This window comes from Mesorhizobium sp. M1142 (assembly GCF_040318565.1).
Taxonomy (GTDB): domain Bacteria; phylum Pseudomonadota; class Alphaproteobacteria; order Rhizobiales; family Rhizobiaceae; genus Mesorhizobium.
On sequence record NZ_JAMYMK010000005.1, the window covers coordinates 220,606 to 333,543 of the forward strand.

Annotated in this window: 110 protein-coding genes, 1 tRNA gene and 1 pseudogene (2 of these 112 cut by a window edge); 73 read left to right on the forward strand and 39 right to left on the reverse strand. The window is 64.0% G+C overall.

Annotated features, from left to right (window positions below; all coding sequences use genetic code 11):
* From rplS to leuC, 5 genes are all read left to right on the forward strand, one after another.
* A protein-coding gene (rplS, locus tag NKH42_RS11275) for a 50S ribosomal protein L19 (protein WP_254817835.1) crosses the window boundary here: on the forward strand, window positions 1-431 show its 3' portion. Its footprint begins 109 nt before the window's first position; the window shows 431 of its 540 coding nt (coding positions 110-540); its start codon lies beyond the left edge, outside the window; the stop codon is at window positions 429-431.
* Between the two features lie 254 nt (window positions 432-685).
* Complete coding sequence (locus NKH42_RS11280) at window positions 686-1,483, forward strand: transporter substrate-binding domain-containing protein (protein ID WP_254817834.1); 798 nt, start codon at window positions 686-688, stop codon at window positions 1,481-1,483.
* A 266-nt stretch (window positions 1,484-1,749) separates the two neighbouring features.
* Window positions 1,750-2,565, forward strand: coding sequence for an amino acid ABC transporter permease (locus NKH42_RS11285; protein WP_254817833.1), 816 nt, complete (start codon window positions 1,750-1,752; stop codon window positions 2,563-2,565).
* Between the two features lie 52 nt (window positions 2,566-2,617).
* Complete coding sequence (locus NKH42_RS11290) at window positions 2,618-3,253, forward strand: class I SAM-dependent DNA methyltransferase (RefSeq protein WP_352508959.1); 636 nt, start codon at window positions 2,618-2,620, stop codon at window positions 3,251-3,253.
* A gap of 248 nt (window positions 3,254-3,501) precedes the next feature.
* On the forward strand, window positions 3,502-4,911 hold the full coding sequence (gene leuC / locus NKH42_RS11295) for a 3-isopropylmalate dehydratase large subunit (protein WP_352508958.1): 1,410 nt from the start codon (window positions 3,502-3,504) through the stop codon (window positions 4,909-4,911).
* Window positions 4,912-4,971: 60 nt separating this feature from the next.
* On the opposite strand, the gene NKH42_RS11300 is transcribed toward leuC, so the two are convergent.
* A complete protein-coding gene (locus tag NKH42_RS11300) occupies window positions 4,972-5,283 on the reverse strand; it encodes a hypothetical protein (protein WP_352508957.1) in 312 nt (103 codons plus the stop codon).
* A gap of 160 nt (window positions 5,284-5,443) precedes the next feature.
* On the opposite strand from NKH42_RS11300, the gene NKH42_RS11305 reads away from it, so the two are divergent.
* On the forward strand, window positions 5,444-6,640 hold the full coding sequence (locus NKH42_RS11305) for a GGDEF domain-containing protein (protein WP_352974077.1): 1,197 nt from the start codon (window positions 5,444-5,446) through the stop codon (window positions 6,638-6,640).
* Between the two features lie 76 nt (window positions 6,641-6,716).
* Window positions 6,717-7,937 carry a GGDEF domain-containing protein gene (locus tag NKH42_RS11310; protein WP_352738336.1) on the forward strand — a complete coding sequence of 407 codons (1,221 nt, stop codon included), beginning with the start codon at window positions 6,717-6,719 and terminating at the stop codon, window positions 7,935-7,937.
* Here NKH42_RS11310 and NKH42_RS11315 read toward each other — a convergent pair.
* A complete protein-coding gene (locus NKH42_RS11315; protein WP_352649381.1) occupies window positions 7,921-8,280 on the reverse strand; it encodes a hypothetical protein in 360 nt (119 codons plus the stop codon). The two genes, NKH42_RS11310 and NKH42_RS11315, sit on opposite strands and share 17 nt — an antisense overlap.
* Window positions 8,281-8,510: 230 nt before the next feature.
* Here NKH42_RS11315 and NKH42_RS11320 point away from each other — a divergent pair, with 230 nt between their 5' ends.
* The 7 genes from NKH42_RS11320 to NKH42_RS11350 all read left to right on the forward strand — a co-directional run bounded on the left by NKH42_RS11320 (window position 8,511) and on the right by NKH42_RS11350 (window position 13,895).
* A complete protein-coding gene (locus tag NKH42_RS11320; protein WP_352649382.1) occupies window positions 8,511-8,891 on the forward strand; it encodes a hypothetical protein in 381 nt (126 codons plus the stop codon).
* A 243-nt stretch (window positions 8,892-9,134) separates the two neighbouring features.
* A complete protein-coding gene (gene sdhC / locus NKH42_RS11325) occupies window positions 9,135-9,560 on the forward strand; it encodes a succinate dehydrogenase, cytochrome b556 subunit (RefSeq protein ID WP_352479640.1) in 426 nt (141 codons plus the stop codon).
* Window positions 9,557-9,952, forward strand: coding sequence for a succinate dehydrogenase, hydrophobic membrane anchor protein (sdhD, locus tag NKH42_RS11330; protein ID WP_352508952.1), 396 nt, complete (start codon window positions 9,557-9,559; stop codon window positions 9,950-9,952). Before sdhC ends, sdhD begins: the two co-directional genes overlap by 4 nt.
* Before the next feature lie 3 nt (window positions 9,953-9,955).
* Window positions 9,956-11,794 carry a succinate dehydrogenase flavoprotein subunit gene (sdhA, locus tag NKH42_RS11335; RefSeq protein ID WP_352701260.1) on the forward strand — a complete coding sequence of 613 codons (1,839 nt, stop codon included), beginning with the start codon at window positions 9,956-9,958 and terminating at the stop codon, window positions 11,792-11,794.
* A gap of 2 nt (window positions 11,795-11,796) precedes the next feature.
* Window positions 11,797-12,234, forward strand: coding sequence for a DUF3052 family protein (locus NKH42_RS11340; RefSeq protein WP_352701418.1), 438 nt, complete (start codon window positions 11,797-11,799; stop codon window positions 12,232-12,234).
* Complete coding sequence (locus NKH42_RS11345; RefSeq protein WP_352701261.1) at window positions 12,234-13,013, forward strand: succinate dehydrogenase iron-sulfur subunit; 780 nt, start codon at window positions 12,234-12,236, stop codon at window positions 13,011-13,013. The genes NKH42_RS11340 and NKH42_RS11345 overlap by 1 nt, the downstream gene beginning before the upstream one ends.
* A 243-nt stretch (window positions 13,014-13,256) precedes the next feature.
* Window positions 13,257-13,895, forward strand: coding sequence for a YceH family protein (locus tag NKH42_RS11350; protein WP_352751447.1), 639 nt, complete (start codon window positions 13,257-13,259; stop codon window positions 13,893-13,895).
* A gap of 317 nt (window positions 13,896-14,212) precedes the next feature.
* Here NKH42_RS11350 and NKH42_RS11355 read toward each other — a convergent pair whose 3' ends face one another.
* Complete coding sequence (locus NKH42_RS11355; RefSeq protein ID WP_352508948.1) at window positions 14,213-14,638, reverse strand: OsmC family protein; 426 nt, start codon at window positions 14,636-14,638, stop codon at window positions 14,213-14,215.
* Between the two features lie 221 nt (window positions 14,639-14,859).
* Between NKH42_RS11355 and NKH42_RS11360 the strand changes: the two genes are divergently transcribed.
* The 3 genes from NKH42_RS11360 to NKH42_RS11370 all read left to right on the forward strand — a co-directional run bounded on the left by NKH42_RS11360 (window position 14,860) and on the right by NKH42_RS11370 (window position 16,108).
* Entirely contained in the window at window positions 14,860-15,078 is a 219-nt protein-coding gene (locus NKH42_RS11360; protein WP_352508947.1) for a hypothetical protein, read from the forward strand.
* Between the two features lie 2 nt (window positions 15,079-15,080).
* Window positions 15,081-15,437: a YciI family protein gene (locus tag NKH42_RS11365; protein WP_352479974.1), complete on the forward strand. Its 357-nt coding sequence runs from the start codon at window positions 15,081-15,083 to the stop codon at window positions 15,435-15,437.
* A 143-nt stretch (window positions 15,438-15,580) separates the two neighbouring features.
* A complete protein-coding gene (locus NKH42_RS11370) occupies window positions 15,581-16,108 on the forward strand; it encodes a hypothetical protein (RefSeq protein WP_352691681.1) in 528 nt (175 codons plus the stop codon).
* Window positions 16,109-16,142: 34 nt separating this feature from the next.
* Here the strand turns inward: NKH42_RS11370 and NKH42_RS11375 are convergent, their stop codons facing one another.
* On the reverse strand, window positions 16,143-17,387 hold the full coding sequence (locus tag NKH42_RS11375) for a ubiquinone biosynthesis hydroxylase (RefSeq protein ID WP_352691702.1): 1,245 nt from the start codon (window positions 17,385-17,387) through the stop codon (window positions 16,143-16,145).
* A gap of 100 nt (window positions 17,388-17,487) precedes the next feature.
* Here NKH42_RS11375 and tesB point away from each other — a divergent pair, with 100 nt between their 5' ends.
* The 6 genes from tesB (at window position 17,488) to NKH42_RS11405 (ending at window position 25,048) form a co-directional block, all read left to right on the forward strand.
* On the forward strand, window positions 17,488-18,363 hold the full coding sequence (tesB, locus tag NKH42_RS11380) for an acyl-CoA thioesterase II (protein WP_352691683.1): 876 nt from the start codon (window positions 17,488-17,490) through the stop codon (window positions 18,361-18,363).
* A gap of 220 nt (window positions 18,364-18,583) precedes the next feature.
* Entirely contained in the window at window positions 18,584-18,922 is a 339-nt protein-coding gene (locus tag NKH42_RS11385) for a P-II family nitrogen regulator (RefSeq protein WP_254817816.1), read from the forward strand.
* A gap of 49 nt (window positions 18,923-18,971) precedes the next feature.
* Window positions 18,972-20,294, forward strand: coding sequence for an ammonium transporter (locus tag NKH42_RS11390; protein ID WP_254818068.1), 1,323 nt, complete (start codon window positions 18,972-18,974; stop codon window positions 20,292-20,294).
* A gap of 341 nt (window positions 20,295-20,635) precedes the next feature.
* Window positions 20,636-23,290, forward strand: a complete 2,655-nt coding sequence (locus tag NKH42_RS11395) for an FtsK/SpoIIIE family DNA translocase (protein WP_352691685.1) — start codon at window positions 20,636-20,638, stop codon at window positions 23,288-23,290.
* Window positions 23,291-23,423: 133 nt separating this feature from the next.
* Window positions 23,424-24,107 (forward strand): outer membrane lipoprotein carrier protein LolA, encoded by a 684-nt coding sequence (locus NKH42_RS11400; RefSeq protein ID WP_352691687.1) that lies wholly within the window; start codon window positions 23,424-23,426, stop codon window positions 24,105-24,107.
* Between the two features lie 134 nt (window positions 24,108-24,241).
* Window positions 24,242-25,048, forward strand: coding sequence for an exodeoxyribonuclease III (locus NKH42_RS11405; protein ID WP_352779327.1), 807 nt, complete (start codon window positions 24,242-24,244; stop codon window positions 25,046-25,048).
* Window positions 25,049-25,068: 20 nt separating this feature from the next.
* Here the strand turns inward: NKH42_RS11405 and NKH42_RS11410 are convergent, their stop codons facing one another.
* The 3 genes from NKH42_RS11410 to NKH42_RS11420 are packed head-to-tail and all read right to left on the reverse strand — an operon-like array spanning window position 25,069 to window position 28,248.
* Window positions 25,069-25,920 (reverse strand): TIGR01459 family HAD-type hydrolase, encoded by an 852-nt coding sequence (locus tag NKH42_RS11410; RefSeq protein ID WP_352691691.1) that lies wholly within the window; start codon window positions 25,918-25,920, stop codon window positions 25,069-25,071.
* Complete coding sequence (locus tag NKH42_RS11415) at window positions 25,917-27,203, reverse strand: FGGY-family carbohydrate kinase (RefSeq protein WP_352691693.1); 1,287 nt, start codon at window positions 27,201-27,203, stop codon at window positions 25,917-25,919. Before NKH42_RS11415 ends, NKH42_RS11410 begins: the two co-directional genes overlap by 4 nt.
* A 1-nt stretch (window position 27,204) precedes the next feature.
* Window positions 27,205-28,248 (reverse strand): class II aldolase/adducin family protein, encoded by a 1,044-nt coding sequence (locus NKH42_RS11420; protein WP_352691695.1) that lies wholly within the window; start codon window positions 28,246-28,248, stop codon window positions 27,205-27,207.
* A gap of 226 nt (window positions 28,249-28,474) precedes the next feature.
* Here NKH42_RS11420 and NKH42_RS11425 point away from each other — a divergent pair, with 226 nt between their 5' ends.
* From NKH42_RS11425 to NKH42_RS11450, 6 genes are all read left to right on the forward strand, one after another.
* Entirely contained in the window at window positions 28,475-29,257 is a 783-nt protein-coding gene (locus NKH42_RS11425; protein ID WP_352649392.1) for a DeoR/GlpR family DNA-binding transcription regulator, read from the forward strand.
* Window positions 29,254-30,633: an FGGY-family carbohydrate kinase gene (locus NKH42_RS11430; protein ID WP_352691696.1), complete on the forward strand. Its 1,380-nt coding sequence runs from the start codon at window positions 29,254-29,256 to the stop codon at window positions 30,631-30,633. The genes NKH42_RS11425 and NKH42_RS11430 overlap by 4 nt, the downstream gene beginning before the upstream one ends.
* The gene (locus NKH42_RS11435; RefSeq protein WP_352691698.1) at window positions 30,630-32,174 is read left to right on the forward strand and encodes a sugar ABC transporter ATP-binding protein; all 1,545 of its coding nucleotides are present in this window, start codon (window positions 30,630-30,632) and stop codon (window positions 32,172-32,174) included. The genes NKH42_RS11430 and NKH42_RS11435 overlap by 4 nt, the downstream gene beginning before the upstream one ends.
* A 20-nt stretch (window positions 32,175-32,194) precedes the next feature.
* Window positions 32,195-33,172 (forward strand): ABC transporter permease subunit, encoded by a 978-nt coding sequence (locus NKH42_RS11440; protein ID WP_502896084.1) that lies wholly within the window; start codon window positions 32,195-32,197, stop codon window positions 33,170-33,172.
* An 86-nt stretch (window positions 33,173-33,258) separates the two neighbouring features.
* Entirely contained in the window at window positions 33,259-34,197 is a 939-nt protein-coding gene (locus tag NKH42_RS11445) for an ABC transporter substrate-binding protein (RefSeq protein WP_254817805.1), read from the forward strand.
* A gap of 116 nt (window positions 34,198-34,313) precedes the next feature.
* A complete protein-coding gene (locus tag NKH42_RS11450; RefSeq protein WP_352649396.1) occupies window positions 34,314-35,207 on the forward strand; it encodes a sugar phosphate isomerase/epimerase family protein in 894 nt (297 codons plus the stop codon).
* Between the two features lie 46 nt (window positions 35,208-35,253).
* Here the strand turns inward: NKH42_RS11450 and NKH42_RS11455 are convergent, their stop codons facing one another.
* Both NKH42_RS11455 and NKH42_RS11460 read right to left on the reverse strand, forming a co-directional pair.
* Complete coding sequence (locus tag NKH42_RS11455) at window positions 35,254-35,709, reverse strand: Crp/Fnr family transcriptional regulator (protein WP_352690298.1); 456 nt, start codon at window positions 35,707-35,709, stop codon at window positions 35,254-35,256.
* A gap of 125 nt (window positions 35,710-35,834) precedes the next feature.
* On the reverse strand, window positions 35,835-36,518 hold the full coding sequence (locus tag NKH42_RS11460; RefSeq protein WP_023680479.1) for a response regulator transcription factor: 684 nt from the start codon (window positions 36,516-36,518) through the stop codon (window positions 35,835-35,837).
* Between the two features lie 144 nt (window positions 36,519-36,662).
* On the opposite strand from NKH42_RS11460, the gene NKH42_RS11465 reads away from it, so the two are divergent.
* The gene (locus NKH42_RS11465) at window positions 36,663-37,199 is read left to right on the forward strand and encodes a L,D-transpeptidase family protein (RefSeq protein ID WP_352974082.1); all 537 of its coding nucleotides are present in this window, start codon (window positions 36,663-36,665) and stop codon (window positions 37,197-37,199) included.
* A gap of 76 nt (window positions 37,200-37,275) precedes the next feature.
* On the opposite strand, the gene NKH42_RS11470 is transcribed toward NKH42_RS11465, so the two are convergent.
* Complete coding sequence (locus NKH42_RS11470; RefSeq protein ID WP_254817801.1) at window positions 37,276-37,515, reverse strand: hypothetical protein; 240 nt, start codon at window positions 37,513-37,515, stop codon at window positions 37,276-37,278.
* 162 nt (window positions 37,516-37,677) lie between these two features.
* Between NKH42_RS11470 and gcvA the strand changes: the two genes are divergently transcribed.
* On the forward strand, window positions 37,678-38,598 hold the full coding sequence (gene gcvA, locus NKH42_RS11475) for a transcriptional regulator GcvA (RefSeq protein WP_352509120.1): 921 nt from the start codon (window positions 37,678-37,680) through the stop codon (window positions 38,596-38,598).
* Between the two features lie 3 nt (window positions 38,599-38,601).
* Here the strand turns inward: gcvA and NKH42_RS11480 are convergent, their stop codons facing one another.
* The 6 genes from NKH42_RS11480 to tsaD all read right to left on the reverse strand — a co-directional run bounded on the left by NKH42_RS11480 (window position 38,602) and on the right by tsaD (window position 42,695).
* Window positions 38,602-39,018, reverse strand: a complete 417-nt coding sequence (locus tag NKH42_RS11480) for a DUF1761 domain-containing protein (protein ID WP_352509119.1) — start codon at window positions 39,016-39,018, stop codon at window positions 38,602-38,604.
* A gap of 48 nt (window positions 39,019-39,066) precedes the next feature.
* Window positions 39,067-39,723 (reverse strand): class I SAM-dependent methyltransferase, encoded by a 657-nt coding sequence (locus NKH42_RS11485; RefSeq protein ID WP_352509124.1) that lies wholly within the window; start codon window positions 39,721-39,723, stop codon window positions 39,067-39,069.
* Complete coding sequence (locus tag NKH42_RS11490) at window positions 39,720-40,145, reverse strand: EVE domain-containing protein (RefSeq protein WP_352456302.1); 426 nt, start codon at window positions 40,143-40,145, stop codon at window positions 39,720-39,722. Before NKH42_RS11490 ends, NKH42_RS11485 begins: the two co-directional genes overlap by 4 nt.
* A gap of 134 nt (window positions 40,146-40,279) precedes the next feature.
* Entirely contained in the window at window positions 40,280-40,576 is a 297-nt protein-coding gene (locus NKH42_RS11495) for a YciI-like protein (RefSeq protein ID WP_352509118.1), read from the reverse strand.
* A 26-nt stretch (window positions 40,577-40,602) separates the two neighbouring features.
* On the reverse strand, window positions 40,603-41,613 hold the full coding sequence (locus NKH42_RS11500) for an NAD(P)H-dependent glycerol-3-phosphate dehydrogenase (protein WP_352509117.1): 1,011 nt from the start codon (window positions 41,611-41,613) through the stop codon (window positions 40,603-40,605).
* Window positions 41,610-42,695 (reverse strand): tRNA (adenosine(37)-N6)-threonylcarbamoyltransferase complex transferase subunit TsaD, encoded by a 1,086-nt coding sequence (gene tsaD / locus NKH42_RS11505; protein ID WP_352509123.1) that lies wholly within the window; start codon window positions 42,693-42,695, stop codon window positions 41,610-41,612. The genes NKH42_RS11500 and tsaD overlap by 4 nt, the downstream gene beginning before the upstream one ends.
* Before the next feature lie 101 nt (window positions 42,696-42,796).
* On the opposite strand from tsaD, the gene hemC reads away from it, so the two are divergent.
* The 6 genes from hemC to NKH42_RS11535 all read left to right on the forward strand — a co-directional run bounded on the left by hemC (window position 42,797) and on the right by NKH42_RS11535 (window position 49,305).
* Window positions 42,797-43,723, forward strand: coding sequence for a hydroxymethylbilane synthase (hemC, locus tag NKH42_RS11510; RefSeq protein WP_352509116.1), 927 nt, complete (start codon window positions 42,797-42,799; stop codon window positions 43,721-43,723).
* Between the two features lies 1 nt (window position 43,724).
* On the forward strand, window positions 43,725-44,432 hold the full coding sequence (locus NKH42_RS11515; RefSeq protein WP_352509115.1) for a uroporphyrinogen-III synthase: 708 nt from the start codon (window positions 43,725-43,727) through the stop codon (window positions 44,430-44,432).
* 503 nt (window positions 44,433-44,935) lie between these two features.
* Window positions 44,936-46,426 (forward strand): COG4223 family protein, encoded by a 1,491-nt coding sequence (locus NKH42_RS11520; protein WP_352701267.1) that lies wholly within the window; start codon window positions 44,936-44,938, stop codon window positions 46,424-46,426.
* 8 nt (window positions 46,427-46,434) lie between these two features.
* Window positions 46,435-48,051 (forward strand): heme biosynthesis protein HemY, encoded by a 1,617-nt coding sequence (locus tag NKH42_RS11525; protein WP_352509113.1) that lies wholly within the window; start codon window positions 46,435-46,437, stop codon window positions 48,049-48,051.
* A 39-nt stretch (window positions 48,052-48,090) separates the two neighbouring features.
* Window positions 48,091-48,570, forward strand: coding sequence for a tellurite resistance TerB family protein (locus NKH42_RS11530; protein WP_352509112.1), 480 nt, complete (start codon window positions 48,091-48,093; stop codon window positions 48,568-48,570).
* An 18-nt stretch (window positions 48,571-48,588) separates the two neighbouring features.
* Window positions 48,589-49,305 carry a glutamine amidotransferase gene (locus NKH42_RS11535; RefSeq protein ID WP_292657163.1) on the forward strand — a complete coding sequence of 239 codons (717 nt, stop codon included), beginning with the start codon at window positions 48,589-48,591 and terminating at the stop codon, window positions 49,303-49,305.
* Here the strand turns inward: NKH42_RS11535 and NKH42_RS11540 are convergent, their stop codons facing one another.
* Entirely contained in the window at window positions 49,306-50,547 is a 1,242-nt protein-coding gene (locus tag NKH42_RS11540; RefSeq protein ID WP_352479996.1) for an MFS transporter, read from the reverse strand.
* Window positions 50,548-50,888: 341 nt separating this feature from the next.
* Between NKH42_RS11540 and NKH42_RS11545 the strand changes: the two genes are divergently transcribed.
* The gene (locus NKH42_RS11545; RefSeq protein ID WP_352509122.1) at window positions 50,889-51,176 is read left to right on the forward strand and encodes a GIY-YIG nuclease family protein; all 288 of its coding nucleotides are present in this window, start codon (window positions 50,889-50,891) and stop codon (window positions 51,174-51,176) included.
* A 364-nt stretch (window positions 51,177-51,540) separates the two neighbouring features.
* Here the strand turns inward: NKH42_RS11545 and NKH42_RS11550 are convergent, their stop codons facing one another.
* The 5 genes and pseudogenes from NKH42_RS11550 to NKH42_RS11570 form a co-directional block, all read right to left on the reverse strand.
* Complete coding sequence (locus NKH42_RS11550; protein ID WP_352509111.1) at window positions 51,541-52,005, reverse strand: Ros/MucR family transcriptional regulator; 465 nt, start codon at window positions 52,003-52,005, stop codon at window positions 51,541-51,543.
* A gap of 164 nt (window positions 52,006-52,169) precedes the next feature.
* Window positions 52,170-52,874: an ROK family protein gene (locus NKH42_RS11555; protein WP_352751452.1), complete on the reverse strand. Its 705-nt coding sequence runs from the start codon at window positions 52,872-52,874 to the stop codon at window positions 52,170-52,172.
* 19 nt (window positions 52,875-52,893) lie between these two features.
* Window positions 52,894-54,270, reverse strand: a pseudogene (gene zwf, locus NKH42_RS11560) (glucose-6-phosphate dehydrogenase).
* Between the two features lie 22 nt (window positions 54,271-54,292).
* A complete protein-coding gene (gene gnd / locus NKH42_RS11565; RefSeq protein WP_352751454.1) occupies window positions 54,293-55,309 on the reverse strand; it encodes a phosphogluconate dehydrogenase (NAD(+)-dependent, decarboxylating) in 1,017 nt (338 codons plus the stop codon).
* 14 nt (window positions 55,310-55,323) lie between these two features.
* Window positions 55,324-57,750 (reverse strand): glucan 1,4-alpha-glucosidase, encoded by a 2,427-nt coding sequence (locus NKH42_RS11570; RefSeq protein ID WP_352509107.1) that lies wholly within the window; start codon window positions 57,748-57,750, stop codon window positions 55,324-55,326.
* Window positions 57,751-57,962: 212 nt separating this feature from the next.
* Between NKH42_RS11570 and NKH42_RS11575 the strand changes: the two genes are divergently transcribed.
* From NKH42_RS11575 to NKH42_RS11620, 10 genes are all read left to right on the forward strand, one after another.
* Window positions 57,963-58,976: an ABC transporter substrate-binding protein gene (locus NKH42_RS11575; protein WP_254817784.1), complete on the forward strand. Its 1,014-nt coding sequence runs from the start codon at window positions 57,963-57,965 to the stop codon at window positions 58,974-58,976.
* A gap of 74 nt (window positions 58,977-59,050) precedes the next feature.
* Window positions 59,051-60,544: a sugar ABC transporter ATP-binding protein gene (locus NKH42_RS11580; protein WP_352974084.1), complete on the forward strand. Its 1,494-nt coding sequence runs from the start codon at window positions 59,051-59,053 to the stop codon at window positions 60,542-60,544.
* Window position 60,545: 1 nt separating this feature from the next.
* On the forward strand, window positions 60,546-61,520 hold the full coding sequence (locus NKH42_RS11585) for an ABC transporter permease (protein ID WP_352480003.1): 975 nt from the start codon (window positions 60,546-60,548) through the stop codon (window positions 61,518-61,520).
* A gap of 2 nt (window positions 61,521-61,522) precedes the next feature.
* Window positions 61,523-62,470 (forward strand): ABC transporter permease, encoded by a 948-nt coding sequence (locus NKH42_RS11590; protein WP_023678189.1) that lies wholly within the window; start codon window positions 61,523-61,525, stop codon window positions 62,468-62,470.
* 120 nt (window positions 62,471-62,590) lie between these two features.
* Window positions 62,591-64,654, forward strand: coding sequence for a 3-hydroxyacyl-CoA dehydrogenase NAD-binding domain-containing protein (locus NKH42_RS11595; RefSeq protein WP_352690280.1), 2,064 nt, complete (start codon window positions 62,591-62,593; stop codon window positions 64,652-64,654).
* A 175-nt stretch (window positions 64,655-64,829) separates the two neighbouring features.
* A complete protein-coding gene (gene pcaF / locus NKH42_RS11600; protein ID WP_352509105.1) occupies window positions 64,830-66,035 on the forward strand; it encodes a 3-oxoadipyl-CoA thiolase in 1,206 nt (401 codons plus the stop codon).
* A gap of 169 nt (window positions 66,036-66,204) precedes the next feature.
* The gene (locus NKH42_RS11605) at window positions 66,205-67,236 is read left to right on the forward strand and encodes a BMP family protein (RefSeq protein ID WP_352509104.1); all 1,032 of its coding nucleotides are present in this window, start codon (window positions 66,205-66,207) and stop codon (window positions 67,234-67,236) included.
* A gap of 209 nt (window positions 67,237-67,445) precedes the next feature.
* Window positions 67,446-68,930 carry an ABC transporter ATP-binding protein gene (locus tag NKH42_RS11610; RefSeq protein ID WP_502896211.1) on the forward strand — a complete coding sequence of 495 codons (1,485 nt, stop codon included), beginning with the start codon at window positions 67,446-67,448 and terminating at the stop codon, window positions 68,928-68,930.
* A complete protein-coding gene (locus tag NKH42_RS11615) occupies window positions 68,930-69,985 on the forward strand; it encodes an ABC transporter permease (RefSeq protein WP_352509103.1) in 1,056 nt (351 codons plus the stop codon). Before NKH42_RS11610 ends, NKH42_RS11615 begins: the two co-directional genes overlap by 1 nt.
* Window positions 69,982-70,926: an ABC transporter permease gene (locus NKH42_RS11620; RefSeq protein ID WP_352509102.1), complete on the forward strand. Its 945-nt coding sequence runs from the start codon at window positions 69,982-69,984 to the stop codon at window positions 70,924-70,926. Before NKH42_RS11615 ends, NKH42_RS11620 begins: the two co-directional genes overlap by 4 nt.
* A 16-nt stretch (window positions 70,927-70,942) precedes the next feature.
* On the opposite strand, the gene NKH42_RS11625 is transcribed toward NKH42_RS11620, so the two are convergent.
* Window positions 70,943-71,710, reverse strand: a complete 768-nt coding sequence (locus NKH42_RS11625) for an SDR family NAD(P)-dependent oxidoreductase (RefSeq protein ID WP_352751458.1) — start codon at window positions 71,708-71,710, stop codon at window positions 70,943-70,945.
* 264 nt (window positions 71,711-71,974) lie between these two features.
* On the opposite strand from NKH42_RS11625, the gene NKH42_RS11630 reads away from it, so the two are divergent.
* Entirely contained in the window at window positions 71,975-72,130 is a 156-nt protein-coding gene (locus tag NKH42_RS11630; RefSeq protein ID WP_023678176.1) for a hypothetical protein, read from the forward strand.
* 130 nt (window positions 72,131-72,260) lie between these two features.
* Window positions 72,261-73,208 (forward strand): LLM class flavin-dependent oxidoreductase, encoded by a 948-nt coding sequence (locus NKH42_RS11635; RefSeq protein WP_352974079.1) that lies wholly within the window; start codon window positions 72,261-72,263, stop codon window positions 73,206-73,208.
* Between the two features lie 34 nt (window positions 73,209-73,242).
* Here NKH42_RS11635 and NKH42_RS11640 read toward each other — a convergent pair whose 3' ends face one another.
* Genes NKH42_RS11640 through NKH42_RS11650 form a run of 3 tightly spaced genes read right to left on the reverse strand, consistent with a single transcriptional unit; the run spans window position 73,243 to window position 76,146 of the window.
* Complete coding sequence (locus NKH42_RS11640) at window positions 73,243-74,193, reverse strand: dihydrodipicolinate synthase family protein (protein WP_352690278.1); 951 nt, start codon at window positions 74,191-74,193, stop codon at window positions 73,243-73,245.
* A complete protein-coding gene (locus NKH42_RS11645; RefSeq protein ID WP_352509092.1) occupies window positions 74,183-75,178 on the reverse strand; it encodes a Gfo/Idh/MocA family protein in 996 nt (331 codons plus the stop codon). The genes NKH42_RS11640 and NKH42_RS11645 overlap by 11 nt, the downstream gene beginning before the upstream one ends.
* The gene (locus tag NKH42_RS11650) at window positions 75,175-76,146 is read right to left on the reverse strand and encodes a Gfo/Idh/MocA family protein (RefSeq protein ID WP_352509091.1); all 972 of its coding nucleotides are present in this window, start codon (window positions 76,144-76,146) and stop codon (window positions 75,175-75,177) included. Before NKH42_RS11650 ends, NKH42_RS11645 begins: the two co-directional genes overlap by 4 nt.
* A 97-nt stretch (window positions 76,147-76,243) precedes the next feature.
* On the opposite strand from NKH42_RS11650, the gene NKH42_RS11655 reads away from it, so the two are divergent.
* The 7 genes from NKH42_RS11655 to NKH42_RS11685 all read left to right on the forward strand — a co-directional run bounded on the left by NKH42_RS11655 (window position 76,244) and on the right by NKH42_RS11685 (window position 83,396).
* Window positions 76,244-76,957, forward strand: a complete 714-nt coding sequence (locus NKH42_RS11655) for a FadR/GntR family transcriptional regulator (RefSeq protein WP_352509090.1) — start codon at window positions 76,244-76,246, stop codon at window positions 76,955-76,957.
* Window positions 76,958-76,977: 20 nt separating this feature from the next.
* A complete protein-coding gene (locus tag NKH42_RS11660) occupies window positions 76,978-78,558 on the forward strand; it encodes an ABC transporter substrate-binding protein (RefSeq protein WP_352755943.1) in 1,581 nt (526 codons plus the stop codon).
* A 65-nt stretch (window positions 78,559-78,623) separates the two neighbouring features.
* Window positions 78,624-79,583: an ABC transporter permease gene (locus NKH42_RS11665; protein WP_352751462.1), complete on the forward strand. Its 960-nt coding sequence runs from the start codon at window positions 78,624-78,626 to the stop codon at window positions 79,581-79,583.
* Between the two features lie 23 nt (window positions 79,584-79,606).
* Entirely contained in the window at window positions 79,607-80,485 is an 879-nt protein-coding gene (locus NKH42_RS11670; protein ID WP_352509098.1) for an ABC transporter permease, read from the forward strand.
* An 18-nt stretch (window positions 80,486-80,503) separates the two neighbouring features.
* Entirely contained in the window at window positions 80,504-81,421 is a 918-nt protein-coding gene (locus NKH42_RS11675; protein WP_352509087.1) for a dihydrodipicolinate synthase family protein, read from the forward strand.
* The gene (locus NKH42_RS11680; RefSeq protein ID WP_352509097.1) at window positions 81,418-82,428 is read left to right on the forward strand and encodes an ABC transporter ATP-binding protein; all 1,011 of its coding nucleotides are present in this window, start codon (window positions 81,418-81,420) and stop codon (window positions 82,426-82,428) included. Before NKH42_RS11675 ends, NKH42_RS11680 begins: the two co-directional genes overlap by 4 nt.
* Window positions 82,428-83,396, forward strand: a complete 969-nt coding sequence (locus NKH42_RS11685; protein WP_352509086.1) for an ABC transporter ATP-binding protein — start codon at window positions 82,428-82,430, stop codon at window positions 83,394-83,396. Before NKH42_RS11680 ends, NKH42_RS11685 begins: the two co-directional genes overlap by 1 nt.
* A gap of 253 nt (window positions 83,397-83,649) precedes the next feature.
* On the opposite strand, the gene NKH42_RS11690 is transcribed toward NKH42_RS11685, so the two are convergent.
* Complete coding sequence (locus NKH42_RS11690; RefSeq protein WP_352509085.1) at window positions 83,650-83,970, reverse strand: DUF167 family protein; 321 nt, start codon at window positions 83,968-83,970, stop codon at window positions 83,650-83,652.
* A 13-nt stretch (window positions 83,971-83,983) separates the two neighbouring features.
* Complete coding sequence (locus NKH42_RS11695) at window positions 83,984-84,274, reverse strand: YggT family protein (protein ID WP_023678162.1); 291 nt, start codon at window positions 84,272-84,274, stop codon at window positions 83,984-83,986.
* A gap of 164 nt (window positions 84,275-84,438) precedes the next feature.
* Between NKH42_RS11695 and NKH42_RS11700 the strand changes: the two genes are divergently transcribed.
* From NKH42_RS11700 to NKH42_RS11715, 4 genes are all read left to right on the forward strand, one after another.
* Window positions 84,439-84,514: transfer RNA gene (locus NKH42_RS11700), tRNA-Ala, on the forward strand.
* Between the two features lie 233 nt (window positions 84,515-84,747).
* A complete protein-coding gene (locus NKH42_RS11705; RefSeq protein WP_352751464.1) occupies window positions 84,748-85,206 on the forward strand; it encodes a hypothetical protein in 459 nt (152 codons plus the stop codon).
* A gap of 120 nt (window positions 85,207-85,326) precedes the next feature.
* On the forward strand, window positions 85,327-88,539 hold the full coding sequence (locus tag NKH42_RS11710; RefSeq protein WP_352509084.1) for an AfsR/SARP family transcriptional regulator: 3,213 nt from the start codon (window positions 85,327-85,329) through the stop codon (window positions 88,537-88,539).
* Window positions 88,540-88,763: 224 nt separating this feature from the next.
* A complete protein-coding gene (locus tag NKH42_RS11715; protein ID WP_352509083.1) occupies window positions 88,764-90,101 on the forward strand; it encodes an LGFP repeat-containing protein in 1,338 nt (445 codons plus the stop codon).
* 297 nt (window positions 90,102-90,398) lie between these two features.
* On the opposite strand, the gene NKH42_RS11720 is transcribed toward NKH42_RS11715, so the two are convergent.
* The 4 genes from NKH42_RS11720 to NKH42_RS11735 form a co-directional block, all read right to left on the reverse strand.
* Window positions 90,399-92,453 (reverse strand): M3 family metallopeptidase, encoded by a 2,055-nt coding sequence (locus NKH42_RS11720; protein WP_352751474.1) that lies wholly within the window; start codon window positions 92,451-92,453, stop codon window positions 90,399-90,401.
* 90 nt (window positions 92,454-92,543) lie between these two features.
* Window positions 92,544-92,951, reverse strand: coding sequence for a nuclear transport factor 2 family protein (locus tag NKH42_RS11725; protein WP_352509095.1), 408 nt, complete (start codon window positions 92,949-92,951; stop codon window positions 92,544-92,546).
* A 14-nt stretch (window positions 92,952-92,965) separates the two neighbouring features.
* A complete protein-coding gene (locus NKH42_RS11730) occupies window positions 92,966-93,610 on the reverse strand; it encodes a carbonic anhydrase (RefSeq protein WP_352690251.1) in 645 nt (214 codons plus the stop codon).
* 211 nt (window positions 93,611-93,821) lie between these two features.
* Window positions 93,822-94,358: a TetR/AcrR family transcriptional regulator gene (locus NKH42_RS11735; protein ID WP_352690250.1), complete on the reverse strand. Its 537-nt coding sequence runs from the start codon at window positions 94,356-94,358 to the stop codon at window positions 93,822-93,824.
* A 150-nt stretch (window positions 94,359-94,508) separates the two neighbouring features.
* Between NKH42_RS11735 and NKH42_RS11740 the strand changes: the two genes are divergently transcribed.
* Both NKH42_RS11740 and NKH42_RS11745 read left to right on the forward strand, forming a co-directional pair.
* Entirely contained in the window at window positions 94,509-95,786 is a 1,278-nt protein-coding gene (locus NKH42_RS11740) for an efflux RND transporter periplasmic adaptor subunit (RefSeq protein WP_502900501.1), read from the forward strand.
* Window positions 95,783-98,866 (forward strand): efflux RND transporter permease subunit, encoded by a 3,084-nt coding sequence (locus NKH42_RS11745; RefSeq protein WP_352690248.1) that lies wholly within the window; start codon window positions 95,783-95,785, stop codon window positions 98,864-98,866. Before NKH42_RS11740 ends, NKH42_RS11745 begins: the two co-directional genes overlap by 4 nt.
* Before the next feature lie 70 nt (window positions 98,867-98,936).
* On the opposite strand, the gene NKH42_RS11750 is transcribed toward NKH42_RS11745, so the two are convergent.
* On the reverse strand, window positions 98,937-99,401 hold the full coding sequence (locus NKH42_RS11750; RefSeq protein WP_254817760.1) for a L,D-transpeptidase: 465 nt from the start codon (window positions 99,399-99,401) through the stop codon (window positions 98,937-98,939).
* A gap of 599 nt (window positions 99,402-100,000) precedes the next feature.
* On the opposite strand from NKH42_RS11750, the gene NKH42_RS11755 reads away from it, so the two are divergent.
* A complete protein-coding gene (locus NKH42_RS11755) occupies window positions 100,001-100,168 on the forward strand; it encodes a hypothetical protein (RefSeq protein WP_254817759.1) in 168 nt (55 codons plus the stop codon).
* 76 nt (window positions 100,169-100,244) lie between these two features.
* Here the strand turns inward: NKH42_RS11755 and NKH42_RS11760 are convergent, their stop codons facing one another.
* The gene (locus tag NKH42_RS11760) at window positions 100,245-100,931 is read right to left on the reverse strand and encodes a response regulator transcription factor (protein ID WP_292663715.1); all 687 of its coding nucleotides are present in this window, start codon (window positions 100,929-100,931) and stop codon (window positions 100,245-100,247) included.
* A gap of 46 nt (window positions 100,932-100,977) precedes the next feature.
* On the opposite strand from NKH42_RS11760, the gene NKH42_RS11765 reads away from it, so the two are divergent.
* Both NKH42_RS11765 and NKH42_RS11770 read left to right on the forward strand, forming a co-directional pair.
* Window positions 100,978-101,757 carry a response regulator gene (locus NKH42_RS11765; RefSeq protein WP_254817757.1) on the forward strand — a complete coding sequence of 260 codons (780 nt, stop codon included), beginning with the start codon at window positions 100,978-100,980 and terminating at the stop codon, window positions 101,755-101,757.
* A 44-nt stretch (window positions 101,758-101,801) separates the two neighbouring features.
* The gene (locus tag NKH42_RS11770; RefSeq protein WP_352690246.1) at window positions 101,802-103,889 is read left to right on the forward strand and encodes a PAS domain S-box protein; all 2,088 of its coding nucleotides are present in this window, start codon (window positions 101,802-101,804) and stop codon (window positions 103,887-103,889) included.
* Window positions 103,890-103,977: 88 nt separating this feature from the next.
* On the opposite strand, the gene NKH42_RS11775 is transcribed toward NKH42_RS11770, so the two are convergent.
* The gene (locus NKH42_RS11775) at window positions 103,978-104,382 is read right to left on the reverse strand and encodes a hypothetical protein (protein ID WP_352751469.1); all 405 of its coding nucleotides are present in this window, start codon (window positions 104,380-104,382) and stop codon (window positions 103,978-103,980) included.
* Between the two features lie 413 nt (window positions 104,383-104,795).
* On the opposite strand from NKH42_RS11775, the gene NKH42_RS11780 reads away from it, so the two are divergent.
* Entirely contained in the window at window positions 104,796-105,998 is a 1,203-nt protein-coding gene (locus NKH42_RS11780; RefSeq protein ID WP_352690245.1) for an aromatic ring-hydroxylating oxygenase subunit alpha, read from the forward strand.
* A gap of 11 nt (window positions 105,999-106,009) precedes the next feature.
* Here the strand turns inward: NKH42_RS11780 and NKH42_RS11785 are convergent, their stop codons facing one another.
* The 3 genes from NKH42_RS11785 to NKH42_RS11795 all read right to left on the reverse strand — a co-directional run bounded on the left by NKH42_RS11785 (window position 106,010) and on the right by NKH42_RS11795 (window position 108,015).
* Window positions 106,010-106,777, reverse strand: a complete 768-nt coding sequence (locus tag NKH42_RS11785; RefSeq protein ID WP_352690300.1) for a DUF429 domain-containing protein — start codon at window positions 106,775-106,777, stop codon at window positions 106,010-106,012.
* 92 nt (window positions 106,778-106,869) lie between these two features.
* Window positions 106,870-107,754 carry a pyridoxal kinase PdxY gene (gene pdxY, locus NKH42_RS11790; protein WP_352690243.1) on the reverse strand — a complete coding sequence of 295 codons (885 nt, stop codon included), beginning with the start codon at window positions 107,752-107,754 and terminating at the stop codon, window positions 106,870-106,872.
* Window positions 107,755-107,763: 9 nt separating this feature from the next.
* Window positions 107,764-108,015, reverse strand: coding sequence for a hypothetical protein (locus NKH42_RS11795; protein ID WP_352509075.1), 252 nt, complete (start codon window positions 108,013-108,015; stop codon window positions 107,764-107,766).
* A gap of 162 nt (window positions 108,016-108,177) precedes the next feature.
* On the opposite strand from NKH42_RS11795, the gene NKH42_RS11800 reads away from it, so the two are divergent.
* The 6 genes from NKH42_RS11800 to ppa all read left to right on the forward strand — a co-directional run bounded on the left by NKH42_RS11800 (window position 108,178) and on the right by ppa (window position 112,532).
* Window positions 108,178-108,822 (forward strand): LemA family protein, encoded by a 645-nt coding sequence (locus NKH42_RS11800; protein ID WP_352509074.1) that lies wholly within the window; start codon window positions 108,178-108,180, stop codon window positions 108,820-108,822.
* 85 nt (window positions 108,823-108,907) lie between these two features.
* A complete protein-coding gene (locus tag NKH42_RS11805) occupies window positions 108,908-109,717 on the forward strand; it encodes a TPM domain-containing protein (RefSeq protein WP_352509073.1) in 810 nt (269 codons plus the stop codon).
* Window positions 109,718-109,787: 70 nt separating this feature from the next.
* Window positions 109,788-110,612: a TPM domain-containing protein gene (locus tag NKH42_RS11810; RefSeq protein WP_502896210.1), complete on the forward strand. Its 825-nt coding sequence runs from the start codon at window positions 109,788-109,790 to the stop codon at window positions 110,610-110,612.
* Window positions 110,613-110,622: 10 nt separating this feature from the next.
* Entirely contained in the window at window positions 110,623-111,261 is a 639-nt protein-coding gene (locus NKH42_RS11815; protein ID WP_352509071.1) for a TPM domain-containing protein, read from the forward strand.
* 117 nt (window positions 111,262-111,378) lie between these two features.
* Entirely contained in the window at window positions 111,379-111,885 is a 507-nt protein-coding gene (locus NKH42_RS11820) for a GNAT family N-acetyltransferase (protein ID WP_254817749.1), read from the forward strand.
* A 116-nt stretch (window positions 111,886-112,001) separates the two neighbouring features.
* Window positions 112,002-112,532 carry an inorganic diphosphatase gene (gene ppa, locus NKH42_RS11825; protein ID WP_023721304.1) on the forward strand — a complete coding sequence of 177 codons (531 nt, stop codon included), beginning with the start codon at window positions 112,002-112,004 and terminating at the stop codon, window positions 112,530-112,532.
* 17 nt (window positions 112,533-112,549) lie between these two features.
* Here ppa and NKH42_RS11830 read toward each other — a convergent pair whose 3' ends face one another.
* Window positions 112,550-112,938, reverse strand: partial view of a hypothetical protein gene (locus tag NKH42_RS11830; RefSeq protein ID WP_352509070.1) — the 3' portion only. 202 nt of this gene lie beyond the right edge of the window; the window shows 389 of its 591 coding nt (coding positions 203-591); the start codon falls outside the window, past its right edge; the stop codon is at window positions 112,550-112,552.

The following is a 112,938-nucleotide window of genomic DNA, read 5'->3' on the forward strand; positions in this document are numbered from 1 at the left end:
CCGAAGGCACTCGCACCCGCGTCCAGGCCTATGAGGGCGTCGTCATCGCCCGCGCCGGCGCCGGCTTCCAGGAAAATTTCACCGTCCGCAAGATCTCCTACGGCGAAGGCGTGGAGCGGGTGTTCCCGGTCTATTCGCCGATGGTCGAGGGCGTCGAGATCGTGCGTCGTGGCAAGGTGCGTCGCGCCAAGCTGTACTATCTGCGTGACCGTCGCGGCAAGTCGGCCCGTATTTCGGAAAACACCGGCGTGCGCGCCCGCAAGCTCAACGATGAAGAGCGCGATGCGCTGAACGCCGAGAAGGCGCGTATCGAGGCCGAGAAAGTGGCCGCCGCCCAGGCGCTGGCCGCCGAGAAGGCCGCGCAGGACGCCGCCGAGAAGAAGGCCGCCGACGAGGCCGCCAAGGCCGCGGAAGCAGCTGCCGCCGAATAAGGCGTCGTCAAAACCCATGGTTTCGGAAAGGCGGCTTCGGCCGCCTTTTTGTTTCGCGAGGTGGATTCGATTTTGCCGGTCCGCAATCGATACGGATCGTTCCGTAATGCCGCCATTGAAAGCATTGGAACTCATTTTCGTGCCGAGCGGCGCATCGGAGCGGCTTGCAAGGCGCCTGCGGAAAGCTAAAGTCGGCGCCGGATTTCCTGCATGCCTCGGTCGATCGAGGCGGTTCAGTTCTTGGGGAGCGTGTCATGACCAAATCGAAACTGCTGCTGGCCGGCCTGCTGGCTTGCCTTCTCGTGCCCATCGCGGCCCTGGCGCAGGCGCTGCCGGATCTTGGCGGCAGGAAAGTGGTGGTGGTGACCGAAAACGCCTATCCGCCGCTGCAGTTTATCGATGCCAAGACCGGTAAGCAGATCGGTTGGGAATATGACGCGATGAACGAGATCGCCAAACGGCTGAACTTCAAGGTCGAGTACCAGAACACCTCGTGGGACGCGATGATCCAGGCGGTTTCCGACAACCAATACAACATCGGCATGACCGGCATCACCATCAAGGACGACCGCAAGCAGAAGGTCGATTTCTCCGATCCCTATATGCGCTCGGAACAGTTCATGCTGGTGCGCGGCGACGAGAAACGCTTCACCGATGCCAAGACGTTCGCTGCCTTCAAGGACGGGCTGATCGGTGCGCAGGCCGGCACCACGCCGTTCTACACCGCCGTCTACAGCGTGCTCGACGGCAATGAGCAGAACCCGCGCATAAAGCTGTTCGAGACATTCGGCGCGACGGTGCAGGCGCTGAAGGCCGGCGACGTCGATGTCGTGCTCACCGACGGCACTGCCGGCAAGGGCTATGTCGATGCGTCCAATGGCGGGCTGAAGCTGATCGGCGGGCCGCTCGGCACCGAGGATTTCGGCTTCATCTTCCCCAAGGGCTCCGACCTGGTGAAGCCGGTCAACGCGGCGATCGCCGCGCTCAAGGCCGACGGCACGCTCGACGCGCTCAACAAGAAGTGGTTCCTCGACTACAAGATGGGGCAGTAGGCCCGCTTGTTGCGCGCATTTCATGACGATTGTGCGCGGGAACTCGCGCTGACTCTGCGCTCGTACACCCCCCTCTGGCCTACCGGCCATCTCCCCCGCAAGGGGGGAGATCGGATTTCGCATCGGTTTTCGCTAATTTTCAGTGTTGCAGAACGGACGGCGAGGTCAAAGCTGCCGATCTCCCCCCTTGAGAGGGAGATGGCCGGCAGGCCAGAGGGGGGTGTGACAGAACGCTGCCTTCGTGACTCTGTCACCGGTACCGCTTGATGCCGTCGCCGCCTCTCGCCTCGGCCAAATCCGACTTCCCGTGGTGGCTTGCCGTGGCCGTGGCGATCGCCTTGGCCGCCGCCGTCTTCATCGTTGCCAGCGACCTCTATGCCCAGGTCTTCGCAACCGTCGCCAAGGGCATCGGCGTCACCATCTTCGTCACCGTGGTCGCCTTCGCGCTGGCTTGCGCGATCGGGCTCGGCGTCGCTCTGATGGGCCTGTCGGGCTCACGCTGGCTCAGCCAGATCGCCCGCTTCTACGTCGAGATCATCCGCGGCGTACCGATGCTGGTGCTGTTGTTCTGGATCGCCTTTGCCGGCGCGCCGGCCTTCGTCGCAGCGTGGAACGCGCTGACGGCGCCGCTGCAAAGCGCCGGCCTCTTCGGTGAGCTGCTGGTACGCGACGTCTCGCTTTTATGGCGCGCCGTCATGGCGCTGACCATCGGCTATTCCGCCTTCATCTCGGAGGTGTTCCGCGCCGGCATCCAGGCGGTCGAGAAGGGCCAGATCGAGGCGGCGAAGGCGCTCGGGCTGACGCGCACGCAGCGCTTCCGGCTGGTCGTCTTTCCGCAGGCGATCCGCACCATCCTGCCGCCGCTCGGCAATGATTTCGTCGCCATGGTCAAGGATTCCTCGCTGGTCTCGGTGCTCGGCGTCGCCGACATCACCCAGATGGGCAAGATCTACGCCGCCGGCTCGTTCCGCTTCTTCGAAACCTATTCGATCGTCGCCTATATCTATCTCATCCTGACCGTCGGCCTGTCGCTGGCCATGCGGGCGCTGGAGAAGCGGCTGCGCCACCAGCATGGGGAATAGAAGGCAGGCGAAAACGGCGCTACCATCGAGCGGACGCGACCGGGGAGGACCCATGATCATCGACAAGGCCAATGCGGCGCTTGAAGCGGTCTACACGGCCGACACGCCTGAGGCGCTCGCCAAGGCCTATGCGCAATGGGCCGCGACCTATGACGGCGAAACCGCGGCGCTCGGCTATCTCCTGCCGTTCCTGATCACCGCCTGGGTGGCGCGCTACGTGCCGCCGGGCGAAGGACCGCTGCTCGACGCCGGCTGCGGCACCGGCCTGTCGGGGCCGTCGCTCAAGGCGCTAGGCTACCACGACGTTGCCGGCCTCGACCTGTCGCAGGACATGCTGAAAATCGCCGGCGGCCGGCAGGCCTACAGCGAGCTGAAACAGGCGATACTCGGCGGGCCATTGCCCTGGCCGGACGGCTATTTCCGGGCCTTTTTCTCGACCGGCGTGTTCACCATCAGCCACGCGCCGGCGTCGGGCCTGCATGAGCTGGTGCGCATCACCCGGAAGGGCGGCCACGCCATCTTTACGGTCCGTGACCAGGTGTTTGAAAGCAGCGGGTTCAAGGCCGTGTTTGGCGAACTGGAGCAGGCGAAAAAATGGCGGCCGGTCGAGGAGAGCCCATGGTTCCGCTGCTACGCGATCGCCGAGCCCGACGCGCTGGTGAAAACCTTCGTGTTCGAGGTGCTGTGAAGCGCCTGCGAAGGCAGACGCGATTGCTGAAAAGCCAAAACATTGATATGAGCAGCGCCATGGAAGAGCTTTTTGGCGATCCGGCCTATAAAGGTTTCGTGCTGCAGGACAGGAAACGCCTGCCGTCGCGATTTTCCGCGCGCGTCTGCGGGGCGCTGACCAGCCGACTTCGCTAGGGCGGACTCGCCAGGCTGTTTCGCCGGCCGACCGGCGTCCCTTTCCCTTTTTAAATCGACGGATTTACGCACATGAGCGCACCGCGCACCCTCTACGACAAGATTTTCGACGACCATGTCGTCGACCGCCAGGACGACGGCACCTGCCTGCTCTATATCGACCGCCACCTCGTCCACGAAGTCACCAGCCCGCAGGCTTTCGAAGGCCTGCGCATTACCGGCCGCAAGGTTCGGCATCCGGAAAAGACGCTGGCTGTCGTCGACCACAACGTGTCGACTTCGCCCGAGCGAAAGTTCGGCATCAAGAACGAGGAAAGCCGCATCCAGGTCGAGGCGCTGGCCAAAAACGCCAAGGATTTCGGTATCGAATATTATTCCGAGAAGGATATCCGCCAGGGCATCGTCCACATCATCGGTCCCGAGCAGGGCTTCACGCTGCCCGGCATGACCATCGTCTGCGGCGACAGCCACACCTCGACGCATGGCGCGTTCGGGGCGCTGGCGCACGGCATCGGCACCTCGGAAGTCGAGCATGTGCTGGCGACGCAGACGCTGATCCAGCGCAAGGCCAAGAACATGCTGGTGCGCGTCGACGGCGCACTGCCGGAAGGCGTCACCGCCAAGGACATCATCCTCGCCATCATCGGCGAGATCGGCACAGCCGGGGGCACCGGCTATGTCATCGAATATGCCGGCGAGGCAATCCGTGCGCTGTCGATGGAAGGTCGGATGACGATCTGCAACATGTCGATCGAAGCCGGCGCGCGCGCCGGCCTGATCGCGCCGGACGAGACCACCTTCGCCTATGTCAAGGACAAGCCGCGCGCCCCCAAGGGCGAAGCCTGGGATGCCGCGCTCGCCTATTGGAAGACGCTGCAGTCCGACGAAGGCGCGCATTTCGACAAGGTCGTCGTGCTCGACGCGGCAAAGCTGCCGCCGATCGTCTCCTGGGGCTCCTCGCCCGAAGACGTTGTCTCGGTTCAAGGCATCGTGCCGAACCCAGACGACATCACTGATGAGAACAAGCGCACGTCCAAGCAGCGTGCACTCGACTATATGGGCCTGATACCGGGCACCAAGATCACCGATATCGAACTTGACCGCGTCTTCATCGGCTCCTGCACCAATGGCCGCATCGAGGATCTGCGCGCCGCCGCCAAGGTGATCGAAGGCAAGAAGGTCAATCCGCGGGTCAGCGCGATGATCGTGCCGGGCTCCGGCCTGGTCAAGGAACAGGCCGAGGCCGAAGGCCTCGACAAGATCTTTGTCGCGGCCGGCTTCGACTGGCGCGAGCCGGGCTGCTCGATGTGCCTTGCCATGAACGACGACCGGCTGAAGCCGCATGAGCGCTGCGCCTCGACCTCGAACCGCAATTTCGAAGGGCGCCAGGGCTTCAAGGGCCGCACCCATCTGGTGTCGCCGGCAATGGCGGCGGCGGCGGCAATTGCCGGCCATTTCGTCGACATCCGCGAGTGGAAATAGCGCAGGGCGCGCCCAGTCGGATATGAGAGTGCCCGAGCCGCAATGCGGTTCGGGCATTCTTCAGCCGGGCCGCCTGACGAATTCGTGAAATCCCTCACGTCGGCCGGGTTGGTCCTTTGCAACGACCAGCGCCAGTTGGCGCTCGTCGAAGAGTTTGAACCATTCATCCCATTCGACCAGTTCATAGCCGCCGGCATTGACCGGACGTTCGGGCTCATCCTGGTCCTGATAGGCATGCTGGCCGAAGACCAGCCTCAGCATGGGCTGCGTTCCGGCTTCGGGCGACACGTCGACGATCGCCGGAAAGCCGGCGCGCGCCGCCGCCCAAGAGCGAATTGCATCGTGATCGGTCAGCATGATCGTGTCGGCCATCCGAGCGTCTCCTGGTTGCCGTCGTGAAACGCCGCTCGCCGTTCGCGGTTCCGCCCAGCGGCTGCGTCGACGCACCTGTCGTATATTCGCTTTCGCTTAACCGCTTGTTTGGGCTTCCGCTCTAACGTCTCCTGAGGGAAGCGAGGGGAAATTACAGCGCTTGGACACCGGCCTGCTCATAGCGCTGCTCAATCCAGGCATCGCCCTCACACTCGGCACTGCATTTCTCGTGCTGTGGTTCTATCAGCGTCACCGTCCCTATCTGGCCGTGCTGGCGGCGGGCTACTCGGCCTCGGCCGCAGGCTTCCTGCTCCAGTATTTCACGCTGCCTGTCGGTATGGCGCCCACCAAGCTCATCTCGATCCTGTGCTTCACCTTTGCCACTTGCTGTCTCGCCGGCGCGGTCATTGCGCGCTATGGGCGGCGCGTGCCTTACACGGCGGTCGGCATTCTGGCCTGCGGCGGACTGGCCGCGTTCTCGTGGTTTCTTTTTGCCCGGCCGGATCTCACCTGGCGCATCCTTGCCATCAATTTCAGCTTCGGCGGCATCAGCCTGGTTGTTGCCGCCGAGTTGCGCGCAGTGCGCAACAACGGCCCGACAGAAATGGTCCTGTTCGTACTGTCGCTGCTTTCCGGCATGAACTTCCTGGCGCGGACCCTTGCCGTCGTCATCGCGCATGGGCCGTTCACCAGCTATGAAGGGCTTTACACCTCCTCCTATTGGACGACGGCGCTGCTGTCGCATGCATTGCTGTCGCTGCTTATTGCACTTTGCCTGTTTGGCGCCGCCGCGCTCGATGTGACGAAGGCCCTGAAGACCGAAACCCTGACAGACCCGCTGTCGGGCCTGCTCAACCGCCGCGGCTTCGAGGAGCGCGCCACGCTGGTGCTGCAGCACTGTGCCACGGCGCGATTGCCGGTTACGCTGGTGCTGGCCGATCTCGATCATTTCAAGGCACTCAACGATCAGCATGGCCACGCGGCCGGCGATCGCGTCATCGTCGATTTCGCCGCCAAGCTTCTGTCGGCTGCAGGTGCGCGCGGCGTTGCCGGCCGCGTCGGCGGCGAAGAGTTCGCCGTGCTGTTGCCGCTCAGCGACCTTGGCGCGGCAAGACTGTATGCCGAAACCATTCGCACGCTCTATTCGGCGGGCCGAATCGACGGGCTTCCGCCCGAGACAAGAGTGACCGCGAGCTTCGGCGTGGCCGCCCGCACCAGCCACGAAGGGCTGGACCCGGTGATGCGCCGCGCCGACGAAGCGCTCTACAAAGCCAAAAGGAATGGCCGCGACAGCGTGTGCCTGTCCCATCAGCGGCCTGAAACGGTCGTCCTTCCCAATCGGACCAGTGCTGGCTGAGCGTCAGCGGCGGCTTCGAATTAACGTCTTTTTCGCCCGTTGGTGATCTGCTGTTCGGGGGGAGTGCCAAAACGCCATGGGCAGCGCTAATTTCATCCTGCTGATCAACCTGTTCGTTGCCGGGCTGCTGGCGGCGGCCTTCATGACGATCGCGGTCTATGACGCCGGCCGGGTGTCGGCGCGCTGGCTGGCGTTCGGCTATGTGCTCGGCATGGCTTATTTCGCGATCGAGTTCAGCATTCCTGCCTTCGACAATGCGCGCCCCGTAGTTGTCGCCGCCTTTGCCGCTTTCCTTGCTGCTACCATCGCCTTCAATGGCGGGCTTGCCCATAAATACCGCGTTTCGCCGCCTTGGCCGCCGATGCTGCTCTTCCTGGTCTTCGCCACCCTCGCGGTCTACTTCGTCCAGGATCTGCCACGCCAATCCTTTGTGCGAATGGCGGCCTACCAGCTTCCCTATGCGGCCATGCAATTCACCGGGCTGGCGATCGTCTTGTCGTCCAGGCAAAGACGCGAGCGGCTCGACTATATGCTGATGGCTGTCCTGGCGGCCAGCACCTTGCAATTCGCCAGCAAACCCTTCATCGCCCATGCGCTTGGGGGCTGGGGCGCCAACCCGCAATCTTATGCGCAGACCAGCTATGCGTTGGTGTCGCAGTCTGTCGGCACCGTGTTCGGCCTGGCGCTTGCGCTGGTGACATTGGCTATCCTGGTCCGCGACGTGCTCGCCGAGGTGACGTCGAAATCGGAAACCGACACGCTTTCGCGGCTGCTCAACCGTGGCGGCTTCGAGCGCCATGCCGAGATCGCACTGCGCGACGCCATGCGGCGCGCCGTTCCAGCGGCACTGGTCATTGCCGATCTCGACCATTTCAAGCGCATCAACGATACTTACGGCCACGCGTCGGGCGATCGGGTCATCGAGGCCTTTGCCGGTTTCCTCCGCGATGCCGCGGCCGACCATCATGTCGCCGGACGCATCGGCGGCGAGGAATTCGCTATTTTCCTGCCGGGGACCAATCTAGCCGCCGCCCGGCTCTTTGCCGAGGGCACGCGCAGCGCCTTCGGTTCCACGCCGATCGACTGCCTGCCCGCAAATCACCGCTGCAGCGCCAGCTTCGGCGTTGCAGAGCTTGGTCCGGGCGAAAGCTTTTCCGACCTGCTGCGGCGCGCCGACAAAGCGCTTTATCAGGCGAAGGGCAGCGGCCGCGATTGCGTGCGTGTCTCGGTGGGGCCGGCTGTTGCCCTGCCGGCGCCGTCAACCAAGGGCGGCGTGGCCGTCAGCGGCAGGGGCTGAGCTCCGGCATCTCGCCGTCGGAGAGACCATACATATAGCTGCGGCCCTTGACGAAAACCGGTGGCCTGTAGCAGTCGCCGCCGCGGACATCGTCCGATTCGTTTTCGTAGATCACGTCGGGCTGGCCGGCGCCGGTGTAGTCGGACAACTCCTTGGCCAGCTTGCCCTCGCCAACGAGGATACGCTTGTAGCCGGCGGCGCTGTCGATGACGAGATTGCCGAAGGAATCGGCATAGACGCGGTCATGATGGCGCGTCCCGGCGAATGCCGGTGCGACGACGCCGACGGCGAGCGCCGCCAATAGGAACCAGGGAAGGCGCGGTCCTGCTGAATTCGAATGCATGGCGTGCTGCTCCATTGCTGAGAGGCAAGCCTCCTCGAATCAGAAATTAACCTTTTATTAACCTTTGTTAAGAGGGCAACCGCAGCCGGGGCGAGGTCTCGGAAAATATGGTTAATACCCGATCGCCCACCGGCCATCATTCGGCCATGCCTTGTTCCCACCATCGCCGGCATCGGGCGCGACTTAAAAAGCATGAAAATCCGGGGGCTCGATGCGCGGGGGAAAGCAGCATGAGATTACACCGCAGGTTTCGGGTGGCGCTGGCCATTCCGCCGCTACTGGCTGCCGCCGCCTGCGCGCCGCAGACCAGCGCGCCCAAGCTTGGCAATACGGCCGCCGCTTCCGTGTCGCTTGCTCCCGCCGCCAGCGAACCGACGGCACCGCAGCCGCGCATTGCTACTTACAACTGCGCCGACGGTAGCGTGATGACCATCGAGAATCTTGGCACGTCGGTGCGCGTGCTCGGCCAGGACGGCACCAGCGCCGAGCTGCCGGCCTCACCGGCCAATCAGACCAGCCGTTACGGCGAGGCGCATGGCGCAATCGTGATCGACGGGCGTGACGCGCTGGTAATGAAGGGCGGTGCCTCACCGCTGGCCTGCAAGCGCTGATCCGCCCCCTTGTGGCAGCCATTTTTTGCAGTGCAGCGACATTGTGCCGGTTCAAGGCGACAGTCCTAATCGATTGAAGCTGAAAGCGCCGCTTTCATCAGACTAAATTACGTTTTCGAAACGGTTTTCCGGCTTTGACGCGGTGCAAAAAGAGCATTAGAAACCGGCTGTCCGAAGTCGCAACCGGAAGCGGCAATGCCGCATTCCCACCTGAGGCTCCAGAGACGCCGAACTGGGGGAGCCATGAGCAAATCACCAGCCACCCGCGAATTTGCCAGACGTGAACGGCCGCTTTCGCCGCACCTGACCGTCTATCGGCCGCCGATCACCATGACGATGTCGATCGTCCACCGCATCACCGGCGGGGCGCTCTATTTCGGCACGCTGCTGGTCGCGCTGTGGCTGATGGCGGCGGCGAGTTCGGAGGCGACCTTCAATGCCGTCAACTGGGCCTTCGGCTCGTGGCTGGGACGGCTGGTGCTGTTCGGCTACAGCTGGGCGCTGATGCACCACATGCTGGGCGGTGTGCGCCATCTGATCTGGGACACTGGGGCAGGGCTGGAAAAGCATACGGCGTCGAGGATCGCCTGGGCGACGCTGGCCGGCTCGGTCACGCTGACGCTGCTGATCTGGATCGCCGGCTACATGGCGCGGGGGAGCCTGACATGAGCGGCAAAAACACCGACATGCGTACGCCGCTGGCCAAGGTCCGCGGCCTCGGTTCCGCCCGCGAGGGCACCGGCCATTTCTGGCGCCAGCGGCTGACGGCGATCTCCAACATCCCGCTGGTCCTGTTCTTCGTGGGTTTCCTGATCGCACTCAACGGTGCCAGCTATATCGAGGTGCGCGCCGCACTTGCCAATCCATTCGTGGCACTGGTGCTGGCGCTGGTCCTGCTGTCGGTGCTCTACCACATGCGGCTCGGCATGCAGGCAATCATCGAAGACTATGTGCATGGCGAAGGCGCCAGGCTGGCGCTGCTCGCCCTCAACACATTCTTTCCCGTAGTCGTCGGCGTCGCTTCGGTCTTCGCCCTGCTTAAACTGGCATTTGGAGGCTGAGTTTTGGCCAAGGACGCGAAGAACGCCAACACGGCTTCCGCCTATAGCTATGTCGACCACAAATTCGACGTCGTGGTCGTCGGCGCCGGCGGCGCCGGCCTGCGGGCCACGCTCGGCATGGCCGAGCAGGGCCTGCGCACCGCCTGCATCACCAAGGTGTTCCCGACGCGCTCGCATACGGTTGCGGCGCAGGGCGGCATTGCCGCCTCGCTCGCCAATATGGGTCCCGACAACTGGCAGTGGCATCTCTTCGACACCGTCAAAGGCTCGGATTGGCTGGGCGACACCGACGCGCAGGAATACATGGTGCGCGAAGCGCCGGCTGCGGTCTACGAGCTCGAGCATTACGGCGTCCCCTTCAGCCGCACCGAGGACGGGAAAATCTACCAGCGGCCGTTCGGCGGCATGATGATGAATTTCGGCGAGGGGCCGCCGGTGCAGCGCACCTGCGCGGCCGCCGACCGCACCGGCCACGCCATGCTGCACACGCTCTACGGCCAGTCGCTGAAGCACAATGCGCAGTTCTTCATCGAGTATTTCGCGCTCGACCTGATCATGGAGCCGGACGGCACCTGCACCGGCGTCGTCGCCTGGAACCTCGACGACGGCACCATCCACCGCTTTTCGGCGAAAATGGTGGTGCTGGCGACCGGCGGCTATGGTCGCGCCTATTTCTCGGCCACCTCCGCGCATACCTGCACCGGCGATGGCGGCGGCATGGCCGCACGCGCAGGGCTGCCGCTGCAGGACATGGAGTTCGTGCAGTTCCACCCGACCGGCATCTACGGCGCCGGCTGCCTGATCACCGAGGGCGCGCGCGGCGAGGGCGGCTATCTCGTCAATTCCGAGGGCGAGCGCTTCATGGAACGCTACGCGCCGTCAGCCAAGGATCTGGCTTCGCGCGACGTGGTCTCGCGCTGTATGACGCTGGAGATCAGGGAGGGCCGCGGCGTCGGCCCGAAGAAGGATCATATCTTCCTGCATCTCGACCATCTCGACCCGGCCGTTCTGCACGAGAGGCTCCCGGGTATTTCGGAATCGGCAAAGATCTTTGCCGGCGTCGACCTGACCAAGGAGCCGATCCCGGTGCTGCCGACGGTCCATTACAATATGGGTGGCGTGCCGACCAATTACTGGGGTGAGGTGCTGAACCCGACGGCGTCGAATCCGGACCAGGTGTCGCCCGGGCTGATGGCGGTCGGCGAAGCCGGCTGCGCCTCGGTGCACGGCGCCAACCGGCTGGGCTCGAACTCGCTGATCGATCTGGTGGTGTTCGGCCGTGCGGCGGCGATCCGGGCCGGCCAGGTGATCGACCGGACATCGGCGATCCCTCCGCCCAACGAGGCCGCCGTCGAAAAGATCATGGACCGCTTCGACCGGCTGCGTCACGCCAACGGCTCGACGCCGACAGCGGTTTTGCGCGAAAAGATGCAGAAGGCGATGCAGGAGGACGCGGCGGTGTTCCGCACCCAGGAATCGCTGGAAAGCGGCTGCAGGCGCATTTCGCAGCTTTGGGGCGAGCTCAAGGAAGTCAAGGTGTTTGACCGCTCGATGATCTGGAACTCCGACCTGGTCGAGACGCTGGAGCTGGAAAATCTGATGGCCAACGCCATCACCACCGTCTACGGCGCCGAGGCGCGCAAGGAAAGCCGCGGCGCGCACGCGCGGGAGGACTTTTCGGCCCGCGACGACGCCAACTGGCGCAAGCACACGCTGGCCCGGCTCAACGAGGCCGGCGAGGTGGCGCTCAGCTACCGGCCGGTGCACACCGAGACGCTGCTCAAGGAGGCAGACGGCGGCATCAATCCGGCCAAGATTGCGCCGAAGGCGAGAGTGTATTGACGATGGCGCTGGCGGTTGCGGGATATTCCGGCATGCCCCTTCCAGCCAAGCTCGGCCTGAAGGACGGGATGATTGCCGCCTTCGTCGCCTTGCCGGCCGAGCTGGACGACCTTGCCGAAGCCGTGGACTTTGCCGAGCTCGACCGGCTGGCTGACTGGTCGGCGATTTCGGGCGTTCATGAGAAATATGATGCCGTACACGCTTTCACCCGGCAGCGTGTCGAGATCGAGGACCGTCTTGGCGACATCGAAGCAGCGATCAAGCGGGACGGCATGGTCTGGGTCTCTTGGCCAAAAAAGGCATCGAAAGTGCCGACCGACGTCACCGAGGACGTTATCCGCACAGAGGCGCTGAAGCTCGACCTCGTCGACGTCAAGGTCGCCGCCGTGAACGAGATCTGGTCCGGGCTGAAGCTCGTCATCCGAAAGGACCTGAGGTAATGGTCGAACTGACGCTTCCGAAAAACTCGAAGATCATGGCCGGAAAAACCTGGCCGAAGCCGGAGGGTGCCACCAATCTGCGCGAATACCGCATCTACCGCTGGTCGCCGGACGATGACGAGAACCCGCGCATGGATACGTATTTCGTCGACATGGACGATTGCGGGCCGATGGTGCTCGACGCGCTGCTCTGGATCAAGAACAAGATCGACCCGACGCTGACCTTGCGCCGCTCCTGCCGCGAAGGCATTTGCGGCTCCTGCGCCATGAACATCGATGGGTCGAACACGCTGGCCTGCACCAAGGGCTGCGACGACATTGCCGGCGCGATCAAGGTCTATCCGCTGCCGCACATGCAAGTGGTCAAGGACCTGGTGCCCGACCTCACCAATTTCTACGCCCAGCATGCCTCGATCGAGCCGTGGTTGAAGACGGTGTCGCCCGAGCCGGCCAAGGAATGGCTGCAGAGCCATGAGGACCGCGAAAAGCTCGACGGGCTCTACGAGTGCATATTGTGCGCCTGCTGCTCGACCTCCTGCCCGAGCTACTGGTGGAACGGCGATCGCTATCTCGGCCCGGCGACGCTTCTGCAGGCCTATCGCTGGCTGATCGATTCCAGGGACGAGGCGACGGGCGAGCGGCTCGACAATCTCGAAGACCCGTTCCGGCTCTATCGCTGCCACACCATCATGAACTGCGCCCAGACCTGCCCCAAGGGGCTCAACCCGGCCAAGGCGATCGCCGAGATCAAGAAGATGATGGTGGAGCGACGGGTATAGGGGGCGGGCGGGTTGCAGCCGAGATCGTCTCGTCCGTAGCGATCCTTCGCGCCCCCCTCCGTCCTGCCGGACATCTCCCCCGCAAGGGGGGAGATTGGCCGTCATCTTGGCTTTCGCTAATCTCCACCATTGCAAGAATGGACGCACAGCGTTGAAGCTGCCGATCTCCCCCCTTGCGGGGGAGATGTCCGGCAGGACGGAGGGGGGTGCTGTCCCTCCAGCCTCAGAAGGATAGCCGATCCAATGACCGACTCCGACCTTCCCATCCTCTCTCCCATCGAAGCCCGCGTGCTCGGTTGCCTGATCGAGAAGAAGGAGCTGACGCCGGACGTCTATCCGCTGACGCTCAATGCGGCACTTGCCGCCGCCAACCAGAAGACGGCGCGCGAGCCGGTGATGTCGGTCGAGCTTGCCGAGGTCAGGCGGGCGCTTGGCCAGCTGGAGCAGAAGGGCCTCGTCAGGCAGGTCTTCGCGTCACGCGTCGAGCGCTATGAGCATGTCGTGGCACAGCGCTTTTCCCTGACCTCGGCGCAGATCGCGCTGCTCGGCCTGTTGTTGCTGCGCGGCCCGCAGACGGCCTATGAATTGCTGGCGCGAAGCGAGCGCCTGGCGCGGTTGCCGTCGATCGAGGAGCTTCGCGGCAATCTCGACCTGCTGATCGGCCGAAGGCCGCCGCTGGTGCAGCAGATCGATCGCGGCCCCGGCCAGCGCGAGGATCGCTATGTCCATCTGCTCAGCGGGCCGCCGCAGCTGTCGACTGCAGCAGTGCCTCTGCAATCGTCCTCGCCGGCCTCGGATCTGGAGACGCGCGTGCAGGTTCTCGAGGAGGAGGTCGCGACACTGCGCGCCCGCCTCGATGCGCTGACCGGCGATGGGCGATAAGGATTTTCGAGACGTTGGCTGACAGCGCCCTCAACGTGACATGTTCGTTGCCGCTTTCGATCGGCTAGCGCTGCCCCTCACCGCCTACCGGCGACCTCTCCCCGTATAGTGACGGGGAGAGGGACGCTCTCATCGACGGTTTCGCCCAATAGTTAGCGTTGCAAGAAGGGTGCCGCGGCTGCGGCCAGCTTCTTTCTCCCCGTCACTATACGGGGAGAAATGCCCGGCAGGTGGGTGAGGGGCAGCGCCGGCCTCAACAATTGGCGTCCAAGACAATTGGGTCCATCTGTCTGAACGATTGCCCCGAACCTCGCCCGTCAGCCGAGTCTGGCGTCGAGCGACACCTTGATGGCGCCGAGCGCCTTCGAGACCGGGCATCCGCCCTTGGCTTTTTCGGCTAGTTCCTGGAATTTGGCGGCATCGATGCCCGGTACCTTGCCAACCAGCGTGATCGCGCTGCCGGTGATGCCGGTGCCGGGGACCAGTGTCACCACGGCCTTGGCGTCGAGCTCGGTAGCCGGAGTGCCGTTCTCGGCAAGAAGATGCGAAAGTTGCATGGCAAAGCAGCCGGCATGGGCGGCGGCGATCAGCTCTTCCGGGTTGGTGCCGGATTTGCCGCTCTCGTCCTCGAAACGCATCTTGGCAGAATAGGGCGTGCCTTTCAGCGTCCCGCTCTGGGTATCGAGCGTGCCTTTGCCTTCCTTGAAACTGCCTTTCCAAACGGCGTTGGCGGTGCGGTCCATCAATTCCTCCTTGATTGTCGTGATTGAACCCGTAGTCGGCGTCCGGTCGACTATAGCGCGCTCCGGAGCGAAGGCCATCCACGCTTTCGTATCGGCGGCAGCGTGACACATCATGTCGAGCGAAAAAAATTCGAAAAAATACGCGTGCAAAAATGTCGACTTCCATCTGTCCCGGCCGTCCTGCGGGCGGCCATGGACTTGGTGGCCGGATGGAGGACCACATGAACAATCTGTTTTCTGCTCACTGGACAAGCACCGGCCACGGGGCCGGTGAACAACAAGCCGACTGGTCGCGCCTGCAGCCTTCCGGCTTCGGCCGACTGCTTGCGGCGATTGCCATCATCGGCATTGCGGTGTCCTTTCTCGACTATGCAGCGGCCAAAGGCCCAGCTGACGTGTCCGTCGCCTCGCCCTACGGTCCAACCCAGGAATGGAGGTAAAGATGAGATACGTTTGCCTGGTCTACGGTGAAGAAAAAGATCTCTACGCAATGACGCCTGCGAGGCTGGCCAAGCTCGACGCCGATTCGCTGGCCTATGACAGGTCGGTGGCGCAAAGCGGCCGCCTGATCATCGCGCAGGCGCTGCAATCGGTGAAGACATCGAAGACCGTGCGCCGGCGCCAGGGCAAGCGGCTGGTCACTGACGGCCCCTTCGCCGAGACCAAGGAGCAGCTGCTCGGTTTCGTCATGATCGAGGCCGGGGATCTCGACGAGGCGCTGGAGATCGCCGGCGGAATCCCGCTGGCCGAAATCGGCACGATCGAGGTGCGGGCGATCTACAACGTACCGGGGTCGTAGGGATGTCCCGATAAGATCCTTGGCAAAGTGATGGCGGCCGATGACTGGCGCAGGCTTTCGTTTTCTTCGATCGATGCAACTTTTGCGTGTTGAAGCGAAGCAATACTTCTTCTATCGTCGCCCGAGACTGGGGATCTTGGGGTATGCATATATTGATTGCTGCAATCGGCCTGCTGGGGGCAGCGGCGTTCTGGTGGTACCGGCTGAAGATCATGAACGACGCGGCGCGTGAGGTTGCCGACGTCGTTGGCCGCGTCCAGGGCAATATTCGCCGCAAGAAGCTGCGCACGCAGGCGGCGCTCTCGCCGCTGACGGCGATCGACGATCCGGTCGTCGCCGCCGCGACGCTGATCACCGCGATTGTTTCCGAGCATGGTCCTGTGCTGCCGCAACGCGAAGCCGCCATTCGATCGGTGATCTCGGAGATCGCCGACAAAAAGCAGACCGATGAAGCCGTGATCTACGCCAAATGGGCGGCATCGCAAATCGACGACGCCACGGTCGTCATCGACAAGCTGGCACCGTTCCTGCGCGAACGGCTCGACGCAGCTGAAAGGAACGATCTGCTGCGAATGGTCAGCCGTGCGGCGGAAGCTGGTGGACAAAACCTGCCGATTCCCGACCAGCGCATGCTCCGGCTGCGCCAGAAGCTAGGCTTTGAGGTCAACTGACCGAACGCCAGTAAAACGCGCGCGCTTGCCGGGCCTAGATCGCCTCGCCCTTCAACAGTTTCGGCGTGTCGCCGGACAGACCCGACGCCTGGCGGATGAAGAACCCCTTCAGCCGCGGCATGCGCTCGACAAGGCCGAGGCCGATGTCGCGCAAAGTGCGCAGCGGGCCGAAATCGTTGGAAAACAGCCGGTTCAGCACATCGGTGGTGATGCCCATCTGCACCGTGTCGAAACGCCGCCATTGCTGGTAGCGCTCAAGCACGTCCAGCGCGCCGATGTCCTGGCCGAGCCGGTCGGCCTCGACCACCACTTCGGCTAGCGCCGCCACGTCCTTGAAGCCGAGATTCAGACCCTGGCCGGCGATCGGGTGGATGCCGTGGGCGGCGTCGCCGGCCAAGGCGATGCGCGGCGCGACGAAGGCGCGCGCAATGATCAGCCCAAGCGGCCAGGCACGCGGCTTGTCGGCGATATGGATTTCGCCGAGTTTCAGGCCAAAGCGCTGCTCGAGCTCATATTCCAGGACCAGGGTGTCGCCACTGACCAGCTTGTCGGCATCGTGCGACCGTTCGACCCAGACGATCGACGAGCGGTTGGTGCCGTCCTTGCCCGGCTTGAGCGGCAGCGTGGCAAACGGGCCTGCGGGAAGGAAATGCTCTTCGGCGCGGCCGTTGTGCGGCCGCTCATGCGCCACCGTGCAGACGATGCCGGACTGGCCATACTCCCATTTCACCGTCTTGATGCCGGCCATGTCGCGCAGCTTCGAGTTGACGCCGTCGGCGGCGACCAGCAGCCGCGCCTTCAGCGTCGCGCCGTCGGCAAGATGCATGGTTATGCCGGCGCCGTTGATGTCGAAGGCGCTGACGGCGACGCCTTCGATGATGCCGATGCCGAGTTGTTCGGCGCGCCGGCGCAAGGCGCCGTTCAAATCCTTGTTGGCGACCATATGCGCAAAGGGTTCGCCGGGCGCGACCTCGCCATCGAAAGTGAGGAACACCGGGCGGACCGGATCGGATGTGCGCGAATCAGTGACGATCATTTCGGTGATCGCCTGCGCCTCCGGCGCGATCTCGTTCCAGACGCCGAGCTGGTCGAGCATGCGGCACGCGGCGGCGGCAATCGCCGAGGCGCGGCCGTCCTTCCGCCAGACCCCGGCGGGTGCTGCATCGACGACGGCAACGGCAAGGCTCGGCCGCGCCTGCTTCAGCGATACGGCGGCGGCCAGGCCGACATAGCCGGCGCCGGCGACAAGAACGTCGAGCGAATTCTTGCTGTCCACCATCGCAATTCCTTTCGCAGCCTGACCGTCGCCGGGCTTTCCGCCCTTGACTGCCCGCTGTTCCTGTCGGAAACCGCCATGGTAATTTTGCGGCGAGGTCAAGATGACGGCAGCCATGGACGAGCTTCTCGGCATTCTCGACCTCGAGCAGCTGGAACACAACCTGTATCGTGGTCGCAGCCCCAAGCTCGACTGGCAGCGCATCTTCGGCGGCCAGACCATCGCCCAGGCGCTGGTCGCCGCGCAGCGAACGGTCGAGCCCGAGCGCCATGTGCACTCGCTGCATGGCTATTTCATGCGGCCGGGCGACACCAAGGTGCCGATCATCTACGAGGTCGACCGCATCCGCGACGGCGGCTCCTTCACCACGCGCCGCGTCGTCGCGATCCAGCACGGCCAGGCGATCTTTTCGCTGGAAGCCTCGTTCCAGCAGGATGAGGTCGGCCTGGAACATCAGGTGCCGATGCCGCAGGACGTGCCGGCGCCCGACACGTTGCTGTCGCAACGTGAGTTGCTGGGCAAGTTCGGCGAAGCGGTGCCCGAGGGCATCAAGCGCTATTGGGAGCGCGACCGGCCGATCGAGATGAAGCCGGTAATGCTGAAGCATTATACCAGCCGGGAAAAGCTCGAGCCGAAGCAGAACATCTGGATCCGCACCACCGGCCCGGTGCCGGCCGACCGCGCCACGCAGGCGGCCGTGCTCGCTTACCTCTCCGACATGACTCTGCTCGACACCTCGACCTTTGCCCATGGCCGCGCCATTTTCGATCGCGATATCCAGGCAGCCAGCCTCGACCATGCCATGTGGTTCCACCGCAGCCACCCGCTCGACGACTGGATGCTGTACACGCAAGACAGCCCGTCGACGCAAGGATCGCGCGGTTTTACCCGCGGCTCGCTGTTTGCCCGCGACGGCACGTTGATCGCATCGGTTGCCCAAGAAGGACTCATCCGGCTGAAGCGACCGCCTGCGGAGTAGGCATTTTTCGAAATTTGCCTATTTTTTAATCATATGCACTGCCGCGACTGTGAACAGGCAGTCGGCAAACCTTCCCGATTTCGTTGTTTAACAACAGCTTAACACCCTGCTTCGGCAATTGGCACGGAGCTTGAATCCTAGCGGGCACTCTCCGGCTCTCATGGGGATCGGCGAAGTCGTGCAAAACGCGGGGACCCGCAACAGCAAAGGGTGAAACCTTATGAAGATCGTGATGGCAATCATAAAGCCGTTCAAGCTCGACGAGGTGCGCGAGGCGCTCACCGCGGTCGGCATCCAGGGCCTGACCGTCACCGAAGTAAAAGGCTACGGACGCCAGAAGGGGCACACGGAAATCTATCGCGGGGCGGAATACGCGGTCAGCTTCCTGCCGAAGATCAAGATCGAAGTCGCGGTCGCCGTCGACATGGTCGACAGGGCGGTCGAAGCCATCACCGCGGCGGCCAAGACCGGCCAGATCGGCGACGGCAAGATCTTCGTTTTCGGCATCGACCAGGCGGTGCGCATTCGCACCGGCGAAACAGACACCGACGCGCTTTGAGCCGCCGATACGTATTCCAATGGAGAGTTCAATGAATATTCCTTCCACCTTGAAGATAACGGGACGCGCGGCCGTTTTGGGCTCGCTCGCTCTCGCTGCACTGGGCACGGTTGCTGCGTTCGCGCAGGAAGCGGCACCGGCAGCACCGGCTGCCCCAGCGCCCGCGCTCGACACCGGCAACACCGCCTGGATGCTGACCTCGACGGCGCTGGTGCTGATGATGACCATACCGGGCCTGGCGCTGTTTTATGGCGGCATGGTGCGCAAGAAGAACGTGCTCGCCACGATCATGCAGAGCTTTGCCATCACCTGCCTGGTGACGGTGCTGTGGTTCATGTTCGGCTATTCGCTGGCCTTCTCGGATGGTGGCGGCATGAATGCCTATCTCGGCGGCTTCTCGAAGTTCTTCCACAACGGCATCACCACCTCGTCGCTGTGGCTGCCGGGCGTGGCGAACATCCCTGAGTTCGTCTTCTCGATGTTCCAGATGACCTTCGCCATCATCACACCGGCGCTGATTGCCGGCGCCTTCGCCGAACGCATGAAGTTCTCGGCGCTGCTCATCTTCATGGGGGCGTGGCTGCTGGTGGTCTATGCCCCGATCGCGCACTGGGTGTGGGGCGGCGGCTTCCTCGGCACAGCCGGCGTTCTCGATTTCGCCGGCGGCACGGTCGTTCACATCAATGCCGGTGTTGCCGGCCTGGTCTGCGCGCTGGTTCTCGGCAAGCGTGAAGGCTACGGCACAACCAACATGGCGCCGCACAACCTGGTCTACTCCGTAATCGGTGCTTCGCTGCTGTGGGTCGGCTGGTTCGGCTTTAACGCCGGTTCGGAACTGGCCGCCGACGGCCTTGCCGGTGCCGCGATGCTGAACACCCAGGTTGCCGCTGCCGCTGCGGCGCTCGCCTGGATGTTCGCCGAATGGATCGTCGCCAAGAAGCCGAGCGTTCTCGGGATCATCTCGGGCGCCGTCGCTGGCCTGGTCGCGGTGACGCCGGCTTCCGGCTTCGTCAACCCGACCGGCGCCTTCATCGTCGGCATCGTCGCGGGCGTGCTGTGCTACGTCTCGGCCGTCAAGCTCAAGCACGCGTTCGGCTATGACGACTCGCTCGATGCATTCGGCGTGCACGGCATCGGCGGTATCATCGGTGCATTGCTGACCGGCGTGCTCGCCGATCCGGCGATCAACAGCCTCGGCTCGGGCGCCTCTGTCGGCAAGCAGCTCTACGGTATCGTCTTCACCATCCTGTGGACGGCGATCGCGAGCTTCGTGATCCTCTACATCGTCAAGGCGCTGGTCGGCCTGCGTCCTTCCACCCAGGAAGAGGTCGAAGGCCTCGACATCAGCCAGCACGGCGAAGTGGTGGCGTAAAGGCATTGGCGGGCATCGGCGTTTTGCCGGTGCCGGGAAGATCCCGTCGTGACGCTCCCGAAAGGACTCACGCCTTGAGGCCCGGAAACCTTCCGGGCCTCTTTTTTGCGCGCGGATGGCCGTGATGGCTCGATCGCGGTCGCTTGATCAAGGTGCTCGATCCGCCGGCGGCGTGAAACATCGGCCGCAGCGGCTCCGAACTGTGGTGGCGGTGGCCCGTTCCGGTGACGCAGAATGCCCATGGTTAATGCGCCCTTAACCTTCCCGCCGCTAGTCTGACAGCCGAATCTGCCGTGTTGCGCGTCCGCGCCCCGGCCGGGCAACGACAGACGAGGAAGAGCATGCGTTCAGGGGCTTCAGCACCGCTTGCGCTGGCCGATACCGGGCACGGCATCCGGGCGTTCGCGAGGCGCCAGGTCGGGCGGCTGGTCGGTGCCGGGCTGTTTGCTCTGGTTGGCTTCGGCGTCGCCGCCCTTGCCACCTGGAACGTCGCCGATCCGAGCTTTTCGCATGCCACTGATAATACCGTCACCAATGCAATGGGTTATGCGGGCGCCGTCTTTTCCGACATCGCCATGCAGTTCTTCGGACTTGCGGCGGTTGCGGCGTTGGTGCCGGCGGTGATCTGGGGGTTTCTGCTGTTTACCGCGCGCGGCGTCGACAGGCTGCCGAAACGGGCGCTCGCCTGGTTCGGGTTTTCGCTGCTTGGCGCGGCAATCGCCGGCTGCGTGGTGCCGCCCAAGACCTGGCCGCTGCCGACCGGCCTCGGCGGCGTATTCGGCGATATGGTGCTCAATATCCCAGGCCTCATCATCGGCGGCTATCCGACCGGCCTCGTCGCCAGCGTGCTCGCCGTGCTCCTGGCAGCCCCGGCGCTGTGGGTATTCTTGTATGGCTCGGCGCTGATTTCGCGCAAGAACGGCTTTGCCGTCCTCGAACAGCCTGCCGTGCCCGATCCGCAGGACGACCTGCTTTTCGACAATGACGAGGACGAGGGCGACGAAGGCATATTGGCACTTGGCGCCATCACCCACTGGTGGCTGTCGCTGCGGGCCTATCTGCGCCGCCGCGCCGCGCGCCGGCGCGAGCGCGACGATTTCGAACCGGAGATGGAACCGCGCCCCAGCGCCTGGCGACGGGCGGCCGAACGGGTCGAATCGGCCGAGTTCGCCGAGGCGCGGATGAGCCCGGGCGGGCGCGCCCGCGTCGAGCCGGAATTCTTCGCCGCCATGGTCAACGACCGCAGTGCCTCGATCGACCCCGACGATGCCGACGTCTTCGATAACGACGACAATGACGACATGGATTTCGCGCCCGAGCCGGCCGGCCAGCGCCGCGCCGCGCCGACGGCAAAGGTGCAGAACTTCCGCTCCGACGCGGCGACGCGCGTCGAGGCGCCGGCGCCGCGGCCGGCACCAGGCGCCCGCGTCCAGCGCGAGGCGCAGGCGTCGCTGATCGGCTCGGAGAAATTCGAGATGCCGTCGCTGCATTTCCTGTCGGAACCGAAGAACGTGGTGCGCGACGCAAGCCTGTCCAAGGACGCGCTGGAGCAGAACGCCCGCCTGCTCGAGGGCGTGCTGGAGGATTTCGGCGTCAAGGGCGAAATCATCCATGTGCGTCCGGGTCCGGTCGTCACGCTCTACGAGCTGGAACCCGCGCCGGGCATCAAATCGTCGCGGGTCATCGGCCTGTCCGACGACATCGCCCGCTCGATGAGCGCCATCGCCTGCCGTGTCGCCGTGGTGCCGGGCCGCAATGCCATCGGCATCGAATTGCCGAACGCCAGGCGCGAGACCGTCTATCTGCGCGAGATCATGGCCAGCCGCGATTTCGAGACCACCAAGGCCAAGCTGGCGCTGGCGCTGGGCAAGACCATCAATGGCGAGGCGGTGATCGTCGACATCGCCAAAATGCCGCACGTGCTGGTCGCCGGCACCACCGGCTCGGGCAAGTCCGTCGCCATCAACACCATGATCCTGTCGCTGCTCTATCGGCTGACGCCGCAGGACTGCCGGCTGATCATGATCGATCCAAAGATGCTGGAACTCTCGGTCTATGACGGCATTCCGCATCTTCTGACGCCGGTGGTCACCGATCCGAAGAAGGCGGTGGTGGCGCTGAAATGGACCGTGCGCGAGATGGAGGACCGCTACCGCAAGATGTCGAAGGTGGGCGTGCGCAACATCGACGGTTTCAACGCGCGCGTGCAGCAGGCCGAGAAAAAGGGCGAAAGGATCTCCCGCACCGTGCAGACCGGCTTCGACCGCCAGACCGGCGAAGCGATCTACGAGACGGAGAACCTCGACCTCGAGCCGATGCCCTACATCGTCGTCATCATCGACGAGATGGCCGATTTGATGATGGTCGCCGGCAAGGACATCGAAGGCGCGGTGCAGCGCCTGGCGCAGATGGCGCGCGCCGCCGGCATCCATGTCATTATGGCAACGCAGCGGCCGTCGGTCGACGTCATCACCGGCACCATCAAGGCGAATTTCCCGACCCGTATCTCGTTCCAGGTGACATCGAAGATCGACAGCCGCACCATCCTGGGCGAGCAGGGCGCCGAACAGCTGCTCGGCATGGGCGACATGCTCTACATGGCCGGCGGCGGCCGCATCCAGCGCGTGCACGGTCCCTTCGTCTCCGACGACGAGGTGGAGAAGATCGTCGCGCATCTGAAGCTGCAGGGCGTGCCGGAATATCTCGACGCTATCACCGAGGACGACGACAAGGATGACGACGAGCCGACGGGCAAAGGCAGTGGCGGCGGCGACGGCGGCAATTTCGAGGATTCCGACGATCCCTACGACCAGGCGGTTGCGGTGGTGCTGCGCGACGGCAAGGCCTCGACCAGCTACATCCAGCGCCGGCTCGGCATCGGCTACAACCGCGCCGCCTCGATCATTGAGAGGATGGAGAAGGAAGGCATTGTCGGCCCGGCCAACCATGCCGGAAAACGCGAAATCCTGGTGCCGACGGAGGACGACAAGTTCTAGAGCGCATCCGCGCCGGCAACTTTGAACCTTTTGGCGCGTTGCAACGATGAGCGCCGTGCGGCCCGCCAAACTTAAGCCCAACTGGGGGGCCAGACCAATATAACGAGCAAGCAATCAGATGATGGTGACCGGCATGAAAAACGCAACTCTCGCCCCAAAAAGGGTTTTTGCCCCAACCCGCCGGCAGGTGCTCGGCCTCGGTCTGGTCCTGGCCGGTGCGGCGGCCGCCAATGTCGTGCCCGGCTTCCAGCTGCTGGCGTCGGCGCAAGCAGCGGTTCCGGCGACGGCGCAGAAGATCGCCGATCATTTCTCCTCGGTCAAATCGATGAGCGGCGAGTTCGTGCAGTTCGGGCCCAAGGGCGAGCAGACCGGCGGCAAGTTCTTTCTGGAACGGCCGGGCAAGATCCGCTTCAATTATGACGGCGCCTCGAACTTCAGGGTGATTTCCGACGGCAAGTCGGTGGTCATCCTCAACAAGAAACTGCGGACCTCCGACCTCTATCCGCTGTCGAAGACGCCGCTGAAGCTGCTGCTCGACGACAAGATCGATCTCTCGGGCGGACGCGTCAGAAGCGTCAAGGAAGAAAACGATCTCACCACCATCCAGCTTGCCGACAAATCAGTGTTCGGCAATTCGAAGATCACCATGATGTTCGATCCGAAATCCTATGAATTGCGGCAGTGGACCATCACCGATGCGCAAGGCAAGGACACAACGGTGATGATCTTCAACACCAAGGAGGGCGTCAGCTTCGCCCCCGACACCTTCGCCATCGATTATACGGCGAACCGCGAGCTGAACACCAAGACGCGGTAACTTTCTACTGCTGCGGGATGGCTTTTGCGCGTTGGTGCGGGCGGCTTGTTTTTGCGGTGCGCGGCTGGCAGTAGTTTCCGCGATTGACTTCCGTCGGAGCCATCCGGCGGATCTTGCGTTGTCCGGAACCCCACATGCCGTTTTCCGTCGCTACCTGGAACATCAACTCCGTTCGGCTGCGCATGCCGATCGTCGAGCGCCTGCTGGTCGAGCAGGCGCCGGACGTGCTCTGCCTGCAGGAAACCAAGGTTCCGGACGAATTGTTTCCGGAGAAGGCGTTCCGCAAGCTCGGCTACGAGCACATCGCCTTCCATGGCCAGAAGGGCTATCACGGCGTTGCGACCATAGCGCGCCGGCCGATCGAGGTGGTCGAAAAGCGCCGCTTCTGCGAGATCGACGACAGCCGGCATCTGTCGGTCACCGTCAAGGCCGGCGGCAAAACGATCCTGCTGCACAATTTCTACGTTCCGGCCGGCGGCGATGAGCCCGACCCGGCCGTCAACCGAAAGTTCAAGCACAAGCTCGATTTCGTTGCCGAGATGAACGCCGTGCGGGCCGAGCATGACGAACACTCCGGCTCGATCCTGGTCGGCGACCTCAACATCGCGCCGCTCGAGCACGATGTCTGGTCGCACAAGCAACTCCTCAACGTCGTCAGCCATACGCCGGTCGAGACGGAAAATTTCGAGGCGATGCGGCTCTCCGGCGACTGGGTCGACCTGATGCGGCTCAATGTGCCTTACGAGGAGAAACTCTACACCTGGTGGAGCTATCGCGCCCAGGATTGGCAGGCCTCAAATCGTGGCCGCCGCCTCGACCATATCTGGTCGTCGCCAAACCTGGTGCCGCATTTTGCCGGCTACGAAATCCTGCGGCCGGCACGCGGCTGGGAACGGCCCTCGGACCACGTGCCGGTGATCGGGCGTTTCAACCTCGATTAGCTTTGTCTCGCCTTAACAACTCAACGAAACCTGAAGCTATCCGCGATGTAGTCGGGACGGGCGTTGAGCGCGGCGAAAACGTCGTCCAGGTCAGGCGCCCCCGCCAATATGCCCGACAGGACCAGCGTCGTCGCGATACCGACGCCGTTGCCGCCGGCGATGTCGTGCTCGACGCTGTCGCCGACGCAGACCACGCTGGCGCGCTCCGGGTGACCCACCAGTGCCAGCGCTGCCTCGAATATCTGCGGATTGGGCTTGCCGATGCGCGCCACGCTGCCGCCGAGGCTCTCATAGAGATCGGCGAGCCGGCCGGCGCCGAAGCGAGGGCCGACGGCAGTCAGCATGATCTTGTCGGGATTGGTGCAGAAGCATGGCACCCGGCGCGCCGCCGCCGGACCAAGAAGCCGGCGATAATGGTCGAGGTCGTAGCGATCGCCCTCGCTGGCGGAAATCAGCACCAGTTCTGCATCGTCGCCGTCCTTGGCCAGGACGAAGGGCAGGCCGTCGACAGCCGAACGGTCATTGTCGCGGCGGATCAGCAGGCATTTTGTCTGCGGGCGCAGGGCTCCGGATGCCGCCATTTGATGGAAGGAGCGCCACGCCACCTCGCCGGAGGAGACAAAGTGATCCCAGCTTCCCGGTTCGAAGCCGAGCTTCAATAGGCGGCGCTCATTGGGTTGCGCCCGCTTGCCGGAATTCGAGATCAGCACGATGGTCTTGCCGGCGCGCTTGAGTGCCGACAAGGCCTCGACAGCGCCTGGATAGGCGCTGGTGCCGTCGTGCAGCACACCAAATTGGTCGAGCAGGAATACCTGATAGCGCTCGGCCAGCGCGGCGATGCCGTCGAGGTGTTGAATTGCCTTGGCCGTCATAAAAGCCTCGCTGCGCTAGCGCCCATCAGCGCCAGCCGCGCCGTGCCGGCGGCGGCCTCCTCCGAAAGAGCCGGCACGAGAGCGACGCCAAGCTTGCGCTGCCGGATTGCCGTCCAGGCCGGATTGGCCGCTCCGCCGCCGACGCTCCTGACCGATGTCAGCCGGGGTGCGCCGAGTTCGGCAAGCCGGCGATAGCCGAGCGCTTCGATCGCCGCAATACCCTCGAGCATCGCTTTCAGATAATCGGCGTCGTCGGCGGGCCGCGGCTCGAGGCGCGGCGGCAGCGCCGGATCGGCTATGGGGAAGCGTTCGCCCGGCGCCGGCAGCGGGTAATAGTCGAGACCGGTCTCGGTCGCCGGGTCGATTTTTTTGCTGAGTTCGACAATGCGGGCGACGGGGAAATGCTGGGCCAGAACCTTGCCGCCGGAGTTCGAGGCGCCGCCCGCCAGATAGGTGTCACCCAGCCGATGGCTGTAGATGCCGAATTGCGGCGCCGAGATCGGCCGGTCGGAGAGAATCTTGATGGTCAGCGATGAGCCGAGCGCAGTGACGCCGTCGCCCGCCGCCGTCGCGCCGGTTGCCAGGAACGACGCACAGCCATCGGTGGTGCCGGCGACCACGACCACATCACGCGGCAGGCCGAACATTTTCGCGGCGCTGGCGGTGAGCGTACCCGTGACATCGCCCGGCCGCACGACGCCAGGCAGCAATTCCATGCGCATTCCGGTGGCCGCGATCCAGTCCGGCCAGCGGCGGGTTTCGACATCGTAGCCGGTTTTCAATGCGTTGTTTTCGTCGCTGCCATCGAAGCGGCCGGAGAACTGTCCGGCGATCCAGTCGGCCTGGTGCAGCACAGCGGCGACGCCGGGCAGGTGCTGGAAAGACAATGCCTTGGCGAGACCGGACGTCGCCCCAAGGGCAGCGCTCGTTGCCGGTGCTGCGCCGGCTATTTCACTCAGAATTGTGTGGTCAGCGACCTTGTCGTTGTACATCAGCGGTTCGGCCAGCGGCCGCCCGGCGCCGTCGACCGGCAGCAGCGTACCCGACGTACCGTCGACGGCGATCGAGCGCACTGCCGCGCGATCGATACATTTGAGCAGTTCCGCCAACGTCGCGCCGACCGCCTCCCACCAGATGGCGGGGTCGCGGCCGTTCGGCCCAAATCGCTCGAGGGCAATAGCGTAATGCGCGGCAATGGAAAAGTCCGGGCGCATGGCGACGGCGCGCGCGCCGGATGTACCGATGTCGATGCCGATGGCAAGCGGGCCAGACGAACGCGGCATGTCAGCTGCCTCCCGCATTGAGTTTCTGGCGATATTTTTCGGCGTCCCAGTTGATCAGTTCGTCATTCTCTGCCGCTGTCAGATAATTAAGCTTCGCTGCGACATCGACCCGCGCGGTCACATCGGCGAGGCAGCGCTGCATGGCGTCGGCACCGGCGCCCGCGTCGCCGCGCATCAACACGCCGAGGCCGGGAAACAGGATCGCCGCGGGTGCGGCGCCGCAGCGCTCGATGACGCGCTTCACACCCTCGGCCGGCCTCGCCACGACCGAGCCCTTGCCGAGAAAGATGACGTGGTCGGGGTAGAGGCTGCCGCCCGAAGCCATGCGGCAGCTTTCGGGGTCGATCGCCACCGCGTGCGCCTCGACATCCGCCGGCAATCTGTAGTCGCTGTCGCCGGCGCGCGCCATCAATGCCGCGGTGTCCGGCTCAGCCACCTGGCGCGGCGGCCGTGCCAACAGCCGGGTTACGCGGCGCAGCAGCATGCCTGCCTCAGCGACAGTGTCGGCTGCAACGACCAGGCCGTGGTTGCCGAGGATCAGTATGTCCACGCCTGGCCGCAGGCGCTCGGCGATGCCCTGGGCGAGCGGCAGTCCCGGCCGGCGATAGGGAACATATGCCCATTGGTGGCCGTCGAGCCGCCTGGCGGCCTCGGCCTCGCAGTCGGCCTGCACGGCCAGCGAAATGGTCTCGACACAGTGGACATGCAGAACGATGCGCTGCGGCATCAGCGCATGTACGGTGGTCTCGATCGAGGGGCGCAAGCCGCGCGGATTGAGGGCGCCGACAGCGAAGGCCTGTGGCTGTTCGGCGGTCGGGTCGCGTCGTTCGATGGCGTCGAGCAATGGCGGAATGCTGACCGGCACCATGATGTCCGCGGTGAGCGCGTCCTTCAGCCAGGTGCCGGAGGCCTTGATCCAGAGCGTGCCACCGGCTTTTAGCGAGGTGTTGCCGCCGGCGGCCTGGGTCAGATGCGGGTCGCTGCCAATCTCGGCGGAAAGCGACCGCAGCGCTGCCAATTCCTGCGCATCCGCACTGATCGTCATCGAAATTCCTCCACAAACCGGCCGCGTGGCCACGGCTTTGGACGCCCTGTTGCCGGGACGAAGACCGACGCTGGTATCGCAGATGCGAGTAAGTTACGTCAACAGTGATGTTATCGCGTCAAATCAGGCTTGCAATCCGAGGGCCGTTGAGTAAGTTGCACCAATTGCCGTGCAAAATGGCATGCCGTGCAGTGGCTTGGGAGGCAAGCACATTGGGAGGTAACGGTTGAGCGACTCCGGCCGCCAGCGTCAGATCGTCGAGCTTTTGCGGGACCGGCCTTTCGCATCGGTGCGCGAGCTGCAGGAGCGGCTTGGCGTGTCGGCGGCGACGGTGCGGCGCGACATCGACAAGATCGATGAGGCCGGCGAAGCGCGCAAGGTCTATGGCGGCATCTCGGCGCTCGATGGCGCTTCGCAAGCCGGCGTCGCCTATGCCAGGCCCTATGACGAGAACCGCGACCTCGCCGTCGAGGCCAAGCGGCAGATCGCCGCTCTCGCCGCCACCATGGTGCGCGACGGCGACGCGGTCATCGTGCATGGCGGTTCGACCTGCTTCCATCTCGGCGTCAAGCTCGCCGACCGCAATATCCGGCTTTACACCAACTCGATGCCGCTCGCGGCCTATCTCAGCGATCACGGCCATTGCAGTCTGACCGTTGCCGGCGGCGACCTTTACCGCGAGCCGGGCATCATCCATTCGCTGACGCAGACGGTGCCGTTCTACGCCTCGAAGTTTTTTCTCGGCGCGCAAGGCATCGGCCAGGAAGGCCTTCTGGAATCGCACCCGCTGCTGGTCCGCTCGATCGTCGAGCTCAGCCTCTGCGCCGACCAGATCGTCGTGCTGGCCGACAGCCGAAAACTGTCGATCCACGCGCGCAATGTGGCGCTGCCGCTGTCGCGGATCGGCACGCTGGTCACCGATGACGGCCTGTCCGAGACAGATGCCCGCATGCTCGAAGATGCCGGCGTCACGGTGAGGATCGCCGCTTCCTCGGGAGGCGCCCAGTGAACATCGCGGTCCTCGATTTCGGCAAGACCAATTCGAAGCTGTTCGTCTTCGGCCAGAACGGACAGATCCTAGACGAGCGCCGCACCCAGCCGAGCTGGATCCGCAAAGGCGGCTTCAGCGTGCTCGACGAGGCAACGCTGCACGACTGGGCGGCTCGCGCCATTGATGACGCCGTCGATACGCATGGCGTGGAAGGGCTGATGGTATCCGGCCATGGCTGCACCTTCGCGTTGATCGACGAAGCCGAGCTGACGCATCCGATCCTCGATTACGAGCAGGAACCGCCAGCTGAAATCGCCGCGCAGATCGACCGCCGCATTCCAGATTTTGCCGAGACCTTTTCACCGCGCCTGCCGCTTGGCTTCAACTACGGCCGCCACATGTTGTGGCTGAAGGAGGTGGAGCCCGGTGCCTTCGCCACAGCGACGTCGATCCTCGGCTACCCCCAATATTGGAGCTGGCGATTTGGCGGCCGGCCGGTGTCGGAGGTCTCCTATCTCGGCTGCCATTCGCATCTATGGGCGCCGCGCAAACGCGATTTCAGCTCGCTGGTCGATGCCGAGGGCTGGCGCGGCCAGATGCCCGCCTTCGAGCGTGCCGGCGCGGTGATCGGCGAGCAGCGCTTCAGCCGGGCCGCCAAGCCGGTCGCCGTCCACAACGGCGTCCATGACAGCAATGCTGCGCTCCATGCCTACCGCCGACAGCAGCTCGGGCCGGTGACCGTGGTCTCGACCGGCACCTGGGTGGTCGTGCTCAATCCCGACTGTCCGCTCGATGCACTCGATGGCGAGCGCGACATGCTGGTCAATGTCGATGTCGACGGCGGCCCGGTGCCGACCATCCGCTTCATGGGCGGCCGCGAATTCGCCACGATCAGCGCCGGCTGGCAGGGCGCAATCGCGCCGTCATCGGTACAACGGGTGATCGACGCCGGCATCATGGCGCTGCCGAGCTTCGCGCCCGGCGGCCCGATGCCGCACCGCCGCGGCGAACTGGTCGGGCGTACGCCCAATGCCGAGGAACGCGCGGCCGTGGCGCTGCTCTACGTCGCGCTGATGCTCGATCTGTGCCTCGAGCTGATCCATTCGGACAATACGGTGATCGTCGATGGCGGCCTGAACAATGGCGGGCTGCTTGCCGCGCTGCTGGCGCAATTGCGGCCCGGGCAGGCCTTCCTGCAGGGCGCAACGCTGGAGGGCAGCGCCACCGGTGCTGCCGCACTTGCCTTTGAAAGCGTCGGACGCGAGTTTGCCACCGAGGCGCCGGAGGCGGTGCATGCGGCAAGCTTCAGCGGCCTTGCCGGCTACCGCAACGACTGGCGCGGCCTTGCCGCCGACCGGGGCGTGGCCATGGCAGCCTCGGGAGGGGCACGATGAGCGCCGCCGCTCGGATCGAGACGGTGCGCCAGCCGGTGCTGGAGATGCGCCACATCTCGAAGACGTTCGGGGCGATCCGCGCCTTGCATGATGTGTCGCTGACCGTTCACGCCGGCGAGTTGCACGCGTTGATGGGCGAGAACGGTGCCGGCAAGTCGACGCTGATGAAGGTGCTGTCCGGCGCCTACCGGCCGGACCCCGGCGGCGAAATCCTGATCGACGGCGTACCGGCCGCCACCGGCGACCCGATCAAGGCGCGCGCCGCCGGCATTGCGGTCATCTATCAGGAGCTGTCGCTGGCGCCCAATCTGTCGGTGGCGCAGAACATCTTCCTCGGCAACGAGCCAAGACGGTTCGGCATCGTCGACCGCGAGCAGTGCAACCGGCGCGCCAGCGAGATCATCGCGCGGCTCGGCGTGGCCTTTTCGGCGCGCACCCCGGTCACCAGCCTGTCGCTCGGCGAGCGCCAGCTGGTGGAAATCGCCCGGGCGCTGTCGACCAATGCGCGCATTATCGTCATGGACGAGCCGACCACGTCGCTGACCTCGCGTGAGACCGACCGGCTGTTCGAGGTGATCGCGACGCTGAAGTCGCAAGGCATCGCCATCATCTACATCAGCCACCGCATGGAAGAGGTCTACCAGCTCGCCGACCGCGTCAGCGTGCTGCGCGACAGCGGCTATGTCGGCACGCTCGACCGCGCCGACCTGAACGCCTCGCGCCTGGTATCGATGATGGTCGGGCGCGATCTGTCGACCTTCTACAAGAAGGATCACCGCCCGCCGGACAGCAAGCGCGCCGTCGCGCTGTCGGTGCGCGGCATGTCGGACGGCAATCTCATAAAGAATTGTTCCTTCGACCTCCACAAAGGCGAGGTGCTGGCACTGGCCGGCCTGGTCGGCTCGGGCCGGACCGAACTGGCACGGCTGATCTTCGGCGCCGACAGGCACATCTCGGGCACGCTGGAGCTCGGCGGCAAACCGATATCCATCGGTTCGCCGAGCGAGGCGCTCGATGCCGGCATCGCCTACCTGACCGAGGACCGCAAGCAACTTGGCCTGTTTCTCGACATGTCGATCTCCGACAACATCAGCATGGGCGTGCTGGCAAAGGACGCGAAGGCCGGCGGTCTGCGCGACTTCGCGGCTGCCGAAAAGCGCGCCGCCAAGGCGGTGTCAGACCTCTCCATCCGCACCAGCTCGGTGCAGGCCAATGCCGGCTTGCTGTCGGGCGGCAACCAGCAGAAGGTGCTGCTCGGCCGCCTGCTGGAAACCGAGCCGCAGGTCGTCATCCTCGACGAGCCGACCCGCGGCGTCGATGTCGGGGCGAAGTCGGAAATCTACCGGCTGATCGACAACCTGGCCAAGAAAGGCATCGCCATCCTGATGATCTCCAGCGAACTGCCGGAGGTGATCGGCATCGCCGACCGCGTGCTGGTGATGCGCGACGGCACCATTGCCGGCGAGGTGACGGCCTCGGAAGGCGAGCCGCTGCGGCAGGAAGCGATCATTGAACTTGCAACGGGAGCGGCTCAGCGATGACCGACAAGGTGGCCGACACGATGAAAGCGGACGACCGGGCGATCGGCAGAGGTACGAGGTGGCGCACCGCCATCGCCGCACTCGGCATGCTGCCGATCCTGATTCTGCTGGCGGTCGGCTTCCAGTTCATCAACCCGCGCTTTTTCACCCAAACCAATCTGCTGATCGTCATGCAGCAATCGTCGATCAACATCGTGCTGGCAGCCGGCATGACCTTCGTCATCCTGACCGGCGGCATCGACCTGTCCGTCGGCTCGATCCTTGCCGCCTCGGCGATGGTGGCGGTGATGGTGTCGCTGGTGCCCGATTGGGGACTGCTGGGCGTGCCGGCGGCCATTCTCGTCGGGCTCGGCTTCGGCATCATCAACGGGCTGCTGATCGCCTATATCAAGCTGCCGCCTTTCATCGTCACGCTGGGGTCGCTGACCGCCGTGCGCGGCGTCGCCCGCCTGCTTGGCCAGGACACTACGGTGTTCAACGCGGACCTGCCGTTCGACTTCATCGGCAACGGTTCGCTGTTCGGCATTCCGTGGCTGGTAATCATCGCGCTGGCGGTGGTGGTGCTGTCCTGGCTGGTGCTCAAGCGCACCGTGCTCGGCACCTGGATCTACGCCGTCGGTGGTAACGCCGAGGCCGCCAGGCTGACCGGCATCAAAGTGCCGCTGGTGCTGCTCTTCGTCTATGGCGTTTCCGGCCTTCTGGCCGGGCTTGGCGGCGCTATGTCGGCGGCCCGGCTCTATGCCGCCAACGGGCTGCAGCTCGGCCAGTCCTACGAACTCGACGCCATTGCCGCGGTCATCCTCGGCGGCACCAGTTTCGTCGGCGGCGTCGGCTCGATCTGGGGCACGCTGATCGGCGGCCTGATCATCGCCGTGCTGTCCAACGGGCTCATCCTCGCCGGCGTTTCGGACATCTGGCAGTACATCATCAAGGGATTGGTCATCATCGTGGCGGTCGCCCTCGACCGTTACCGGCTCCAGGCAGGAGCAAGAACGTGATGGCCCTTAGTCGCCGGCATCCAACGAGCCGGTTTCATGTGTAACGCACCGTGAGAGGCGCGGGGCATCAGGAGGAAAATAAAACAATGAAGACCATCGCTAAACTGCTCTGCGGCGTAGCCTTTGCGGCCGCCGTCATCGCGCCGGCATCAGCCAAGGACCTGAACAAGGTCGGCATCTCGGTCGGCCTGCTCGGCAACCCGTTCTTCGTCGCCACCATCAAGGGCATCGAGGACGCGGCCAAGAAGATCAATCCGAATGTGCAGGTGACCTCGGTATCGGCCGACTACGACCTCAACAAGCAGGTTTCGCAGGTCGATTCCTTCATCGCCGCCGGCGTCGACGTCATCATGCTCAACGCCGTCGATGCCAAGGCGATCGCGCCGGCGGTCAAGAAGGCACAGGCGGCCGGCATCGTCGTTGCCGCCTTCGACGTTTCGGCGCCGGGCGCCGACGTCACCGTGATGACCAACAACGTCAAGGCCGGCGAAGAGGCGTGCCAGTATCTGGTCGATCATACCGGCGGCAAGGGCGACTACGTCATCCTCAACGGCCCGGCCTCGTCATCGATCCTGGAGCGGGTCAAGGGCTGCAAGGACGTGCTGGCAAAACACCCCGACATCAAGATCCTTTCCGACGACCAGAACGCCGAAGGCTCGCGTGACGGCGGCTTGAAAGTGTTCCAGTCGCTGCTGACCCGTTTCGACAAGATCGACGCGGTCTTCGCCATCAACGATCCGACGGCGATCGGCGCCCAGCTTGCGGCCAAGCAGCTCAACCGCTCGGAGTTCATCTTCACCGCGGTCGACGGCGCGCCCGATATCGAGAAGGAACTCGCTTCCGGCACGTCGATGATCAAAGCCTCGGCCTCGCAGGATCCCTATGTGATGGCCGGCCAGTCGCTGACGATGGCGGCTGACCTGCTTGCCGGCAAGAAGCCGGCCGAGCCGACGGTACTGCTCGACCCGAAGCTGATCACGGCCGACAATTTGAAGGATTACAAGGGCTGGACCGCAGCTCGCTAAGCCTCCCAAGCCTGGTGGGGCCGGGGTGACCGGCCCCACCTTTTTATCGGAGCAATGGATTGCCAAAAGCCGATTTGGACTTGGGTCCGCTACTCCTGGAATGACCGGAGACAATCATGTCGCGCATCGGAATCCACTCATTCGTCTGGTCGGCGAGCTCGGCGCAGAGCGACCTCGAGCGGACGCTGGCCAACACCAGGGAGGCCGGCTTCGACCTGATCGAATTCTCTTATCTCGACCCCGCCAATGTCGACATTGACGGCTTGGCCAAGCGGATCGGCGATCTCGGCCTCGGCGTCGCGATCAGCATCGGACTGCCGGCCGACGGCGATATTTCGAGCGCCGACAAAACGATTGCCGCGCGCGGAGTCGAAATCCTGAGACGTACGATCGCGCTGACCCGCGATCTTGGCGGGCAAAAGGTCGCCGGCATCCTCAGCACCAGCCATGGATTGCAGAGCGAGGCGCCGACGCGCGACCAGTGGAACCGCAGCGCCGGCACGCTTGCCGAGGTGGCCGAGACAGCAAAATCAGCCGGCGTCAGCCTCAACCTCGAGATCGTCAACCGCTTCGAAAGCAACCTGCTCAACACCGCCGCGCAAGGCATGGCCTTCATCGCGGACAGCGGCTCCGACAACATCTTCCTGCATCTCGACAGCTTCCATATGAACATCGAGGAGGCCGATGTCGGCTTGGCCATTCGCAACGCCGCAAGCAAGATCGGCTATGTCCATATCGGTGAGAGCCATCGCGGCTTCCTCGGCACCGGCAATATCGATTTTGCCGCGATATTCGACGCGCTGACCGCCATCGGCTACAGCGACGACCTCAGCTTCGAATCCTTCTCGTCGGAAATCGTCGATGAGAACCTGTCGCGGAAAACCGCCATCTGGCGCAATCTGTGGACCGACAATATGGAGCTGGCCAAACATGCGCGCCGCTTCATTGCGCTCGGACTGGAGACGGCGCGGCGCAAGGCCGAGCTTGTTTCCGCAACGCACCGGCCTTGAGAACTCGCAGTTCCGAAATCGATCTGGTTAGACCAGAGGCGCTGTATTAGCCGGCAAAACGCGGCCCAAGTTCCTCGATGCGGCGGATCATCGCCTGGAAGTCCTCCGAGATGCGCTGGTGCAGGTGAACCGCCAGCTCCGGGTATTCCTCAAGGATGCGGCGGAACATCTTGCGGCTGAGCCGCAGCACTTCCGAATCGATTTCGGCAGAGGCGCTGGTCAGCCGGTTGGTATCGGCGATCAGCGCCAGTTCGCTGAGCATGGTGCCGGGGCCGGCGGTGCCGATCGGGATGCGCTCGCCGTCGTGCTCGCGGTAGAGGACGATGCGGCCGCTGATCACGATATAGGCGCAATCGGCCTCGTCGTCCTCGCGGTAAAGCTTGTGGTCGGCTTGCAACCTGGTGGTTTCGGCGCCGAAGGCGAGCAGACGCAGCTGTTCCTGCGTAAAGCCCTCGAAGAGCCTCACGGTGGACAGGATGCGGATGTCGTCATCCAGCGCCATCTAGCTATGTCCCCGAACCGTCAGTCCGACTCCTCCCCTACGAGGCCGATCCAAAACCACCTCCAGCCTCAGGACCGTACCCGAAAAGCGCCCCGCCCGGATCGCTTATTTGAATAATGAAATGTTTAAGGAACCAGCTTGTAGCCGCCGCTTTCTGTCACGAGAATTTCCGCGTTGGAAGGATCGCGCTCGATCTTCTGGCGCAGCCGGTAGACGTGAGTTTCGAGGGTGTGAGTGGTGACGCCGGAATTGTAGCCCCAGACTTCCTCCAGCAGCACGTCGCGGGTCACCACCTTCTGGTCGGCGCGGTAGAGATATTTGATGATCGAGGCTTCCTTTTCGGTCAGCCGTACCTTGGCGCCGCGCGGGTCGATCAGAAGCTTCTGGCTGGGCTTGAACGTGTAGGGGCCGACCGAGAAAGTGGCGTCCTCGCTCTGCTCGTGCTGGCGCAGCTGGGCGCGGATGCGGGCCAGCAGCACGGCAAAGCGGAACGGCTTCGTCACATAGTCGTTGGCGCCGGCCTCGAGGCCAAGGATGGTGTCGGAATCGGTATCGTGGCCGGTCAGCATGATGATCGGCGCCTTGTAGCCGCCCTTGCGCAATATCTTTACCGCCTCGCGGCCATCCATGTCGGGCAGGCCGACATCCATGATGAGCAGGTCGATGAGCCCGCCGCGCGCCGTGGCGACGCCTTTGGCGGCGGTCGCTTCCTGCAGGACATCGAATTCCTCATAAAGCGACAATTGCTCGACAAGGGTGCCGCGCAGGTCGTCATCGTCGTCGACGATCAGAATGGTGCGTGAAGTCATGGATCAATCCGTTGTTTTGAAAAGAGATTTCAGTTGACCGCAGCCTGTTTATGCGGAAGCTGACCGGCACAACAGCCGTTCACAGTGATTTGTTCCGTGGCACGATCATACAAGAAAAAACACGATCGCAATGCAGTCGGCGCAATTTTGCCGAAAGGGCTCGCCGTGCTCACCGTGCGCGCGCGCCCAGGCCATGCCAGCCAAGGCTTTCTGCAGGCCGGCAAACTGGTGTTTCCATGTGCGCTGGGGCATGGCGGCATCTCGGCGGCCAAGCGCGAGGGCGACGGCGCCACGCCGCTTGCCTCGATGCGGATATTGTCGGGATATTTTCGCGGCGACCGTTTTGCCGGCGGCCGCCGGACGCGGCTCGCGATGACGCCGATTGGCCGCGACCTCGGCTGGTGCGAAGTGCCTGGGGACCGCAACTACAACCGCCCGGTCAAAATCCCCTATGGCGCCAGCCCTGAGCGGATGCTGCGCACCGACGATCTCTATGACGCCTGCCTGGTGCTGGACTGGAACATTGTGCCGCGGCGGCGCGGGCGCGGCAGCGCCATCTTCTTCCACCTGGCGCGCCCCGGCTTTACGCCGACGCAAGGCTGCGTCGCGGTAACGGCTCGCACCATGGCGCGGCTGCTGCCGCTGCTGTCGGAACGGACGGTGATAAGGGTGGCAAGGTAGGGGAGAATAGTGAGCGAATTGGTCGGGAAGGATATTCGCGGACCCGCCGCTTAGCTTCACTACTCACTACACCGTCCTAGCGCTTCCTCGGCAGCTGCCAACCCGTGTCGAGAAGGCCGAGCCGACCGAGTTCGCGGTCCATGGCGCGTGCGATGTCCTTGCGTTCGCCGCCGATGTCGCGCAGCTGGCGATCAGAGAGATCCTCGACATTCTCGTAGGGAAGATTGACCGCGATTTTTGCGTAGCGAAACCAGTCAAGCACGGCGCGCAGCCAGGCCGGGCGGAGGGTAACAGGGCGCAAGGTGATGTCAGACATGGTGCAATCCGCTTCTCCGGACATCAAATCCGGTTTGATGTTTCTTCGATGACCAGATCATGACCGATCGAAATCAAAACGGGAAACGAGTAGTTTTTTCTGCATCTTCAAGTTTTTTTTGAGAATTGGAATGCTCGACCGAACTCTCCTCGTCTGGCACTAATGGCGCGCCTGCTGCCTGGAACCCGTGCGCTGCGGACGCTGGAGGCAGCGGCCCGGCATCTCAATTTCACCCGCGCCGCCGACGAGCTCGGCCTGACGCCGGCAGCGGTCAGCCATCAGATCAAGGAAATCGAGGATCAGCTCGGCATCGTGCTGTTCACACGCACCAGCCGCACGATCCGGCTGACCGAGGCGGGTGCGGTGCTGTTCGAAGCTTCGACCGATGCGCTCGACCTGCTTGGCCGGGCCGTCTCACGGGCGCAGAAGACGGCACGCGGATCGGCGCTGCTGAAGGTCACCCTCGATGCGCAATTCGCGACGAAGTGGCTGATGCGGCGCGTCGACGATTTTCGCAAGCAGCATCCGGCGATCGAGCTGCGTTTCGACATCAGCTACGAGGTGCGCGACTTCGATCGCGACGACGTCGATCTCGGCATCCGTTTCGGCACCGGCAAATATCAGGGGCTTCGCTCGCACCGGCTGTTCGAAAACGTTATCATTCCGGTCTGCAGCCCGGCCCTGTTGCGGGCCGGGCCGCCGCTCAAGGAGCCGCGCGACCTGTTTCATCATACGCTGGCGCATATCGAGTGGTCGCGCCAGGGCGTCACCTGGCCGAACTGGAGCATGTGGATGGCGGCGGCGGGCGTCGACGATTTCGACGACAGCCGGACCATCGTGTTCGGCAACTCGACGGATGCCGTCCAGGCCGCGCTCGACGGCAACGCGGTCGCGCTCGCCGATTTCGCCATGGTGGCAAACGACCTTTCGGAAGGTAGGCTGATCCGGCCGTTCGAACTCGGCATCAAGGTCGCGCCCGAATTCGCCTATTTCCTGGTCTATCCGGAGACCGCGGCGAATGATCCGCGCATCGTCGCCTTTCGCGATTGGCTTCTCGAGGAAATCGCCAGGACCCCGAGCTGACGGTCAGCCCGCCGCCGCGCCGAACCAGCCGATCACCGCGCCGATGAGAAGCAGCACGCCGAGCCAGTGACCAACATCGATGAGCGTCAGATCCCAGCCGAAACCTTCGTAGCGATGGTTGACCGAAAGCGTGGTGGCGACGAACCCCAGCCAGAGAACGAAGCCGAAGATCACCCCGGCAAGCAGGCTCGGCTCGCCGCCGGTCACGGCGCCGATGATCAGCGACATGACCAGCGCCATGACGAGCTCCGCGATGAAGGAGACGACGAAGGGCAGCATCGATTTGCTCATCGTCGCCGGATCAAGCTTGGCGGCCTTCAGCCACGGCTTGCTCAAGCCCATGTACCAGGCCCCGCCGAACAACCACGCCACGACGGCGGCGACGATTACCGCCAGCCAATTGATTGCTGAAAAATCCATGGTTCCCTCCGGTCGATTGCGCGATGGAACGCCTGTTCGGCGATGCCGTCAAGCAAGGCGCCAGACGGTGGTGCGCTTGACCTCGGCGTCCTCCAGCGCCCGGGTCACCGCCACTTCGTAGACGTCAAGCGGCTCCAGCCCGGTCTTCGGCAGATAGGAGCGGCCGGGATCGCCGACGAGAATGTCGGCACCGCGCGCCCTCAGCCGGGCGAACCACGGCATCAGCCTGTCGGCGAAAGTTTTGTCGTAGAAGACGTCGCCGGCCAGCACCACGTCCCAGCCGGCATCGCTGCCGATGCAGTCGCCGATGAGGAATTTTATCTCGGTCCCATTTGCCTCGGCATTGAGGCGGATCGCGGTCGCGCAGAACGGGTCGATATCGGCGGCGATCACCTCGGCAGCTCCGGCCTTCACCGCGGCAATGGCGACAACGCCGGAGCCGGAGGCGAAGTCCAGCACGCGCTTGCCGCGCACCGCCGCCGGATTGTCGAGGATGTAGCGGGCAAGGCCTTGGCCGCCGGCCCAGGCAAAAGCCCAGAAGGGCGGCGGCAGGCCGATTTCGGTCAGCTCGTCCTCGGTCCGCCGCCACAGTTCGTGCGCCTCGTCGGCCAGGTGCAGGCGGATCTCCGGCACATGTGGCGGCGCCATCAGCGCCGTGTTGTCGAGGATGAATTTCCTGGCGCTGTCCGGCGTCAGCGCCGTCATGGCGCCGGCGTCAGGCCGCCCATGCGGCAAACCTCTTGCCATTCGGCCGGCGTCACCGGCTGCACAGACAGCCGCCCGAGCCGCACCAGCGCCATGTCGGCCAGCTTTTGATTGGCCTTGGCTTGCTCCAGCGTCACCGGCTTCGGCATGGCCTTGAAGGCGCGGATGTCGACGCACTCCCAGCGGGGATCGTCGGTGGTGCTGTCCTGATGGGCCAGAGCGCAGACTTCGGCGATGCCGACGATGTCCAGCCCGTCATTGGAATGGTAGAAGAAGCCGAGATCGCCGATCTGCATCGCCTTCATGTTGTTGCGCGCCGCATAATTGCGCACGCCGTCCCATTGCGTGCCGGCCTTGCCCTTGGCCTTGAGGTCCTCGAAGGAGAAGACCGAAGGTTCGGATTTGAACAGCCAGTAGTTCATTGTGTTGCTCCTCCTCAGGTGCCGCCGCGACTAAAAGCGCGTCGCGTTCGACCGGCCTCATGCGACGCGCTTTAGGTTCTTGTTGTATGCATGTCGCTATCACAAAACCGCTGCACACTTTTGCGCGACATGCATCAGATATCCGCCGGCTTGTTGAAACTCCAGTTCCACTGCCGGATTTCGACGCTTTCGAACAGCCCTGCCTTGGTATAGGGGTCGGCCGCCGACAGGGCTTTTGCCGCAGCCAGATCAGGCGCCTCGACAACGGCGAGAGTGCCGTTCGGCTTGCCGTCGGCGTCGAGGAACGGGCCGGCGAAGGCCAATTTCTTGTCGCCGTTCAGCCCTTCCAGGAAGGCAAGGTGCTTGGGCCGCGTATCGAGCCGCACCTGCAGCCTTCCTGGCTTGTCCTTGCAAATCAACGCAAACAGCATCTTTCCATCTCCGCAATCGTTCGCGATCACATGTCGGTTTCGGTCTTGAGTGGCCTTGTCATCAACGCCGACACAGCCTGGTCTATGGTTATGGTGCCGTCCAGTATGGCGGCGACGGCGGCGATGATCGGCGCGTCGATCCGGCGCTCGCCGGCGATGCGGGCGGCGATTGCCGCCGTCGGCACGCCTTCGGCCAAAGGCAAGCCGGCAAGCGGCTTGCCTTGCCCCAGCGCCAGCCCATAGGCGAAATTGCGCGACTGCGCGGACGAGCAGGTGAGCAGCAGGTCGCCGAGGCCGGAAAGCCCCATCAGCGTCTCCGGCTTGGCGCCAAAGGCGGCGCCGATGCGGCGCAATTCGACGAAGCCGCGCGTCACCATCGCCGCCTGGGCGCTGGCACCGAGCCCGGCGCCGGTGACGGCACCCGCGGCAATGGCAAAGACGTTCTTCAGCGCGCCGCCGATCTCGACGCCGATTAGATCGTCGCTCGAATAACAGCGCAGATTTTCCGCCGAAAAGCGGGCGGCAAGGTCGGTGGCCAGAGCCTCGTCGCGGGCGGCGACCACGACGGCCGTCGGCAGGCCCCTGGCGACGTCGGTGGCAAAGCTTGGGCCGGACAAAGCGGCGACCGGATTTGCCGGCAGTATTTCCTCGGTGATGGACGATAGCAGCGCGCCGGTGTCGCGCTCGATGCCCTTGGCGCAGAGGACCAGCGGGACGCCTTTCGGCATATGGCTGGACGCGGCCGTCAGCATAATCCGCAACGATTGCGCCGGCGCTACCGCCAGAACGCAGTCGGCACCGTCGAGCGCCGCCTCGATGTCGCTCGTCGCCACGATGCCGGGATCGAGCGCGATGCCCGGCAGATAGCGCGGATTTTCGCCACGGTCGACCGCCGCGACGGTCTCCGGGTCGCGCGCATAGAGGCGGACGAAATGACCGGCGCGCAGCGTGGCCAGCGCCAGCGCCGTGCCCCAGGCGCCGCCGCCGAGCACGGCGACGCGCCAGCCGCTTGGCGCCTTGTGCTCGCTGCCGGTCATGCCTTGGCCCCACGCCGGCCCGAGCCGACCATCGGGGCCGAGATGCTGTCCAGCGGCCAGCGCGAGCGCGGCACGAGATCGGCGGCGTTTTCACCTGATATGCCGGCGCGCAGGCGCTCGATGCCGGCCCAGGCGATCATCGCCGCATTGTCGGTGCAGAGGTTGAGCGGCGGCGCGACGAAGCTGAACCCGGCCTGCTCGCAAAGACTCTGCAATGTCGCCTTGATGGTCCGATTGGCGGCCACGCCGCCGGCGACAACCAATGCAGGCTCGGCTTTGTCCGGGAATTGCTGACGGAACCGGGTCAGCGCCCGCGCAACACGGTCGCCCAGCGCATCCGCCACCGCCGCCTGGAACGAGGCGCAGATATCGGCAACATCCTGATCGCTCAGCGGGGCGATCGCGGTTGCCGCCTGGCGCACCGCGGTCTTGAGGCCGGAGAAGGAAAAATCGGGCTGCACCGAGCCCTTCATCGGGCGCGGAAAGGCGAAACGCGTCGCGTCACCGGTTGCCGCCGCCTTCTCGACATTCGGTCCGCCCGGATAGGGCAGGCCGAGCATCTTGGCCGTCTTGTCGAAGGCCTCGCCAAGCGCGTCATCGATCGTCGTCGCCCAGCGCTGGTAGTCGCCGACGCCGCGTACGGCGACGATCTGGGTATGACCGCCGGAGACCAGCAGCAAGAGGTAGGGAAAGTCGAGCCCGTCGATCAATCTGGCCGTCAGCGCGTGACCTTCGAGATGGTTGATGGCGATCAGCGGTTTTTTGGCTGCCGCGGCGATTGCTTTGGCCGTCATCAGGCCGACGATCAGCCCGCCGACAAGACCGGGACCGGCGGTGGCGGCAATCGCATCGATATCGGCGAGGTCGACGCCGGAATCGGCGAGCGCTGCTTCGATGATGCCGTCGAGCGCCTCGACATGGGCGCGCGCGGCGATCTCCGGCACGACGCCGCCGAAAGCGGCATGCTCCTCGATCTGGCTGAGCACGATGTTCGACAGGATTTGCGGCGTGCTGCGACCGTCCAGCGCCACCACGCTGGCGGCGGTCTCGTCGCAACTCGTCTCGATGCCCAGAACGCGGATCAATTCGTCGCTGTCCAAAAATCGTACAGATTGTACTGTCGGCCTTTCCCCGATAGGAGAAAACCCGAAAACCTGCCGGGGGTTATCACGGACGGCGCGTCATGCAAACAACCTTGAAAATCGGAACACGCGGCAGCCCGCTGGCGCTGGCGCAGGCGCATGAAACGCAGGCGCGACTGATGGCGGCGCATGGCATGCCGGCGGAAGCTTTCGAGGTGGTCGTCATCTCGACCAGCGGCGACCGCATCCAGGACCGGCCGCTGTCGGAAGCCGGCGGCAAGGGCCTGTTCACCAAGGAGATCGAGGAGGCGCTGCTGGCGCGCCGCATCGACATCGCCGTGCATTCGTCGAAGGACATGCCGACGCTGTTGCCCGAGGGGCTGGAACTGTCCGCGTTCCTACCGCGCGAAGACGCGCGCGATGCCTTCATCGGCAAGGCGGCGCGAACGATTGCCGGCCTGCCGCAAGGCGCCAGGGTCGGTTCGTCGTCGCTGCGGCGCCAGGCGCTGATCCGGCGGATGCGGCCGGACGTCGAAGTGGTGATGTTTCGCGGCAATGTGCAGACGCGGCTGCGCAAGCTCGACGACGGCATCGCCGACGGCACCATCCTCGCCTATGCCGGGCTGAAGCGGCTCGGGCTCGAAGACGTGGTCACCGACCTGATGCCGCTCGAGGTCTTTCCGCCGGCGCCGGGGCAAGGCGCGATCTGCATCGAAAGCCGCATCGGAGACCGCGACGTGGAACAGATGCTGGCAGCGATCCACGACGGGCCGACCGGCGAGGCGCTGGCCTGCGAGCGCGCCTTCCTGGCGGCGCTCGACGGGTCCTGCCGCACGCCGATCGCCGGACATGCGACGATATCGGGCGGAACGGTTTCCTTTGCCGGGCTGATCATCTCGCCCGATGGCACGCAGTCGCATGAAGTCAGGCTGCAAGGGCCGGCGCAGGAGGCGGCGCGCATTGGCGCGGAAGCCGCGGCGACCGTTCGGGCCAGGGCCGGCGAAACATTCTTCGATGGCTGGACCTGACATGCTCCGCGTCCTTGTGACGAGGCCCGAACCGGGCGCGTCGCGCACGGGGCGCCGGCTTGCGGATGCCGGCTTTCAGCCGATCCTGCTGCCATTGACCGGAACCGTGGCGCTGCCGGTCGATGCCGGCGCGCTCGCTGACGCCGCGGCGGTCGCGGTCACCAGCGCCAATGCCGTTCGCCATGCGCCGAAAGAGGTCATCGCGGCGCTCGCCGGCTTGCCGTGCCACGCCGTCGGCAGGAAGACGGCGGAAGCCGCCCGCGCTGCCGGGTTTCTGTCGGTCAGCGAAGGCCCGGGCAATGCCGAGGCGCTGGCCGATGCGCTTGCTGGCGGTTACGCGGGGCAGACGATCGTCTATCTCTGCGGGCGAGTGCGATTTCCCGGCTTCGAGGAAGGGCTGTTGGCGTCGGGCGTTCAGGTCCGCGCCGTCGAGACCTACGACACCGTTGTCCTGGATTACTCCGACGAGGCCGTTCTTGCGCGCCTGTCCGCCCAGCCGGTCGAGGCGGTGCTGCTCTATTCGGCCAAGGCGGCCACCGCTATGCAGGCCCTGGCTAGCCGGCCGGCGCTGCGTGGTGTTTTTGAAAAAACGCGCTTTTTCGGATTATCGGGGCGCATCGCCGCGGCGTTGGGCGACGTCGCCGAGATCCGGATTGCGCCTGAGCCCAGCGAGGATGCGCTGCTGGGACTTTTGCAGGCGCCGCGCTGACCGGCATCCGCCGCTGCTCTGTGCCAGCTTGTTCCAAACGTTGGCGCCGCCCCTCACCTGCCTGCCGGCATCCTCTCCCCGTATAGTGACGGGGAGAGGGTGCCTTCGCCGAGGATTTCGCCAACCTCCAGCGTTGCAGAAGAAGCGTCGAGACTCGTGAGAGCCCTTCTCCCCGTCACTGTACGGGGAGAAGGGCCCGGCAGGGCGATGAGGGGCAGTGCCAACGTGGATGACTGCGCTCGGGGCACATTTTGTTCTTGCTTTGTGCCGGCAGCTATGCTACTAATTTGGTTATGGTGCTAATTGGCTCCAACGACCCGCCCGCCGAGGCGGGTTTTTTGTGTGCCGAGCATGGGCCTTGGCTTGACACGTGGATTCGGCCCTGCGGCGTTTTGCCAAAACTGAACTCCAAGCCGTGGCGTCATCACGCCGCCCCTTTTCACCGCTTGGTGATGTGCTAGACCCTTCAAACCATCCCGAAGCGAATTTTGCGGAGCCCGAGCATGGTCAAGACGCCGAAGATGCGGCATTCCAAGAGCCGCCGTGAGCCGGTGACCATCGAGCTTGAGCCTGGCGCCGTCTCGCGAGTCGCCGACGAACAGGATGCCGTGACCTCGCAGACCGACGAGGCGCGGGCCGAGGAAGCGGCGAACGCCTCGCAGCCGGAGCCACCTGAAGAGCCGGTGCATGCGGACCAGACCGATCTCGAGCCATGGGAACATGCCGACGCAGCCGCGCCGGCCGGCACGCAAGAGCCGGCGGACGCCGGCGTCGATTCTGCCAGGGAAGCGGAAACCCCTTATCCCGCCGGTTCGGATGCGCCGGCCGGGCGCTCCACGGTTTCCGACTACAGTTTCGAAGATGCATCCAGAGGAACCGGGGCCAACGAACCGGGGATCCCAGGTTCCGGCGAGAAGACAGCTGAGACGAGGGACGACCATATGGCAGCGCAGCCGAAGCGAAGCGGCATCAACGGCATCGCCGCCGGTATTATCGGCGGCGTCATCGCCCTCGCCGCGGCCGGCGGGCTGCAATTTGCCGGCCTGCTCGGTGCGCCGGGGTCGGGCGGCGTGTCGCTCGACGCGGTCAATGGTGAGATCGTTTCGCTGAAACGCGAGGTCGCGGACCTCAGACAGGCCGGCGCCAACAATGACGCATCGGCCAAGGTGGACGGGCTGTCGGCGGCGCTGGATCAGGTGAGGGCGGACGTTGCGACGTTGAAGTCGGCGGTCGAGCAAGGCGGTGCCGGCGACAATGCCGGCCTGGCGGCACTTGGCGACAAGGTAAGGCAGATCGAGACGGCGGTTGCGGCCCTCGGCAAGGCCGGCGGCACGGCGCCGGTCGATCTCGGCCCGCTCAACGAAAGGCTGGCCGCGCTCGATGCGCTGGTGAAATCGGCCGGCGACACGGCAAAGGCGCAGGAAGGCCGGCTTGCGGCCCTGGAACAGTCGGTTTCACAGATCTCGGGCAAGGTCGATGCACAGGCTTCGCAGCCGAAGATCGCACTGGCCATTGCCGCTTCGGCGCTCAAGGCAGCGCTCGACCGTGGTGCACCGTTCGCCGCCGAACTCGAAACCTTTGCCGCGATCTCACCCGATGCACCCGAGATCGCGACGTTGCGCACCTATGCCGAAAAGGGCGTCCCGATGCGCTCCGAGATTGCCGCCGAAGCGGACGCCGCCGCCAACGCCATGGTCGCTGCCGCGACGCCCATCGACCAGAATGCCGGCATCCTGCAGAAGCTGCTGTCCAGCGCCGAATCGCTGGTCAAGGTCAGGCCGATCGGCGCCGTCGAAGGCACTGGCGTTCCGGAAACCGTCGCGCGCATGGAGGTCGCGGTCAACCAGGGCGACTACGCCAAGGCGCTCAGCGAATACGAAACCCTGCCTGAGGCGGCCAAGGCCGCCGGCGCCGACTTTGCCGGCAAGCTGAAAGCGCGGATGGAGGTCGAGACGCAGATCGATTCGCTCATCGCCGGCGCGATGAAGGCGTGAGGAACCCAATGATCCGCATCCTCGCCTTCCTTGCCGCCGTCTTTGCGCTCGGGCTCGGCTTCGCCTGGCTGGCCGACCGGCCGGGCGAAATGCTCGTCACCTTCAACGGCTATCAATACCAGGTCAGCCTGATGGTCGCCGCGGTGGCGGTCGTTGCCGTGGTTGCCGCGGTGATGATCGTCTGGTGGCTGGTCAAGGCGCTGTGGAACAGCCCCTATACGATCTCGCGCTATTTCCGCGTGCGTCGCCGCGACCGCGGCTACCAGGCGCTGTCGACCGGGATGATCGCCGCCGGCGCCGGTGACGGCGCGCTCGCCCGCAAGAAGACCAAGGAAGCGGCAAAGCTGATCCGCTCCGATCAGGAGCCACTGATCCAGCTGCTCGACGCGCAGGCCTCGCTGCTCGAAGGCGACCATGAAGGCGCCCGCGAAAAGTTCGAGACCATGCTCGATGATCCCGAAATGCGGCTGCTCGGCCTGCGCGGGCTTTATCTCGAGGCCGAGCGGCTCGGCGACCGCAACGCAGCCCGCCACTATGCGGGCCGGGCCGCGGCGGTGGCGCCGCAACTGGCCTGGGCGGCCGAATCGACGCTGGAAGACCTGACCGGGCGTGGCGACTGGGATGGCGCGCTGAAACTGGTCGATGCCCAGAAGTCGACCCGGCAGATCGAGCGCGATGCGGCCAACCGGCGTCGCGCCGTGCTGCTGACTGCCAAGGCGCAGGCGCTGATCGACAGCGATGCCAATGCTGCAAGGGCGGCGGCGCTCGAAGCCAACCGGCTGCGGCCGGATTTCGCACCGGCGGCGGTCGTCGCGGCGAAATTGCTGTTTCGGCAGAACGACGTGCGCAAAGGCTCGAAAATCCTCGAGGCGGCGTGGAAGGCCGAGCCGCACCCGGAGATCGCGGAGCTCTATGTCCATGCCCGGCCGGGCGATGCCGTGCTCGACCGGCTGAACCGGGCAAAGAAGCTGCAGGAGCTGAAGAAGAACCATGCCGAGGCCTCGCTTGCCGTGGCGCGCGCCGCGCTCGATGCGCAAGATTTTGCAACCGCCCGCCGCGAGGCGGAAGCCGCCATCCGCATGGATCGCCGCGAAGGCGCCTATCTGCTGCTGGCCGACATCGAGGAGGCCGAGAGCGGTGACCAGGGCAAGGTGCGGCAGTTGCTGTCGAAGGCGGTGAGAGCGCCGCGCGACCCGGCCTGGGTCGCCGACGGCGTCGTCTCCGAACGCTGGGCTCCGGTATCGCCGATCACCGGCAGGCTCGACGCATTCGAATGGCGGGCGCCGATGGAGCGGCTCGGCCAGTTGATCGACAGCCATGAAGAGACTCCGGAGGGACCGATGCCGGCCATCGCGGCTCCAGCCAAACCGGTACAGGAAACAGCCGAGGCGATCGAGCACACAGCCGTTGCTGCCGAGACACCGGGCACAGCGACCGAAGTGAGGACGGAAAACCGTGCCGCCGAGGATCATGTGACACCAATTACCGCGGCGGCGTTTGCCCAAGTGCCGGAAGATGCCGAAGCCGTCGAGCCGGCGCAGGAGCTGACGCGGCTGCCCGACGATCCCGGCGTCGATCCCGACGACGCGGCGGACAAATCGACGCGCCGGTTTCGTTTGTTCTGATAAGGGTCGAGTGGACCCGGGCTTATTGGGAATGATTTAATGTTCGAACGCGTTTTGTCGTTTCTAAGGGATCTGCCGTCCGGTGGTGGCGCCAGCCCCAGCGCCGACGATCCGCGCGTTGCCGCGTCCGCCCTGCTTTTCCACGTGATGAACGCCGACGGGGTGCGCCAGGATACCGAATGGGAGCGGTTCAAGAAGGTGCTGGCGGAAAGCTACTCGATCAGCGGCGACGAACTCGACGCGTTGGCGGCTGCCGGCGAGCGGGCCGACAATGAGGCGATCGACCTCTACGCCTTCACCAGCGTGCTCAAGCGCCATCTCGACGCCGAGGCGCGAAAGGCCTTCATCGGTCTGATGTGGGAGATCGTCTATGCCGATGGCGAGCTGCACGAACTCGAGGACAATACCGTCTGGCGGGTCGCCGAGCTGATCGGCGTCGAACGTCGCGACCGTGTCGAGGCGCGCCTCAAGGCGGCCGCCGCGGCTCCTGGTGCTGCCGGAACGTCAAGCGACGAATAGACAGGGTCCAGCCTTCCAATGCCGCCCAAGCCAAGCCCGAGACCAAAGATCCTGATCGTGCTGCATCAGGAGCATTCGAGCCCCGGACGGGTCGGCCATATGCTTATCGAGGAAGGCTTCGACCTCGACATCCGCCGACCGCCGCTCGGCGAGGCCTTGCCGCAGACGTTGGATGGCCATGCCGGCGCAGTGGTGTTTGGCGGCCCGATGAGTGCCAATGACGGCGACGAGTTCGTCCGCCGCGAGACCGACTGGCTTAAAATTCCGCTCAACGAGAACCGGCCGCTGCTTGGCATCTGCCTCGGCGCGCAAATGCTGGTCAAGCATCTTGGCGGCAGGGTCGAGGGCCACGGCGAGGGCCTCGTCGAAATCGGCTGGTATCCGCTTAAGGCGACCGAAGCGGGCAGCAGGCTGATGCATTGGCCGGAGATGGTCTATCAATTCCATCGCGAGGGCTTTTCGCTGCCAAAGGACGCGACGCTTTTGGCGACGGCCGAAACCTATCCCAACCAGGCCTTCCGCTATGGCGACAATGCCTGGGGCATCCAGTTCCATGGCGAATTGACCCGGGCGATGATGCAGCGCTGGGTGGTGCGCGGCGCGCACCGCTTCGAACTGCCCGGCGCACAGCCCGGCCGCGACCATCTCGGCGGCCGGCTGATCTGGGACATGCACCTCAAGCGCTGGCTCGGCGAGTTCCTGCCGATGATTTTCGGCAAGCCGGCGCTGCGGTAATCAGTTTCGCCCCCTGAGATGACGCACCTTGCGCAGCTGCGGGAACAGCACCGCCCATAGCCCGGCAACAGCGATCGCCCCGACACCGCCGACCACCACGGCCGGAACCGTGCCGATCAGCGCGGCCATGGTGCCGGCGCGGAATTCGCCGAGCTCATTGGAGGCGCCGACAAACACCTGGTTGACGGCGTTGACGCGGCCGCGAACGTCGTCCGGCGTCCACAGCTGGATCAGCGTCTCGCGGATATAGACGCTGAACATGTCGGTGGCGCCAAGCAAGGCGAGAGCAGCGATCGACAGCCAGGTGATGGTCGAGAGGCCGAACAGGACGGTGAACGCGCCGAACAGCGCAACGAAGCCGAGCATGACAAGGCCGGCATGGTTGCGGATCGGGTGTCCGGCCAGCCAGATGGCGACGCAGATGGCGCCGACGCCGGGCGCCGAGCGCAACAGGCCGAGCCCCCACGGGCCGAGTTCGAGGATATCGCGCGCGTAGACCGGCAGCAGCGCCGAGGCGCCGGACAGGAGCACCGCGAACAGGTCGAGCGAAATCGCGCCGAGCACGATCTTTTCGCTCCAGATATAGCCGAAGCCGGCGAACAGGGTCTGTACCGTCGGCCTGTCGGTCCTGCTGCGCTGGGCAGGTTTCGGGATGGTGAAGATCAGCACGGCGGCAATGAGCATCAGCACGGCCGCTGTGGTGTAGGCAGCTTCGGCCGAAAGCCCGTAGAGCAGGCCGCCGGCGACCGGCCCGACGATGGTTGCCGTCTGCCAGGCGGAAGAGTTCCAGGCGATGGCGTTGGCGAAATCCTCAGGCGGCACCAGATTGGCGAACAGCGATGACGAGGCCGGCCCGAAGAAGGCGCGCGCAATGCCGAACATGGCGAGCACGATGAAGACCGGCATCGGCCCGGAGAGGCCGCGCAGCGTCAGCAGCAGGAGGGCCAAGGCGCAGCCCGCCTCGACCAGCACCGCCAGCGCCATGATCAGCCGGCGCCCGAAACGGTCGGCAACGTCGCCGGTGACCAGCACCAGCAGCAGCGAAGGCAGGAACTGGACGATGCCGACAAGGCCGAGGTCGAACGGGTCGCGGGTCAGATCGTAGATCTGCCAGCCGACGGCGACCGACACGATCTGGGTGGAGAATGTCGAGAGGAAGCGCGCCGCCCAATAGCTCAGGAACGGCCGGTGGCGAAAGGCGGCATAGCGCTGGTCGGATGGTACTTGGGATTCTGCGGTCATGGAATAAGGCCCCGTGGCGGCGATGTCGGCCGGCGGGGCACTTCCACGATGGGCGCTGGTCCGGCCAAAAAAGCCTTTAACGCAGTTCGGCCGGAGGCGCGCGCAAAAATCCGGCCTGGATCAACAATTTCGTTCTTGCAGATAACAAGCGGATGGCGGCGGATCGCAGATCGCAAACTTTCGAGATTAGCCGAAACACCTCTCGTTTCGTCATCCCAGGGCGGAGCAAGGAGCGAAGCGACGCGGCGCAGACCCTGGGATCCATGCCATTGCATCTGCCGAAGAATGCAACGGTTCAGAACGGCACTTGCGTCGGCACCGGCGCCAGCTACCCTTCAACCATGACCGGCTATACCTATATGACCGCAAGCCAGAAGCGCGGCACGATCTATATCGGGGTTACGAATGATCTCGGCCGCCGCATGCCGGAGCACAAATCCGGCGAGGGCTCGCGGTTCACCAGCCGCTACGGTGTGCAGCGTCTGGTCTGGTATGAGGAACATTTCGACATTGTCGACGCCATCCAGCGCGAGAAGTCGCTGAAGCGCTGGCCACGCCGATGGAAGATCGAGCTGATCGAGAAGACCAACCCTGAGTGGTTCGAGCTTTTTCGCGGGACGGGGTGGTAGCGTACGGTTCCGGTCCGCAGGCGCACTGCCGCGAGGTAACGGCATGGATCCCAGGGTCTGCGCCGCGTCGCTTCGCTCCTTGCTCCGCCCTGGGATGACGAACGGAGGGTGTTCGGCTAATCTCGAAAACTTGTAATTCGCCATCAATCGTCGTCCGATACACCGGACGCGCTGCCACTCTCCGACATCAGCGATTAGCCTTCAGCCATCCTACCTTCGTCCTAGGGCCGAGCAAGGAGCGAAGCGACGCGGCGCAGACCCTAGGATGCCATGCCGTGAGCTTCGAGCGTCGCAGCTTCCGCCGAACACAAACAGACCGACCAGCGGAACGCGTTCAATGTGCATCCCGCTCGATCTAACGGTATCAAACCGTCGCCTTGGCCTTCCTGCTCCGGCTCTTGACGGGCGCGGGCGGGGCGGCTTTGCGGCCGAGGCCGATCGCCTTGGCCAGCTGCGAACGCGAGGCCGCGTAGTTGGGAGCGACCATCGGGTAGTCCGACGGCAGGCCCCATTTGGCGCGGTAGGCGTCTGGCGTCAGCCCGAAATGAACGCCGATATGGCGCTTCAAGGATTTGAACTTCTTGCCGTCCTCGAGACAGATGATGTAGTCCGGCGTCACCGATTTCTTGGGATTGACGGCAGGCGTCAGCGGCGCGGCGACCGGCACTGCCGGTTGCCCCAGCCCACCTATGGAAGCGCTGACGCTGGCGATGAGATCGCCGAGGCCGGAAGCCGGCAAGCGGTTCTTCTCGACATATGCGGAGACGATATGGGCGGTCAGCTCGAGCAGGTCGATGTCTTTGCGAGCGTTGTTGTTGTCGTCGGTCAATCTATCTCTCCGTCCGTGGGGGTCGCAGAAATTCCTAGTCGGCAAATCTGCGCAATGCAATGACGCCGCGCCACGTCACACATTATTTTGAATAATAATACTAACGGCAGCGCGGGATTAACAACCCTGAGCCGGTGCTCGATAATATCAGACAATCAGCAATATCAGATAATCAGGGATTTGTCGCGCCACAGTCGAAATCCGCCTTCGAAGGCGCGTGTGTTGTCGCCGCGTCTGCAATCGGCGGGCAAGTCGGTGAGTTCATCGACATTGCCGCCGCCGATGACCACGTAATCCGGCTGCATGGCGGTGCGAAGCCGGTCGACGACGTCGAAGACGTATTTGCGCCATTTCTTCTTGCCGCGCTTTTGCAGCCCGCGTTCGCCGACATAGTCTTCGAAACTGCCGCGCTTCTTGTAGGGAAGATGGGCAAGCTCCATCGGCTGGGCGACGTTATCGACGATCATCGCGGCCCCCAGGCCGGTGCCGAGGCCAAGGAACAGCATGCGGCCGCCTTCATAACTGCCGACGGCCTGCATCAGCGCATCGTTGACGACCTTCACAGGCTTGCCGAACTCAGCGGCGAAATCGCAGCCGACCCAGCCCTTGCCGAGATTGGCCGGTTCGGTCAAAGGCCGGTTGTGGTGCACGGGACCCGGATAGCCCATCGAGACGACATCGTAGTGCAGCCCTCCGGCGAGCGTCTTCACCGCAGCGACCATCTGCTGCGGCGTCAGCTCCGGTCCGGAAGCGGTCTTGCGCTCCTCTGCGCCGGCGCTGGTGCGGATCTTGACGTGCGAGCCGCCGATGTCGATCGCAAGCACGATCTGTTCAGCGTCGGGTGCCGGTCGCTTCACCGCTTTGGCCATCGCTTTCGCCTCCCAGAAATCATTTCGCTGGATTGATCCAGCCGTTCGGCGGCCCGAATCCAGCCATGGCTTCGGCCGGCCCCCACGTCTTTGGCGCGTAGACAGGGGGTGGCGTGGTGTCGCCGAGCACCGGACCGACGATGCGCCAGGCGAGTTCGCTGGCGTCCTGGCGGGTGAACAGCTGGCCGTTGCCGTTCATGGCGTCGCCGATCAACCGCTCGTAAGGCGGCATGTCGCCCTTGCTGTCGTCCAACGCGGTGAGCTCGACCTGTTCGCCGACCATGTCGTCGCCGGGTGCCTAGCGCCGGGCTCCGATCGAGATCGCCACTTGCGGATCGATGCGGAAACGCACGTGATTGCATTCGCCGGGTTTGATCGGATCGAAGACGTCGAGCGGCGGCCGCTTCAGCCGCACGATGACCTCGGTGGCGTGCACCGGCAGGGATTTGCCGGCGCGGATGAAGAACGGCACATCCTGCCAGCGCCAGGTATCGACGAAAAAGCGCACCGCCGCGAAGGTCTCGACCGGCGAGTTCGGCGCCACGCCCGGCTCGTTGAGATAGCCGTCGAACTGCCCGCGCACGACATCGTCCCTGGTCAGCGTCCGAATCGCCCGCAGCACCTGCACCTTCTCGTCGATCAGATCGTCGGCCGAGCGGCCGACCGGCGGCTCCATGGCGAGCAGCAAGAGGATGTTGAGCAGGTGGTTTTCGATGACGTCGCGGATGCAGCCGACCTCGTCATAGAAGCGGCCGCGCCCCTCGACACCGAAATCCTCGGCCATGGTGATCTGCACGCTCTCGACGTAATTGCGGTTCCAGATCGGCTCGAGGAAGGAATTGGCGAAGCGGAAATAGAGCAGGTTCTGGATCGCCTCCTTGCCGAGATAATGGTCGATGCGGAAGATCGACTTTTCGTCGAAGACCAGATGCAGCACCCGGTTCAGCCAGCGCGCCGATTGCAGATCGTGGCCGAACGGCTTTTCGACCATCAGGCGCGCGCCCTGGGCGGCGCCCGACTGCTCCAGCCCCTGGACGACGACCTCGAACATGGCCGGCGGCACCGCCAGATAGTGCAGCGGCCGCTCAGCGCTGCCCAGCGCGGTCTTCAGCTTCTCGAAGGTCGCAGGCGCCCGGTAGTCGCCGCTGACATAGCGAAGCAGCGAGGCAAGCCTGGCAAAGATCTTCTCGTCGATGCTGCCGATGGCATTGACGATACCGTCGCGGGCGCGCGCCTGCAGCTTGGCGAGGTCCCAGGGATCGAAGGCGACGCCGATCACCGGCTCGTTCAGCGTTCCCTTGGCCACCATGGCGTAGAGGGCGGGAAAGATCTTCTTGTGGGCGAGATCGCCGGTGGCGCCGAAAAGCACCAGCGTGTCGGACCGTTCCTGGCTCATGGGCGTGCCTCCCTGTCGCCCGTCACGAGCCGGCCTTCGGTTTTTCGACATGACCGCCAAAGGCATAGCGCATGGCGGACAGAAGCTTGTCGGCGAATTCGGATTCGCCTTGCGAGGAGAACCTGTCGAACAGCGCCGACGACAGCACCGGCGCCGGCACGCCGGTGTCGATCGCCGCCTTCAGCGTCCAGCGGCCTTCGCCGGAATCCGAAACCCGCCCGCCGAACTGCGTCAGCGACGAATCGGCCTTCAGCACGCCGGCCGTTAAATCGAGCAGCCATGAGCCGATGACGCTGCCGTGCCGCCAGACCTCGGCCACCTCGGCGATGTCGATGTCGAACTGGTAGTATTGCGGGTTTTCCAGCGGGCTGGTTTCGGCGTCGGCGGTGCGCTGCCGTTTGCCGGCATTCGCCGACTTCAGGATGTTCATGCCCTCGGCATAGGCGGCCATGACACCATATTCGATGCCGTTATGGACCATCTTGACGAAATGGCCGGCGCCGCTCGGCCCACAATGCAGATAACCGAAGGGAGCGGTTCCGGCGTCCTTGCCAGGGGCAGGCGAAGCGGCGTCGGCGCCGGGCGCCAGCGTGGCAAAGATCGGATCGAGATGCTGGACCGCGCTGTCAGGGCCGCCGATCATCAGGCAGTAGCCGCGCTCGAGGCCCCAGACGCCGCCGCTGGTGCCGACATCGACATAGCTCAAGCCTTTCAAGGCCAGGCGCGCGGCGTGGTCGACGGCTTCATGATAATAGGAATTGCCGCCGTCGATGATGATGTCGCCCGGCTCCATCAGGGCGGCCACCTGGTCGACGATCCGGCCGGTGATCGCCGCCGGCAGCATCAGCCAGGCGCTGCGCGGCTTCGTCAGCTTGCCGACGAAGTCCTCCATCGAGGCGGCTCCGACCGCGCCGGCGCTCACAAGCGCCGCGACGCTCGCCGGGTTGATGTCGTAGACGACGCATTCGTGGCCATCGCGCAGCAGGCGCCGAACCATGTTGGCGCCCATCCTGCCCAGTCCCATCATTCCTATCTGCATGGTCTCGTCCTGCCTTACTTGAGGGATCGATGATCTAGTGGCTGTGACGCATCGTCGATACCAACGGAAAAGTCGACATTCTCCCAACGGCCGGCATCGGACCAGAAGAATGTGAAGACAATGCTATTGCCCGGAGCGGCGTCGGCAACCGGCAACTCCGCGAAATGGATGCCGAAAAGGTTCGCGGCGGTCCCGGTGTCATGGACGGTTGCCCAATTGTCGCTGCTCCAATGAACCACCGCCCGGGCCAGAACTTCGATGCGCAGCGCCTTGCCTGCCGGGATGGTACGGATCTTGTGGTTGAAGCGCCATGCCCTGAGGCGCGACACCGTTCTGCCCTCGATATAGCGCTTGACGCCTTGTGGCGGCATGTCGAAGACGGCGCCGTCGCGGAGCGAACGCAGCAGCTTGATGTGCTCGGAATGCGCCCAAACCAGCGGCTTGGCGCTGCCGGAGGGGCCGCCATGCCGCAATTCGCGCTCCGGCATGTCTGGACCATCCCAGACCTGCTCCGGCAGCAGGCCGCCCGGCCCGGCGGAGCCCTCAAACGTCGCGAGCAGGCTTGCCGCTTTGTCCTTGCGTCCCGCCGCCAGCTCGTAGTGCGCGCGCTCGCCGACCAGCAGCGGCCAGGGCCGGCCCTGGCCGGTTCCATCGAAGGGCGCGCCGTCCGCATGCTCACCGTAGCCGTCGCCGTTGTAGCGGTACCAGAGCGGCCCCTGCGGCAGCTCGCAACGCAATTGCGCGTCGATCACCTTGACCGTGTCGAGGATGCGCGGATCGTCGGCCGCCCTGAGGCCGAAACGGACCAGCGCCAGCGCGTCGGGGCTGACGATCGCCTTGGCCGGCCGGTCCGTATCGGCCGGCGGGCGGTTCTTGATCGGGACGTAGCCGTCTTTCGGCGATGCCGCGCCGGCTTTGTCGGGCGGCGCAATGCGGACATAGTAGCCCTCGACGCCGGCTTCATCGCCCGAGGAGCTACCGGCGTCGTAGGTCCAGCGCTCGATCTGATCGTTCCAGACATCGGCGGTTTCGCGCAGGTAGTTTGCCGGCTCTGTTTTGCCGACGGCATCGAACATGTCCGCAGCCGCTAGCAATGCGGCGATCTCGACGGCAAGCGTGAACGGGCTGTAGCCGGCGTCCTCTTCCCAGCGGTCTTCGCCGGTGACGGGGCCGTTGCGCACGACGTAGGAGGCCGCGCGCTCGATCATCGGCATGAAGGAGGAGAGTACCGCAGGCGGCAAATGCCCGGCGCGGCGCAGCGCGTCGGCGAGCAGCAGCGGGAAGGCGCATTCGTCCATCTGGATGCCCGGCCAATAGGCCGAACCGTCGAGCCAGGCGTTCTGCGGCCAATGCCCGTCCGGCTGCTGGATCGAGCGCAGATAGCCAAGGATGCGCAAGGCTTCCGCCGGGTCGCCGGCGGCGAGGAAACCGCCGGCGGTTTCGACCAGATCGCGCGGCCAGACCAGGTGATAGCCGCCCAGATCGTCGTCGCCCTTGTTGAAGCCCCACGGGATCGACAGGCTGGCGACGGCTGCTCCGGTCGACGAGCGGTGTGCCGCCAGCACCGCAGCGCTGATGCGGTAGGGATTGAGGCCGGACGCCGCATGCCGGTCCAGCGGCAGCAATCCGGCCTGCCATTGGCGCCATTTTTGACCATAGGATCTGACCGCGGGCTCAAAACCTTGCCTCAGGCTGGCGAAAGCGGTTTCCGCCGCCTGTTGCGGTGTCGTGCCGAAGCCGAGCGCCAGCAATATTTTTGGATTCGCGGCCGAAAAGCCGATCTCGCCGGTCAGCGCGACATTGCCATCCTCGGCCCTGCGGCAGGCCGGATCGAGCCGGCCGCCTTGACGAAGCTGCTGCCAGCCGTCGGAGGCACCGACATAGCCGGCCGAGCACGCCTTCCACGGCAGCGACGAGGCGAGCGCCAGGCAGACGCCGCGTCCCGATGCAAACAGGACAGGCTGTCCTTCATGGCCGTCGATCCAGGCGGTGTTGCCCATCCCGGCGTTGACGAGGTGCGGCGCCAGCAGCGCGTAGACGCGGTAGTCGGCGGCCGCGCCTTTGAGCGGCGTGAAAATGATCTCCTGCAGCACGACAGGACGTTCCGGATCCGTAATGATCCGCTTTTGGATCCGGTAGCTTCCATCGGCCGCGGTGTTGACCAGCTGATAGGCAGGCACCCCGTCCTCGAGCGGTTCGATGCTGTGCTCGGCGTCTCGCTTTTCTTCCGAGAAATAGCCATCGGGTCCGGTGACGATCAGCCCCAGATCGCGGGTGCAGGCGCTGTCGAGGCGGGGATAGTAGATCTCGTTGAGAATGCCGTGACTGATGGTGAACCAGATCGGGCAGGCCGGCGAGAGCGCAGTGCCGACGCCGCTCTTGGCGCTCGAGGTCCAGCGCGCCGGAATGCCGGGTGCACCCGGGGCAAGGTTCGCTGCCATTCAAATCGGTCTCCAGTGCCATCCCTAGACCAGGAGCCGAACCGTTTTCAATGATTGCACCGCAAGTTGATCGCCGGCCATGGATTGCTGTTGACAGCTTGTCGCCCATCTGCATTTGTCTGATAATAGATAAAAAACAGCGTTGTGAGCGTATCAGCCATCAGCCAGCCATTAGCCACCAGTAAGACAGCAACTCACGGGAGGAGTATGACATGAAGAAAATATTCGTTTTGGGCGCCCTTGCGGCGATGCTCGCCTCGGGCACCGCGCTTGCCGACACCAGCGGCAAGAAAATCGCCTTCTCCAACAATTACGCCGGCAATTCCTGGCGGCAGGCGATGCTGGACAGCTACGCCATCGTCACCAAGAAGGCGGTTGCCGACAAGGTGGTCGGCGCCGCGGACGTCTTCACGACGGCCGACAAGGAAGTGCCGACGCAAGCAGCGCAAGTGCAGAACCTGATCCTGCAGGGCTATGACGCGATCGTCATCAACGCGGCGTCTCCGGATGCCCTCAACGGCGCCATCAAGCAGGCCTGCGACGCCGGCATCGTCGTCGTCTCCTTCGACGGCATCGTCACCGAACCCTGCGCCTACCGCGTCGTCGTCGACTTCAAGGACATGGGCAAGCAGGAAGTCGAGCAGATGGCCAAGTTCCAGCCCAAGGGCGGCAATCTCCTGGAAATCCGCGGTCTCGCCGGCACTTCGATCGACGACGCCATCCACGCCGGCATCCTCGAGGGTGTCGCTGCCCATCCCGAGTTCAAGATCGTCGGCTCGGTGACCGGCGACTGGGACCAGACAACGGCACAGAAAGCCGTCGCAACGATCCTGCCGTCGCTGCCGGATGTTGTCGGGGTGGTCGACCAGGGCGGTGACGGCTACGGCGCGGCGCAGGCTTTCGCCGCCGCCGGCAAGCCGCGCCCGACCATCATCATGGGCAATCGCCAGGATGAATTGCAGTGGTGGAAGGAGCAGAAGGAAAAGGACGGTTACCAGACCTGGTCGGCATCGATCGCACCGGGCGTATCGACGCTTGCGTTCTGGGTGGCGCAGCAGGTGCTCGACGGCCGCACCGACGTGCCGCACGATCTGCTGGTTCCCTATCTTGCCTTCACACAGGATGATTTCGAGGCCGCGCTGCCGAAGATTCCGAAGGGCGGCGTCGCTAGCCACGAATACACGCAGGAAGACGCCATCGCGGCGATCAAGGCCAACATCAAGTGAGCATGGCACTATTGTTGCCGCCACGGATAACCGGGTATCGTTGAGGGATGCCCGAGGCCAATGCAGACATCATCATGCCGGACGGCGCCGAAAAGCTTTTCGGCGCCGTCAGTTTGGACATCATAAGACTGGACGGAGCCGAAAAACATTTCGGCGCCGTCAGGGCGCTCGCCGGTGTCGATTTAAGCGTTCGTGCCGGAGAATGCGTCGGTCTCGTCGGCCATAACGGCGCCGGAAAATCGACGCTCATGCATATGGTGGCGGGCACGCTTGCCCCCGACAGCGGGCAGATCGCGGTCCGCGGCGGTGTCGAGGCAAGTTATTCGGTGCCGCGCGCACAGCAGCTCGGCATCCGTTGTGTTTTCCAGGAACTGTCGCTCTGCCCGAACCTCAGCGTCGCCGAGAACACGCGGATCAACCACGCGTCGCTTAATGGCTTCGGCTGGCGGCGCAAGGCGGCCGATCTGATCGCCGCCAAGCTGGACGAGATATTCCCCGGCCACAGCATCTCGGCATCCGACATCGTCGGCGATCTTTCCATCACCAGCCGGCAAATGGTGGAGGTGGCGCGCGCCTTCACGGTCACGCAGGAGCCGCTCGAACTGGTCATCCTCGACGAGCCGACGTCCTCGCTCGATGCGCATACCGCCGGCCAGCTGCTGGCGTTCGTGCGCCGCTTCGTAGCCGCCGGCAAGAGCTGCATCCTGATCTCGCATGTGCTCGGCGAAGTGCTCGGAAATGCCGACCGCATCGTCGTGATGCGCGACGGCAAGGTCGTCGCCGCGGGGCAGGCCGATCAATTCGACCGCGACAGGCTGGTGACGGCGATGGGCGGAGCTGCGGCACGCGAGAAGGCCGCCGCAGAGATTGCGAGCGGCAAGCCGGAGCCCGGTCCGCTGCGGGTCCGGGCGCGGCCGGCGCGACAGCAGGACGGCAACGAGCTCGTCGCCCGTGCCGGTGAGATCATCGGGCTTGCCGGACTTGCCGGGCATGGGCAGACCGATCTTTTGCTGGCGATCTTTGCTGCGGCTTCCCGCGCCAGGACCGGCATCGAGGTCACCGCCCCGGTGGCGCTGGTTGCCGGCGACCGCCAGTCGGACGGGATTTTTCCGCAGTGGTCGATTGCCGAGAACATCGGCATCCGTTCGCTGGCGCGATTGCGCAACGGCCTCTTGATCTCGCCGCAGCGCGAAGCCGAGCTCGCCGAGTTGTGGCAGCGGAAAATCGGCATCCGTACGCCCGACATGAACAACAACATCTTCTCGCTGTCCGGCGGCAACCAGCAGAAGGCGCTGTTCGCGCGGGCGCTCGGCTCCGACGCCAAGATCGTGCTGATGGACGATCCGATGCGCGGCGTCGACATCGGAACCAAGCTCGAAGTCTACGACCTGGTGCGCGAAGAGGCTCGCCATGGCCGCACTTTCCTCTGGTACACCACCGAAACCGAAGAGCTCGACAATTGCGACCATATCTATGTGTTCAAGAACGGCCGGATTGTCGCCAACCTTCGTCGCGACGAACTGACGGAGGAAAAAATCATCCAGTCGTCGTTCGGCGAGGCGGCCTGAGATGACAGCGGCATCCGTCGAGAATGGGCTAAGATCTTCGGCTCGCGCCACGAGGCGGGCGCGCATGCTGCGCAGCCTGCTGCCGGCACTGTCGCTGGCGCTGGTGCTCATCGCCATCGCCTGGCTCAACCCGCGCGCCATCAGCTATTTCGGCTTCAGCCTGATGCTCAATCTGGCGATCCCGATCGCACTGGCGACGATCGCGCAGATGTTCGTCATCGCCGGCAACGAGCTCGATCTGTCGATCGGCACCTTTGTCGGCTTCGTCGGCTGTGTCACGGCGACGTGGCTGAAGGACGCGCCGCTGCTCGGCGTCGTCATCCTGCTCGGGTCGATCGGGGTCTACGCGCTGCTCGGCGCGCTGATCCATCTGCGCAACCTGCCCTCTATCGTGGTGACGCTCGGCATGAGTTTCGTCTGGCAGGGCATGGCCATCCTCATCCTGCCAAAGCCCGGCGGCAAGGCGCCGGACTGGCTGCTGGCGCTGATGGCCTTCAAACCACCCTTCATTCCGTTCCCGATCATCGCGGCATTGCTGATCGCGGCCGTCGTCCACTTTGGCCTGATGCGCACCTCCTACGGCGTCATCCTGCGTGGATCGGGCGGCAATTCAGCCGCACTCAAGCGCGCCGGCTGGTCGCTGCTGCGCACCAAGATCGCGCTGTTTGCGCTGACCGGTCTGTTCGGCGTTTTGTCCGGCATGGCGCTGATCGGCATCACCACCTCGGCCGATGCCAATATCGGCAATGGCTACACGCTGCTTTCGATCGCCGGCGTCATCCTCGGCGGCGGCGAGTTCGTCGGCGGCCGGGTGTCGCCGATCGGCGCCGTCATCGGCGCGCTGACGCTGGCTCTGGCCGCATCGCCGCTCTTGACCTTCATGCACATTCCGCCCGACTGGCAGGTCGCCGCCAATGGCGCCATCCTGATCATCGTGCTGGCAGCGCGGGTGCTGATCAGCCGCAGGGAGAGGTGAGCATGGCTTCGCTGCGGACCCTGCTCGCCAGACCCTGGATCTGGTCATTCTTCGGGGCGCTGCTGGTGTGGCTGGCGACCATCGCCTTCACCGGCGGCTATGGCGGCGGCGGCATGATCACGGCGGCGCTGTCGCTCGCCGTCTTCACCGTCATTGTCGGCGTCGGCCAGATGTTCGTCATCACGCTCGGGCCGGGCAATGTCGACTTGTCGCTGCCGGCCAACATCGGCCTTGCCAGCGCCGTCGCCATGAAGGTCATGGACGGCAATGATGCGATGATTGCGGTCGGGCTGCTGGCCGCGCTTGCCTGCGGCATGGCGATCGGCGCCGTCAACTATCTGCTGATCTGGGCGCTGCGCATTCCGCCGATCATCGCGACGCTGTCGGCCAGTTTCGTTATCCAGTCGGTCGATATCAGCTATGGGCGCGGCCTGCAGATCAAGCCGCCGCCGGGCTTTGCCGACTTCACCAACTGGCAGGTGTTCGGCATCCCGGTGCTGGCGATCCTCACCGTGCTGTTCACCATCGGCGCCGGCATCGTTTTGCAGCGCATGATCTACGGACGCTCGGTGTTGGCGATCGGCCAGAACATCCGCGCCGCCTGGCTGGCCGGCGTCAATGTCGGCCGCACCCGCTTCCTCACCTACACGCTGTCGGGCGCGCTCGGCGGCCTCGACGGCGCACTGCTCGCCGGCTATTTCCGCGGCGCCAATGTCGACATCGGCAATGAGTATCTGCTGGCCTCGATCGCGGTCGTCGTCATCGGCGGCACGTCGGTAGCTGGCGGCAAGGCCAACGTGCCGGGGGTCTGGGGCGCGGCGCTGTTTCTCGTGCTGCTGTTGACCATGCTCAACACATTCGGCGTCAGCGTCGGCGTCCGCCTGGTGCTGACAGGGCTGATCATCGTCGGCGTCATCACCGCCGCCGGTGGGCAGAAGGCGCTGCGCTAAGGCAAGGCACCCGGCGGCGAGGGGATAACGATCCGGCCCGCAAAACACGTGGTTCCCATCCGCATGCCAGCGCTGTAAATCCCGTCGCGCTATTGGCCAACATCGTTGTATGAGGTTTGCGTGTCCGATTTCGTCAGCACCACAAGGCATGGCAACGTCGCGGTGGTGATCATCGACAATCCGCCGGTCAACGCGCTGAGCTTCCATGTGCGCGAGCCGTTGATGCGGGCGCTCGTTTCCCTGCGGGACGAGCCGTCGGTCGGAGCAATCGTGATCGCCTGCGCCGGGCGGACCTTCGTCGCCGGCGCCGATATCACCGAATTCGGCAGACCGGCGCAGCAGCCGGAATTGCGCGCTATTGTCGCCGTGCTGGAAACTATTACCAAGCCGACGGTCGCAGCTATTCACGGCACTGCGCTCGGCGGCGGCCTGGAACTGGCGCTCGGCTGCCATTTCCGTGTTGCCGACCGAACGGCAAGGCTCGGCCTGCCGGAAGTCAAGCTCGGCCTGCTGCCGGGCGGCGGCGGCACGGTTCGCCTGCCGCGCCTGGTTGGTCCGCTAAAGGCACTCAGCATGATCGTTTCGGGAACGCCGATCGGTGCTGCCGAGGCGCTCGCCGACGGCCTCGTGGATGCCGTCTTCGATGGCGACCTGATCGCGAAAGCGGTGAGTTTCGCCAGCGAAACGGCCGCGAAAGGCGATCCGTTCACGCCCGTGCGCGACCGCAATGATCGCCTCGACCAGGCCGACTTGCCGGCTTTCGACAAGCAGGCGGCAGCGTTTTCCAAAAAAGCACGCGGCCTCGAAGCGCCGATCGCCTGTGCGCAGTCGGTCCGCAACGCCCTGACGCTGCCCTTCGACGAAGCGCTGGCGGCGGAGCGCGACCTGTTCCTCAAGCTTGTCGCCGGTGACCAGTCACGCGCGCAGCGGCATCTGTTCTTCGCTGAACGTGAGGCGGCAAAGATTGCCGGCAAGGATGTCGTCAGGCGCAAGATCGCCCGGGTCGGCGTCATCGGCGCCGGCACCATGGGCGGCGGCATCGCCATGGCGTTCGTCAATGGCGGTCTTCCCGTGACCTTGCTGGAGACGACGCAGGAAGCATTGCAACGCGGACTGACGACGATCGACAAGAATTATGCCGTTTCCGTTATCCGCGGATCGCTGAGCGAAGACGCCAAGCGCGAGCGGCTGGATTTGTTCAGGGGCAGCACCGACTATGCCGACCTCGCCGATTGCGACCTGATCGTCGAGGCCGTGTTCGAGGAGATGGCGGTCAAGAAGGATGTCTTCGGCAGGCTCGATGCGGTGGCCAAACCGGGCGCGATCCTCGCCACCAACACCTCCTATCTCGACGTCAACGAGATCGCCGGTTCGACGTCGCGGCCGCAAGATCTCCTCGGCATGCATTTCTTTTCGCCGGCTAACGTCATGAAGCTTTCGGAAATCGTCCGCGCCGACAAGACTTCGCCCGACGTGCTGGCGACCATCGTCGATCTGGCACGGCGGATCGGCAAGGTGCCGGTCGTTGTCGGCGTCTGCCACGGCTTCGTCGGCAATCGCATGCTGGCGGCGCGCGGTGCGGAACTGGAGACGCTTCTGCTGGAAGGCGCCATGCCGAGCCAGGTCGACCAGGTGTTCACCGATTTTGGCTGGCCGATGGGGCCGTTCGAGATGAGCGATCTCGCCGGCCTCGACATAGGCTGGCGCAACCGCAAGGCGCGTGGCCAGTCGGCCGTGATCGCCGATGCGTTGTGCGAACAGGGACATTTCGGCCAGAAGACCGGCAGCGGCTTCTATCGTTATGAGAACGGTTCGCGCACGCCGCTGCCCGATCCCGAGGTCGAGACGCTGATCCGTAACAAAGCTGCCGAACGCGGCATTGCACCGCGGCCAATCGGCGCCGAGGAGATCATCGAGCGGACGCTCTATCCGATGATCAACGAGGGCGCCAAAATCCTCGAGGAAAAGATTGCCGCCCGGGCGTCCGATATCGACCTTGTCTGGGTCAACGGCTACGGCTTCCCGGTCGGCAAAGGCGGGCCGATGTTCTGGGCGAGCCTCGAAGGCGTGGACAAGATCATCCAGCGGCTGGATCACTGGCACCAGCAGACCGGCAAGGACGTCTTTCGAGTGGCACCTCTGCTTAGGCAAATGGCCGAAACCGGTTCCTGGGACGGCGGCTAGTATCAACGCCGGTCAGGCGCTGGTGATCGACGGTGGAGAAAGCATCGGCTGATCCGCCGCTCCCCGCAGGCGGCAGCTGAAATTGTCTTTGGCCTAACGGCCGGCGGCGAGATGTGCTTTCGTCTCGAGGAGAATGCGGCCAACATGGCTGGGCCGGGAAAGGGAAGGCTGCATTATGGCCGAGGCCTATATCTGCGACTACATCCGCACGCCGATTGGACGCTTCGGCGGTTCGCTGTCGGCGGTCCGTGCCGACGATCTCGGCGCTATCCCTTTGAAGGCGCTGGTCGAGCGTAATTCGGGCATCGACTGGGCCGCCATCGACGATGTCGTCTATGGCTGCGCCAACCAGGCCGGTGAGGACAATCGTAATGTGGCGCGGATGTCCCTGCTGCTGGCCGGCCTGCCCAAGGAGGTTCCCGGCTCGACCGTCAATCGCCTCTGCGGTTCGGGCATGGATGCGGTGATGATTGCTGCCCGCGCCATCAAAGCCGGCGAGGCGGAGCTGATAGTATCAGGCGGCGTCGAATCGATGAGCCGTGCTCCGTTTGTCATGCCGAAGGCGGAGACCGCCTTTTCGCGCAATGCCGAGATTTACGACACCACGATCGGCTGGCGCTTCATCAATCCGCTGATGAAGAAGCAATACGGCGTCGATTCGATGCCGGAGACCGGTGAGAACGTGGCGGAAGAGTTCGCTGTCTCCCGCGCAGACCAGGATGCGTTTGCCGTGCGCAGCCAGGACAAGGCAATCGCCGCGCAAGCCAATGGTCGGCTGGCGAAGGAAATTACGCCGGTGACGATCGCGCAGCGCAAGGGCGATCCGGTGATCGTATCAAAGGACGAGCATCCGCGAGCAGGCACGACGATCGACTCGTTAGCCAAGTTGCCGACGCCGTTCCGGCAAGGCGGCACGGTTACCGCCGGCAATGCCTCGGGCGTTAACGATGGTGCCGCAGCGCTGATCGTCGCCTCGGAAACGGCCGTGAAAAGATACGGGTTGACGCCGATCGCCCGTATTCTCGGCGGTGCCACCGCCGGCGTGGCGCCGCGCATCATGGGCATTGGTCCGGTGCCGGCCACGCAAAAGCTATGCGCCCGGCTCGGCCTGGAGCCGCGACAATTCGATGTCATCGAGCTCAACGAGGCCTTCGCCTCGCAAGGCATCGCGGTGCTGCGCCAACTCGGCATTGCCGAGGATGCGGAGCACGTCAACCCGAATGGCGGCGCCATCGCGCTCGGCCATCCGCTCGGCATGTCCGGGGCGCGCATCACGGGCACGGCTGCGCTGGAGCTGCGCGAACGCGGCGGCCGCTACGGCCTCGCGACCATGTGCATCGGGGTCGGCCAGGGGATCGCGGTGGCGCTCGAGAGATTGTGAGCAAGCAGCTCCGGTCGTTCTAAAGGTGCGATTACACGAACGTTTACAGCAGTTCCGCCCGGCCAAATTTGACCATGTGGACAAAAGCCGGGCACCGTTCCATAGTTCCTTCGCCGATATTCCAGAGAAGAGAGCCGGCTCGACACGGCGCCAATCAGAGGGGCATGCAATGGACAACGGGAAGAGCAGAATCCAATCGAAACGCGAAGGGCTTTCGCGACGCAACGTGCTGGAGCTGGGCGCGCTCGGCCTGGCGGCGGCGATGCTGCCGAGGAGCGCCTTTGCCAAGACCAAGAAGCTGAAAGTGGCGGCGATCTTCGCCACGCCGATCGAGGAACCGTGGGACAACCAGATCCATGTCGCCCTGCAGAAGGCCGAGAAGGAACTCGGCATCGAATACAAATGGTCGGAGAAGGTACAGACCGCCGATTTCAGCCGTGTCATGCGCGAATATGCGCAGGGCGGCTATGAGCTGGTGCTGGGCGATGCCTTCGCCGCCGAGCGCGAATCGCGCAGGACCGCCAAGCAATTCCCGAAGACCGCCTTCCTGTTCGGCTCCGGCGCCGGGCCGGCCGAACCGAATTTCGGGGTTTTCGACAACTGGATCCACGAGCCGGCCTATCTGTCCGGCATGATTGCCGGAAAAATGTCGAAATCGGGCACGATCGGCGCCGTCGCGGCGATGGGCATTCCGGAAGTGAACCGGCTGGTCAACGCCTTCTTTGCCGGCGCCAAGGAGGTCAATCCCAACATCAAGAAGAAGGTCGCCTTCATCGGCTCGTTCTTCGATCCGCCGAAGGCAAAGGAAGCTGCTGTCGCCCAGATCGACGCCGGCGTCGACGTCATCTATGCCGAGCGTTTTGGCGTCATCGAAGCGGCGGTCGAGAAGAAGATCCTCGCTATCTCCAACATGTCGGACCAATCGAGCCTCGGCCCCGACACCGTGATCACCGGCCCGGTCTGGGACATGTATCCGACCGTCGAGCAGGCAATCAAGCTGGTCAAGGCCGGCGTCTTCACCGCGCAGGATTACGGCGATTTCTCGCGCATGGCCAAGGGCGGCTCCTACCTCGCGCCCTACCACAAGTTCGACAAGACGCTGCCGGCCGAGGTCAAGGACTTGGTCGAAAAGAAGAAGGCCGAAATCCTTGACGGCAATTTCCGCGTCGATGTCGATGAGAATACGCCGGTCTCGGATTAGGTGCTTGCCCTCCCCCTCGTGGGGAGGGTGGCCCGCAGAGCCGGGTGGGGTCCGCGGCGACGCGCTCCATCTTTTTCAGTCAGAGGTCGAGGCAGTTGAGGTGACCCCTCCCGCCTCGCTTCGCTCGGCACCCTCCCCTCAAGGGGGAGGGATATCGGCGTCAACGCCACCAGGATCCCGCCTTGTCAACGCCTGCCCCTCTCATCGAAATGCGCGGCATCTCCAAGAGCTTTGGCGCCGTCAAGGCGAACGAAGCCGTCGATCTCAGCGTCGCGCCGGGTGAAATCCTCGGGCTGCTCGGCGAAAACGGTGCCGGCAAGACGACGCTGATGAATGTGCTGTTCGGCGCCTATGCGCCCGATGCCGGCGAGATCCTGGTGCAGGGCCGGCCGGTGACGATCAACAGTTCGGCCGATGCGCTTGCCGCCGGCATCGGCATGGTGCACCAGCATTTCCATCTCGCATCGCGGCTTTCGGTGCTGGAAAACCTCTTGATCGGTATTCCCGGCAGATCGGGCCGGATCGATCGTCCCGGCGGGCTGGCGCGGCTCGCCGAGATCGGCCGCCAGCACGGGCTGACGCTCGACCCGGACCTTCCCGTCTCGGCGCTGGCGGTCGGCGAGCAGCAGCGGCTCGAAATCGTCAAGGCGCTGTTTCGCGGCGCAAGGCTGCTGATCCTCGACGAGCCGACAGCGGTGTTGGCGCCGACAGAGGTCGACGGACTGTTTTCGGCGCTGCGCTCGATGGCGGCACAAGGGCTCGGCATCATCTTCATCTCGCACAAGCTCAACGAGGTGCGGGCGCTGACGCATCGCTGCGTCGTGCTCAGGCACGGGCGCGTCGCCGGCCGGGTCGATGCGCCGGCCAGCACGACGTCCTCGGAGATGGCGCGGCTGATGTGCGGCCACGAGATCGTGCCTCCGGCCAGAGGACCGTCGATGCCCGGTGCGGCCGTGCTGACCCTCGACGGTATCTCGACATCGCATCATTCCGGCATGGCGCTGCACGATGTTTCGCTGTCGGTTCGTGGCGGCGAGATCCTTGGCATCGCCGGCGTCTCCGGCAATGGCCAGCGCGCGCTTGCCGAGGTCATCTCCGGCGTGCGTGCGCCCGATGCCGGGAAGATGACCATAGCCGGCAAAGCGGTTTCGCGGTTCTCGCCGAGCACAGTCCAGGCGCTCGGCCTCGGCCGCATCCCGGAAGACCGCATGACGACAGGGCTGGTCACCAATCTGCCGCTTGCCGATTCCATGGTGCTGCCACGCATCGGCACGGCGGCGTTCAGCCGCAACGGCCTGCTCAAGCCGGATGCGATCCGCGCCTTCGCCGAGGCGCAGATCAAGGCCTACGACATACGTTGCCCCGGCCCGATGACGCGCGCCGGGGCGCTTTCCGGCGGCAATCTGCAGAAGGCGCTTCTGGCGCGCGAACTCGCCTTCGATCCAAAGGTGCTGATCGTTTCGCAGCCGACTCGCGGCCTCGACATCGGCGCCGCGCGCTTCATCCACGAAAAATTCCTCGACATGCGCGCCAAGGGCTGCGGCATCATCGTCATTGGCGAGGACCTGGAAGAGTTGCTGATGCTCTCGGATCGTATCGCGGTGATGTATGAGGGCCGCATCGTCGGCACGCTCGACAGTGCCGACGCCAGCGTCGCTAGACTCGGGTTGATGATGACCGGAGCGGAGGCGTGATGTTCCGTCTCGAGGCCCGCACCTCAACGCCCGCCTGGTTCAATCTGGCGCTGCCGCTGCTCGCAATCGGCGCGACGCTGATCCTGTGCAGCGGCCTCATCGCACTGGCCGGCGCCGGCGTCGTCGAGGCTTATGGCGTAATGTTTTCGGCGTCGCTGGGCGACAGCTACGCCGTCACCGAAACGCTGGTGCGTGCCACCCCGATGATCTTCACGGGACTGGCCGTGGCAGTCGCCTTCCGCGCCAAATTCTGGAATATCGGCGCCGAAGGGCAATTGCTGGCTGGTGCGGTGGCGAGCTGTGCCGTCGGTGCAATCCCGATGCCGGGGCCGCTCGCCATGCTGCTGATGGCGCTGGCGGGTGCCGCCGCCGGCGCGGCCGTCGCCCTGATCCCCGCCACGCTGCGGGTAAAATTCAGGGTCGATGACGTGGTCAGCTCGCTGCTGCTCAACTCGGTCATTTTCTACGCACTGATGGCGCTGATCGAGGGGCCATGGAAGGACAGTTTCAGCGGCTACCCGATCTCGCCGCCGATCGAGGATACGGCCAATTTCCCGGTACTCATCGAAGGCACGCGGCTGCATCTCGGCGTCGTCGCGGCGCTGGTCGCGGCACCCCTGATCTGGTTCGTGGTCGCGCGTACGACGCTCGGCTTCCGCATCAGGGTCACCGGCGAGAACCCGGAAGCCGCGCGCTATGGCGGCATCAATGTCGAGCGGGTGCTGATTTCGACGGCGCTGCTGTCTGGCGCATTGGCCGGCCTTGCGGGCGTCGGCGAGGTCGGCGGCGTGCATTTCCAGGTGATGAGTGACATCTCGCCGGGCTATGGCTATTCCGGCATCGTCGTCGCCATGCTGGCGAGGCTCAATCCGCTCGGCGTGGTGCCGGCGGCGATCTTCCTTGCCGCGGTGATGACCGGCGCCGAGGCGATGTCGCGGGCGACCGGCGTTCCGGCCTTCCTCAGCGATGTCATCCAGGGAACTGCGCTGCTCGCCATGCTGGTGGCGCTGCTGTTCACCGCCTATCGCATCCGTCGCGTGGGAATAGCCAAATGAGCGTGGTGCTGGAACAGATCTTCCAGGTCGGCTTCCTGGCCGCCATCATCCGCATCGCCACGCCGCTGGCCTTCGCGACGCTGGGCGAGATGTTCTCCGAGCGCGCCGGGGTGCTCAATCTCGGCATCGAAGGCATCATGCTTTTGTCGGCAATGACCGGCTTCACCGCGGCGAGCCTGGGCGGCAGCCTGTGGCTCGGCGTGCTTGCGGCGGTGCTGACCGGGGCGCTGATGGGTGCCGTGCATGCGCTGTTCACGGTAGCGCTCGGCCTCAGCCAGCATGTCTGCGGCATCGGCGTGACGCTGTTCTCGTCGGGCCTTGCCTATTTCCTCTACCGGCTGATCTTCGGCCAGCAATCGGTGCCACCGAACATCAAGGGGTTCGAGACGCTGCCGATCCCGATCCTGTCCGACGTACCGGTGCTTGGGCCGGCGGTGTTCAACCAGTTTTCGCTGGTCTACATGGCGATGCTGTCTATTCCCCTGGCCGCCTTCGTGCTCTACCGCACACCCTGGGGCCTGTCGGTCCGCATGGTCGGCGAAAACCCGCGCGCCGCCGATTCGGCCGGCGTCAGCGTCATCGCTACGCGCTTCCAGGCGGTGATCCTCGGCGGTGCCTTGATGGGACTGGCCGGTGCCTTCCTGTCGATGGCGCAATTCAACGCCTTCACCTTCGGCGTGGTTTCGGGGCGTGGCTGGGTGGCAATCGCGCTCGTCGTTTTCGGCCGCTGGGATCCGTGGCGATCGGCAGGCGCGGCACTGCTGTTTGCCTTCGTCGATGCCCTGCAGTTGCGCATGCAGGCGAGCGGGCTTGGCCATATCCCCTACGAGGCCTTCCTGATGCTGCCGTTCATCTTCACCATCGTCGCTATGGCGGTGATGTCGCGCAATGCGGTGGCCCCGTCGGCGCTGCTCAAGCCGTTCCGGCGCGAAGAGCGGTAGAGCGGCGCTCCGCTTTTCACATCGCCGTGAAGCCGTTGTCGACGAACAGATGCGCGCCGTTGACGAAGCTGGCCTCGTCGCTGGCCAGGACCAGGGCTGCCTTCGCGACCTCTTCCGGCTCGCCGATCCGCCCTTGTTGCGCCGCCATTGCCGCGTCGGAGACATCGACGCCGAGTTTGTCGAGATCGGCGACCTCGCGCAGGCCATGCGGTGTCCTGATGAACCCTGGACAGACCGCATTGCAGCGGATGTTGCGGTCGCGGAACTCGACGGCGATGGCACGCGCGAACATATGGCAGGCGCCCTTGGTGGTGTCGTAAAGCACCTCCATCGGCGTCGCCGCCACCGCCGAGATCGACGAGGTGCAGACGATGGAACCGCCGCCGGCGGCGATCATGCCGGGCAGCACGGCACGCGTCATCAGGAACATCGAACGCACATTGACGGCATGCAGCCAGTCCCATTCCTGCAGCGTGGTCTCCAGGAAGGGTTTGATGACGATGGTGCCGGCGTGGTTTAACAGAACCGTAACCGGGCCGAATTTTTCCGTCGCGCCCTTCACCGCCGCTTCGACCTGCGCCTCATCCGATACGTCGGCGACCCAGTGCTCGGCGACATGGCCGCGTTGCCTGATTACCGCTGCGGTAGCCGCCGCCGCTTCGCCGTTGCGGTCGACGATCGCCACCTTGGCGCCCTCGGCCGCGAAAAGCTCCGAGGCCGCACCGCCCATTCCCGTCGCGCCGCCCGAAATGATGGCGACCTTGCCGGCCAGTCTTGTGCCCATGGTATGCTCCCTGCTGCCTTGCCGTGACGTCGCGGCTTTCCGCTGAAGCGATGCTATCCCTCATCCATTGGATGGCCAAGGAGCCACAGACACATGGACCTGACGTTTCCTGCCGTCACCCCGGCATGCCGCAAAAGGCAGCGCTAAGCAGTAAAAGCACTAATGTGTCTATCATTTGGAGAAAATTGTTCTAAGGATCGCGCGAAAATAGCACTCGACAAAGTCTACTGATTTTATAGATTAAGCGCCGAGACGGAGGTCGATATGTCCTATAGCCAGAACGCTCAGACTGCCCGCAAAGGCCAAAGGCTGGGTTCCGACCAGGTGTGGCGGCCGGCCTACGCCGGCGCTTTCGCCTATCTCGTCTTTGCCCTTGCGTTTGTATTCACCGGGGCAGTGGTACTGGGGCTGATCCCCTGATTGTCAAGGCTCTGATCATCGAGGCTTCCTCGGGATAGCGGCCTGCCGTTTGCAGAAATTCCGGAGTTGATGAACCGAATGCCGGTGCGCTTTTGCGCGCCCTGATTCCAACGTGATGGAGGAGATGGCAATGCCGATCGAGTTCACGCATGTTCCCGGTAAGATCCACGCCACCAACGCCAGCTTTTTCTACGACTTTGTCGAGACCGCGACGAAGCTGTCACTGATCGAGGATGCCGGATTCCGGAAGATCGTCATCGACGACCAGGCCGGACTGCTGACCAATATGGACCTTGCCGCCCAGACGCTGGACCGGACCTCGTCCCTGGAGGTCGTGCTCACGCATTGGGCAGGCGTGATCGAACCAACCGTGGCGGCGCGGCAACTCGCTGCCCTCGACGCGAGAAGCGGTGGCCGGCTGTCGCTCAGGATGCTCAGCGAGCCGCTGAGCGACGACGATGCCGAGGCACGTCCGGCCGGCCACACAGTGGTCTGGCAACGCATCGATGAATATCTGGTGCTGCTGAAGCGGTTGTGGTCGAACGACAGGCCGTTCGACCATGAAGGCACCTTTTACAGCATCAAAGGCGGCTATGTGCCGCGCAAGGGGCCGCATGGTGCCGATGTGACCATCCGCATGGGCGGACAGTCGGGCACGGCGCTCAGGGGCGCGGGCAGGCATGCGGATGTGTTCGAGCTGGCGCCGGGCTCGCTTGCAGAAATCCGCCAGTCAATGGAGCGTGTACGCGGCGCTGCTGCCGAACACGGCCGGGCCGGCAAGCTGCGTTTCGCGCTTCCGGTCCGAATCCGTTCGGAAGACAAACCGGCCGCTTCCTGCCAGAAGGCGCTCGAACTTGCCGGGCCGCCGGCGCAGGTCGCGCTTTCGCTGCTTTCTTACGCCGCTTTGGGGATCAAGGAGTTCATGATCGTCGGCGTCGACAGGCCACGCGAGATTGCGACCGCCGGCCGCGAGGCGATCGCGCTCTTGCGCAATTCGCTGGCACGGCGCGAGGCCGATGTCCCTCAGCCGGGGGCGTTTGCGTCACGCGCGACACAGGGAGCACGCGCCGGCTGCTGAAGAGCCTCCGTCGTCCCGCGCCTTGGTGACGGGTCTACCACCATTCCGGGAAAGCCGCGTGAGCCGCCCTGACCAGCGTCGGTATTTCCTGATCGGGAACGGAGCTGTAGGGCCAGAGCAGTCGCGGCCCGAGCGGCGCCCAGCCGCCGGCCGCCGCCATCGCCTTATCGAGTGCTGCATCACCGACATTGTAACGGGTGCGAAACGGTAGGACATGTGCGGCGAGGAAGGCCTGTATGCGGGCCTCGACCTCGGCAGCGGCGGCCATGTCGGTGCGGATTATCTGCCACCACATCATCGCGCCCTTCGGGTTGAGGCAGGCAACGTTGGAATAGCTGCCATGGGCCCCTCCAGCATAGCCTGTTGCCAGCGTGTGGCCGGGGACGAAGACGGAAAATCCGTCCAGTTTGCGGCGCATGTCGGCATACCAGCCGGGGTCGCCGCCCGGCAGCTTGGCGCCGACCAGCGATGGCACGGCCGCACGCAGACTGGCGATGCCGTCGAGCGTCAGGTGGCGCTTGGCGTGCGGCGGATTGTAGAGCACCAGCGGCGTTTCAGGCGCGGCGTCGCACAGGCCGCCGGCAAAGCGCATGACCTCGTCGTCGCTGGGCGGCCACCAGTCGGGCAGCGTGAACTGCACCGCCGCCGGGCGAAGTCCGGCGACCCGCGTCAGCCGCTCCAGCGCGACGCGCGGATTGGACTGGCTGATGCCGATCTGGAAAGGAAGGCGCGCGCGGCCGGCTATGGTTGCGACCAACTCACAAAGCCGGTCGAATTCGGGCTCGGTCTGGCAATGGAACTCGCAGGCCGTGCCATTGGAAAAGACGCCGTCGACGCCTGAGGCGCAGAGCCGGGCGATCGTCTCTTCCGTCGCCTGCCAGTCGATCGCTCCGCGATCGTCGATGGCCAGCAGCACCGCGCCCCAGACGCCGCGCGGTGCGTGTGCGGGCAAGCGGGCCAGATGGTCGTCGAGGTCAGCGTCCACCGGCGATCTCGTGTTCGCGGCGGGTTTCGTTCGAGGCAAAGGCGGCCTCGATGATGGCGATCATCTTGCGCCCATAGGCACCGTCGACCGGCACCGGCGTGTCGTCGGCAATGGCATTGCGCATCGCGCGCCATTCGCGCACCAGCGCGTTATGCATCCAGTTCGGCTCAAAGGAACCGGGCAGCTCGGTCCAGACCGTCTCGCGGCCAAGCATGGTGCCGCGGTCCATGTCGATGCGCAGCGTTCCCCGCTCGCAGACCAGATCCATGGCATAGGTGGTGGCGCCGGTGCGATAGCCGACGCTCTGCACCTGGCCGATGCCGCCGCCGGCGAAGCGCAATCCGAGCAGAGCGCTATCGTCTGCTTCCTGGTCATGGAACTTGGCGCCGAGCATGCCGCTCACCGACACGACATCGTCATCCATCAGCCAGACCAGGCGATCGACCGCGTGGATGCCGGCCGTCAACAGCATGCCGCCGCCGGTCGCCTTGCGCAGATGCCAGTCGCGGCGATTGTGCTCCATCCACAGCTTGATGATCCAGCTCGATCCGGCGAGCGGCCGGCCGAGCTCGCCTTCCTCCAGAATTTGCCTGGCCGCCATGCAGGGCAGGGCGAAATGCATGAGGTGGGCGACCATCAGCTTGACGCCACCCTTGGCCACGGCGGCGTTGATCGCATCGCAGGCAGCCACCGTCGGCGCCATCGGTTTTTCGAGCAGGATATGCTTGCCGGCCTTTGCCGCGCCGATGGCCATTTCGGCATGGAGATGGTGCGGGCTGGCAATGAGGACCGCATCGACCTCCTTGTCGTCCAGCAGCCTTCGCCAGTCCGCGTAGCCGCGGCCGCCATGTTCAGCGGTGAATTGCTGCAGTGCGTCGACATTTCCTCGAGAGGCGGCGACGAGACGAATGCCGCCAACCTCACGGATTGCCCGCGCATGGCCTGCGCCGAAATCGCCGGCGCCGATAATTCCTATTCCAATCATGGTCCTGCCTTTTGATAAGCGGCGTCGATCAGCGACATCGCCGCAACATAATCTTCGATGGACACCGGCGGAGGCGCCTTTCTGGCCAGCCGGTCAAGCGTATCGCGCATGAACAGACGATAGCGCGTTGCCGGCAGTTCGACCGGCAGATCGACGATTGCCGCGTCGTCGAGCGTTGCGCAGATAACATGGTCGCCACGATCGATGAGGGTGGCATTGGCACTGACGATGCGCCACTCGAAGTCACCGCCGGGGCGCATCGAAGCAAAGGTGTAACCGGCCTCGACGATGAACAGCGCGCCGGCCTCGTCTTCCAGCACCAGAAGTGCGTGATCCTCGACCGGGCCGGGATGGATGCGGTTCGCGATCGAAACGGTCTTCAGGCCGAGCTTGCCGGTTGCGAGGCTGAGTGCCGCGTCGACGCCGTGTATGCCGAGATTCCTCAATGCACCCCCGCCACCAACCGCCGGGTCGAGCACCCAGGCGACACCGTCGGCGATGTAGCGTTGCGGCGGGCCGTTGACCAGCCGGAACTGGCAATGCGCCACGGGGCCGGCGCGACCTTGCCGGCGCAGCCGTTCAAGGCCGGCAACGGCCGGCCCGAAACGGTTGGGCAGGGGAACAGCGACGAAAGCCTGGTACTGCCTGGCAAGGTCGCGCAGCGCCATCAGTTCCCTCGTATCGCTGGCCGCCGGCTTCTCCAGGATCAGCGGTATCCTTGCCGCGATGATCGCACGTGCCCGCGCCGGCACCATCGAAGGGTGCCCCATCAACAGGATCGCATCCGGCGGGCTGGAGAGTATCTCCTTGAAATCTTCGATAAACGGCAGGTCGTGGTGCGCGGCGAACGCTTGCGCTTGGCCAGGATCCTCGTCCCAGATACCGGCGATCTCCGTGCCGTAAAAGCGTGCGGCGTCGAGGTGTATTTCGGCGTGCCAGTGGCTCGAGCCGGCGAGGGTAATCTTCATTCGGAGGCAGCAGGTTTGTTGTGGGCTTGCAGGATATCCTACAAGTGGCTATACGACAAGCGGCGGGCAAGCTTCAGCGGATGATGAAGGCAGTGGGATGGCGGAACTGAAGTCGATCGAACCGTTGAGCAGACCGCCGCTGCTTCACGTCACCGTACAGGAAAGCCTCAGGGCCTATATCGAAAGCAACCAGCTCAAGGCAGGCGATCCCCTGCCGCCGGAGACGTTCCTGGCGCAGCGGCTCGGCGTCGGCCGCAACTCCGTGCGGGAAGCCATCAAGGCGCTGGAATCGATCGGCATCCTGGAGACGCGACGCGGCATCGGCGTGTTCGTCAAGGAGTTCTCGTTCAAGCCGCTGCTGGATAACCTGGCCTACGGTTTGCAGGATTCGCTGCGCGATGTCGAAGAGCTGCGCGAAATCCGTCGCGTGCTGGAAACCGGCCTCATCGCCAAGACGATCGAGATGATCAGTGCCGAGGACATCGAGGCGCTGCGCCAGTTGACCGAGCGCATGCGGCAACGTGCCGAGCGCCATGAGAGCTTCGCCGAAGAGGACCAGCAATTCCATCAGCTGCTGTTCCGCTGCCAGAACAATCACATGCTGAGCGCGCTGATCGACATCTTCTGGACGGCGTTCAACAAGGCCTCGAATTTCACCAATCTCGATAATCCGACGCCGCTGGCGACATGGCGCGACCATCACGAGATCGTCGAGGCTGTCGCCGCCAAGGACGTCGACCAGGCGCGTCGGCGGCTCGACGACCATTACCGAGGAATCCAGCAGGTTATCGCCAAGAACCGAACACCCTGAACATGCCAAGGGAGGAAACCATGCGCATCAGGACCACCGCATTCTCTATCGCAGGGCTGCTGCTCGCCAGCATTGCCCCAGTGACCAGCGTCCAGGCACAAAACGCCAAAACCATCGCCGGCGGCTTCGACGTCGGTCCCGGCGGCTTTCCCAAGAACTTCAACCCGCTGGTCGCGACCGGCGGCTACACCTGGCTCAGCACCTATTTTGAACCGCTGGTCATCTACAATGCCGGGCTGACCGAGATCGAAGGCGACCTCGCGAAGGACTACAAGATCAGCGACGACCAGCTGAGCTATACGTTCAACCTGGTCAACGAGACTTGGCACGACGGCAAGCCGTTCACCTCGAAGGACGTCAAGTTCACGCTCGAGCTTGCCAAGAACAAGGCCTCCGGCAGCCTGTTTGCAGCCCGTCTCGCCGATATCGCCTCGGTCGATGCGCCGGATGACCACACCGCAGTGGTGAAGCTATCGAAACCGAACGGATCGTTTCTATCGATCCTCTCGCAGCTGATGATCCTGCCGGAGCATGCCCTGGCCACCCTGTCCCCGGAAGCGCTGGCGACCAGCACCTGGTGGTCGACCACTCCGGTCGGCACCGGCCCGTTCAAGTTCAAACGCTACGTGAGCGACCAATATGTCGAGCTGGCAGCCGATGACGATTATCGCGGCGGCAAGCCGAAGGTAGACGTGCTCATCAACCGCTATTTCGAGTCACCGGCGGCGGCCGTCGCCGCGCTCCGTGCCGGTGAAATCCAGTTCACCTATGTCGAGCCCGACGATGCGGCCTCCTTCAAAAGCGACAGCAATTTCAAGGTGATCGAAGGTGCCTCCTACGTGGTCAACTATATCGGCCTGAATCAGAAGGTCGACCTGTTCAGGGATATCCGTGTCCGCCAGGCGATCATGTACGCGATCGACCGCAACGCCATTATAGACAGCCTCTATGGCGGTGCCGCCAAGCCGGCCAATTGCGGCTATGTCGCGCCGCATCTCGTTCCCCAGGGTCTCGAACCATATGCCTACGATCCGGCCAAGGCCAAGGCGCTGCTGACCGAGGCGGGCTGGGACAAGATCAACGGCGACAAACCGATCACCCTGCTGACCTATTACGGCTCGCCGCAAGCGGCCAACGTGATGGCCGCCATCCAGTCGATGCTGGCCGAAGTCGGCATTAACGTGGTGCCGCGCGTCGTCGATACGCCGACCTATAACGGCATCGTCTACAAACAAGGCACGCCGGACTGGAATGCCTTTCCGATGGTCTATGCCGGCCTGCAGAACGGCCCCAATCCGGCCAGCCTCAACCCCGGCCTCAACAAGTCGCAGATCCCGCCGGCAGGCTTCAACACCATGCGCATCGATTTCGACGATCTGAGCGCTGCATTGGACGCCGCCCTCGGCCAGACCGATCCGGCCAAGATCGACCAATCCTGGCAGGAGGTCTGCAAGGTGATGAACAAGGACCTGCCCTGGGCAACGCTGTGGGTGGCCAACCGCTATGGCGTGGCCTCCAACAAGCTGCGTGACTTCGTCTGGACGCCGGCGCCGGGCGGCGGCCCCTACGCAGCTCACCCGGAGCGCTGGGATATTCAGTAAGAACCCCGCAACGAAGCGAGCAGGCGGACCACTTTGGCGCCGCCTGCCACCGCCACGGATAGCCCATGTTGAGCTTCATTGCCCGCCGCAGCGCTACAGGATTGCTGATGCTGGTCGCGCTCAGCGTCCTCATCTTCATCCTGTTGCGGCTGGCGCCGGGCGATCCGATCGACGCCTATATCAACCCGTCGGTGCCGATGTCCGCCTCCGATCTCGAGGGGCTGCGCGAACGGCTTGGGCTCGACCGGCCGCTTCCCGTGCAATATCTGGCCTGGCTGCGCGCGGCGCTGGGCGGCGACTTCGGCTTTTCGATCCAGCGCAGCGGCGTCGCCGTGCTGCCGCTGGTCATGGAGCGCATCGGCCCGACGGCGCTGCTGATGGGCACGGGCCTGGCGATCGCCATCGTGCTCGGCATTTCCGCCGGCATTTTCAGCGCGGTGCGCCGTAACGAACCGTCCGACATCGCGCTGTCGGTGCTGTCGTTTATCGGAATCTCCAGCCCGGCTTTTCTGACGGCGCTGCTTGGCCTCTATTTCTTCTCGGTGCTGCTGCGCTGGGCGCCGTCCGGCGGCATGCAGACCGCGGGTGCGCCGTTCTCGATGACCGACGTGCTTGCGCACCTCATCCTGCCCGCTTGCCTGCTGTCCATCGGCCATGCCGCGCTGATCATGCGCTACATGCGCGCTTCGCTGCTGGAAGTGCTCAACCAGGATTACGTGCGGACGGCGCGTGCCAAGGGCGTGCGCGAGTTCTGGGTTATCATCAAGCATGCAACCCGCAACGCGCTCTTGCCGGTCATCACGCTGATCGGCTCGACCGTCGGCATCGCCATTGGCGGCGCCATCTTCCTGGAAAGCGTGTTCAATTGGCCGGGCATGGGACTGCTTCTGGTCAATGCCGTTGGCACCCGCGATTACCCGGTGATCATGGGCGCCACGCTGGTGATCGGCGTTTGCGTCATCCTGGTCAACCTGTTGACCGACGTCGTCTATGCCGTCGTCGACCCGCGCATTCAGGTGGCGTGATGGCAATCACTGCGCCGGACCCAATGGTCGACCCGACAGCCTTACCGCAGACCAAGGGGCCGCTTCGCCGCGCGTTCGACCGCTTTTTCGAAAACCGCGCGGCGCGTGCCGGGCTTTTGATCGTCATCCCGATCCTGCTGGCGGTTTCGACCTATTCTTTGTGGTGGCCGTTCGGCCCGAACGCCATCGACCTCAGGGCGATGAACAAGGCGCCGTCGGCCATTCATTGGCTGGGTAGCGACGGCGTCGGGCGCGACGTCATGGCCCGGTTGCTGCAAGGTGGGCGAATCTCATTGCTGGTCGCCGTCTGCTCGGTCGCCATATCGACCGTCATAGGCTTCCTGGTCGGCGCCGGCGCCAGCTTTGGCGGGCGCCTCGTCGACGGCACGGTGATGCGCTTGGTCGATCTGGCGATGACGCTGCCGCCGGTGATCTTCCTGCTGGTGCTGGCTTCGATTGCCGGCACCGGCATCGCGCCGACCATACTGGTGATCTCGCTGCTCTCCTGGCCGGTGCTGTCGCGCATGGTGCGCGCCCGGCTGCTCGAACTGCGCGAGCGCGATTTCGTCGTTGCCGCCCGCGGCATGGGCGCGGGGCTGCCGCATCTGCTGTTCCGGCACGGCCTGCCCAATTGCATCGATATCCTGGTCGTCTATGCCACCTTGCAGATCGCCAACGCCATCCTGCTCGAGGCCGGCCTGTCCTTCCTCGGCCTCGGCATCGCGCCGCCCGAAGCCAGCTGGGGCAACATGCTCAATCTCGCCCGCTCCACCGTCGTGCTTGAAAATTATCCGTGGCAATGGATGTTCCCAGGCGCCGCACTGGTGCTCACCGTGCTCGCCATCAACTTCATCGGCGACGGCCTGCGCGACGCATTCGATCCCCGCTCCGATCTCAACTGACCTCGAAGGTTCATCAAAATGCCTCTGTTTACCGGCGTCGTGCCACCTGTCGTCACCCCGCTCAATGCCGATTTCAGCGTCGATTTTCCGTCGTTCACGCGCACCATCGAGAACCTGCTCGACGGCGGCGTCCACGGGCTGTTCGTGCTGGGCTCGACCAGCGAGGTGGTCTTCCACGACGAGGCGGGCCGCAGGGCCGTCCTCGAGCACGCGGTCAAGGTCAATAACGGCCGGCTTCCGATCTTCGCCGGTGTTATCGACCCGACGACCGACCGCGTCATCAACCACGCCCGCATCGCCAGATCGGCCGGTGCCGACGCCATCGTCGTCACCGCGCCGTTTTATACCCGCACCAGCCAGCCCGAGATCGGCGATCACTTCCGCTACATCAAAGATGCGATCGACATTCCGGTCATCGCCTACGACATCCCGGTCTGCGTGCACGTCAAGCTGGAGCGCAAGACCACGGTCGGTCTCGCCAGGGAAGGAGCCATTGCGGGTATCAAGGATTCCAGCGGCGATGACGGCAATCTGCGTTACGTGCTCAAGGACATGGCCGACGATCCCAGTTTTTTCGGCATGACCGGTTCCGAGATCCTGGTCGACAGCGTGCTGGCGATGGGTGCGCATGGCGTCGTGCCGGGCCTCGCCAATGTCGACCCGCATGGTTATGTCAGGCTGTGGAAGCTGACGCAGGCGGGCCAGCTTGCCGAAGCCCGCCTGGAGCAGGAGCGGTTGTTGAAACTGTTCGAGATCGTCTGGATCTCGCTCGGCAGGACCAGCGCCGGCTCGGCCGGCGTCGGCGCCTTCAAGGCGGCGATGAAGAGCCTCGGCATCATCGCCTCGAACACCATGGCGCGGCCGCAGCGCAGCCTGAACGACGAGGAAACCGCAAAGATCGACATGATCCTTCGCGATGTGGGGCTGCTCCGCTGAGCGCCACGCCGATCCTGTCGATTTCCGGCCTGCGCGCGGTGTTCCGCATTGCGGGGCGCGACATCGCGGCGGTAAGGGATGTCAACCTGACGATCGGCTCCGGCGAGACCGTGGCGCTCGTTGGCGAATCCGGATCGGGCAAGTCCGTCACCAGCCTGTCGATCATGGGATTGCTGCCGAAAGGGGTCGGACATATCGCCGAGGGGTCGATCGCGCTGCGGCGCAAGAACGGCACGCTCACCGAACTGACCAGCCTCGATGCCGAGTCGCTGCGCAAGATACGCGGCAACGAGATCGGCATGGTGTTCCAGGAGCCGATGACCAGCCTCAACCCGGTCTACACGATCGGCGAGCAGATCGCCGAACCGATCCGCATTCATCTCGGCAAATCGCACCGCGAGGCAGAAGCAGACGCGGTGCGGCTGCTGGAACAGGTCGGCATTCCCGATCCGAAGCGGCGGGCGCGGCAGTATCCGCACGAACTTTCGGGCGGGATGCGCCAGCGCGCTACCATCGCCATGGCCCTGTCCTGCGATCCGGGCTTGCTGATCGCCGACGAGCCGACCACCGCGCTGGACGTCACCATCCAGGCCCAGATCCTCGATCTTTTGGCCGAGCTGCAGGCGCAGCGCGGCATGGGCATCCTGTTCGTCACCCACAATCTCAGCGTCGTCGCCGAAATCGCCGACCGGGTAGCGGTGATGTATGCCGGGCGTATCGTCGAAACAGGTCCGGTGAGCGAAGTGTTCACCCGTCCGCGTCATCCCTATACCGCCGGGTTGATGCGTTCGGTGCCGCGGCTCGGCCAGGCCACGGCACTGAAGCTGGCGGGCACGCCGCTGCCGACCATTGCCGGGAATGTTCCGTCGCTCACGTTGCTGCCCAAAGGCTGTTCCTTCGCGCCGCGCTGCCCGATGGCTATCGCTGCCTGCCGTGCCGCGGTCCCGCCCTTGTTTGCGGCGACGCCGACCCGGCAAAGCCGCTGCCTGCGTTGGGAGGAGCTCTGATGGCCGACGTTCCCTTCCTTTCGGTCAAAAACCTGACCAAGCATTTTGCGCCGACAGCGTTCTCGCGTGGCCCGCTGGTCAGGGCGCTGGAGGACATTTCCTTCGATGTCAGGCGTGGCGAGGTGGTTGGCCTGGTCGGCGAGTCCGGCTCCGGCAAGACCACGATCGGCCGCTCGGTGCTGCGTCTGATCGAGCCGACATCCGGCCAAATCACCTATGACGGCACCGATATCACCAGGCTGGGTGCCGCCCAGCTGCGCCGCCAGCGTCGCAAGATGCAGTATATTTTCCAGGATCCCTTCGCCAGCCTGTCGCCGCGCATGACGATAGGGCAGATCCTCACCGAAGGCCTTGACATTCAAGCCATTGGCAAGAGGTCCGAGCGGCGGGCGAAGGCCGCGAAGGCACTTGCCGCGGTTGAGTTGCCGTTCGACGCCTATGACCGCTACGCCCATGAATTCTCGGGCGGCCAGCGCCAGCGCATCGGCATCGCCCGGGCGCTGACGCTCGAGCCGGAATTCATCGTCGCCGACGAGCCGGTCTCGGCACTCGACGTCTCGATCCAGGCGCAAATCATCAATTTGTTGCGCGACCTGCAGCTCCGGCTCGGCCTGACCATGCTGTTCATTTCGCACGATCTGGCCGTCGTCGAGTACATCTGCGACACGGTCATCGTGCTCTATCTCGGGCGCATCATGGAGGTTGCGCCGGCGGCCGAGCTTTATGCCCGACCGCAGCATCCCTACACGCGTGCGCTGCTGTCAGCCATTCCATCGCTCGATCCGCTGGCGAGGCAAGGCCGGCAGGTGCTCAAAGGCGATATTCCCAGTCCGGCGAACCCGCCGTCGGGCTGTGTTTTCCGAACCCGTTGCCCGTTCGCGTTGGAGGCTTGCGCCGCGGCCGTGCCGCCACTGAGGGCGACAGCCGACGGCCATCTGAAGGCCTGCATTCGCGACGACATCGCTTAGGAATAATTGCCCAGACAACGGTCAAACAGGTCCCCAATCCCAGGCGTTCATCGACATCCACCGCCCGGTTTCACGAAGCTGTTATTGTCGTTCCCGTCATTGAAACGTCAGCGATGCCGACCCATATGCACGCTGCGCCGGATGTTTCCTCCCATTCGTCCGGCGCGTTCCCCTCTGAAGGTTTTCGACCTTCACATCTGGCCGGGCTTTGCAGCCCGGCCTTTTTTCTACGGGGTTGGTGAGCGAGCCGAGATCATGGCGCAGGCGTGCCCAGCGTATCGATGCGTTTCGCCAGCGCCGCGGGATCGCCAAGCACACGGACCGTCTTCAGCCGAGCGGTGCCGCCGGCGACGATCGAGACGGCCGAAGCGGCCACGCCAAGCGCCTTGGCGACCAGCCTTTCCAGCGCTCGATTGGCGGCCCCGTTTTCCGGCACGGCGCGAACGCGAGCCTTCAGATGGCTTCGCCCATCCGCGGTCGTTTCGGCCCCCTCGAGCCTGTCCATCGCTGATTTCGGCGTCAGCCGGACGAACAGGTCGATACCGTCGGCGCGCGTCCGGAACGGCGCGCGCATGGGACGCCTGCACTCAGACGACCAGCGAAAGCACGGTGGTGAGCAGGAACTGCCGGATGAAGAACAGGATCAGCAGCAGGATGATCGGCGAGATGTCGATGCCGCCGAGATCGGGCATGAAGCGGCGGATCGGCCGCAGCGCCGGTTCGGTCAGCCGATAGAGCATGTTGCTGATGGTATCGACGAACTGGTTGCGGGAGTTGACGACGTTGAAGGCGTAGAGCCAGGAAAATATCGCCGAGGCGATGATGATCCACCAGTAAAGGTCAAGCGCCATGACAATGGTCTGAATGAGGGCGATCATGCCGGTCTCCGATTGTTGCCGACATGTAGCCACTGTAGCTGAAAGCGGCAAGAGCCGCGTTCCGACGCGTGGGCGAGGCGCACGAACGGCCGAACGGCATTTCGGCAGCAAGGGCAGCCTTGACAGGAAACCGCAGCGGCCGATAAAAGCCCAATCCGCTGGACGGGGCTGTAGCTCAGCTGGGAGAGCGCGTCGTTCGCAATGACGAGGTCAGGAGTTCGATCCTCCTCAGCTCCACCAGCGGATTTTTCGAACCCCCCGTGAATGCTGAGGAACCTTTCTTGGATTCCATGGGTCCTCAGATCAAGCAACCGAATGCATCGCGAGCCTCTGCCGGCTTGGCACTGTCGTCGCCGGGTGGATTCACATCGGCGACGTAAAGGCCCTCTACACCAATAGCGTATGCGGCCTATTGCCACTGCGCCTCCTCCTTGCCAGACTTGGCCCGTCTTCAAAACCGAGGGGAATTCACCATGACCGGCACGACAAGACGTGATTTTGTAGGTCTTACAGGAGTGGCAGCGACTGCCCTGGCCGGTGCTGTTGCAACACGAGCTACCGCTGCCGAAAGTGACGTATCGTCATCGTTCGATGAGGTTCTTCAAGAGTACAATCTAAACAACACAGAAAGGACTAGATCAAAGCTGGCGATCTATGTCGTCCTTTCTCATCTGCACGCCAGCCTCGAGAAGGAATTTAGTGACCTTGGGCTAGAGCTGCCTCTAGGAAAAAAGGCGGTGCCATCGAATCTGCCGGCCAATTTCGAAGACGCGCAGGTTGCACCCCTTCCGTGGCTCTTCAAGCCCTCGGAAGTTACCGACCACGAACGAAACGGCTATGCGACGATTGCAATGCGAATGAACGCAGTGATGGCAAGACACACCGCTGACGTGAGTGTCGGGGTTTCGCATATCATGTCGCACAAGGGATAACCGCGACCTTGCCGGCGAGCACGGCACGTCAGGCGAGCACAACGCCGGCCGGCGATTTGTTGTTGCGGGCGAACCGATTACCTGTTTTCGCGAGGCGACTGCGCTGCGAGAGTCCTCACAATGGATAAATCCTTCCGGGACGCGCCGCGCGAGATAGCAAAGCTCTCGGCACCCCGGCCAGTGGGAATTGTCAGCCGTCCGCGCGTAGTGGCGCTGCTTTCGCAGGCCCTCGACAGCGGTGCATGCTGGCTGGCTGCGCCTGGTGGATACGGCAAGACCACCGCGGTGATCGACTTTCTGGAACACGGCGGGCTGGAACAAGGCGGGCCGGAGCAAAGCGAATCGGCATACAACTGGTATCGGGTCGACACCGAGGACCAGGACGTTGCGCGGCTTTTCCATTATCTGACGCTGTCGCTCGACGGCAGGCATGCCGGCATGCCGGTCTTTGGTCCGGAATATGCCGACAATTCCGACGATTTCGCGCGGCTGTTCTTCCGCACCTATTTCTCGCGGCTTGATCCGGGCACGATCCTAGTCCTCGACGATCTGCATCGTGCCGATGCACCAGGCTTTCGCCGGACGCTGGCGATCCTGTTGCGCGAACGCCCCAATACCGTCCGCTGCATCTGCACATCGCGGATGCTGCCCGAGGGCGATGTCGCCGACCTCGTGCTGTCGGGACAGTTGCCGGTCCTCAACCAAACGCTGCTGGAGTTTTCGCCTGCGGAGGCTCGCAACCTCGTCACCGCCCGCTCGCAATCGCCGTCCGAGGTCGGCGACATTTCGGAGGCGCGCGGCTGGGCGGTGGGCCTTCTCCTGCTGGCCAATGCTGGAATGTACTACCCGCTTTCGCAGACCGGCCTTGCCGGAGGCGCCGGCCTTCGGGAGATTGTCGGACGTTATTTCCTGCGCGACATCGCGCCGGAGGACCAGGATCTGCTGATCAGGCTCAACCTTCTGCCGGAGATCAGCACGGACCTTGCCGATGCGTTCCTGGGTTCGCCGCAGGCTGCCCGCCTGCTGGTGCGGCTGCAGCATCGCCAGCTGCTGATCACGCGCGACGGTCCGGGCGGCGCCGCCTTCCAGCTGCATGACTTGTTGCGCGAATACCTTGCCGGCCTACTGGACCGGCGCGTGACGGAAGCGGACCGTTCCAGGCTGCGCGAGCAGGCAGCAAAGGTCCTGCACGAGGCCGGCAAAACCGACGCGGCAATCGTGCTGGCGTTGCAGGCGGGCGCCTGGCCGCTGGCACGCCAGCTCATTCTGGAGTGCGCTAACGGCGTTCTCTCGCAAGGGCGCAGGGCCAGCTTCGTCGAATGGTGCAACAGGCTGCCCCCCGACGAGATGGACGGGTGGGTCCATTATTGGCTGGGCGTCGCCTTCGCGTCGGACGATGCGAAGGCCGAGCCGCACTTCTCCAAGGCATGGCAAGCATTCGAGAACACCGACATGCGCGGCCAATGCCTGACGGTCGCGCGGGCGGTCGTAGTCAAGACCGCCAGCTGGCGTACGCATGAGGGGCTGGCGGATTGGACGCGCCGAGCCTCACAGGTTCTTGCCAAGGGGTTGCCGGAATTGGATCCGGAGGAACTCATGATGGTCAGGCTCGGCATCCTGCGGGCCGTCGATTTCGCCGAACCTGGCGAATTCGACGCCCATGACGCGAAGCGCCTCGTGAATGATATCCAGCAGCGCCTGACACATCTGCCGATCGAGGATTCGGTCGAGTTGCGCCTGCTGGCAAGCGAAGCGCTCATCGACTACGCGACCTCGTCGGGGCAGCGCGACATTTTTGCCAATGCCGTGGACAGCGTTGCCGCCGATCTCGAACATCCGGATATCCCACCGCTTGTGCTCGGCATGTGGCTGGTGTCCTTTGGCTCGGCCAGCGGCCGTTACTTCCCCTATTCGCGGCGCGGTTTTGTCTATGCCTCGGCCGAGGATGCGTTGCGACGCGCAACGGCGATAGGCGAGCAGCACGCCTTACGGGGCGTCGAGTTCAGCGCCCTCTACCAGCTCCAATTGCTGATGAAGCTTCACAACAGGTTCTCGGAGTTCAATGCGCTGGTCTCCCGACTGGGCGAGATCGCGGACAGCAGGTTCACCACCCAGGTCGCGGTCGTCGCCGACTGCCATGCGGCGATGCACACGCGCAACGGCGACTTCGCCAAGGCCTATCTCGACTGCGATGTCTTCATGGATGCGATCGAGCGGGCGAACGAGCCGATGATCGAGCGCTGGCCGCATTACGTCACCAAATACCAGGTCCTGCTGGCCGACCGGCGTCCGGCGGAGGCGATTGCGCTACTTCAGGGGATCGCCGAAAGGCTGAGCGGCGGCCCTCGCCAGCGTGTCGAACTCAGCATTCTAGCCGCACGGGCCCTGGAGCAGAAGTGGAACGGCGGCGCGTCCTATGGCACTCGTCTGGCTGAATTCATGGCGGCATTGCGCGAGGTCAATCCCTCGGCGATCTTGCTCAACCTGCCGGACTTGCTAGCCGAGCTGATCGCCGATGCGCTGGAGCGAAAGATCGATGTCGATCTCTGCCGCCGCGTCGTTCGGGCGCGATATCTGGTCCCGCCCGCTGGTCGCCCCGCCCAGTGGCCTTGGCCGCTCAGGATACACTTGATGGGAGGCTTCCGCCTCGAGATCGATGGCGCCGAGGTCGCGCCCGGTGCCAAACCTACCCGCGCTCTCGACATATTGCGCATTATCTGCCTGTCGAGGGATCAGGTCTGTTCGGTGGAAACCCTGCAGGATTGGCTCTGGCCCGACCTCGACGGCGACCAGGCCAAAGCGGCCTTGGAGCAGGCGCTGCATCGTCTGCGCAAATTGCTCGGGCAAGGCGAACTCGTAACGCTGAGAGAAGGCCGTTTGCGGCTCGCTGCCGACAAGGTCTGGATCGATCTGCAGGATTGGGAAGACCGGCTGAAACCCGTTCTGTCGGGCCAAAGAGACAGCGCAATCGAGGAGCAGGAGATGCTGCTGGAAGGCTTTGTCGGCCCGCTTTTCTCGAATGGCCCGACGCCCGCCTGGTCGAACGCCGCGGCCGACCGGGTGCGGGACGGGTTGGTGGAGCTTGCCGTGCGGATCGCCAAACACTGGCAGAGCCGAGGCAACGCAGATCGGGCACGCCAAGCGTGCCGGCGTGCGCTCGATTTCTACCCGGAATCGGCCAAACTCCATGGCACGCTCATCCAGGAGAGCCTCTCCAGAAACGACCACGCCGGCGCCATCGAGGATTACCGGCGCTATGAACGCGCGCTCGCTTCGACCGGCGATGACGAGCCCTCGCCTTTGCTGCGTTCGCTCGTGCGCCCGTTTCTCTAGACCGGTTCATCGTTTCACGGAAACGCCGAACCGCTCTATCTCTTTATTTTTTCGCAGTTCCGGACGGAAAACCGTTCCACACTTTTCCTGGAATTGCTCTGGCGCAGCTCAGAACTCTGTAAGCCGTCCGTAAGTCGCGGTCTGGGAACCTCGGCCCGTCGATCAAAACCGATCGCCGGAGGCCTGAAGCCCCCGATACCAACACTCACAGGAAGGAAAAGGTCATGCCGTATACTGCCAGAGCAACTTCGAGAGTGCGTGCCGGCACCATACGCGCTGGAGCCACAAGACTTTCCGACCAGCTCAGGATCGGGCCTTGGTCGCTCCTCTCGCCCGAAGCTGTCATACAGCAAAAGTACAACTCCCTTGGAGGCGCCGGCTTCGCCGAGATCGACAGGAAGGAGACTGGAAAAGCCTGGTATCTCAAGAACGGCTCATGCATTTGTTACAACGATGCCATGCACGACGCCTTTGAGATCCACGGCGACATCTACAGGAAATGGATTGCGCTTGGCGGTCTCGCGTGGGGCATTCCCTGCACCGACGAAACCGGAACTCCCGACGGCGTCGGGCGATACAATCACTTCAACAACAATATCGCTTCGATCTACTGGACACCGAATACCGGTGCTCAAGCGATTTGGGGGGCAATTCGCAGCAAATGGGCAGCAATGGGCTGGGAGCGCTCGGTTCTCGGCTATCCGGTCACCGACGAAACCGGAACTCCCGACGGCGTCGGGCGCTACAACCATTTTGCCAATGCCGGCTCGATCTACTGGACACCGAACACCGGAGCCAACGTGGTGTACGGTGACATCCGCAAGAAGTGGGAAAGCCTGGGCTGGGAACAGTCATATCTGGGGTACCCAACCACCGACGAGACCGAATTTGCCGACGGTGGCCGTGCCAATCTGTTTGAAAACGGCGGCATATACTGGTGGCCCGACACCGGCGCGATCGACCTTCGAGATGTCGTCGTCCACTATACCGGCCTCCATTGCTTCGGCGAGACCGACTGGGATCAGGGGTCGAGTGCGGACGAGCCCTATGTCATCGTCAGCGTGACAACGCCGCAGATCGCCGACACCAAGCGCAGCCAGGTCTATGGCGACGTCGATGCGGGAGATACGAGACCCGACCTGATGGAGGTCTATCGAGGCAAGCCCTACGGCATCAATATCGGTACGGTGCTGATGGAAAACGATTTCGGCGATCCAAACAAGTACAAGGACGAAGTGCAGAAGGTCGTGATGGGCGTCCATACGGCGGGTACGCTGGCTTTGGGCCTCATTCCGGTGGCAGGACCTATCATTGCCGCAATAGCCGGCCCGGCCCTGGGATCCTTGATGCCATCGATCGGCGGCGCCATCAGCGATCTCTTCGATTGGGGCGATGACAGGATCGGGAGCGCGACAGTGACCATCTCCGCAAAGCAGATGGTGTTGCTCGCGGCACGTACGAACAATACCACCTTCAGCGGGATTGGGTTCAAAGTGGAAACGCCCCTGATTTCCGGCGAAGGGGCGTCCTACAAAGCCTATTTCGGCTTTGTGCCTGCCTAGTCTAGGCCAATCGCCCCGGCAAAAAAGCTTGCCGGGACAATCAACTTACCAGCCCCGCCTTCCGTTGGCGGGGCTGACGTTCGCGACTGAGAGATTTATTTCCGTAGCGGTCGTCACAAGGCGGTCCGGATTCGCCAGCGGCCGATCAGCATAGCGGGCAGTCACCTCAACGACACTGCCGCAGCCAGCGAGGCCGAGCCGGGACCGACAGAACCGGATCAGGCGGCGCGCAACCCGACGCCATGACGGCCGACATCAATCAGGATAGAAGAGAACCGTGACAAGAGCGGGCACGCATCACACCAGTCCGCGCTTGGCCATCATTGCTTCCGGTGAAGGCATCTTGCCGCGGAAGGCGGTGTAGAGTTCTTCGGGATCCTTCGAGCCGCCGGCGGCGTAGATGTTCTTGCGCAGCCGCTCGGCCAGCGCCGGATTGAACGGATCGCCCGTCTCCTCGAAGGCGGCGAAGGCGTCGGCATCGAGCACTTCCGACCACATGTAGGAATAATAGCCGGCCGAATAGCCGTCGCCGGCAAAGATGTGGCCGAAATGCGGGGTGCGGTGACGCATGGCGATGGTATCGGGCATGTTAAGCCCTTCCAGCGTTTCGGCTTCGAAACGAAGCGGCTGGTCCGGTGCATCCGGCCGGGCGTGGTAAGCCATGTCGACCAACGCCGAGGCAGTGAACTCGACCGTGGCGAAGCCCGCGCCGAAGGTGCGCGCCGCCAGCATCTTGTCGACCAGCGCCTTTGGCATCGGCTTGCCGGTCTCGACATGCAGCGCATGTTTTTCCAGCACCGCCGGTACCGTCAGCCAGTGTTCGTAAAGCTGCGAAGGCAGTTCGACGAAATCGCGGCTGACCGAGGTGCCAGCGACCGACGGCCAAGTGACGTCGGTCAGCATGCCGTGCAGAGCATGACCGAATTCATGGAACAGCGTCTTGGCTTCATCGACCGACAGCAAGGCGGCCTCGCCGGCCGGCGGCTTGGCGAAGTTCATGATGTTGTGGATGACCGGCTTCGAGCCAGGGCCAAGCCTATAACCGGATTTCAGCGCGCTCATCCAGGCGCCGGAGCGCTTCGAAGGCCGCGCGAAATAGTCGGCGAGGAACAGGCCGCGCTCGCTGCCGTCGGCATTCTTCACCACGAAAACACGTGCGTCCGGATGCCAGGTGGCAATGCCCTTCTTTTCTTCGAAAGAAATGCCGAACAATCGTGTTGCCACATCGAAACAGGCGTCGATGATGCGGTCTAGCTGCAGGTACGGCTTCAGCTCGGCCTCGTCGAAGGCGAATTTCTCTGCGCGCAGCTTCTCCTGATAGAAGCGCCAGTCCCAGGCAGCGAATTTTTCGTTGCTGCCGGCCTCGGCCGCCAGCCGCTGCAATTCGGCTTGGTCGCTTGCGGCCTTTTCCACCGCCTTTTCCCAGACCGGATCGAGCAGCGCGTGCACCGCCTCCGGCGTCTTGGCCATAGTATCGTCGAGCTTCAATGCGGCGTAGGAAGCATAGCCGAGCAGCTTCGCTTTCTCGGCGCGCAGCCGCAGCATCTCGCGCACCACTTCCGTGTTGTCGGCAGCGCCGCCATTCTGACCACGCATGATGAAGGCGCGGAACGCTGTCTCGCGCAGATCGCGGCGTTCTGAGAAGGTCGAGAACGGCTCGTAGATCGAACGCGACAGAGTGACGGCGTAGCGGCCCTTCTGGCCGCGCATCTCGGCGGCTTCCGCCATCGAGCTCTTCAGGAATTCCGGCAGGCCGGCAAGGTCGGCTTCGTCGAGGAACAACGCCCAGTCGCGCTCGTCGGCAAGCACGTTCTGGCCGAAATTGGTGCCGAGCGACGACAATTCCTCGTTGATCGAGGCCAGCCGCTTCTTGCCTTCGGCGTCGAGCATGGCGCCGGAGCGAACGAAGTTTTTCCAGGTCTTTTCCAAGACCCGCAGCGTTTCGGCATCGAGCTTCAAAGCATCGCGGCGCTGATGCAGGTGGTCGATGCGGGCGAACAGGCGTTCGTTCATCGAGATTGCCGAGAAGTGCCGCGACATCTTCGGCGAGATGTCGCGCTCCAGCGCCTGGATCGCCTCGTTGGTGTGGGCGCCGGCGCGGCACCAGAAGATCGACGAGACATGGTCGAGAGCCTCGCCGGCAAGCTCGAGCGCGGCAAGCGTGTTTTCGATGGTCGGCGTCCCGGTGTTGCCGGCAATCGCCTCGATCTCGGCTTCATGCGCCTTCAGGGCCGCGTCGAAGACCGGAGAAAAATCGCCATCGCCGATGCGCGTGAAATCGGGCAGGCCGAGCGGCCCTTGCCATGCGGTCAGCGGATGGGCAGCGAGGTCGACGGTGGACGGCATGGGCAAACTTTCGCTGAGTGGCGGGAGAAGATGAATCGTCACCGATGTAAGGCGCCGGCCGGTTGCGCGCAACAGCGGGTCCCGTTCATGGTTCCGTCAGTAACCGTCGCAATTTTCGGCGATCGCGGCTTGCGAACTGGCGCTGATCTGGTCGTTGGCGACCGCGAAAGTCTCCTGCATCAGCATGTCGTTGCTGGGAAAATCATAGCAGGCGATCACAGTGGTGACGCCGCCCTCCGTCTTCTCGATCCGGTGGCGGATTTCGGCCCCGGCGACGGCGCCCTGCCACTCGGCGATCGAGGCGATGAATTCCTGCTTGCTTTGCACGACGCCGAGGTCGTCGAGCTTGATGCGGACGTTGTCGGCGAGCAGGTCCGACAATTCGGTGCGGTCGGCGACCAGCAGTGCCGAATACCAGCGGTCTATGATCGCGCTATCGTCGGCGCTGGCAACATTTGCTGAGCACAGTAGTGCCGCCGCCGCGAACGCGAACCGAGCTCGCATCATGCCCTCGTCTCCTACTCCGTCTCCGGCCGCTCGAAATCGCCTGTGTCCTTGTTCATCACCCAAAGCTCGCCGGTCGAGATGTCGAACCAGGCGCCGTGCAGCGACAGCCGCCCCTTGCCTTCGAGGATCGAAACACAAGGGAAGGTGCGCAGATTGGCGATGGAATAACGGATCGAGATGCGCTCCAGCGCCGTCTGGCGCTCGGTCGCGGTCATGAAGGTGCTCGACGATACGGTCTCGGCCGCAGGTGCGATCAGGCTCATCCATCTGCCGATGAAATCGCCCGGCGACAAGGGTGCGGCCGTGGTGTCGAGTGCCGCGCGGATGCCGCCGCAGCGGCCGTGGCCCATCACCACGATGTTCTTGACCTTGAGGCTCTGCACCGCAAATTCGAGCGCCGCCGATGTCGAGTGGAACTGATCGTCTGGCGCATAGGGCGGCACCAGATTGCCGACATTGCGCAGCACGAACAACTCGCCCGGCCCGGCATCGAAGATCGCTTCGGGCGCGGCACGGGAATCGCAGCAGGCGACGATCATTGTTTCCGGTGCCTGGCCCTCCCGCGCCAGCGAGCGATAACGGCCGCTTTCGGTGAGATAGCGGCCGCTCATGAAACTGCGGTAGCCGGTGAGAAGATGCTCGGGAAGATGGGGCATGGGCAGCGGTGGGAGCCTTTCCGGGTTGAAGGCAGCTCGGTTCAATCCCGAAAGGCTCTAGCGCATCGGCCCGAAAATCGGAACCGATTTTCGGAAAGCACCGAGACGCAGGTTCAAAGCGTGGAGCTCACTCTGCCCCAAGTGGACGGCACCTCGCTCCAGCCACATCCCGACAGTCGAAGCAACTGAACCCGGCCAGCGTATTCCTAGACTATTCCGCGATCTCCAGCAGGGTCGATATCAGCAGCCGGCGCTCGTCGGCGGAAAGAATATCCGAACCGAACAGATTCATGCTGCGAAGTCCCTCGATGGCGAGATAGCAGATCAGCAGCGCCTTGAGGTTCGGCGTCTCCTCCTTCAGCCGTTCGAACACCTGCCGCCTGAACGATTTTATCGGCGTCAGGAAGTCGGGATCCTCGGCGATAGCCGAAAATATCCAGGATGCCGATGGCTTCGTCTCCTCGGCATGCTCGGCCGAAAGCCTGATATAGGCGGCGAGCGGGCTCTCGCCGCTGCCGCTGTTCTTGCGGGCGGCCTCCAGCGCCTGTTGGAATGCGCTGAGATAATCCTCCACCAGCGCCTGCATCAATTTCGCCTTGGTCGGGAAATTGTAGAGAAGACCACCCTTCGACACGCCGGCACGGCTGGCAACAGCGTCCAGCGACAGGCTGCCAGGACCCGTCTCGCGCGCTACCGCGGCGGCAGCAGCGAGAATTTTTTCGCGCGAATTTGCTCTGCGGACCTTCATCAATCGTTCCCCGTTCATTGGCTTAGGCGGAATTGACAAGACCGTCCAGACGGTACAGTAAGATCGCCATCATTTGAAAGTGGGACCAGTCACAGGTATGTGTTCCGGTCATCCGACCGTTATGCTGGGCCATGGCCGAGGGAACTGTTCGTGATCAAGCGCTTCATCATCGCCTTCATTCTGCTCGTGCTGGTGTGCGGCGGCATCGTCGGCTTCAACCTGTTTCGCGACAATGCGATCAAACAGTTCTTCGCCACCATGAAGCCGCCGGCCGCGACCGTGTCGACAGTCATCGTCAAACCGATGTCCTGGACGCCCGGCATCGAGGCGATCGGCACTGTCAGTGCCGTACGCGGCGTCGACCTGACGGTCGAAACTGCTGGCATCGTCAAGGACATCCTGTTCCATGCCAATCAGAAGGTCGCCGCCAACGCCGTCCTGCTGCAGCTTGACGATGCCGTCGAGCGAGCCGACCTCGTCGCGTCGAAGGCGCAAGCCACCTCCGACCAGACGACGCTGATGCGCGCTCTCGAGCTGCAGAAGCGCGGGGTCGGCACCGATGCCACGCTCGACACGGCGCAGGCAGCAGCATCGGTCTCCGCCGCGCAGGTAAACAAGCTGCAAGCGGTGCTCGACCAAAAGCAGTTGACCGCCCCCTTCAAGGGCACTGTCGGTATTCCGAAAATCGACCTTGGCCAGTATCTCACACCCGGCACCGCCGTGGTGACCTTGCAGGACATGGATACGATGCGTGTCGATTTCACCGTGCCGGAGCAGCAGCTTCCGCAGCTGAAGATCGGACAGACGGTGCGGTTGGGCGTCGGCGGCGGCGACATGCCGTTCACCGGCAGCATCCGCGGCATCGATCCGAAGATCGACCCGACCAGCCGGCTGGTGACGGTAAGGGCGGAGGTCGGCAATCCCGAAGGCAAGCTGACGCCGGGCCAGTTCGTCCAGGTGCGCGTCGAACTGCCCGAGGAGAACGACGTGCTGGCGCTGCCGCAGACGGCGCTGACTTCCAGCCTGTACGGCGACTTCGTCTTCGTGGTGCGCCCGGCCAAACCCGCCGAAGCCAACGGCGCGGCTCCCGAGGCAAAGCCGGAAGAAAAGCCGGCTGCAGATGCTGCCAAGCCCGCAGCCGAAGCACCCGCGGCAAAACCCGAAGAAAAGCCGGCCGCTACCCCAGCCAAACCGGCAGCGGAAGGCAAGCCGGCAGCGGAAGAACAGAAGCCGCAGCTCGTGCTCGCCCAGGTGTTCGTCAAGCCAGGCCGCCACAACGCCGGCCTGGTCGAGATCCTGGAAGGCATCCAGCCCGGCGACGAAGTCGTTACGGCCGGCCAGAACCGGCTCTCCAACGGCATGTCCGTTGCCGTCGACAACACGATCGATCCGAGCAAGCCGGCGAACCAGCAGGCAGCCCAGCAATGAGCTTTTCCGATCTCTTCATCCGCCGCCCGGTCCTTTCGACCGTGCTTGCCTGCATGATCCTGCTTCTGGGTTTTCAGGGCATCTTCAACCTTTCGATCCGGCAGTATCCAGAGGTTGAAGAAACGGCCATCACCATCACCACGGCCTATCCCGGCGCCAGCGCCGACCTGATCCAGGGGTTCATTTCCGCGCCGATCGCGCGTGCCGTCGCTTCGACCGAAAACATCGATTATGTCACGTCGTCGAGCCGGCCGTCCTCCAGCACCGTGACGGTGCAGATGAAGCTCGGCTCCGACCCCGACGTCGCGCTGAACGAAGTCTTGTCGAAGGTTCAGAGTGTTCGCGGCGATCTGCCGGACGAAACCAAAGACCCGGTGATCGTCAAGGGCACCGGCCAGCAGTTCGCGATGATGTACATATCGATGCAGAATCCGAACATGACACCGGAACAGCTCACCGAATATATCGAGCGTGTCGTGCGGCCGCGTATCTCGACGGTCGAAGGTGTCGCCGACGTGCAGATTTTCGGCGCCGCCGAATATTCGATGCGTGTCTGGATCGACCCGATCAAACTGGCGGCGCGCGGCGTGACGGCGGCGGAAGTGCTGACCGCCATCAACGAATCGAATTTCCTCTCCGCGCCCGGCGATACCGAAAACGAATATGTGGCTTCCTCGATCACGGTTCGCTCGACCCTGCAGACGCCGGAGGCTTTCGCTGCCCTTCCGCTCCGCTCGAAAGACGGCAATGTGGTGAGGCTGCGCGACGTGGCCCGCGTCGAGCTCGCCGCGGCGAGCACCGACACCAGGGTCACGTTCAACGGCAAGCCCGGCATCTTTCTCGCCATCTTTCCGACGCCCGCCGCCAATCCACTGACCACCGCGGCGGCGATCCACAAGATTGTGCCGACCATCCAGGAGACGCTGCCGCTCGGCATGACGATCGAGATCGTCTACGATTCGACCGAGCAGATCAGCGCGTCGATCGAGGAGGTGTTCAAGACCATCGGCGAGGCGGTCGCCATCGTCATCGTCGTCATCCTGCTCTTCCTCGGCTCGTTCCGCTCGGTGCTGATGCCGATCGTGACCATTCCGCTGTCGCTGATCGGCGTCTGTTTCCTGCTGTTTTCTTTGGGTTATTCGATCAACCTTTTATCGTTGCTGGCCATGGTGCTGGCGATCGGACTGGTTGTTGACGATGCCATCGTGGTGGTGGAAAACATCCACCGCCACATGGAGGAAGACGGCTTGTCGCCGATGCAGGCGGCCTTCAACGGCATGCGGGAGATCTCGTCCGCCGTCGTCGCCATGACGATAACGCTGGCCGCGGTGTTCGCGCCGCTGGCCTTCACCGGCGGCCTGACAGGCGCACTGTTTCGCGAATTCGCGGTGACGCTTGCCGGCTCGGTGGTGCTTTCGGGGGTCGTCGCCCTAACCGTCACGCCGATGATGTCGGCACGCATCCTGAGGGCCGGCTCGCACAGCCGCTTCCAGCGCATTGTCGACAACACGTTCGGGCGCGTCGAACACGTCTACGAGCGGCTGGTCAGCGGCTCGCTGAAATATCGCCCGGTGACGCTGATGATCGTCATCGCACTGGTCGCCACGACCGGCTTCATGTTCACAAAGACCGCGAGCGAACTGGCGCCGGAAGAAGACCAGGGCTTCTTGCTGTCTATTGTGAACGCGCCGCGTTACGCGACGTCGGACTACACCGAGACCTATGTGAACCAGATTCTCGGGCTGGTGAATGATATCCCCGAAACCAGGGCACGGTTCTCCGCCGTCGCGTTCCAAGGCCCGACCAACAGCGCTTTCGTCGGCTTTGCGTTCAAGGACTGGGCCGAGCGCGCGCGCAGCTCGAAGGAACTTCAGGAAGACATCACTGCCCGCCTTGCCAAGGTGGCAGGCGTCGAGGCTTTCGTCTTCGCACCACCGACGCTGCCCGGCTCCGGCGGCGGCCTGCCAATCACGATGGTGGTGCGCTCGACCGGCGAGGCCTCCCAAGTGTACGAGGCCGCCGAGAATATCAAGAACAAGGCGCAGGCCTCCGGTCGCTTCCTCGCCGTGCAGAATTCCATGTCCTACGATGCGCCGCAAGTGACAGTGACGATCGACCGCGACCGCGCCGCGGCACTCAACCTGCCGATCGCCGAAATCGGCCGGACGCTGACCCTCTTGGTCGGTGGCGCCGAGGTGGCGCAATTCGACCGCGAATCCAACAGCTACGACATCATCCCGCAGGTGCCGCAGCAATTCCGCGACAATCCCGAAAAACTTGGGGAGTATTTCGTGCGCAGCGTCTCGGGTGAGATGGTGCCGCTCTCTGCGGTGGTGAAGATCTCGACCAACGCGTCGCCGGCGGCGATCGAGCAATTCAACCAGTTGAATTCCGCAACGATTTCCGCCTTGCCGCTGCCTGGCGTCACCACCGGCGACGGTTTGAAAGCGATCGAGGATATCGCCAAGGAGAGCCTGCCGGACACTTTCTTCATCGACTATACCGGTCAATCGCGGCAGGAGAAGGAACAGGGCTACACGATCATCATCGCCTTCGCGGCGGCAGTGCTCGTCATCTACCTGGTGCTGGCGGCGCAGTTCGAAAGCTTCCGCGATCCGTTGATCATCATGATGGCGGTGCCACTCTCGATCTTCGGCGCGATCGTGCCGCTTAATATCGGGCTCGGCACCCTCAACATCTACACCCAGGTCGGCTTGATCACCTTGATCGGCCTGATCACCAAGCACGGCATCCTTCTGGTCGAGTTCGCCAACCAGCAGCGTGAAATGCACGGCATGCGGCGGCGCGATGCGATCATCGCCTCGGCCAGGGTGCGGCTGCGGCCGATCCTGATGACGACGGCGGCGATGGCGCTAGGCGTGGTGCCGCTGATCATCTCCAGCGGCGCCGGTGCCGCGGCACGCTATTCGATGGGCCTGGTGATCTTCACCGGCATCCTGGTCGGAACCATGTTCACGCTGTTCGTGGTGCCGATGTTCTACACCTTTATCGCCAGCAAGGACCTGCCGCATCACGCCGAAAAGCCGGATCCGAAGCTGATGCCGGCGATGCCGGATTAGATTGTACTGATATTGTACAATAAAAAGGCCGGATTTCCGGCCTTTTTGAGAGCGACGAGAGCAGCATCGCTCATTTGACGATGACGATGCTGGTGTTGGCCGGGCCGAAGACCTCGACGAGCTGGTAGAAATCGGCGGCGTTGTCCGGATGCAGACGCACGCAGCCATGCGAGGCCGGCTGGCCGAGGCGCTTGATGGCGCTTGTCGCATGTACGGCGTAGCCGCCGTTGAAGAACACCGAATGCGGCATCGGGGCGTTGTCGTATTTCTTCGAATACCAAATTTCATGCATGCGGGTCGGCTTGAACGAACCGGTCGGTGTGACGTGCGTCCTGTCGCCCGTCGAAACCTTCCAGGCGAATGTCGGCCGGCCGTCGACCAGAATTTCCATGGTCTGCTGCGATAGCGACACACGCGCGACGATCTTGTTGGCGGCGGCGTGGGCTGCGCCGTTGCCGGCACTGACAAGCAAGGCAGTACCGGTGATGACGGCGGCGGCGATGTTGATGAGCTTGGCGGAAATGGCAGTGTACATGATGTCTCCCCTATTCTGCCGGTCGGGGCCGGCGCAATTCATGACCGGCTTATCGGGGCGTCATGTTTCAAGCCGATTTCGCAAGATGCTCGTTTGTGTTTCGATTCTGTTTCCCCTGGTTAACAGAAAAGGTCCGTGCAAAGCAGCTTGCAGTCGCACGACGTCGTCATGACGGGTGGCGTGTTTGCCTAGGCGGATCGGCCAAACCGCGGCGCCAATACGCGATTGCCTTTCGTTTGATAGGAATTCACCTGACTCCGAAACCGAGCTGCAACAAAGCGCAGCGTCGGCGGCATGATCCGGATACAGCGAACAGGCAAAGTTGACCTAACGAAAACAGCGGGCAACGAACGATCGGAAGCCAACACTGTTTCGCTACGGCCTGGATTGATCTGGACACTTTCCAGCCTGCGCGTCGACCGGCTCAAGCCCCTCTGGCGGGGGCGGCTTAGGGCCGTTGAGGATGCGCGGCGCCTCCGGCAACTTGCAGCCGAGAGGACCGAAGGCCCGCGCCGCAACGGGGGGCTCCGCTGGCGGCGCGGGCGCTTCGGGGGTTCCCCTGAAGTGCCCGTAAATTCCAATTTTGAGGAACGAACAGGATGAAAACGAAATTCGCCGCTTCCGTGCTTTCCGCCCTGCTTTACGTCCAGGGGCTGCTCGGCATTGCCGGCCTCGCCACCGTGCTGTTGAAGGAACGTGCTCATGCCGGCGAGGTCAGTACGACCGGTGACATGCCGTCCGGCCCGTCGCTTCTCGTGGTGCGCTGAAGAGCATCGGACCCCAAAGTGGAAACCGGTTTTGGGAAAACCCGATGCTCAAGACAAAAGGGTGGCTGTCCTGCATTCAATCGGCGAATTGCGTCGGCGGATCGAACCGGTAACCGGCACCCCGTATGGTGGTGATGGTTTCGGTATCGAGCTTGCGGCGCAGCCGCACGATGCGCGAATCGATCGACCGATCGAAGGCTTCGGCATTTTCGGCGGGCGCGGCGGCGATGATGTCGTCCCGCGTCAGCACCTTGCGCGGGCTGGCCAGGAACAGCCTGAGCAGCGCCACCTGCCCGGGGGACAGCTGTTCTTCCGTTCCCGAGCGGTGCATGACAATGGCCGATCGGAGATCGACGGTCGCGTTCTCCAGCACGATCAGTTCCCCGGCGCTCCTGCCGCGCCGAGCCAGAAGGCCGCCGACGCGAGCCGCAAGCTCCCTGACATTGAGCGGGCTTTCGACGACGTCGGCGGCGCCGAGTTCGAGCGCCAGAACCTTGTCGACCAGATCGGCCGGGCGGCAGATCAGGATGAAATCCGGGCCACCTTCGCCGCCATGTCGCCTGAGCAGGTCTCGCCCCTCCGCCTGGCTGACGCTGTCGCCGACAACCACGACATCGATACCCTTTTCCGAAAGCAGCGATTCGGCTTCCCACGGCTGTCGCGCCGCACGGACGTCATGACCGCGCCGCTCGAGATGATCGGCGAGATCGGTGGCAATTACTTCAGCGACGGAAACAAGCGCGATAACGGATCGTGCAGCCATGTTTTTCTACCCCGCATACGGCAACCCAAGAAGAGTGCTGGACATCATGTTTATACCCAATCTACTTTCCACTGAAAGCGGGAGCGAAAGCATCGTGCGTGCACGAATTGTCATCGTCGAGGACGAGCCCGACCTGAGGGACGCGGTCGCCGAGTATCTCGGCGCCAGCGGCTATGATGTGGCCACGGCCGAAAGTGCGGCGGCGGCGCGCGACCTCTTGGAAGTGCAGTCCTTCCACCTGGCCATTCTCGACATCGCCATGCCGGGCGAGGACGGCTTGTCGCTCGGGCGCTGGATGCGCTCGAAAATGCCGATCGGCATCATCTATGCGACGGCCGCCGGTACCGCGCTCGACCGCATCGTCGGACTGGAGCTCGGCGCTGACGACTACATCGTCAAGCCTTACGAATTGCGCGAAGTGCTGGCCAGGGTGCGCAGCGTGCTGCGTCGCGTTCCGGAGCCGACCGAGCCACAAAAGGCCAAGGCTGAAACATCCGGCGGCCGCCGGTCCGTGAGCTTCGGACCCTTTCACGCCGATCTCGACGGCAGGCTCGTCACCGGCGCCAACGGCGCGGTCATTGACATGGCCAAGAGCGAGTTCGACGTGCTGGAGGTGTTCCTGACGCGCGCCAACCGGCTGTTGACGCGGGCGGCGATCTCCGAGGCGATCGGTTTCGTCGAGGATCCGGAATCGTCCCGCGCCGTCGACATCCGCATCATGCGGCTGAGAAAGAAGATCGAGGCGGATCCGGCCAATCCGAAATTCCTGCGCACGGTGCGCGGCGAGGGCTATATCTTCTCGCTGCCAGTGGGCGAAAATAACTAAGGCGACGGCTTGAGGAAGCCGCGGCCAGGAAATGACGGCTGATCATGACGGCTGAAACAACACGCGTGGACGTGCAGGGCGCCAGGCAGGGCGCGGCGATGGTGGCCGTGCATGTGGTTCGCCGGCTGCGCGAAGCCGGTGACTGGCAGCGCGAGATGGAGGGTATCCTCCAAACGCTTTGCGAAGCCATGGATTGTCACCGCGGCATCCTGTTTCGCCTGCGCGAACTGCCCGGCCAGGGCTTCGCCCAGTCGGTCGCCGCTTATTGGATCGCCCCCCGGTTTGGCGGCGAGCTGGCGTCACCGACCGTCATCATGCAGTCGGTCGTCGATTCGGACCCATTGCTGGAACGGCTGGCGGAGGACGAGCGTCAAGGCAAGATCTTCGCCGGGCACACACGCGATCTCGAAGGCTTTCTGCGGACGGATTTCGAAAAGCAGAACATCAAGTCGTTCCTCTCGGTGTCGGTCTTTTCGCACGGTAATTTGTGGGGCACGCTGGCGATCAACGACTGCATCCACGAACGCGAATGGACCGACCAGGAAGAGGCGGCGTTGCACATGGTGGCACTCGCCATCGGCGATGCCATCGAACGGTCGCCGTCCGACGCGCATGCCAGCGACGTCATTCGCCGCACCATGCTGCAGGCTTCGCTCGATGCTATCATCGTCATCGACGAGACCGGCTCGATCATCGAATTCAATCCGGCCGCCGAGAAGATGTTCGGCTATCGGCGCAGCGATATCCTCGGCAAGGACCTGCTCGATACGGTCGTGCCGGAATATTATCGCAAGGGCTATGCGTCGGGCGCCGAATACATGTCGGGCCGCGGTGCGCCGATGGTCGGCCAACGGCTTGAAACGGTCACCCAGAATGCCGCCGGCGAGGTTTTTCCGATCGAGCTGACGGCAACCGAGATGCGGGTCGCCGATCGCCAGCTGATCTTCGGCTCCATCCGCGACCTGCGCGACAAGTTGCGGGCTGAGGAGGAAATCAACCGCCAGCGCGAAAAACTGCACCAGAACGAGAAGATGGCGGCAATGGGGTCGCTGCTCGCCGGCGTTTCGCACGAGCTCAACAATCCGCTGGCCGTGGTTGTCGCCCAGTCGACGCTGCTGCACGAATTCGCCGCCGATCCGCAGACCAAGGTGCGCGCCGAAAAGGTGCGCGCCGCTGCCGAGCGCTGCGGCCGTATCGTCAAGAGCTTCCTGTCGATGGTCCGCCTGCACCCGGCTGCACAGGCAGAAACCGACCTCAACCAGGTGATCCGCGCCGCACTCGAAGTGACCGCCTATGGCGCACGGTCGAGCGGCATCATCATCGACACCGATTTCGCCAGCGGCCCACTGCTGGCCATGGCAGATGCCGACCACGTGACGCAGGTAGCCGCCAACTTCCTCATCAACAGCCAGCATGCCTTGGCCGGCGTTGCCGGCGACCGCCGGATCAAGGTCCGGACGTTTCGCAGCGACCGCGGCAATCCCGGATTCTCGGTCGAGGACAACGGACCAGGCGTGCCGGAAGCGATACGTTCACGCATATTCGAATCCTATTTCACCACCAAGCCGGTCGGTGTCGGTACCGGCATCGGTCTGTCAATCTCGAAATCGATCATCGAGCGGCACAATGGCAATATCTGGTTCGAGGAGGTTTCGCCGAGAGGTGTGCGTTTTGTCGTGCAGCTGCCGGCGATCGCGGCCGGCGCGGCCGCCGCCGGCGAAGCTCCGTCGCGGTCGAGCGGCTTGCGTCACGCGCTGATCATAGACGATGAGCCGGATGTCGCCGCGTCGCTGTCCGACATTCTGGAGTTGATGGGCATCAAGTCGCGGATCGTGCCGGCCTGGGTCTCGGCCGCCGCTACGCTGAGTGGCCATGTCCCGCCGGACATCGTGTTTTCCGATTTGCGCATGCCCGGCACCAGCGGCATAGCCGTCTATCGCGAGCTACTCGGCGAATTGCCGGGTCTAGCGCGGCGCTTCGTGCTTGTCACCGGCGATCTGATCGGCGCGAAAGGCGAGATCGAGGCGCTGCCGGCGCCGCAACGGCCGCCAATCCTCGAAAAACCGTTCAGCACGCTGGATGTGCGCGGCGTGCTCTCGGCCATTGCCGAGCAGGCCGCTCTGGGCGGCTAGACTCCGCCATCTCTCCCGGAAGAAAAAGGCTCCCGGCCGACATTGCGGCGGGAGCCTGACTGGAGTGCTGGAGGGCGCTCGCAAAAAATCAAAAAACGTTCGGCGTATCGGCCAGCGGGGCGGCGTTGGCGATCATGCGGACCGGCCGTGCCTTGCCCGACTGGGCGGCGATGACGCGCAGGCAGTCTAGGCTCTCGGCGCCCCAGGCCTGCCCCTTGCAGGCGAAATCGATCTCCGAAATCGGCAGGCGCGCCGTCTTGGTGGTGGTCGTCGCGCCATCGATGAGCTTGGCCGGCGGGTTCAGTGAGGCGAAGGCCGGACCGACAGTCGGCGTCAACGCCATGCCGGCAAATGCGGCAGCCGCCAGCAGCATGAACATCGCCATTGGATGATCACTGGCGCGCTGGCGCAGCGCCAGCTTCGGGCGCCGGTCGCTACGCTGGGGACCCTGCTGGCGAAGGTCGGTATCGGTGATCTGGATTTTCGTACGCATCGTCGTTTCCTTCGGTCTTCTTCTTTTCTCTGTTGAAACGAACCTAATCGCACCTTGTAACCGGCCAACGATGATGGATTAACGATTGTGTAACCGGCATGAAACCAAGCCCGCGGCCATTCCTGGGCAAAGCGATCAGGCGTAGCTGCAGCACAGGTGGCATTCTCGTTTTCCGCTACCCACGGCACCAGATCCACGTCGCCTTGCCAGGCCCACGGAGCGTCGGGCGCTCAACAAGCGTGAGGGGATTAACGTCCGGAATTCCCGGGATTTTCCCGGCTTCGATCGTTCGGACTCGGCTCTCAAATCCGGCTCGATTTCCCGCCAAGAATTCTCCCCATTTTTGCAAGCCATTGCATTTCAACGGAAAATATGCTTTTATTGAACGATCATTCAATAAATAAAGAGCCTTTATGAACCCGCATCTGCGTGACGTGGCAATTCCCAACGATTGGGATCGGCGGGGGCTGCCGGGCTGGAGCTATCATTCCGACGCCTTGCTCGAACTCGAGAAAGAGCACGTCTTCCGCAATCATTGGCAGATCGCCGGCCATGTCTGCGACGTGCCGAACGCCGGCGACTATCTGACGATGGATGTGGTCGGCGAGCGGGCGCTGATCGTGCGCGGCAAGGATGGCGTTGTACGCGCCTTCAACAATATGTGCCGCCACCGCGGCAGTCGCGTTGTCGCCGACAGTCAGGGCACTTGCAAGAACGCGCTGGTCTGCCCTTTCCATGGCTGGGTCTACAATCTCGACGGCACACTGCGCGGTGCTGCCCGCCCGCGTTCCTTCCCCGACCTCGACAAGACCGAATTCGGCTTGATGCCGCTCGAGCTCGAAATCTGGATGGGCTTCATCTTCATCCGCTTCCGCAAGGGTGGGCCGCAGCCATCCGTGGCCGAGCTGTTGAAGCCGATCGAAGCCGAGATTGCTCATTACGGCGTGGTCGAGATGGTGCCGTCCCGGGGCATCTGGACCCAAAATACGCCGGTCAACTGGAAGTCGGTGCGCGACGTCGACAATGAAGGCTACCACGTCGCCATGGCACATCCGGCGCTGCAGGATCTTTACGGTGCGACCTATTTCGACGAGCCGTTCGTCAACGGCGTGTCGCGCTCCTTCGCCACTTACAATCCGCATGCCGGACGGCGCTGGAGCGTCGCGCAATATATCAAGCTCGCACCCGAGGCGAAGCACCTGCCGGAGCACCTGCGCAAGGCCTGGATCTACTACAGCATCTTCCCGAACAACGTGCTGTCGATCATGCCGGAATCGGTGCAGTTCTATCAGGAATTCCCGCTGTCGACGGGTGAGACGCTGCTGCGCGGCGCCATCTACCGCTATCGCGACGAGACCAGGCAACAGGCGGCTGCGCGCTACCTATCCCACCGCATCGATCGCGACACGCTGGCCGAGGACGTGCAGCTCTCGATATGGTCCAACGAATCTATGCTGTCCGAAGCCTTCGGAGGTTTTTACCTCTCCGATCTCGAATATGGCGTGCGCACCCACCACGACCATTTGCGTAAGCAAATTCCCGTGCTCGGATTGGAGACCGCGCCCGAGGAGAAGGATATGTGGGCACTCAACGAGGCGCTCAGATCACGCTCCTGACGCCCTGGTCCTCAGGCCCAAATGGCGACCGGAATGCCTAAACGATCGGCGAGCGGCGGATCCGGAAACGGCATTGCCTCGCCTCTGACGATGCGTCCGGCAACCACCATCATTGCCGCGGCGTCGAGGAAATCGTCGGCAGCCGCGCCGCGCGGCGGCGTCTGTTCGAGAAAATCCTCGCTATAGCCATGCTGGGCAAGCAGCGCCTTGCGTTCGGCCATGCCGGCCGGATTGATGTTGCCCCTGATCTTCTTGGGCAGGCGCATAGCGCGGTCGCCGTTCAGTTTGCAGAAGGCAACTTCCGGATGCGATTCGAAGACGCGGCTGCGCAGTTCGGGCCGCGCGATCAGCAGCGAATCGATCTCGCGGATCTTGGCGAAGATGCCGAAGGCCTGGATCGAGACGCCGCGCGGCGGATCTGATGTCGTCCTGGCCACCTCGCTTGCCTTGCGATGTGCGGCGTACCAGGCATCGACCGTGGTGAAGGCTTCGATCTCGGCGTAGAGCGCGGCGCGGGAGGGGATGGCAAAGACACTGGACTGCCGAGCCCCGAGCAGCGGCCGCACCAGCGCCTCCGGGCCGCGACCGCCTCTTTGCGAGAAATCGGGCAGGCCGATCGGCATATCGACCGCCACGATCGCATTGACGGGCAGTCGGTCGAGCAACGCCGCGAAGCTTGGGAAAACGGTTGTAGACGGTGCCGCACCGGGATCGCGGCGGACGGCAATCCAGCCAGCCTTGCAACCGTCGACGCCGACAAGCACAACGTCCTCGGGCACAACGTCCTCGGGCACAACGCTCTCGGGCACAACATGGTCGGGCACAACATCCTCGGGCGCATCGTCCTGCGGCACGGCGTTTTCGGCCCGAGTCACGCCCGGCGGTCCCGTTCCGGATGCAGGAGATGGCGAAGCTGCACCATCGCCATTGGGTGCGACAGGCTCTGGGCATCGGTCTCGAGCTGCAACTCGTCGCCGCCGCGCTTGGCGGTGCGCGCCAGGATCTCGTAGACCGCCGCGGTGGTCGATTGCAGAGCCTTGGCGGCCGGCTGGCCGGACAGGATCCGCGCCAGGTAGACGGCAGCCGTCAGGTCGCCGAGCCCATTCGGCGGCTTGTCGATGAGCCGGTGTTCGGCAAGCAGCGCCTCCCTGCCTGTGAGCAGCAAATTGCCGGTGCCGCCGGCCATCATCGCCGGCGCCGAAGTGACCAGCATGGCCGGTGGGCCGGCCTGCAGGGCCGCAGCCATTGCCGATTTCAGGTCTGGCAGCGGCGCTCCGGCCATCCATTCCAGCTCATAGCGGTTGGGCGTGGCGATATCGGCGATCGGCATCAGCCGGTCGCGCATGGCGATAGCGGTCGGCTCAGGTACGTAGAGGCCGCCCGAATCGCCCATCACCGGGTCGCAGATATAGAGGGCTTCCGGTGTCTTCGCCTTGACCGCGCCGACCAGCGAAGCAACGGCGTCGGCCTGGCCAGCCTCGCCGAGATAGCCGGACAGCACGGCGCCGACCTCGCCCAGCCACGGCGCGCGCTCGAGGTCGGTCATCAGCGCCTTGAACTGGTCCATCGGCGGCACGATGCGGGTGGCCCGGCCATGGCCCGGATGCCAGGGCAGGATGACGGTCGGCACCGCCCAAACCGGAAAGCCGAGCGTCTCCAGCGCAAAGACGGCGGCACGGTTGCCGACCGAGCCACGTGCGACATGGCTGGAGACGACGATGACCGCGCGCGGCGCGTCGGTTTTTTCGGCACTCATTGATTTTTCCTAACTGCCCCTGGTGACGAAAAGCACGAGCCAGATCAACAGGCCGATGGCAATAAGCAAGCCCGCTGCCCGACCGATGCGGGTGCCCCAATATTCGATCGGATCCGACCGGTCGGCATCGGCCGCGGTGACGCGGTCGCGCGCACCTCTGGCTGTTCGCGCGAGGAACGAGGTGCCGCCCGGGTCGGTCTCGCGCGCCACCCGCTCCATGATGCGGCGCGATTCCGCGTCGCTGCCGTGGCGTTTCGCCATGGTGATACCCCGTTTCATGCCGAGCTTAACCCGTTCGCCTTGTCTGTCACAGGGCCTGACGGTGAATGGCAGAAACCAGTAACACTTCTCGGCCGAAGTCATTTTCTTACGCAAGGATTGTGCTAATGCTTCGCCTGCCAATGCTATCGAGGGGACCTTATCATGCTTGCCCAGCGCCTTTGTTCACCGCCAATCTTCCGTAATTTAGCTGCGTTCCTGGTCATGGCCGTCATGCTGCCGCTGCTTGCGGGCTGCGGCTACAACACCATCCCGACAGCTGAGGAAAACGCCAAGGCAGCATGGAGCGAGGTGTTAAATCAATACCAGCGCCGCGCCGATCTCATCCCCAATCTTGTCAACACGGTCAAGGGATACGCCGCGCACGAGAAGGATACGCTCGACGCCGTGGTCGAAGCGCGCGCCAAGGCGACGCAGGTGACCGTGACGCCGGAAACGCTGAACAATCCGGAAGCCTTCAAGAAATTCCAGGACAGCCAGGCCGGCTTGACCAGCGCGCTGTCGCGCCTGCTGGCGGTGGTGGAGAACTACCCCGATCTCAAGGCCAACCAGAACTTTCTGGCGCTGCAAGCACAACTCGAAGGCACCGAGAACCGCATCACGGTCGCTCGCCGCGACTATATCCAGGCAGTGAGAGAGTACAATCTGACGCTGAGGACCTTCCCGTCGGTGATCTGGGCGACCTTGTGGTTTCGCGGCAACCAGCCGTTTGCGAATTTCACCATCGAGGAGGATAAGATGCAGCCGCCGAAGGTCGATTTCGGCACCAACACCACGCAAGGCGGGTGAACGGCGCCTGTTGAGCCTGGGCCTGTTGGCCTTGTATTCCTTCGCGCCCCCCTCTGTCCTGCCGGACATCTCCCCACAGCGGGGGGTGGGAAGAAACGCCGCCCTGATTTTTCTTGGCTTCGTTCTAACCTTTCTCCTGCTCCCTCTCATCGTTCTCGCCGCCGAATTGCCGGCGCTGACCGGACGGGTCGTCGACAATGCCGGCATCATCGATGCCGCAACCGAGGCGGCGCTGACGCAGAAGCTTGCCGATTTCGAGACCAAGGGTTCGGACCAGATCGTGGTCGCGACCATCCCCAGCCTCGACGGTGAGGAGATCGAGCCTTACGCCAACCGGCTGTTCCGCGCCTGGAAACTGGGCCAGGCGAAGGAGAACAACGGCGTCCTGCTTCTGGTGGCGCCGAACGACCGCAAGATGCGCATCGAGGTCGGCTATGGGCTGGAAGGCACGCTGACCGACCTGCACACCAAGCTGATCATCGAAAACGACATGGTGCCGGCCTTCCGTGCCGGCGATTTCTCTGGCGGCATCAGCAAGGCCGTCGACGACATGATCATGGTGCTGGAGGGCAATCCCGAAGAGCTGGAAGCGCGCGGTAAACGCAACCAGCAGGCGCCGTTCAACAGCGACGATCTGTTCTTCACGATCTTCATAGCCATCTGGGCAATCATCTTTTTCGGTGGCCTCGCAGCCTCCATCCTGCCGCCGATCTTCGGCCAGAAGATCGGTCCCGGCCGCTATCGCTGGCTGGGCATGACCTTCGAGCCAAACCGGCGGTCATCCGGCGGCTGGTCGGGAGGTTCCGGCGGGGGATGGTCGTCGGGTTCAAGCGGTGGCGGGTTTTCCGGCGGCGGCGGTTCGTCCGGTGGCGGCGGCTCCTCGGGAAGTTGGTGACGAGATGACAAGACACGCCATCAGCCCGGTGGAATTCGGCCGTTTCATCAAAACGATCGGCACCGCGCTTATGGGCATGGCGGTGCTGCTGGTCGGCTTCGCGGCCATTGCCGCCGAATTGCCGGCGCTGACCGGACGAGTCGTCGACAATGCCGGCATCATCGATGCCGCAACCGAGGCGGCGCTGACGCAGAAGCTTGCCGATTTCGAGACCAAAGGTTCGGACCAGATCGTCGTCGCGACCATCCCCAGCCTCGACGGCGAGGAGATCGAGCCTTACGCCAACCGGCTGTTCCGCGCCTGGAAACTGGGCCAGGCGAAGGAGAACAACGGCGTCCTGCTTCTGGTGGCGCCGAACGACCGCAAGATGCGCATCGAGGTCGGCTATGGGCTGGAAGGCACGCTGACCGACCTGCACACCAAGCTGATCATCGAAAACGACATGGTGCCGGCCTTCCGTGCCGGCGATTTCTCTGGCGGCATCAGCAAGGCCGTCAATGACATGATCATGGTGCTGGAAGGCAATCCCGAAGAGCTGGAAGCGCGCGGCAAGCGCAATCCGGCGAATGACAATCCTGTCGATCCCATCTTCGTTCTGTTCATCGTCCTGTGGGCGACGATGTTCTTCGGCGGCCTGGCAATGGCATTCCTGCCGCCGATCTTCGGCACGAAGCTGTCGCCGGGCGTGTACAAGTGGCTGGGCATGACGTTCCGCTACGGCCGTGGGCCAGCTTCGTCATCCTCCGGTGGCGCTGGCTGGACGTCGGGGACCTCGTCCGGCAGTGGCTGGTCGTCTGGAAGTTCCGGCAGCGGTTGGTCGTCCGGAAGTTCGGGTGGTGGGTTTTCAGGTGGCGGCGGTTCGTCCGGCGGCGGCGGTTCTTCAGGAAGCTGGTGAGACATCAATCATGGCAACACGACCGATCAGCCCCGAAGATCATGAGCGGATCGCCGATGCGATCCGCGCTGCCGAAGCAAAGACCGACGGCGAGATCTACTGCGTCGTGGCGCATGCCAGCGACGGCTATTTTTTCCCGGCCGCTTTCATGGCGATGCTAGGCATGCTCATCGTCAGCCTCGCCGTCGGTTACGGGCTGGAAGCCTGGTGGCTGTCGATCCGCTTGCCGCATTTCGTCATCGCCGAGCTGCTGGCGCTTGCCAGTGTGCTCATTCTGTTGTGGGCATTGCCCGCATTGCGCATCCATTTGGTGCCGAGGCGTCTGCGCTACCAAGCCGCCCACGCCAATGCGATGAAGCAGTTTCTCGCCCGCAACGTCCACCGCACCACGGCGCGCACGGGCGTGCTGGTGTTCGTCTCGATCGCCGAGCGCTATGCCGAGGTGGTCGCCGACAGCGGCATCGATTCTCGTGTCGGCCAGCATGTCTGGGACGGTGTCGTCCGCGACCTTACGGCGCATGCCGGCGACGATCGGCTTGCCGACGGGTTCGTCAAGGCGATCGAAGCGGTCGGTGCGGTACTGGCCGAGCATTTTCCGGTCTCGACCGGCGACAGCAACGAACTGGACGACCATCTGGTCGAGATTTGATCTCGCTAAAAGCGGTTTTCCAGCGTCTCAAGGACGCACTGTTCGGCTGTGTGAAAGCATCGCGGCGGCCGACCGGACTCTTGCAATCGGGCGCGGCGGGTTTATGGTTAACCAATCATGAATACGCTGAGCATCGACATCAGGAAAGCCGAACCACGCGATGCAGCCGCCATTGCCGACGTGCATCTCGAGGCCTGGCGCGGCGCCTATTCGGGCATCATCCCGCACCGTACACTGACATCGATGATCAACCGCCGCGGTGCCGATTGGTGGGCAAATGCCATTCGCCGGGCCGCCACCGTCTTGGTCGTCGAAATCGGCGGCAAAATTGCCGGATACGCGACGATCGGCAAGAACCGAGCACGTGAGCTCAGGCAGCAGGGCGAGATCTACGAGCTTTACTTGCGGCCGGAGTATCAAGGCATCGGGCTCGGCAGCCGGCTGTTCGCAGCCGCACGGGCACGGCTGGCCGACCATGGCCTGAAAGGCATGGTGGTTTGGGCGCTGGAAGACAATCAGAACGCACTTGCCTTCTATGCCGGCGCCGGCGGCCGCGATGTGGCCGAGGGCGTCGAGATCTTCGAGCAGAAGGCGCTGAAGAAGGTCGCTTTCGTCTGGGAATGACGGCCAGCGCATGATCCGGCCGGTTTCGGTTCGGACGATCCCCCCAGTACCATTCGCCGCATTGCACCATTCGCCATCGGCCGCTATCGATCTTCAATCGAGAGAGGGATAAAGCGATGCGGATCGAAGCGATTGCCAGCGGAAAGAACCCGCCCGAGGACGTCAACGTCATTATCGAGGTGCCGATCGGCGGCGAGCCGATCAAATACGAGATGGACAAAGAGGCCGGCACGCTGTTCGTCGACCGCTTCCTTCACACTTCGATGCGCTATCCCGGCAATTACGGTTTCGTACCACACACGCTATCGGGCGACGGCGACCCGATCGACGTGCTGGTCTGCAACACGCGCGCGCTGGTGCCAGGCTGCGTCATCAATGTGCGGCCGATCGGCGTGCTGGTGATGGAGGACAATGCCGGCCAGGACGAGAAGGTCATCGCGGTGCCTTCGCCCAAGCTGACCTTACGCTACGAGGACGTCCACGAATACACGCAATTGCCTGACATTACCCGCCAGCAAGTGCAGCATTTCTTCGAGCACTACAAGGATCTCGAACCCGGCAAATGGGTTAAGATCGAAGGCTGGTACGATGCGGCCTATGCCAAGAAGATGATCGTCGAGGCAATCGAGCGGGCCAAGCGCAAATAATTATCGGGCGCAAATAATCAGTTGTCGACGCGGCCGAAAGCGGGCGCGTCGCCGATCACTACGCGCTTGTCCTTGCCGCAGGCGAAGGTGCGTGCCTTCTCGTCGGCAAGCTTGCGCGCCTGATCGTTGGCGGCGGGATTGCCGGTGGCGAGCACAAGGCCGATCGTGCAGCCTTCGTGGGCGTCAGGCTGGGCAACCTTGGCGACGATCAACACTTCCGTCGACTTGTTCTCGCCCTCGGTATCGCTGATCGAGCGACGATGAATGACGGCGAACGGAATGGTAGTTTTGCCGTTGGTTTCGATCCGCCACTCGACTTTAGGTCCAGCCGAGTTGAGGCCGGAAAAGCTTTCCCAGACCGTGGTCATATCGCCGGGTGGAAAGCCGTAGAACAGCGATTCCCGCG

Coding starts and splice junctions, on each gene's coding strand:
- NKH42_RS11400 (WP_352691687.1), top strand. CDS start 23,424: ATGAAAAACGCAACTCTCGCCCCAAAAAGGGTTTTTGCCCCAACCCGC.
- sdhD (WP_352508952.1), top strand. CDS start 9,557: ATGAGCGGCAAAAACACCGACATGCGTACGCCGCTGGCCAAGGTCCGC.
- NKH42_RS11765 (WP_254817757.1), top strand. CDS start 100,978: ATGTTTATACCCAATCTACTTTCCACTGAAAGCGGGAGCGAAAGCATC.
- NKH42_RS11355 (WP_352508948.1), bottom strand. CDS start 14,638: ATGGACCGCACCGCCAACGCCGTTTGGAAAGGCAGTTTCAAGGAAGGC.
- NKH42_RS11530 (WP_352509112.1), top strand. CDS start 48,091: ATGTTCGAACGCGTTTTGTCGTTTCTAAGGGATCTGCCGTCCGGTGGT.
- NKH42_RS11415 (WP_352691693.1), bottom strand. CDS start 27,203: ATGCCGCGTTCGTCTGGCCCGCTTGCCATCGGCATCGACATCGGTACA.
- NKH42_RS11815 (WP_352509071.1), top strand. CDS start 110,623: ATGGCAACACGACCGATCAGCCCCGAAGATCATGAGCGGATCGCCGAT.
- NKH42_RS11480 (WP_352509119.1), bottom strand. CDS start 39,018: ATGGATTTTTCAGCAATCAATTGGCTGGCGGTAATCGTCGCCGCCGTC.
- NKH42_RS11630 (WP_023678176.1), top strand. CDS start 71,975: ATGTCCTATAGCCAGAACGCTCAGACTGCCCGCAAAGGCCAAAGGCTG.
- NKH42_RS11365 (WP_352479974.1), top strand. CDS start 15,081: ATGAGATACGTTTGCCTGGTCTACGGTGAAGAAAAAGATCTCTACGCA.
- NKH42_RS11535 (WP_292657163.1), top strand. CDS start 48,589: ATGCCGCCCAAGCCAAGCCCGAGACCAAAGATCCTGATCGTGCTGCAT.
- NKH42_RS11795 (WP_352509075.1), bottom strand. CDS start 108,015: ATGGCGAAACGCCACGGCAGCGACGCGGAATCGCGCCGCATCATGGAG.
- NKH42_RS11685 (WP_352509086.1), top strand. CDS start 82,428: ATGGCCGACGTTCCCTTCCTTTCGGTCAAAAACCTGACCAAGCATTTT.
- NKH42_RS11495 (WP_352509118.1), bottom strand. CDS start 40,576: ATGCTGTTTGCGTTGATTTGCAAGGACAAGCCAGGAAGGCTGCAGGTG.
- NKH42_RS11715 (WP_352509083.1), top strand. CDS start 88,764: ATGCCGTATACTGCCAGAGCAACTTCGAGAGTGCGTGCCGGCACCATA.
- NKH42_RS11525 (WP_352509113.1), top strand. CDS start 46,435: ATGATCCGCATCCTCGCCTTCCTTGCCGCCGTCTTTGCGCTCGGGCTC.
- NKH42_RS11470 (WP_254817801.1), bottom strand. CDS start 37,515: ATGTCTGACATCACCTTGCGCCCTGTTACCCTCCGCCCGGCCTGGCTG.
- NKH42_RS11440 (WP_502896084.1), top strand. CDS start 32,195: ATGAAAGCGGACGACCGGGCGATCGGCAGAGGTACGAGGTGGCGCACC.
- NKH42_RS11420 (WP_352691695.1), bottom strand. CDS start 28,248: ATGACGATCAGTGCGGATGCGCAGGAATTGGCAGCGCTGCGGTCGCTT.
- NKH42_RS11455 (WP_352690298.1), bottom strand. CDS start 35,709: ATGGCGCTGGATGACGACATCCGCATCCTGTCCACCGTGAGGCTCTTC.
- NKH42_RS11745 (WP_352690248.1), top strand. CDS start 95,783: ATGAGCTTTTCCGATCTCTTCATCCGCCGCCCGGTCCTTTCGACCGTG.
- NKH42_RS11410 (WP_352691691.1), bottom strand. CDS start 25,920: ATGACGGCCAAGGCAATTCAACACCTCGACGGCATCGCCGCGCTGGCC.
- NKH42_RS11610 (WP_502896211.1), top strand. CDS start 67,446: ATGCGCGGCATCTCCAAGAGCTTTGGCGCCGTCAAGGCGAACGAAGCC.
- pcaF (WP_352509105.1), top strand. CDS start 64,830: ATGGCCGAGGCCTATATCTGCGACTACATCCGCACGCCGATTGGACGC.
- NKH42_RS11285 (WP_254817833.1), top strand. CDS start 1,750: ATGCCGTCGCCGCCTCTCGCCTCGGCCAAATCCGACTTCCCGTGGTGG.
- NKH42_RS11545 (WP_352509122.1), top strand. CDS start 50,889: ATGACCGGCTATACCTATATGACCGCAAGCCAGAAGCGCGGCACGATC.
- NKH42_RS11810 (WP_502896210.1), top strand. CDS start 109,788: ATGGGCATGGCGGTGCTGCTGGTCGGCTTCGCGGCCATTGCCGCCGAA.
- NKH42_RS11370 (WP_352691681.1), top strand. CDS start 15,581: ATGCATATATTGATTGCTGCAATCGGCCTGCTGGGGGCAGCGGCGTTC.
- sdhC (WP_352479640.1), top strand. CDS start 9,135: ATGAGCAAATCACCAGCCACCCGCGAATTTGCCAGACGTGAACGGCCG.
- NKH42_RS11690 (WP_352509085.1), bottom strand. CDS start 83,970: ATGCGCGCGCCGTTCCGGACGCGCGCCGACGGTATCGACCTGTTCGTC.
- NKH42_RS11450 (WP_352649396.1), top strand. CDS start 34,314: ATGTCGCGCATCGGAATCCACTCATTCGTCTGGTCGGCGAGCTCGGCG.
- NKH42_RS11800 (WP_352509074.1), top strand. CDS start 108,178: ATGCTTGCCCAGCGCCTTTGTTCACCGCCAATCTTCCGTAATTTAGCT.
- NKH42_RS11650 (WP_352509091.1), bottom strand. CDS start 76,146: ATGAAGATTACCCTCGCCGGCTCGAGCCACTGGCACGCCGAAATACAC.
- NKH42_RS11735 (WP_352690250.1), bottom strand. CDS start 94,358: ATGAAGGTCCGCAGAGCAAATTCGCGCGAAAAAATTCTCGCTGCTGCC.
- NKH42_RS11310 (WP_352738336.1), top strand. CDS start 6,717: ATGGGCAGCGCTAATTTCATCCTGCTGATCAACCTGTTCGTTGCCGGG.
- NKH42_RS11320 (WP_352649382.1), top strand. CDS start 8,511: ATGAGATTACACCGCAGGTTTCGGGTGGCGCTGGCCATTCCGCCGCTA.
- NKH42_RS11820 (WP_254817749.1), top strand. CDS start 111,379: ATGAATACGCTGAGCATCGACATCAGGAAAGCCGAACCACGCGATGCA.
- NKH42_RS11540 (WP_352479996.1), bottom strand. CDS start 50,547: ATGACCGCAGAATCCCAAGTACCATCCGACCAGCGCTATGCCGCCTTT.
- hemC (WP_352509116.1), top strand. CDS start 42,797: ATGCAAACAACCTTGAAAATCGGAACACGCGGCAGCCCGCTGGCGCTG.
- NKH42_RS11695 (WP_023678162.1), bottom strand. CDS start 84,274: ATGATCGCCCTCATTCAGACCATTGTCATGGCGCTTGACCTTTACTGG.
- NKH42_RS11730 (WP_352690251.1), bottom strand. CDS start 93,610: ATGCCCCATCTTCCCGAGCATCTTCTCACCGGCTACCGCAGTTTCATG.
- NKH42_RS11660 (WP_352755943.1), top strand. CDS start 76,978: ATGCGCATCAGGACCACCGCATTCTCTATCGCAGGGCTGCTGCTCGCC.
- NKH42_RS11655 (WP_352509090.1), top strand. CDS start 76,244: ATGGCGGAACTGAAGTCGATCGAACCGTTGAGCAGACCGCCGCTGCTT.
- NKH42_RS11780 (WP_352690245.1), top strand. CDS start 104,796: ATGAACCCGCATCTGCGTGACGTGGCAATTCCCAACGATTGGGATCGG.
- NKH42_RS11710 (WP_352509084.1), top strand. CDS start 85,327: ATGGATAAATCCTTCCGGGACGCGCCGCGCGAGATAGCAAAGCTCTCG.
- NKH42_RS11500 (WP_352509117.1), bottom strand. CDS start 41,613: ATGACCGGCAGCGAGCACAAGGCGCCAAGCGGCTGGCGCGTCGCCGTG.
- NKH42_RS11705 (WP_352751464.1), top strand. CDS start 84,748: ATGACCGGCACGACAAGACGTGATTTTGTAGGTCTTACAGGAGTGGCA.
- NKH42_RS11775 (WP_352751469.1), bottom strand. CDS start 104,382: ATGCGTACGAAAATCCAGATCACCGATACCGACCTTCGCCAGCAGGGT.
- NKH42_RS11575 (WP_254817784.1), top strand. CDS start 57,963: ATGAAGAAAATATTCGTTTTGGGCGCCCTTGCGGCGATGCTCGCCTCG.
- NKH42_RS11665 (WP_352751462.1), top strand. CDS start 78,624: ATGTTGAGCTTCATTGCCCGCCGCAGCGCTACAGGATTGCTGATGCTG.
- NKH42_RS11520 (WP_352701267.1), top strand. CDS start 44,936: ATGGTCAAGACGCCGAAGATGCGGCATTCCAAGAGCCGCCGTGAGCCG.
- pdxY (WP_352690243.1), bottom strand. CDS start 107,754: ATGAGTGCCGAAAAAACCGACGCGCCGCGCGCGGTCATCGTCGTCTCC.
- NKH42_RS11645 (WP_352509092.1), bottom strand. CDS start 75,178: ATGATTGGAATAGGAATTATCGGCGCCGGCGATTTCGGCGCAGGCCAT.
- NKH42_RS11770 (WP_352690246.1), top strand. CDS start 101,802: ATGACGGCTGAAACAACACGCGTGGACGTGCAGGGCGCCAGGCAGGGC.
- NKH42_RS11605 (WP_352509104.1), top strand. CDS start 66,205: ATGGACAACGGGAAGAGCAGAATCCAATCGAAACGCGAAGGGCTTTCG.
- NKH42_RS11405 (WP_352779327.1), top strand. CDS start 24,242: ATGCCGTTTTCCGTCGCTACCTGGAACATCAACTCCGTTCGGCTGCGC.
- tesB (WP_352691683.1), top strand. CDS start 17,488: ATGACGGCAGCCATGGACGAGCTTCTCGGCATTCTCGACCTCGAGCAG.
- NKH42_RS11570 (WP_352509107.1), bottom strand. CDS start 57,750: ATGGCAGCGAACCTTGCCCCGGGTGCACCCGGCATTCCGGCGCGCTGG.
- NKH42_RS11625 (WP_352751458.1), bottom strand. CDS start 71,710: ATGGGCACAAGACTGGCCGGCAAGGTCGCCATCATTTCGGGCGGCGCG.
- NKH42_RS11350 (WP_352751447.1), top strand. CDS start 13,257: ATGACCGACTCCGACCTTCCCATCCTCTCTCCCATCGAAGCCCGCGTG.
- NKH42_RS11555 (WP_352751452.1), bottom strand. CDS start 52,874: ATGGCCAAAGCGGTGAAGCGACCGGCACCCGACGCTGAACAGATCGTG.
- NKH42_RS11460 (WP_023680479.1), bottom strand. CDS start 36,518: ATGACTTCACGCACCATTCTGATCGTCGACGACGATGACGACCTGCGC.
- gcvA (WP_352509120.1), top strand. CDS start 37,678: ATGGCGCGCCTGCTGCCTGGAACCCGTGCGCTGCGGACGCTGGAGGCA.
- NKH42_RS11515 (WP_352509115.1), top strand. CDS start 43,725: ATGCTCCGCGTCCTTGTGACGAGGCCCGAACCGGGCGCGTCGCGCACG.
- NKH42_RS11725 (WP_352509095.1), bottom strand. CDS start 92,951: ATGCGAGCTCGGTTCGCGTTCGCGGCGGCGGCACTACTGTGCTCAGCA.
- NKH42_RS11760 (WP_292663715.1), bottom strand. CDS start 100,931: ATGGCTGCACGATCCGTTATCGCGCTTGTTTCCGTCGCTGAAGTAATT.
- leuC (WP_352508958.1), top strand. CDS start 3,502: ATGAGCGCACCGCGCACCCTCTACGACAAGATTTTCGACGACCATGTC.
- NKH42_RS11490 (WP_352456302.1), bottom strand. CDS start 40,145: ATGAACTACTGGCTGTTCAAATCCGAACCTTCGGTCTTCTCCTTCGAG.
- NKH42_RS11290 (WP_352508959.1), top strand. CDS start 2,618: ATGATCATCGACAAGGCCAATGCGGCGCTTGAAGCGGTCTACACGGCC.
- NKH42_RS11585 (WP_352480003.1), top strand. CDS start 60,546: ATGACAGCGGCATCCGTCGAGAATGGGCTAAGATCTTCGGCTCGCGCC.
- NKH42_RS11280 (WP_254817834.1), top strand. CDS start 686: ATGACCAAATCGAAACTGCTGCTGGCCGGCCTGCTGGCTTGCCTTCTC.
- NKH42_RS11670 (WP_352509098.1), top strand. CDS start 79,607: ATGGTCGACCCGACAGCCTTACCGCAGACCAAGGGGCCGCTTCGCCGC.
- NKH42_RS11360 (WP_352508947.1), top strand. CDS start 14,860: ATGAACAATCTGTTTTCTGCTCACTGGACAAGCACCGGCCACGGGGCC.
- ppa (WP_023721304.1), top strand. CDS start 112,002: ATGCGGATCGAAGCGATTGCCAGCGGAAAGAACCCGCCCGAGGACGTC.
- NKH42_RS11395 (WP_352691685.1), top strand. CDS start 20,636: ATGCGTTCAGGGGCTTCAGCACCGCTTGCGCTGGCCGATACCGGGCAC.
- NKH42_RS11635 (WP_352974079.1), top strand. CDS start 72,261: ATGCCGATCGAGTTCACGCATGTTCCCGGTAAGATCCACGCCACCAAC.
- gnd (WP_352751454.1), bottom strand. CDS start 55,309: ATGCAGATAGGAATGATGGGACTGGGCAGGATGGGCGCCAACATGGTT.
- NKH42_RS11345 (WP_352701261.1), top strand. CDS start 12,234: ATGGTCGAACTGACGCTTCCGAAAAACTCGAAGATCATGGCCGGAAAA.
- NKH42_RS11375 (WP_352691702.1), bottom strand. CDS start 17,387: ATGGTGGACAGCAAGAATTCGCTCGACGTTCTTGTCGCCGGCGCCGGC.
- NKH42_RS11580 (WP_352974084.1), top strand. CDS start 59,051: ATGCCGGACGGCGCCGAAAAGCTTTTCGGCGCCGTCAGTTTGGACATC.
- NKH42_RS11435 (WP_352691698.1), top strand. CDS start 30,630: ATGAGCGCCGCCGCTCGGATCGAGACGGTGCGCCAGCCGGTGCTGGAG.
- NKH42_RS11615 (WP_352509103.1), top strand. CDS start 68,930: ATGTTCCGTCTCGAGGCCCGCACCTCAACGCCCGCCTGGTTCAATCTG.
- NKH42_RS11590 (WP_023678189.1), top strand. CDS start 61,523: ATGGCTTCGCTGCGGACCCTGCTCGCCAGACCCTGGATCTGGTCATTC.
- NKH42_RS11300 (WP_352508957.1), bottom strand. CDS start 5,283: ATGGCCGACACGATCATGCTGACCGATCACGATGCAATTCGCTCTTGG.
- NKH42_RS11675 (WP_352509087.1), top strand. CDS start 80,504: ATGCCTCTGTTTACCGGCGTCGTGCCACCTGTCGTCACCCCGCTCAAT.
- NKH42_RS11340 (WP_352701418.1), top strand. CDS start 11,797: ATGGCGCTGGCGGTTGCGGGATATTCCGGCATGCCCCTTCCAGCCAAG.
- NKH42_RS11315 (WP_352649381.1), bottom strand. CDS start 8,280: ATGCATTCGAATTCAGCAGGACCGCGCCTTCCCTGGTTCCTATTGGCG.
- NKH42_RS11445 (WP_254817805.1), top strand. CDS start 33,259: ATGAAGACCATCGCTAAACTGCTCTGCGGCGTAGCCTTTGCGGCCGCC.
- NKH42_RS11485 (WP_352509124.1), bottom strand. CDS start 39,723: ATGACGGCGCTGACGCCGGACAGCGCCAGGAAATTCATCCTCGACAAC.
- NKH42_RS11385 (WP_254817816.1), top strand. CDS start 18,584: ATGAAGATCGTGATGGCAATCATAAAGCCGTTCAAGCTCGACGAGGTG.
- NKH42_RS11755 (WP_254817759.1), top strand. CDS start 100,001: ATGAAAACGAAATTCGCCGCTTCCGTGCTTTCCGCCCTGCTTTACGTC.
- NKH42_RS11750 (WP_254817760.1), bottom strand. CDS start 99,401: ATGTACACTGCCATTTCCGCCAAGCTCATCAACATCGCCGCCGCCGTC.
- NKH42_RS11620 (WP_352509102.1), top strand. CDS start 69,982: ATGAGCGTGGTGCTGGAACAGATCTTCCAGGTCGGCTTCCTGGCCGCC.